This is a genomic window from Pseudonocardia tropica (assembly GCF_040105315.1).
In the GTDB taxonomy this organism is placed as follows: domain Bacteria; phylum Actinomycetota; class Actinomycetes; order Mycobacteriales; family Pseudonocardiaceae; genus Pseudonocardia; species Pseudonocardia alni.
Genome location: NZ_JBEDNP010000009.1, coordinates 1 through 114709 on the forward strand (window position 1 = coordinate 1; position 114709 = coordinate 114709).

Sequence of the window (114709 nt, forward strand, 5' to 3'; positions counted from 1 at the left end):
GTCCTGAGCCAGGATCAAACTCTCCAACAAAACCCTGACTTGCAACAAACAACTGGCCACAACACCCGACGGGATCGAATGCTGCAACCAAACAAACAATTTGGCACAAAACGCCAAACCGAATAAAATAGCTCGACACACTGTTGAGTTCTCAAAAGACACCCGCACCGCAATCACCCAGACTCTCCGAAAAGAGCGGGATCCTGAAGACGGATCGCCTTGACCCACAAAGACAACCACACCGAGAAACTCGGTGAACCACCGGGGGTCACTGTCCGCGGGGCCTGTTGACCGGGCCTCTCAAGGCCCGTTCTGTCCGGCTCACTCGCTGACAGGAAGAAAGTTACGGCATGGCGTTCGGGCACGTCAAACCGGGGTCGGAAAACCGCACTGACCTGGGCAAACCCGTCTCCGAGCCGCACAACGCCACGGTCGAGCCCGACCCTGTCGAGCGACGAACGGTCGCCCTGACGAGCTCACTCCGGATACTGGTTGACCAGCGCCGATCGCGCAAGGGGAAGCTCGCGACGGGACGCGGACCCGGCGCTCCACCCGTCGTTCGTCACGCGCCCGCCTGCCCGCCAACTGATTTCAAGATTTTTTCCGACCGTCCGTCGTGGCATCCGGCCGCGACGAGCGGTCGGCAGGCGGGAGCTCGTCCTCGCCGGGGACCGGCGGGGACGGGTGATCACGATCGTCGTCCGCGGGTGGCCGTTCGTCGTGGTGCCTCGTGGGAGCCGTCCGTCGGCACGCGAGACTCGGCGCGTGCACCCCGACGGAGACGTTCTCCCACCCGTCCTGCACCGGCTGCGTGCCGGCGCGGAGCTCACCGCGGCGGCCTGGTGCCGTACCCCGGGTGCGACGAGCAGGGTCCGGGCGACCGTCGTCGCCGGGCGGCTGGTGGTGGAGGCGGGGGACAGCGAGCCCTTGTGGATCACGGCGTCGCCCGTGGCGCTCCCGCTGCGGACGCGGTCGGTGGACCGGGTCGCCGTGCCGATGCTGCTCCCCCACCTCCGAGACATCGACGGTCTGTTCGCGGAGCTGCGGCGGGTACTCGCCCCGCACGGCCTCATCTCGGTCCTGGTGCCGGCGCCCCGGTCGTTCGGCTGGCGTGGGGGCCCGCTGCGGAAGGCGGTGCGGGATGCGTGGCGGCACCGGTCGGCCGTCGAGCATCCGGACTGGCTCGCGGCCGCCGCGGACTTCGCCGTGCTCGCCGACGACCGTCTCGACTTCACCCTCGACGGGGTCGAGCCCTCGGATGGGGCGGACGAGCTGTGCGCGGCCGGCGTCTACCCGCCCGATCTGCCGGAGCGGGCCCGGGCGGACCTCGCGGCGCACCGTTCGGCGGTCCGCACGGTGCGGCTGCGCCGGGTGGTGGCCCGGCGCTGAGGGTCAGTCCGCGGTGGCGATCTCGGCGACGGCCCCGGCGATCCGCAGGTCCTGACCCGGGCCGTCGACGTCGTCGATCTCCACGACGTCGGCGACGATCGCGGTGATGTTGTCGGGCCCGCCGCCCTCGTTGGCGAGTGCGATGAGCCGGGTGACGACCTGGTCCGGCTCGGCGTCGGAGGCCAGCTCGCGGTGCAGTGCCTCGTCGTCGAGGACCGCGGTGACACCGTCCGAGCAGAGGAGGTAGCGGTCCCCGGCGAGGACGTCGACTCGGTCGAGATCCGGGTCCGGCGCGTGGTCGGTGCTCAACGCACGCATCAGGACGGACCGGCGCGGGTGGTGCGCCGCCTCCTCGAGGGTGATCTGCCCCTGGTCGACGAGCTGCTGAACCATCGTGTGGTCGTGGGTGAGACGGCTCAGCTCGCCACCCCGCAGCAGGTAGATGCGCGAGTCGCCGATGTGGGCGAGCGCGAGCTGGTCACCGGTGAGGAGCAGCGAGACGACGGTCGTGCCCATCCCCCGCATCTCCGGCTCGTCCGCGGCGCGGCGGGCCAGCCGGTCCGTGGCGTCGTTGAGCGCCTCGGTCAGCTCGGCGGCGAGATCGACGTCGGTGAGATCCTGCGGCAGGCGGGCCTCCAGCTCGGTGAACACCGACACCGTCGTCGCACTCGCGATCTCGCCGTGGGCGTGACCGCCCATCCCGTCGGCCACGATCAGCAGTCGGCCGGTCGTCGCTCCGGAGTCCTGGTTCGACGTCCGGCGACGGCCCACATCCGACCCGAGCGCGGATCGCAGTCCCAGCACCATGGGGACAGTATGGACGTCACGGTCCGTCAGCGTCGCAGGCGAGGCCCGTTCGGCGTGTGCTTCAACCGGTCGGATGGCACTCCGCCCAGCACACGGGCCGGATCGGGTGGTTCGTGACGACGGTGCCGCGGCCGTGATCGCTTGCCCTCCTCGCTACGGTGAGAGCGCACCGGACGATGTCCGGGGCAGCCGGCCCTCGTAGCTCAGCTGGATAGAGCAAGAGCCTTCTAATCTCTAGGTCGCAGGTTCGAGTCCTGCCGGGGGCACACTTTCCGCAGTTCAGCGCATCGCCGCTCCGACCGCTTCACGATCGGCCCGACCGGTACCTCCCGTTCCCGGCCCGCCGGACCGCGTCCGTCGTCCGCGCCTCGACCGGTGGAGCCGCGCCCGACGCACGACCGTGCCCCGCCGGATCACGACGGGGCACGGTCGGCGGCGGGTACGCGGGTCAGCGCAGGCGCACGCTCGCGTCCGGTTCGACGGCGCGGAAGGTGAAGCTCTCCTCCAGGTAGAGGTGCACCTCGCGGGCGTCGTGGTCGGAGTATCCGATCGCGAGGTCCTGGCCGACGTCGAGCAGGAAGTCCCCGCCGCGCTGGCTGACGACCACGGCACCGTCGAGGCCGTGGGCGCGCAGGATCTGCCCGCCGAGGATCCGGCTCAGGTGCTCGAACAGCGGGTAGCCGCCGTGCTCGGCGGTCTCCACGATGCGGGTGTAGCCCTCGGGCGCGATCGCCATCGCGTAGGGGCCCTCGATGCCGTTGCGACGCAGCTGGTCGACCGCGCGGGCGATGGCGCCGGGGTAGGTGTCGGGATTGTCGCCCAGGGCCACGGTGTCGTAGGGCGAGACGTCCGCGATGCCCTCGAAGCCGGCCTCGGGCCAGCCGTGGAAGATCGCCCGGTTCTCGATCGCGGCGGCCGCACGGGCGGCGCGGGCGAGGTCGTCGAACTCCGGGTCCTGCGCGCCGCGCTGCAGGTCGTCGATCTCGTCGCGGGACACCGTGAACGGGACCCGGAACTCGGCGAGGGGCTGCACCCGGCGCAGGCGCGCCGTGATGCCGTCGACGGCGAGGCCGGGCGGCGGCCCGTCGAGCCGCTGCGAGCGACCGAGGTCGACCGACGACGTCCCCCAGCCCGCGGTCCCGGTCCAGTCCGCGAGGCGGCGCCCGGCCAGGAGCGGGGTCAGGCGCTCGCGCGCCTCGTCGTCGACGGCCTTCCAGGCGGTCGTGGGGATGGGTGCCTTCTCCCGCAGGAGGTGGTCGTGCACGGCCACGTCTACTTCCCCTTCAGGCTGCCGATGCCGAGCCCGTCGCGGGTCGGGTCGGACGGGTCGATCTCGGCCTGGACCTCCTCGACGTAGGCCTCGGGGTCCTTGTCGGAGTTGTCGAGGCCCGCGGTGGTGGGGTGGGCGTCGAGGAACTCGGCGAACTGCCGGCCGAGCGACTCGCGCAGGCCGGTGGTGGCGTTCAGACGGAAGTTGGCGAGGCCCTCGTTCTCCTCCTCGCCCATGTGCTCGTCGTTGGCACGGCGGGCGGCCCACACCCCCTCCCACCACGGGCCGCTGCCGACCGGGCTGCGCTCGGCCTGCGCGACGCCGTCGCGGATCTCGTTGTGGTCCCCGATGGCGTCGAGTGTCTCGTCCTCCGGGTCCTCCCCGTGCGCGAGGAGCTGCGGGTAGAAGATCTTCTCCTCGGCGAGGGCGTGCACGTCGAGACGCGCGGCGAGCGGCTCCCACAGGCGGGTGAGCTCACGGGGGTCGGAGTCGCGGGCCTGGAGCTCGTCCAGCGCGGCGAACTGTCGGCGGAACCAGGCGTGGTCGTCGAGGATCAACGTGGTGATGTCCGGCACCCGCGCAGGCTACGACGGTCCGGGGCCGCCGTCTCGCCGAAGGCCCGGCGGTCGTCGGGGGTGCCGGAGGCGGGGGCGAGGTCGGCGGTGGCCGGTGCAGCCGGGCGACGGTGGACTCCTCCGTGACTGTGCACCTGTCCGGACCGGAGCCCGACGCCGGATCGGCGTCCGGCGCGCATCCGCGTCGGACCGGGTGGCGTCGCGGGACAGCGGTGGGACGACGGGCGCCCACCGCCGTGCCGGTGCGGCCCGCGACCGGGCGAGGTGTCGAGGGCGGGCGGTGCCGGTGCGCCGACGCCGCGCGACCGCCGTCGCGCCACCGGCCGACGACGCCGTGCGGGTCGTCGCACACCCCGGCCGCGGCCGGGCGGGTCGCCGCCGGGCCTGCGACGCTCGGACCGACCCGTCCGCCGTCCGAGGGAGCCCGCAGCGCCATGGCAGTCGAGACGCCGGCCGGGGTCTCCGCGGCGGCGGCCCTGCTGGACGCGGGTACGGCGCCCGGGTCGGCGCTGCTGCTGCGCGCGCTGCTGGAGGCCGCGCGGCTGCGCTATGTCGGACGTCCGACGACGCTGCGCTCCAGCGGGTCGGAGGTGCAGCTCGTGCCGACGGCCGTCGCGTCGTCGGGGCTCGGTGCCCGGGCGCTGGCGACCGGGCGGTTCGCCACGGTCACCCTGTCCGCGCGCGACGTCGTGCGGCCCGGTCTCGCGCTGCGCGGGCTCACCGTGACCGCCGCGGACGTGCGGCTGCGTCCCGGCCTCGCGCCGGAGCTGGTCTGCGGTCCGGTGGAGATCGAGGCCGAGCTCGACCCGGACTGGGTCGCCGGGCGGCTCCGCGAGCACGTCCCGCAGGTCGAGGTGGGTGTCGACGCCGACGGCGTCGCCCGGGCCCGGCTGCGCCGCCGCCCCGGGCTCGGTGCCGCCGACCTCGCGGTGTCGGTGGACGCGCACACCCTGTCCTGGAAGGTCACCGGTCTGACCGTCGCGGGGCGGTGGGTGGGGCCACCCCGCTCGGCGGACACCCGTCGCTCGGTGCGGGCGATGGTCGACCGCAGCCCGCTGGCGGCGATCCGCTCGGGACGGGTCGGGCTGCCCGGGCTGCCCGGTGCGCTGCGCCTGCACGGGCTCGACCTCGCCCCCGGCAGGATCCTGGTGCGCGGCGGGCTCGACGGGTGGCGCCGCACCGTCCCGCTCGCGCGGATCGACGACGTGCTGCGCGGCGCGCTGTCCCTGCTGGACCTGAGCCGCTGACCCGCGACGGCCGCCCCTGCCCGCCCGGCCGCCGCTCGTGTCCGGCCGCCGCTCGTGTCCGGCCGCCGCTCGTGTCCGGCCGCCGCTCGTGTCCGGCCGTCGATCAGTACACGAGCGTCGTCGTCCGGCGGCGGGACGGTGCTGAGGTACTGATCGACGGGCAGGATGGCTCTCAGCTCCGGCGGAGCCGCCGGGTGATCGCGCCCAGGCGCGAGGCCGGGCGGCGCGGCGGGAGCAGGCCGGCGACGGCGTCGTCGAGCAGGGACCCGACGGTCTCGGCCGCGCAGGTGCGGTTGGTACCGATCCCCCCGGACGGGCCCCGCTTGATCCAGCCGACGACGTAGTGGCCGGGACGGCCCGCGACACGGCCCGCGTCGTGCGGGACGACGCCGCGGTCGTCGTCGAACGGCAGGCCGGCGACCGGGCGGCCGCGGTGCCCGACGGCGCGCACGACCAGGTCGGCCGGGATGTCGGTCCCGTCGGCGGTGTGCACCCCGCGGACCCGGACGGTGCCGTCGATCCGTTCGGGCGCCGAGTGGAACCGGAACACCACCCGCGGGCGCTCCGCGGGCACCGACCAGTCGACCTTCTCCCGGCGGGCGCCGCGCAGCAGCGCGTGCGACGGCGACGCGGCGGGACCGTCGAGGGACTCGGCGATGCGGGGGTCGTGCTCGTCGACCACGACCTCGACCGTGCTGCGGCCCAGCAGCTCGCGCAGCTCCGGCGCGGTCGCGGCGACCGCCTCCGGGCCGCGGCGGGCGAGCAGGACGACCTCGGTGATCGCACCGGTGCGCAGCGCGGCCGACGCGGCGGGGTCGATCGGGGTGCCCTCGAGGTCCGCGGCCGGCGCGGTGAGGACCCGGGCGACGTCGATCGCGACGTTGCCGGTGCCGACCACGACGACCCGCTCCACCGCGGTGTCGACGGCGTCGCGCGGCACGTCGGGGTGGCCGTTGTACCAGCCCACGACGGTGTCGGCGGCGATGCTGCCGACTCGCCCCTCCCCCTGCAGGCCCAGGTCGCGCGGCGCGGGCGCCCCGACGGCCCAGATGACGGCGTCGTGGCGCTGCGCGAGCTCGTCGGCGGTGACGTCGCGGCCGACCTCGGTGCCCAGGCGCATCCGCACCCGCGGGTGGGTGTGGAAGCGGGCGAAGGACTCCCCGATCCCCTTCGTCGACGGGTGGTCGGGCGCGACCCCGAACCGCACCAGACCGCCCGCGACGTCGAGCCGGTCGTACAGCGTGACCGTCGACGAGGTGTGCAGCAGCAGGTCCTGGGCGGCGTACATCCCGGCGGGCCCGGTCCCGACGACGGCGACGTCGAGCGGGGCCATGTCCGCGGGCAGCGACCGCGTGAACGTCAGCGGGTACCACTCGTGGAACAGCGGGGAGTCGCCCTCCAGCTTCCCGGCGACCGGCTTGCCCTCGTAGTAGTCCGCGTTGACCTCGGCGTACCCGGCGAGCGACGCGCTCAGCTTCTCCACCGGGACGATCGCGTCGACCGGGCAGGCGTCGGCACACGCCCCGCAGTCGATGCACGCCCGCGGGTCGATGTAGAGCATGTCGGTCGTGGCGAAGTCCGCCTCGTCGGGCGTCGGGTGGATGCAGTTGACCGGGCACGCCGCGACGCAGGACGCGTCGGTGCAGCAGGTCTGGGTGATCGCGAAGGGCACGGCCGGCTCCGGGTCAGATCAGGTTCGCGCGACGGTAGAAGTACAGCGCGGGCCTGGTCAGCAGGCCGCAGGATCCCAGGAACTCCATGAGCCCGGCGCAGGAGGAGCGCAGCAGCGCCTTGTGGTGCTCGTTGCCGGCCGCCTCGCGCAGGGCGCGCCGGGTGTCGAGACCGACGTTGGCGTAGACCTGCTCGTTCCACATGCTGGTGACGATGAAGTACGCGGCCATCGCGACGGCCAGCGCCTGCCACCGGCGGCGGACCGGGCCGGCGCCGCGCAGGTTCTCCTTCGTCTCCTCGCGGGCGAACTTCATGTGCCGCGACTCCTCCACCACGTGGATGTTGGAGATGGTCCGCACGAACGGGGCGACCCGCTCGTCGCGCATCCAGTCGCGCTGCATGACGTCGAGGACCTCCTCGGCGACCAGGATGGAGGCGTAGGCGGCCTCGCCCCGCCAGGTGGCCGCACAGAAGCGGCCGAGCGCGACCGTGGAGCGCTTCGGGACGTACGCGGGCGCCCCGAGCTTCGCCGAGCCGCGGGCGAACATGATCGAGTGCCGGCACTCGTCGGCGATCTCGGTCAGGGCCCACTGGAACGACGGGTCGGTCGGGTCCTTGGCGTAGAAGTCCCGCAGGACCAGCTGCTGCAGGATCATCTCGAACCAGATGCCGGTGGAGGCGACCGAGGCGGCCTCGTGGCGGGTCAGCTCCGTGCGCTTCTCCTCGGACAGCTCCGCCCAGTAGGCGGTGCCGTAGAGGCTGCTCCACTCCGGGCTCATGCCGTGGTCGTCGGTGTTCAGCGGGGTCTCCCAGTCGACCTGGGTGGCCGGGTCGAACGAGAGCTCCGCGGACGAGCGCAGCAGACGCTCGGCGGTGTCGTGACGGTCGGCGGCGTGCCGGTCCGCTGCGTGCCGGACGTCCCCGGCCTCGAGCCCGTGCTCCGGAACGGTGGCGGTCATGTCGACTCCTCGCAGACAACGACGTCAGGTGCTGTAACCGCCGGTAACGTTACCACCGGTTACACGTGACGCAAGTCCCGGGACGCGACACGACACGATCACCGGCCGACGACACCGGCGCGGGTGAGCACCGTCCACCCGGGAGGGTTATCGTTGCGATGCGCAACTACCTGGGAGGTCGCGACGTGACACCGGAACGGGACGGACCTGCGGTCGTCGGCACCGTGCGGGGGCGGTCCGGCACCCCCGTGCCGGGCGCGACCGTCACCGTCACCGACCTCGACGGGCGTCAGCACGGGCGGGCCGTCAGCGGCGGCGACGGCACCTACGCCGTGGCCCTGACCACCGGCGGGACCTACCTGGTGGTGACCCGGACCGACGGTGCCGGGCCCGACGCCGGGCTGGTCGCCGTCGTCGCCGCCCCCGCCCGGCACGACGTGACCGTCGCCGGCGGCGGCACGGTGCGGGGCACGCTGACCGACGCCGCGGGCCGCCCGGTCGGGGGCGCCGCCGTCACCCTGATCGACACCGCGGGCGAGGTCGTCGCGCACACGCCGACCGACCCGGCGGGCCGGTTCCTGGCCGAGACCCCCGGCACCGGCCCGCACACCCTCACCGCGACCGCACCCGGGCACGGGCCGCTGGCCCGCACGGTCGACGCCGACCCGGCCGGGCCGCCGGTGGAGCTGCGGTTCCCCGCCCTGGCCGGGATCGCCGGCGTCGCCCGCAGCGGCGACGGCCGCCCGGTCCCCGGTGCGCGGATCGTGATCGGCGACAGTGACGGACGCACCGTCGCCGAGACCACCACCGGCCGGGACGGCAGCTACGAGCTGCACGGGCTCCCGCCCGGACGGCACGAGCTGACGGCGAGCGGCTGGGCGCCGGTCGTCGTCGCGGTGCAGGTGGCGCGCGGCGCGACCACACCGGTCGAGGTGCGCTTCGGCGCCCCGGACCCGACCGACGACCGGATCGGCGACCCGACGAGGACGGAGCAGGGACGTGGCTGAGCTCTACGGACGGCTGAGCACCCCCGACGGCTGGCCGGTGACCGGCGCGACGGTCACCGTCATGGACGCCACCGGCGTGCAGCGGGGCCGGGCGGCCAGCCGGGCCGACGGCGGGTTCGCGGTGACGGAGCTGGCGTCGGGGCCGCACACGGTCGTCGTCGCGGCGGCGGGGTACGAGCCGTCCGCGCGGGCGGTCTCCCTCGCCGGGGACGGCACCGACCTGGGCCGCGTCGAGCTCGCCCGGGCGGGCGGCGCGGTGCTGCCCACCCCGGGCCTGTGGCGGATCGACCCGCAGCACTCCAGCATCCGGGCCACCGCGCTGCACCTGGGGATGAGCCGCATCCACGGCAGGCTGCGCCGGTTCTCCGGCGACCTGCGGGTGGCGGACCCGTTCGAGGCCAGCTCGGTGAGCGTGTCGATCGACGCGGGCTCGGTCGACTCCGACGACCCCGACCGCGACACCCACCTGCGGACCGCGGACTTCCTCGACGTCGACGGCCACCCGGCGATCGGCTACGACGGCGACGGCCTGACCCGCGTCGACGCCACCCGCTGGACGGTGCACGGGATGCTGGCGCTCAAGGGCGTCAAGGCCCCCGTCGACCTGCACATGACCTACGGCGGCACCGGCCCCGACCTGTGGGGCGGCACCCGGGCGGCGTTCACCGCCACCACCGAGATCTCCCGCGACGAGTTCGCGATCGACTGGAACCAGTCGGTGCTGGCCGGGGTGCTGGCCGTCGGCCGGACGCTGCGGATCGACCTCGACGTACAGGCCGTCCTGCAGGAGGACTGACCCACCCCCGGCGCACGGCCGCCCCGCCCGGACACGTGGTCCGGGCGGGGCGGCCGGCTCGGCCCGGGCGGCCCTGTGCACAGCAGCCCGGGCCGGGTCTCAGGTCAGGCCGTCCAGCACGCCGAACGCGGGTGCGGTCAGGTCGACCGGCTTCAGCAGGTCCTCGGGCAGCGGCGCGGCCGGGACGTCCTTCAGCAGGTACACCGCGGTGTTCCCGTCCTGCCGGTCGCCCGCGGACGGGTCCAGGTCGGCCGAGTCGGAGGGGTGGGCCTCGCCGTCGTAGTGCCAGACGGAGCCGTCGTAGTGGGCGTCGCCGTGGCCGTGCCGGCTGCCGTGGTGGTCCTCGTCGGCGTGGGCGAGCCCGCCGGCCAGGGTGGCCAGTGCCCCGGCGCCGGCGACGGCGGCCAGCGCGCGGACGGTGGTACGTGCGGTCATCGTGTGAACCTCTCTGGTGGGGGAGCGTCCGGCCGGCTCAGCAGAGCGAGTCGGCCGGCTTGGGGTTGGTCAGGCCGAAGACCGGCCGCAGCCGCAGCCCGACCCAGGTGCCGCCGAGTGCGACGACGGCCCAGATCCAGCCGTGCAGGCTGAACGAGGCGATGCCGGAGAAGTAGGCACCGATGTTGCAGCCGCCCGCGAGGCGCGCGCCGTAGCCCATGGCGATGCCGCCGAGGACCGCGCCGAGGGCGAGCTTCCACGGGATCCGCTTGTGCAGCACGAACGCACCGCCCACCGCGGAGGCCACCAGTGCGCCGATCATGATGCCGACGTCGAGGTTGGAGATGCGGTCGGCCAGCACCGGCGCGGCCAGCGACCGCGCGTTCGCCGGGACCTGCCAGTACGCCAGCCCCGCCATGTCGAAACCGACGGCCTGCAGGACCTTCGAGCCCCACAGCGCGAACGCCGAGGTCACGCCCCACGGGGCGGCGGAGACGAACAGGACCGCCGCGTTGAGCACGGCGAGCACGACCGCGCCGACCCACATCGGCCACGAGCCGCGCAGGACCCGCGCGACGCCGCGCGCCGACGGCGGGCGCTCGACCGGCGGCGGGGTACGCCGGCGGGCGACCACCCAGGTGACCGCGGTGATCGCGGCCGTCACCAGCAGGGTGACGGCGACGGCGCCGGGGTAGCCCAGCACCTGGGCCAGGTTGACGCTCGGGCCCTGCGGCACGGTCTGCGTCCAGAAGGTGTGGGTGAACACCGCGAACATCGAGCCGACGATGAACCCGAGCAGGGTCAGCACGATCGCGGACTGCCCGCTGCCGACGGCGAACAGCGTGCCCGAGGCGCACGACCCGCCGACCTGCATGCCGACGCCGAACAGGAACGCGCCGACGACGAGCCCGATACCGATCGGGTTGGTGAACCCCTTCGGCTCGCCGGCGAGGGCGAACCCGGACGAGAGGATCACCGCGAACAGCACCGACGCCGTCGCCAGCATGACCATGTGCGCGCGGATCGCGGCGCCCTGCCCGACGGCGACGAGCTGGCGCCAGCCGGAGGTGAAGCCGAACCGGGAGTGGAACAGGGTGAAGCCCAGGGCCAGGCCGAGCGCGGCGGTGCCGACCATCGTCGCCGGGGCCACCGTGCCCACCCCGACCAGGAACAGCACGGCCAGGACCAGGCCGACGGCGACGACCCGCCACTGCGGCGGGGCGGCGGCGCGGTCCTGCGGGCCGAACGCGGTGCGCCCGCTGCCGGGCAGCTCGCGCAACGCGCGGGCCAGTGATCCCGGCGACCGGCCGGGCGGGTCCTTCGTGATCGACACGGGAGCCTCCTCGTGGGTGGTGCTGGTCAGGGGGTGGGGCCGGCGGGGGCGCCGGGCCCGGGGTCGCTCAGGGCGGAGCCGATCCGGACGATCGCGCCGCCCGGGAACCAGGCGGCCTCGTTGGGGGCACCGTGGTGCCCGCCGTCGTCGTCGTCGGCGGTCATCGGCACGCTCACCGGGGCGGCACCGTACAGAGCCGGTGCCGGATCGGTGTAGGGCTCACCGGTCGTCGCGGTCCAGGCGCGCAGGCCCGACAGCGACGGGGCGGACCCCGGTGCGACGGCGGCGAGCGTCCGGACGTAGCGCTGCGGGACCTGCTCCTGCGGGCCGAAGTCCAGCGGGAGCAGGGTGCCGGGGCTCTGCCCGAGTACTCCCCCGGTCAGCAGCCACGGCGCGAGGTAGGTCCCGCCGAGCGCGGTCGGTGTGGTCTGCGCCGCCCGGGCGGTGTCCCGCACGGTGGTCGCGGCGTGCTGCCACCCGGACACGACGATCAGGGCGTCGTCCGGGCCGGGGGCCGAGCGCACCGGCAGCCCGGTCGCGGCGGCCTCGCCGCGCACGACGTCGGCAGCGGCGCGCGAACGCGGGGACACGTCCCCTGCGATCGCCAGACCCGGCGCCTGCTGCGAGGCGAGCGCGCGGACGGTGCCGCGCAGGGCGCGGGCGTCGGCCGGCTCGAGGGCCTCCGACGGGCACGGGCCGAGCCCGGGGTCGCCCCCGGCCACGATCCGCCCGACGGCGGCGGACAGGCACTCCGGTCCGTCGGCGCCGGTCGCGCCGGCGGGTGCGGCCCGGTCGGTGCCGACGTCGACCGGCACCGCGCGGGCCAGCCCCCCCGCGGTGACGGTGATCGAGGTCGTGCCCTCGGGCAGGTCGACCAGCGCCCAGCCGCCCGGGGCGCCGGAGCGGGCCGTGAACGGCACGTCCCGGTCCCCGGCGCGGACGGCGTAGCCGGCGGGGGCACCGGTCTCACCGTGTCCGGCGGGCATCGTGACGTCCGGCCCGGTCACGGTGACCCCGGCGCCGGTGAGCTGCACGAGGTTGGGGCCGGGCCGCATCGGGGCGACGGCCAGCGTGAGCGGTCCGGTACCGAGGTCGACCGCCCGCAGCAGGGCCTGGCCCGGGACGGCCGCGGGGGCCGGCGCGGGGAGGGCGGCGAGCAGCGTCGCCGCGCCGACGGCGACGACCGCGGCCAGCGCGGCGGGGGTGCGGACGCGGTCGCGCACCTCGTCGGCGCGGACCCGGTGGCCCGCGCGGCGGGTCAGCACGCTCTCGGCGAGCAGCAGGGCCGCGACCGCGGCCGGGGCCACGACCGTCACCAGCGCGGCGCGGCCGAAGCCGGTGCCGTGCACGTCGGTGAGCGAGAACGGCCCGGCGACGGCGAGGCGCACCGCGGCGAGCACGGCCCCCACCGCGCCCGCCGCGATGCCGAGCACGCGCACCCTGGCGGGCCGCGCGTCGTCGTCGGTGCGGGTGGTGCCCAGGTGCACCGCCGCACCGGCGGCCAGGGACCCGACGACGGCGTAGCCGGCGTCGAGCGCGAACCACGGCGCGCCGGGGGTGCCGGCGAGCTGGAGGACCAGCAGCGCGGTCACCGCGACCGCGGGGACCACGGCCAGGACCGGGCGCGACCCGGCCAGCAGGGCCGGCACCGCGACCGCGGCCACGAGCAGGAACAGGGTCCAGCCGGTCGGCCCGGCGCCGGACCGGGTCATTGCGGCAACCGCGGCGGAGACGGCGACGAGCGCCGCGACTCCCGCGACGACCCGCTCGGCGCGTCCGGGTGCACCGGCCAGGACACGGACCAGACCGGTTCCGGCCACCACGGCGAGCGCGGTGAGCAGGACCAGCCGCAGGGCCGTGTCCGCGAACGGCACGCCGTCCTGGGGTCCTCGGGCGAGGACCGCCGGGGCGGCCCCCGCCACTGCACGGAGCAGGGCGGGGGCGTCCCCGGCCGGGCCGGCGGGCAGGAGCCCGCCGGCCGGCACGAGCGTCACGATCGACGAGGGGGACATCATCAGTCCTTGATGTCCTCGTCGGCCGCGACGAACAGCATCGAGTGCGGCTTGGCGTTGCCGAAGTCGCCGTGCGGCCAGTGCTGACGGTTGAAGTTCAGGCACGTGTCGCCGGTGTCCTCGTCCTTGAACGTCTCGTCCAGGCTGAGCTTGCCGTCCTGGGCGATGTCCACCATGCAGACCCGGTGGTCGCCGTCGAGCCCGGTGCGGGCCACGAAGTAGTTCGCGGTCGCGAGGCGCTTGGGCTGGTCGGTGTGGCGGAAGTAGCCGTCGTCACCGCGCTCCAGGTTGTCCAGCGCGCCCCAGTGCGGGCCCGCGCCGGTCTGGTCCGGGTTGATGCCGACCGTGCTCTTGATGGTCGGGCAGTCGGCCTCGGCACCGCCGGCGGTGGTCTCCTCGATGGTGTCGATGGAGCACTCCGGGGTCCCGCCCGAGGCCAGCAGCTTCTCGATGTCGAGCGCGATGACACCGCCCGCCGTGCCCTTGTCGTCCGGGCCCAGCGTGCCGGCCTTGCGGCCGATCGTGGCGTGGTAGAGCGTCTTGTCGTCGGCGCTGGTCTGGATCCAGCCACCGTTGGCGCTCGGGCCGCCGTTCTCGCCACCGACGCCCAGCTCGGGGGCGGAGGTCCCCAGGTCGAAGACCTCCTTCCAGACCGGGTTCTCGGCGGTGATGTCCGGCGTGTAGTGGATCGCACCGCCCTGCATGGTCTGGGCGAACGCGCCCTTGTTCTCCGGCCGGTTGGTGACCGTGGTCTCCATGACGGCGCGGTTCTCGTTCCGCAACGGGTCGACCCCGTTGGAGCGCGGACCGGTCGGCAGGTACTGCACCGACTTGACCTTCGGCTTGTTCAGGTCGGAGATGTCCCAGGTCCGCACGGTGGGCCGGCGCAGGTACGGCGACGGGTTCTTCACCGGGTCGAGGATGATCGACCGCGGCTCCGCGTAGTCACTGGTGACCATGGTGTTCAGGTCCTCGCGGACCTGGATGCCGTGCGGGTTCGCGCAGGTGGGGTTGCCCAGGGCCGGCATGTTGAGGCACTGGGTCGGGTCCTCGGGCGTCTCGGTCGCGGCCGGGGCCTCGACGAGGTTCTTGCCCTCCTGGTCGAACCGGACCACCGAGCCGGGAGAGCCCGCGAAGCCGTTACCAGTGCGGACCTCGCCGTTGGTGTAGCGGCACGGACCCGGGGCGACGGGGCCGCCCATGTAGGTGCCGTAGGCGGTGCCGTCCTTCAGGACCCAGTAGGCGTCCGGCACCGAGCCGCAGAGCGTCTGCGACGGCAGCGAGATGCCCGACAGCTTGATCTCCGGCAGCGCCGCGACGTCGAAGACGTAGGTGGCCGCGGAGTACAGGCCGCCCGCGTAGATCTTGTCGCCCTTGCGCCACGAGTACTGCATGTGGTGCGGCTCGTTCTCCACGAGCGGGCCGACGGTCGCGGTGTTGACGACCTTGCCGTAGTCCGGGGTGTCCTTGGTGACGTCGACGACGGCCAGGAAGTCCGGACCCGGGGCGGCGTCGCGGACCTTGTCGACCGGGTCGAGCAGCGACCCGGGCAGGTTGCGCACGTCGGCGACCGCGGTGTCGGCGACGTTCTCGTCACCGGCCCAGACCAGCGCGTACTCCTTCTTGGGCCCGTCGGCGGACTGCTGACGGGCCTCCGGCGTGAGGTTGTTCTCGACCCAGTAGTTCTTGCCGTCGGCGCCGGTGACCTCGGACTTGACCTTGTCGATCGTTCCCTGGGCCGACGCGGGGATCGCGACGACCCCGGCGACGACGGCGGCGCTCGCGAGGGCGATGAGCCCCCGGCGCGCCCAGCGGGACTTCGGGAGCAGGCTCATTCGCCGGCCCCACCGCTGAGGAAGGTCGGGGTGATCTGCTTCGGCGCCTTCGACACGACGTCGACCAGCCCGGCGGCGGGGACGCCCGCGGGGGCGAAGTCGCGCAGCTGCTGGATCGGCTGGTCGGAGTCGAACGCCTCGTAGGACGACTCGACCGGGGGCGCGGTCGGCGCCGGGTCCGGCTGGTCGTCGTTCGGGGCGCTGAGGATCGGGCCCAGGTCGGGGACCAGGTCCGGGGTGGCCGCCTGGGCCGCGCCGGACAGGCCGATCAGGGCGGTGCCGGCGAGAGCGGCTCCGCCGGCGATCAGCCGGGCCCGGGACGCGGACCGTGCGCGGTGCTGAGGCACGACGTGTCTCCTTCTCTTGTGACGGGGAGCGGGTTGGGGTCCGATGTGGACGTCCGGCGAGCGGCGGGCCGCAGCCCCCGTCCGGCGTGGACGGCGGTGCGGGGCGCGGGCAGGCGCGGGCGTGCGTTCCGACGGGCGTCGGACTCCACCCTCCCGGGCCGCCGGAAGGGCGGGGCGGGAGGTCCGCGCGAGGCGCGGTGGTGTGTCGGGGTGTGCTGGGGCGGTCCCGTGGGTACCGCGGCTGCGGACCCCGTGACGGGGACGGCATGCGGCGGAGCGCGGGCGCGCCCCCGGAGCCGGGCGCGGTCAGGCGCCGGAACAGAGCGCGCTCGCCTGGCGGCGCAGGTCGACGTGGCGCCGAACCGCGAACCGGGAGACGAGGTGCATGGGAACCAGTAAACAGACCCGTTCGGAGTAACCCGACACCGGACAGGTCCACATCATGGGATCGGGCCCACGGGCCCCCGGGATCAGGCACGGGGAGTGACCTGAGCTACTCGACACGGACCGGGACGACCCGCCCCGGGGCACCGGAACCGGGCGAAACGAATCACCCGATCGTGTCAACAGCGTCGGGAACCGGTTCGACACAAGGCTCTGACCTGCAACGACGCGGGCCGCGGCAGTCCATACGGGAACCGGTCCGGACAACCCGGCCGCCGGCTCCGCCGGCCGACACGGCCGCGGGGCCGACGCCGGTCATCCCGGTCCGAGCATCCGTACCGCGCTTGTCCTCGAGGATCATCGGCCGGACCTCGGGCCTCGTCTCGGGGGCCTCGAGGTCCGCGGGCCACCGGTCCGGGGTGAGGACCGGATAGCCCGACCCGCACAGCACCGTGCGGCGCAGCATGCTGTTCGCGGGCCCGCACGGGCTGCGGCGGGACGTACGTCGGCGACCAGCCGGACGGGTCGATGTACACGTCGGACTCGTGGGTGGCGATCGAGATCCGCGGGCGACGGCGGTGGTGCAGCAGGTCCGAGGAGCCGGAGGTGCCGACCCCGGCGGCCCCCGGAGTCGTGGGCGCGCTCACCCCTGCCGGGCATCGGCCTGTTCGCCGGCTGTCGGTCGCTGTCGGACCGGGTCGGACGACGGCCGGTCGTCCTGGGCGGGGCGGTCGCCACCGGTGTGTGGTGCTGTCGGCGGTGACCGTGGTGCCGGCGCTGGTCCCGGTCGGGTCGGTGCTCGCGCTGCGCGAGACCTCCCGCGACGGACCGACCGGGCCGGTGGTGCCCGCCCCGCCGGCACCACCGAGCCCCCCACCCGCTGACCCCGCCCCTGTGCGGGAGCCGGCACCCCGCCACCTGCCGCGGCACCCCCCGCGCGGGTTCCGGGCGACGTCACGGGGCGCCACGGCGGTCCGGTACGCCGTCGCGGGGGTCCGGTACGCCGTCGCGGCCGCGGGGCGTCGGGACCGCGGCGCGCGGCGGGGGTCAGGCCCGGGCGTCCTGCGGGGCCGTGGTGGGTGCCGGCAGGCGGGACGCGGCCACCGCGACGACCACCGTCACCAGGGACACGCCCGCCGCGACCAGGAAGGCCGCGTGCACCCCGGCCGCGTCGACCCCGGCGCCGGCCGAGGCCAGGGTCATGACGGTGATGAACAGCGCCGTCCCCGCCGCGCCCGCGACCTGCTGCAGCGTGGTGAGGATGGCGCTGCCGTGCGAGTACAGCCCGCCGGGCAGCGAGCCGAGCGCGTCGGTCATCAGCGGCGTGAACATCAGCGCCAGCGCCGCGGACAGGCCCACGTGCAGCACCACGACCAGCCAGATCGGCGTCGCCGCGGCCAGGGTGGTGAACCCCCACATCACGACCGCGAGCAGCACCGAGCCGGGCAGCACCAGCGGACGGGCGCCGACCCGGTCGTAGGCACGGCCGACGAACGGGCCCAGCAACCCCATCACCAGCCCGCCCGGCAGCACCACCAGGCCGGCGACGAAGGCGCTGTCGCCCAGCACCTCCTGGATGTAGAGCGGCAGCAGGATGATCGCGCCGAACAGCGACATGAACCCGGTCGCGACGAGCACCAGCGACAGCGAGTACCGGCGGACCGTGAACGGGCGCAGGTCCAGCAGCGGGGCCGTGCCGGTGCCGCGCTGCAGCCGGACCTGGCGGTGCACGAACACCGCCAGCGCCACCGCCCCGAGCACCAGCGGCACCCACGGCGGCACCGCGGTGTGCGCGCCCCCGGCCGCGGACTCGCCGATCGCGGACAGCCCGTAGACGATCCCGGAGAACGCGACCGCCGAGATCAGGACCGAGGCGACGTCGAGCGGGGCCCGCGTGGTCTCCGCGGCCACCCGCAGCCGCAGCGCCCCCGCGACCAGGGCGACCAGCGCGATCGGCAGCACGATCCAGAACATCCAGCGCCAGCCCAGCGCGGAGAGGATCACCCCGGACAGCGTCGGGCCGACCGCGGGCGCCACCGCGATGACGATCGAGATCGTGCCCATCGTCTGCCCGCGGCGGCTCGCCGGGACCAGGCGCAGGATCGTCGTCATGAGCAGCGGGATCATCACCGCGGTGCCGGTGGCCTGCACGACCCGCCCGGCCAGCAGGAACCCGAACGCCGGCGCGACCGCGCACAGCAGGGTCCCGCTGCTGAACAGGCCCATCGAGGCGAGGTAGACCGACCGCGGCGGGAACCGCCCCAGCAGGTACCCGGTGATCGGGATGACCACGGCCATCGTCAGCAGGAACCCGCTGGTCAGCCACTGCGCGGTGGCCGGGGTGACCCGCAGGTCGGCGATCAGCGCGGGCAGCGCCACGCTCATGATCGTCTCGTTCAGGATCATCACGAACGCCGAGCCGACGAGCAGCGAGATGATCAGCAGGGCTCCGGCGGGCAGCCGCTCGGCGTCGCGGCCGGCGGCCGGCTCGGTGGTCACAGCGTGCTCCTCGGTACGTGACGGACGCGCCCACCCCGGGGCTCCGGCACACGGCGCGGCCGGGCGGCGGGGTGGCGGTGTGCGAGTGCACCACGGCCGGGCGGGCGGTGGCGAGCCGTTTCCGTCCGGGCGCGGAGGGGACAATGGCGCCATGTCCACCTACGACGTCGTCGTGGTCGGGGCCGGTCCCGCCGGCTGCGCCGCGGCACTCAACGTGCTGCGGCTGCGACCGTCGGCGTCGGTGCTCCTGCTCGACGCCGCGGCCTTCCCGCGCGACAAGACCTGCGGCGACGGCGTCGCGGCCGAGGTGTTCGACCTGCTCGACGAGCTGGGCGCCACCGGGGTCCGGACCCTCGGCGTCGCGGCACCGCGGCTGCGCCTGTGCACCCCCCGGGGCCGGGCCGTGCACCGCACCGCGCCCCGGCCGAACCGGGTGGTCACGCGGCTGGAGCTGGACGCGGCGCTGGTCGACGCGGCCGTCGCCGCCGGGGCGCGGCTGTACCGCCACCGGGTCCGCACCGTCGTCCCGCACGGGGACCGGGTGCTGCTCGACGACGACATCGTCGCGAGGGTCGTGATCGGCGCCGACGGGGCCCACTCGGTGGTCCGCCGCGCGCTCGGCGCACCGGGCGTGCCGCCGTCGTCGACGGCGGTGGCGATCCGCGGGTACGCCCCGGTCGCGGCCGAGCCGGGGACGCTGTCGATCGAGTACGCGGGCGGCGCCGTCCCCGCCTACGCCTGGTCGTTCCCGATCGCGGGCGGCGGCGCGAACGTCGGCTACGGCGTGTTCGACGAGCGCGGCGCCGGGAACCGGGCGTCGCTGCTGGAGCGGCTCGCCGCCCTGCTGCCCGGCCAGGAACCGGACCCGGCGACGCTGCGCGCGCACCACCTGCCGCTGTCCACCGCGCCCCGGTTCCAGCCCGACGGCCGGGTGCTGCTGGCCGGCGACGCCGCGGCGAAGGTGAACCCGCTGACCGGCGAGGGGATCTTCGACGCCGTCGCCTCCGGGATCCTCGCCGGGCGCAGCGCGCTGCGCGGCGACGACGCGGGCGCCGCCCACCGCGCCGCCATGGAGCGGACCTTCGCCCGCCACCACCGCCACGTCGGGGCGCTCGCGCGGCTGGCCGCGCGCCCCGCGTTCCTCGACGCCGCGATCGGCGCCGCCGCCCGGAACCAGCGGGTGTTCGACTGCGCGGTCGGGCTGGGGCTGGCGCGCGGCACGGTCTCCCCCGCCGCACTCGCGGTCGTCGCCGCGCACCTGCCGGGTGCCGCGCTCGGCGGCGCGGTCCGGCGCCGGGCGGCCGCCCGCTCCGGGGTGTGAGCCGGTGCCGCCGACGGGCCCCGGCCGCCGGGCTCCGGTAGACAGGACGGCATGGAACAGGTCGTGCTGCTGGACGACGACGGCAACCCGGTCGGCGTCGCGGACAAGGCCACCGTGCACGGTGCGAGCACCCCGCGGCACCTGGCGTTCTCCTGCTACGGCGTCGACGACGCCGGACGGCTGCTGGTGACCCGGCGCGCCCGCACCAAGACCGCCTTCCCGCTGGTCTGGACGAACACCTGCTGCGGGCACCCCGCCCCCGGCGAGGACATGGCCGACGCGGTGCACCGCAGGCTGGCCGACGAGCTGGGCATCCGCGCGACCGAGCTGCGGATGGTGCTGCCGGACTTCAGCTACCGCGCGTCGCAGGACGGGATCGAGGAGAACGAGCTCTGCCCGGTGTTCGTCGCCCGGATCAGCGGCGAGCCCGAGCCGCGCCCCGACGAGGTCGAGGACGTGGCCTGGTGGAGCTGGTCGCGCTTCCGCGCCGCCGCCGACGACCCGGACTCCGGGCTGTCGCCGTGGGCGCGGATGCAGGCCCCGCTGCTCGACGTGCTGGCCGACCCGCTGCTGGTCGGCGCCCGGGGCTGAGCCCGGGACTGGTGGAATGGGCGGGTGGTCCCCGACCTGTCCCCCGACCTGTCCGGCGCGCTGGGCGCCGCCCTCGACGACGCGCTCGACCGGGTCCCCGCCGCGCGGCTCGCGCCGGTGGTCGACCGGCTGATCCGCGACTACCGCAGCGGCACGGTGCCCACCGCGCCGATCCTGCGCACCGACGACGACGCGGCCGCCTACGCCGCGTACCGGATGCCCGCGACGCACGCGGCGGTCGTCGACGTGCTGGAGCGGGCCGCCGCGCGGGTGCCGGAGCCGGTGTCGCTGCTCGACCTCGGCGGCGGGACCGGTGCCGCGGTGTGGGCCGCGGCGCAGGTGTGGCCGTCGCTGGCGCGGGCCACGGTGCTGGAGGCCGCGGCGCCGGCCCGGGCGCTGGGGCGCAGGCTCGCGGGCGGGGCGCCGTCGGCGCTGCTGCGCGGGGCCCGCTGGGAGGCCGCGGTGCTCGGCACCGCCCCGGCGCTGCCGGAGGCCGACCTGCTGACCGCCTGCTACCTGCTCGGGGAGCTGCCGGTGCCGGTGCGCGACGCGGTCGTCGACGCCTCGGCCCGGGTCGCGCGGGTGGTCGTGCTCGTCGAGCCGGGGACGCCGGCCGGGCACGCGCGCATCCTCGACGCCCGTGCCCGGCTGCTCGCCGCGGGCCTGACCGTCGCCGCGCCCTGCCCGCACGACGGCGCCTGCCCGGTGACCGGCGACGACTGGTGCCACTTCGCCGTGCGCGTCGGGCGCAGCTCGCGGCACCGGGTGCTGAAGGCCGGCTCGCTGGGCCACGAGGACGAGAAGTTCTCCTACGTCGTCGCCGTGCGTGACGACGACGGCAGCGTCGGACGGGCCCCGGGCCGGGTGGTCCGGCACCCGCACACCCGCAAGGGACTGGTGACGCTGCGTGTCTGCGAGGCGGACGGGACACTGCGGGACACCCCCGTCCCGCGCAGTCGTAGGGAGCTGTTCCGGCACGCCCGTGACACCGCGTGGGGCGACGCCTGGCCACCCGTGTGAGCCCTCCGGGTTGCTCGCAAGCGGGGGAGGTGAACGTCACAGACCGGACGCGCCGGAGAACGTTGTGAATCTGTAACACCGACCGGCATCGTGGGCGACTGACCGGGCGAGACGGCCATCAGGTGGGCCGCGAGCAGCAGCATTCTCACAGATCGAGCACGACCATGAACGACTTCGTCGCCGGCGCCCCCGCCGACCGCCTGCCCACCCTCGTCCGCACCCGCACCGGATATCGCGTGTACGACCCGGCCCTGATCGCCGGCACCGACTACGTCGTCGACGACGCGGGCGACCTCGTCTACACGAAGCTCCCGGCCGGTGCGATGACCGGCACCGCCGTCGTCGCCGCCGCCGTGGTGGCGCTCACCGTGGGTGAGAACAGCTGGTCCTGGTCGGCGCTGGCGTTCCTCGTCTGTCTGCCCGTCGCGCTGGGGCTGGTGATCGGGGTGCTCTCGGTCATCCACGCGGTCACCGACCCGGTCCGGTCCTACCGCGCCCGCAGCGGGCACACCCGCTTCGCCCGCGACATCGCCGCGACCGACCCCGCCTCCTGGCAGCTGTGCGCGCGGGCCGAGCGGCTCGCGGCGACGCCGTCGTGGCAGGCGGGCCGGATCGACCCGTCCCGCTCGCTCGGCGTCCTGCTGTGGACCGCCGTCGCCGGCGGGGAGGCGTGGGCCGCCGAGGCCGTGGGCCGGCTGGCCGAGCCCGCCACGGGCCCGGACCTGACCTCGGTCTGACCCGCCGCCCCGCCCCGCGCTCTCCACGCGGCGGAGCAGCCGGACGGGGTGGGCGCGGCGGGCTCAGACGGCGTAGCGGGCCACGGGGAGGAGTGCCGCGGGGTCGCGGCGGTCGTCGCCGGAGGCGACGCAGGCCTGCAGCGAGCGGTGCAGGGCGTCCTCGTCGAGGCCGGTCCCGATCAGGACCAGCGTGGTGCGGCGGGGCTCGTCGGCGTCCCACCGGGTCCGGCGGAACCGCACGTACCGGCCGACGGTGTGCAGGTCCCAGCGTTCCCGGTCCGGGGCGGCGGCGAAGCGCACCGAGCCCTTGATCCGGTACAGCCCGGACGGCCGGGCGTCGAGGAGGTCCTGCAGGCGGGCGGCGTCGAGCGGCTCGTCGCACAGGAACGTCAGACTCTGGTAGCCGGTGTGCAGGTGGTGCTCGTGCGGCTCGTCGACGCGCTCGCCCAGCATCAGCTGGCGGCCCGGCACGATCTCGATGTCGAACAGCAGCGCCGGGTCCACCGCGCCGTCGCGGACCGGGACGATCGGGGCCCGCGGGTTCGCCTCGCGGCACAGCCGCCGGACCCGCCACAGCGGCCCCGGCCCCACCCGGTCGATCTTGTTCAGGACGACGAGGTCGGCCATCGCGACGTGCTTGTCGAGCTGGGGGTGGCGGCGCCGCGAGTCCTCGAACTCCGCGGCGTCGACGACCTCGACGAGCCCGCCGAAGCTCAGGTGCTGACCGAGCGCGTCGAGCACGAGCTGGACCAGCGTGCCGGGCTCGGCGATGCCGCTGGCCTCGATGACGACGACGTCGATCTCGTCGCGGCGGCGGGTCAGCTTCTCCAGCACCGAGGAGACCCCGCCCTCGCCGACCTCGCAGCACAGGCAGCCGTTGCCGAGCCCGACGACGTCGCCGGCCTGACCGGCCACGCGCATCGCGTCGATGCCGACCGACCCGAAGTCGTTGACGACCACCCCGATCCGCGCGTCCCCGCCCGCGGCGAGGAGGTGGTTCAGCAGCGTCGTCTTGCCGGCTCCGAGGAATCCGGCCAGCACCACGACCGGGATCTTCCGGGGCATCCCTCATGCCTACCACGTGCGTGTCGACGCACCGTGACGTGGTCGTGACCCGTCACGGACCTGTCCGTGGACCCCGATCGGACCACTACAGTGCGGCCATGCCCGACACAGCCGCCGGACGCCCGCCACGCGGAGTGATCGCCGTCGCCGGAGAAGCCCTCGTCGACATCGTCCCCGCCCCCGCGCACGGGTACTGGGAGCTCGCGCCCGGCGGCAGCCCGGCGAACGTCGCGGTCGGGCTGTCCCGGCTCGACGTGCCGGCCCGGATGCTGGCCCGGCTCGCCGACGACCTGCTCGGGCGCAAGCTGCGCGACCATCTCGCCGACAACGGCGTCGACCTGTCGCACTCGGTCGAGGCGGACGAGCCGTCGTCGCTGGCGATCGTGGAGCTGACCGCCGACGGGCAGGCGTCCTACGACTTCCGGATCGCGGGCACCGCGGACTGGCAGTGGACCGACGACGAGCTCGCCGGCGCCCTCGACGACGGCCCGGCCGGCCCGGTCGTCGCCGTCCACTCCGGATCGCTGGCGCTGACCACCGCGCCCGGTCACGAGGCGCTGCGCGAGCTGCTCGCCTCCGCTGTGGACACCGCGACGGTGAGCTACGACCCGAACTTCCGGCCGCTGCTGATGGGCACGCCGGAGGAGACCCTGTCCGGCGTGCACGAGCTGCTCGGCGTGGCCGACGTGGTGAAGGTCAGCGAGGAGGACCTGGGCTGGCTGCACCCGGGCCGCGTGCCCGGCGACGTCGTCGGCGAGTGGCTCGAGCTCGGTCCGGCGGTCGTCGTGGTCACCCTCGGGGCCGACGGGGTGCTGGCCGGGACGTCGTCGGGCCTGCACCTGGTGCTGCCCGGCCGCACCGTCGAGGTCGTGGACACCGTCGGGGCCGGGGACAGCTTCTCCGCGGCGCTGCTCGCCGGTCTGCACCGGCGCGGGCTGCTCGGCGCGACCGCCCGCGACGACCTCTACCGCATCGACCGGCCGACGCTGGAGGCCGTGCTGACCGAGGCCGTCGCGGCGTCGGCGATCACCTGCTCGCGGCACGGCGCGAACCCGCCCACCCGCGCGGAGCTCGACGCCGCGGTCTGACCGTCACCGCTGCTCGCGGGCGAGCATCGCGGTCTGCGCCTGCTGCTCGGCGGCGTCCAGCTCGCGCGGCTTCCGGTCCGGGAAGTCGCGCGGCTGCCCGGTCGCGGCCGAGCCGGGCGGCAGGCTGAGCGTGGCCGGGGTGCTCTGCGGCAGGGCCCACTGCCGGGCCCAGTCCAGGTGCATCGCGGTGGGGCCGCCTGCGTTGCCGAAGTAGTCCAGCTGCATGGTCATGTTCATCGGGCGCGGCGGGAACTGGTCGCTGTCGGTGTTGGAGTACCACTCCTTCCCGTTCACGTACGCGGTGATCTTCTCCGGGGTCCACTCCAGCGCGTAGGCCGACCACTGCGTCGAGTCGTGCTTCACCGACCCGTGGTCCTGGTCGTTGTTCTCGCCGTAGTGCAGGAAGAAACTGGTCTTCTGGCGGGAGTCGTCCATGATCTCCATCCAGTCGACCTCGCCGCCGACCGGGAAGTCCTCGGCCACCGGCCAGAGCAGCAGCAGCGCGTTCAGCCCGCCCGCGCCCTTCTCCGACTGCACGCAGGCCTCCCAGCGACCGAACTTCTGGCCGGGGTGCCAGCTGACGGCGCCGGTGTTGCCGTCGACGTCGGCGGAGATGGTCATCGCCCCGTCGGCGACGGTGACCGCCTCCGGGGTGCGGGTGCCCTTCTTGTCGTGGCCGGGCTCGGGGCCGTAGGGGTGCCAGTCCGGCGGGACCGTGGTGCCGTCGAAGTCGGACTCGCGGGCGGGGGCGCCCCAGCCGAGCTCCTGCGCCGCGGTCTCGGTGCAGTGCGACGACGCCGGGGGTGCGGCGGGGTCGGCCGGGACCGCCTTCGCCGTCCCGCCGGCCGGGTCGCCTCCCGGGGTCGCGGTGCCGTCGGCCGGATCGGTCGGGGTCCCACCGGCCGGGTCGCGTCCCGGCGTCGCGGTGCCGGCGGCCGGATCGGTCGGGTCTCCGCCGGCCGGGCCGGTCGGGGTGGTCGCGGCCGCGCCGTCGTCGTCCCGCGGGGGCGTCGGGTCGTCGGCGACGGTCCGGGTCACGGCGGCCGCCGGACCCGCGGGTGCCGCCGACGCCGTCGACGCACCGGCCGTCGTGGCCGCCGACAGCGCGAGCGTCGCGGCGAGCACCGCCACCGTCGTCCTGGTCCTGGTCCGCACCGTGGATCACTCCCGTCACTCGGTCACCTGCGGTCCCATCTCACGTGCGGTGGGTGAGGAGCACCAGTCGAACCACCCGTCCGGGGAGCGCGCGGACGGGTGGGATGCGGTCGTCCGCGGACGGACGGTGACCCTCCTGCGGGCACCGGTGACGACGGGTGACCGGCCGGTGCGCGGCGGCGGGTGTGGCACCGTGTCGAACCCCGGCGGGGGCTCCCGCACCCGCCGCGACGGGTGCGGCGACCGCACCAGGGGTGCGACGCGCCCCCGGGGCCGATGCCCCCGGGGGCGCTGCGAGGTGGGGATCCGAGGACGGACTGCGCGTCCGCCTGCCAGAGTGGCGGCGTGGCACGCCCCGACCTCGCCGTCGCGCTGGACCTCGCCCCGCACCCGGAGGGTGGCTGGTACCGGCGGACCTGGACCTCACCGGTCGTCGTCGCGACCCCGTACGGTCCGCGCCCCTCGGCGACGGCGATCCTCTACCTCCTCGACGCCCCCGGCCGCTGGCACCGCGTCCGGTCCACCGAGCTGTGGTGCCGGCACTCGGGCCCGGAGGCGGACCTGGTCCTCGGTGGTGACGGGCCGGACCCCGTCCCCGGGCCCCGGTTGCGCCTCGGGCCCGCCGCCCCGCAGCAGGAGGTCCCGGCCGGGGTGTGGCAGCGGGCGGAGCCGACGGGGCCCGGGGCGGTCCTGGTCAGCTGCGTCGTCTCCCCCGGCTTCGACGTCGCCGACTTCGAGCTGCGCTGAGCCGGGCGCCCACCGGCAGCAGGTCAGCGGCAGCAGCTCAGCGGCAGCAGCTCAGCGGCGCAGCAGGCCCGCGAGGTCGCGGGTGTTGCGGATCCGCTCGGGGCCCACCCCGCAGGCGACGGCGCGGGCGCAGCCGTGGTCGAGCCAGTCGAGCTGCCCGGGGGCGTGCGCGTCGGTGTCGATCGTGAACTCGCACCCGGCCTCGACGGCCAGGCGCAGCAGCCGCTTCGGCGGGTCGAGGCGCTCGGGCCGCGCGTTGACCTCCACGGCGACGCCGTGCTCCGCGCAGGCGGCGAAGACGGCGTCGGCGTCGAACTCGGACTCGGGGCGCTTGCGGCGGCCGGTGACCATCCGGCCGGTGCAGTGCCCGAGCACGTCGACGTGCGGGTTCGCGACGGCGGTGAGCATCCGCTCGGTCATCTCGTCGCGGGGCATCCGCAGCTTCGAGTGCACGCTGGCCACCACCACGTCGAGCGAGGCGAGCAGGTCCTCGGACTGGTCGAGGGCGCCGTCGTCGAGGATGTCCACCTCGATGCCGGTGAGCACCCGGAAGTCCGACCCGGACGCGGTGATCCGCTCGTTGAGCCGCGCGATCTGCTCGACCTGGCGGCGCAGCCGGTCCGCGGACAGCCCGTTCGCGACGGTCAGGCGCGGCGAGTGGTCGGTGACGACGAGGTAGTCGTGGCCCAGCCCGATCGCGGTCTCGGCCATCTCGGCGAGCGGGGAGCCGCCGTCGGAGGCGTCGGTGTGGCTGTGGCAGTCCCCCCGCAGGCCCTCGCGCAGCCGCAGCGCCGCCTCGGCCAGGGGCACCCCGGTGGCGTCGGCGCGGGCGACGGCGTCCTCCAGCCGTCGCAGGTAGACCGGTTCCTCCCCGGCGACGGACTCCCCCACGCAGCGCGCGGTCACCTCGCCGACGCCCGTGAGGTCGGTGAGCCCGCCCGCGGCGTGCAGCCGGGCCAGCTCCTCGGCGTCGCGGCCACGCAGCGCGGCGGCCGCGGTCCGGAACGCGCGGACCCGGTAGGTCGACTCCTGGGCGCGTTCGAGCAGGAACGCGATCCGGCGGAGGTCGGCGACGGCGTCTCTCACCCCGCGCAGGCTAGCGGCGCATCCACCGGCGGGCGCGCCGCGTCCACGCCGTCTCCCACACCGTGGGCAGCCTGCGCTCCAGGTCGAGCATCGTCGCGGTGTCCCGGCCGTGCAGCACACCGAAGGTGAACCCGTTGTTCTGCTCGGCGCCGGCGCGGGCCCCGAGGGTCCGCAGGGTCTCCCGGGACACGACCGCGTCCTGGTGCTCGCCGAGCACGTCGGAGACCTTCTTGAGCCGCTTCGCGAACGCCCGCGCGTCCTTCCCGACGCCGGGCCGAACGACCTCGGTGGCGTAGCGGAGCTGCTTGCCGGTCTTGCGGGCGTCGTGCAGCGAGTCGGGCGCGACCCGACCGGCGTCGAGGTCGGCCAGTGCGCGTTCCATCCGCCGCTCCAGCTTGCGGGCCGTGCGGCCCACCATCGCGGGGAGGACCACGGCCGCGGGCCTGCGGGCCCGGCGCGCCAGCGGCGGGTCGGCGAGCAGCCGGCGCAGCGCGCCCCGCAGCGCGGCGTAGCGCTCGCCGTCGACGACGTCGAGCACCGCCGCCCCGGTCTCGGCGCGGGTGCGGGCGAAGTGCCGGGTGACGGCGGCCTGCACCGGTCCCAGCAGCAGCTCCGGCTCCAGCGCGGTCAGCCGGGTGTTCAGGCGCTCCTCCTGCACCTCGGCGTCGCGCTCGCCGGCCAGCGCCCGGCCCAGCCAGCGCAGTTCGGCGACCACGTGCGCGGCCCGCGGGCCCTCCAGGAGCCTCGCGTAGGTGCGCAGCGCGCTGCGCATCCGGCGGGCGGCGATGCGCATCTGGTGCACCGCGTCGGGCCGGTCGGCGCGCAGGTCCTGCTCGCGCGCGGCGAGCGCGTCGACCTGGTCGCCGAGGTAGCGCAGCAGCAGCGCACCGGCGCTGCCCTTCCGCCCGGTCCGCCGCGGCGGGTCGGTGGGCGCGGCCTCGGCCAGCAGCGCGGTGAGCCGGGCGTACCCGCCGCGCGGGGCGCGGACGAGGCCGGTGGTGCGCAGGGCGTCGTCGAGCTGCTGCAGCAGGGCGGTCCCGGCCGTCCCCGGTTCGACGACGGCCTCGGTCCAGCTCTCGACGGTCGCCGACCCGCCCAGCGTCGCGACGTCGACCTGCTCGCGGGTCAGGGTGGCCAGGTCGCGCCCGGCGTCGTCGCGCAGCCTGCTGACGGTGCGGGTGACGTGCACCCGGCCCACCGGCACCAGCGGCGCGTCGCCGCGGACCCGGCGGACGAGGGCGTCGACGCCGGCGGGGACCGACCGGTCGGCGACGCCCTCGACCTCGCTGCCGGACAGCGGGACGCGCAGGTCGTCCCCGGGGCCGGCGTCGGGCAGCCGCAGCACCCACGCCGAGGCCGGCGGCACCACCGAGGCCCGGTCGGGCACCACGTGCTCGACGACGAGCTCGATGCCCGCGGCGAACAGCCGCAGGTCGGCGGTGTCGAGGCGTTCGACCTCGCGGACCTCGGCCGCCACCACCGGCACCACCTCGTGCACGCCGTCCACGCCGGACAACCGCGGCGCACCGGTGTGCGCCGGGCCCCGGAAGGTCAGGGCGAGCGCGGACGGGACCAGGGCCGGGTCGGTCGTACTCATCCCCCGGGGTTCCCCGGCACGGGGACGATCACGCGCGGCCATCCGGGCGACGCGTGGCGGTTCAGACGGCCTTGCCCGGGTTCAGGATGCCGTCCGGGTCCAGGGCCGCCTTCACCGCCCGCTGCAGGGCGAGCACCGCCGGGCCGAGCTCGCGCTCCATCCCGTCGCGCTTGAGCAGGCCGACGCCGTGCTCGCCGGTGACCGTCCCGCCCAGCTCGACGGCCGCGCCGATGATCTCGTCGAACGCGGCGCGGGTGCGGTCCCGGGCGTCCGGGTCGTCGTGCGGGGTGAGCATCAGCGGGTGCAGGTTCCCGTCGCCGGCGTGCGCGACGGTCGCGATCCGGACCCCGCGGCGACGGCCGATGTCCTCGATCCGGGCGAGCATCCGGGCCATCTGCGGCCGGGGGACGCAGACGTCCTCGGTCAGCATCCCCATCCCGAGCTGCTCCAGCGCCGGGTAGGCCATCCGGCGGGCGGCGAACAGCGCCTCGGACTCGGTCTCGTCGGTCGAGGCCATCGCCTCGGTCGCCCCGTGCGCGGTGAACGCCGCCAGGATCGCGTCGGCCTCGGCCTGCGCGGCGGGCTCGGGCAGGTCGGTCTGGGCGATCAGCAGCGCCGCGGCGCCGGTCGGCAGGCCCGCGTTGCGCCAGGCGTTCACCGCGGCCAGGCACTCCCGGTCGACCAGCTCGAACACCGCGGGCTGCAGGCCCTGCTCGGTGACGGCGGCGACCGCGGCCCCGCAGTCGGCGAGGGAGTCGAAGAACCCGACGACGGTGCGTGGCGCGGCCGGGCGGGCCGGGCGCAGCTTCACGGTGATCTCGGTGATGATCCCGAGCGTCCCCTCCGAGCCGACCATCAGCCCGGCGAGGTCGTAGCCGACGACGCCCTTCGCGGTGCGCCGCCCGACCCGCACGACCTCCCCGGTGGCGGTGACGACCTCGAGGGCGAGCACGTAGTCGCGGGTGACGCCGTACTTGACGCAGCACAGCCCGCCCGCGTTGGTCGCGACGTTGCCGCCGATCGTCGACCAGGGCGCCGACGCCGGGTCCGGCGGGTACCAGAGGCCCTGCTCCGCGCAGGCGGCCCGCAGGTCGTCGTTGACCACCCCCGGTTCGACGACGGCGAGCCGCTCCCCCGCCGAGATCTCCCGGATCGCGGTCATCCGTTCCAGGCTGACCAGGACGCAGCCGTCGACGGCGTTCGCCCCGCCGGACAGCCCGGTGCCCGCGCCCCGCGCGACGACCGGGACCCGATGGGCGGCACAGGCCCGCACGGTCGCGGCGACGTCGGCGGTGGTCCGTGCCCGCACCACGCAGAGCGGTGTGCCGTACTCGGCCCACTCGGCCTCGTCGTGGACGTAGGGGCGCACGACGTCGGGGTCGGTGAGGACCCGGTCGGGGTCGAGCGCGGCGGCCAGCTCGGCGAGCACCGCGCGCCCGGGCGCGGACGGGCCGCCGCCGTCGAGCTCGACGGGGGCGGTGGAGCCCCCGAACGGCCGTCCCCCGGGCTCGACGACGACGGGGGCGGCGGCGGTGACGCGATCCGGCATACCCGCGACGGTAGGTCGCCTGCGCCCACCCGGCCAGGTCCCGGCCCCGCCCACCCGGGCGCCGGAACCCGCCGACGGTCGCCGACATGCAGCCCAGGGGCTGCCCACCGACCGCCGGAACAGCCCTGAGCTGCATCTCGGCGACGGGGGCGGCGCCGAACGGGGTGCGGTACCCGGGGCTCAGCGGCCCAGGCGCCCCGCGAGCTCCCCGGCGAGCTCCAGCCCGGACAGCCAGGCGGTCTGCACCCGGGACCGGCCCCAGCCGTCCCCGGCCAGGGCGACGCCGTCGTCGCCGAGGTGGAAGGTCTGCTCCCGCACGTCGGCGGGGGCGGCGAAGCGCCAGCGGTGCACGTGCGTCCAGTCCGGCTCCGCGGCGATGCCCAGCAGCTCCCGGACGGCGGCGGTCATCGCGGGCACCGCACCGGCGGGGTCGGCGTCGTGGGCGCGGGCGAGGTCGCCGGTGGAGTGCGCGACGAGCACCGGGGCGTCGTCGCCGCGACGGTCGCCGTCGTCGGCCACGAGGGACAGCACGGGGTGGTCGTTGACGAACGCCGCGGGCAGCCGCGGCCAGTCCCGCGCCGCGAACCCGGCGGTCAGGGCGAGCACCGGGTTCCACTCCCGCCCGGCGACCGCGGCGCCCGCGGGGGTGTCCGGGTCGAGCAGCCGGGCGGCCTGCGGGTCGGGCATCGCCAGCACGACGGCGTCGGCGCGCTCGCCGTCGACGGTCGGGCCGTCCGGGCCGGGGCGGACCCGCTCGACCGTGCGGCCGGTGCGGACGTCGAGGTCACGGGCGGTGTCGGTGACCAGCGACCGCAGCCCGGCGGGCGCCGCGAACCGCAGCGGGCCGGGGTTGTCCGCGCCCCGGGCGGCGCCGTCGAACACCGCGAGGGTGTCGGTCCACCCGCGGACCAGGCCGTCGTCGCGCCAGCGGCGGACGCGGGCGTCGAACCGGTCGTCGGAGACGGTGAAGTAGGCGGCGCCGATGTCGGCGGGACGCCCGTCGTGGCGGTGCACCGCGAGCCGCCCCCCGGTTCCGCGGGCCCGCTCGTACACCGTCACGTCCACGCCGCGGGCGGCCAGCTCCGCGGCGCAGGTCACCCCGGCGATGCCTGCCCCGATCACGATCACACCCACGCCCGGGACCCTAGGCGGGCGTCGCCCCGGGAGCACGTTCACGGTTAGGGTGACCTAAGAACAAGGGGGATGCGATGGAACACGTGACCGACGAGGCCAGGCTCCGGGAGATCATCGGCGAGGTGCCCGAGTTCATCCGGGACAAGGCGCGCGACCGGGTCGACCCGGTGACCGCGGAGTTCCTGGCCGCGGCACCGTTCTTCCTGCTCGCGACGACCGGGCCGGACGGCGTCGACGTCTCGCCCCGGGGAGACCCGGCGGGCTGCCTGCTGGTGCTCGACGAGCACACGGTCGCCTTCGCCGACCGCAAGGGGAACCGCAGGCTCGACTCGATGCGCAACATCCTGCACGACCCCCGGGTCGGGATGATCGTCGTCGTGCCGGGGTCGAACGACACCGTGCGGATCAACGGGCGGGCCCGGATCGTGCACCGGCCGGACTTCGCCGACCGGCTCACCGTGCAGGGCTCCACACCCGAGGTGGCGATCGTCGTCGAGGTCGACGAGCTGTTCCTGCACTGCGCGAAGGCGTTCCTGCGGTCGTCGCTGTGGGACACGGCGACCTGGCCGGGGAAGGGTGCGGTGCCCAGCGCCGGGAAGCTGGTGAAGGGCCAGTACCGGGTGCCCGGCCCGGCGCGGGTGATCGACGCGGCGCTGCGCCGCGACGGGCGGGTCAACCGGTACTGAGCCGCCCGGCGCCGGTGGCCGCGTCGAGCAGGGCGGCGACGCGGTCGTGCCGGTCGAGCCACCAGGCGGCGCGGTCCGGGGCGGCGGCGACCCCGGCCCGGTGCACCGGCTCGGGCGCGACCCGCGGCACGGGCAGGAAGCCCCGCTGCGGGGCCAGCGGCTCGGCGACGACGTCGGCGGCCAGCAGCGAGACCGTCCCGAGCCCGCAGGCGTGGTGCAGCTCCGGCAGCGCCCCGGCCAGCGCGAGCCCGGCGGCGAGCCCGACGCTCGACTCCACCGCCGAGGACACGACGACCGGCAGCCCGACCTCCTCGGCGATCCGCAGGGCCCGGCGCACCCCGCCCAGCGGCGACACCTTCAGCACGACGACGTCGGCCGCCCCGGCCCGCACCACCCGCATCGGGTCCTCGGCGCGGCGGATCGACTCGTCGGCGGCGATCGGCACGTCCACCTTCCGGCGGACGGCGGCGAGGTCCTCGACCTCCCAGCAGGGCTGCTCGACGTACTCCAGTCCCCCGGCGGCCCGGTCCAGCTCGCCGATCGCGGCGACCGCCGTCCCGACGTCCCAGGCGGCGTTGGCGTCCACCCGGACCAGCCCGGCGGGGCCGAGCGCGTCGCGGACGGCGGCGACGCGCTCGACGTCCCCGGACAACGGCGCTCCGGCGTCGGCGACCTTGACCTTCGCGGTGGTGCAGCCGGAGGCGCGCACGATCCGCTGCGCGTGTTCGGGGCCGACGGCGGGCACGGTGCAGTTGACCGGGACCCGGTCGCGCACCGGCGCCGGCCAGCCCACCTCGGCCGCCTCGCGGGCCGCGGCCAGCCACGCGACGGCCTCGCGGTCGTCGTACTCGGGGAAGGGGCAGAACTCGCCCCAGCCGGCCGGGCCGGACAGCAGCAGGCCCTCGCGCACGGTGATCCCGCGGAACCGGGTGGTCATCGGCAGCGAGTAGACGTCCATTCCCGCTCACTTCCTACCGCGAGTAACTTACTGCGGGTAAAGTCTCCGACGTGACCGCGCAGACCGTACCCGGCCCCCGCCGTCGCGTGCCCAGGGCGGAGCGCGAGCGCCAGATCGTGGACGCCGCCGTCGCCGTGTTCGGCGAGCGGGGCTACGCCCAGGTCTCGATGGAGCAGGTCGCGGAGCGGGTCGGGGTCACCAAGCCGGTGCTCTACACCCACTTCGGGTCCAAGGAGGGCCTGCTGCTGGCCGCGATCGCGCGGGCCCGGTCCGAGCTGCTCGACGTCGTCGCGCAGGCGGCGGGGGCCGCGGACTCGCCGGAGACGATGCTGCGGGGCGGGACGCTGGCCTTCTTCCGCTACCTCGACCGGCGGGCGCCCGCCTGGCAGCTGTTCTGCTCCGAGGCCGGGGTCACCGACACCGCACTGGAGGAGATCCGCGCCCAGCAGACCGACTTCACCGCCGCCCTGCTCGCCGCGCAGGTCCCCGGCACCGAGCAGGCCCGGCTGACCGGCTGGGCGCAGGTGATCGTCGGGGCCTGCGAGCGGCTCGCCGTCTGGCGCGGCCAGGACGAGTCGGTCACCGCCGAGCAGGCCACCGAGTACCTGATGGACCTGGTCTGGACCGGCCTGGCGGGCCTCGGCCACCGGGCCTGAGCGCGCGTCCGGGACAATTCCCGGCCATGAGCACGACCGCACCACGCCTGCTGCAGGTGACCCGCACCGAGCGGGTCACCCCCGGCATGGTCCGGGTGACCCTGACCGGCGAGGAGCTGGCCGGGTTCCCCGGGCACGGCCCGGACCGCCGGATCAAGATGTTCTTCCCGGTCGAGGGCCAGGAGCGGCCCGCCGTGCCGCGCGCCTCGACCGGCGGACCGGTCTGGCCGGCCGGCGAGGCCCGCCCGGCGATCCGCACCTACACGGTGCGCCGCTTCGCCCCCGACGCCGGCGGCCACGGCGAGCTCGACGTCGACTTCGTCGTCCACGCCGGGCACGGCCCGGCCGCCGCCTGGGCCGTGTCGGCCGCCCCCGGGGACTGGGTCGGGGTGTCCGAGCCCGGCGGGCGCTGGGAGCCGGACCCGGCCGCCGAGCACCACCTCCTGATCGGCGACGAGTCCGCGCTGCCCGCCATCGCCACCGTCTGCGAGACCCTCGCCGCGGCCGCCCCCGGGGTGCCGGTCCGGGTCGTCGCCGAGGTCGCCGACGCCGGCGAGGAGCAGACCCTGCCCGGCGACGTCGCCGTCACCTGGGTGCACCGCGGCGACGCCCCGGCGGGTGCGCCGCTGGTCGCGGCGGTGCGGGTCGTACGGCTGCCCGACGGGCGCGGCCAGGCGTGGCTGTCCGGGGAGTCCGCCGCGGTCAAGGAGCTGCGCGCGCACCTGCTCGGCGAGCGAGGGTTCGACCGGCGCGCCGTCTACGCCACGGGGTACTGGCGCGCCCGGTGAACCGACAGCCGGCGCACAGCCGTCGCACAGGTTCGTGCGGTGTGCTCCTAGCATGACCGAGGTGATGGACCGGGACGCCGACCCGCTGCGCCGCGCCGACGGCGGCCCGATCCGGGTGCTCGTGGTGGACGACGAGTCCACGCTGTCGGACCTGCTGTCGATGGCCCTGCGCTACGAGGGCTGGGAGGTCCGCGCCGCCGGCGACGGCATGTCCGCGGTGCGCCACGCCCGCGAGTTCCGCCCGGACGCGATCGTGCTCGACGTGATGCTGCCCGACGTCGACGGGTTCGAGGTGCTGCGCCGGGTCCGCGCCGACACCCCCGAGGTGCCGGTGCTGTTCCTGACCGCGCGCGACGCCGTCGAGGACCGGGTCGCGGGCCTGACCGCGGGCGGCGACGACTACGTCACCAAGCCGTTCTCGTTGGAGGAGCTGGTCGCGCGGCTGCGGGGGCTGCTGCGCCGCGCCGGGATGGTCGCCGCCCAGCGGTCCTCCGAGCTCGTCGTCGGCGACCTGCGGCTCGACGAGGACGCCCACGAGGTCTCACGCGCCGGCGACCCGGTGGAACTGACCGCGACCGAGTTCGAGCTGCTGCGCTACCTGATGCGCAACCCGCGCCGGGTGCTGTCGAAGGCCCAGATCCTCGACCGGGTGTGGAACTACGACTTCGGCGGCCAGTCCAACGTGGTCGAGCTCTACGTGTCCTACCTGCGCAAGAAGATCGACGCCGGCCGGCCGCCGATGATCCACACGGTGCGCGGCGCGGGCTACGTGCTGCGTCCCGCGGCGGGGTGACCCGGTGGTCGTCACCCGCGTCTCCGGCCGGGTCCGCTCGCTGCGGGCCCGGCTCGTCGTCACGGTGCTGCTGCTGTTCACGGTGGCGTGCGTGGCGATCGGCGTCGCGACGACGCTCTCGCTCGACCGCTACCTGTCCTCCCGGCAGGACCACGAGCTGGCGTTCTCCCTGGAGGGCTTCGTCGCCCAGCAGACCGGGCGCGCCCCCGGACGGCTGACCCAGGACGCGGGCGACGGGACCGGCGCCCCTCCGGGGACGGCGGCCGGCGCTCCGGCCCGCCCGACGGGGTGTTCCTCGGTCCCGGCCCGGGTGCGAACGCGATCGGCGCGGTGCTCGACGACGGCCGTGTCGTCTCGGCCCGGCTCGCCCAGCGCGGCGGCACCAGCACCGCGGTGTCCGACGACGACCTCGGCGCGCTCCGGTCGGTGCCGGCCGACACCGCACCGCACGACATCGCCCTGTCCGTGGGCGACTACCGGGCGATCGGCTGGACCGAGGGGACGACGACCTACCTGATCGCGCAGCCGGACAACGCCGGCGCCACCGTGAGCAGGCTCGTCGTCACCGAGCTCGTCGTGCTGGGCGGGGCGGTGGTGCTCGCGGGCATCGCGGCTGCCGTGCTGGTGCGCCGCGAGCTGCGCCCGCTCGAACGCGTCGCCGGCGTCGCCGCGCGGGTCGGGGACCTCCCGCTGGACCGGGGCGAGGTCCACCTCGCCGCCCGCGTCCCCGACCCCGACCCCCGCACCGAGGTCGGCCAGGTCGGCACCGCGCTCAACCACATGCTCGACAACGTCGAGGGCGCGCTCGCCGCCCGCCAGGAGTCCGAGACGCGGCTGCGCCGCTTCGTCGCCGACGCGAGCCACGAACTGCGCACCCCGCTGACGGCGATCCGCGGCTACGCCGAGCTGTCGCGCCGCGAGCGCGACCCGGTCCCGGAGCGGACCACGCACGCACTGGCCCGGATCAGCTCGCAGGCCGAACGCATGTCCACCCTGGTCGAGGACCTGCTGCTGCTCGCCCGGCTCGACGCGGGCCGCCCGCTGGAGCGCACCGAGGTGGACCTCACCCGGCTGGTCCTCGACGCCGTCGGGGACGCCCACGTGGCGGGCCGCGACCACCGCTGGTTCCCGCAGCTGCCCGACGAGCCGGTCACGGTCACCGGCGACGCCCACCGGCTCTCCCAGGTGCTCACCAACCTGCTCGCGAACGCCCGCACCCACACCCCGCCCGGCACGACGGTCACCGTCTCCCTCGACCGGCCCGTCCCCGGCCGGGTCCGGCTGCGGGTCGCCGACGACGGCCCCGGCATCGCCCCGGACGTCGCGCCCCGGGTGTTCGAGCGGTTCGCCCGCGGCGCGGAGGGACGCACCCGCGCCGGGAACGACACCCCCGGTACCGGGCTGGGCCTGGCGATCGTGGCCGCGGTCGTCGCCGCCCACGACGGGACGGCCGGGGTCGACAGCGCCCCCGGCCGGACGGTGTTCACCGTCGACCTACCGGTCTGAGGACGGCTCCGCGACCCCGGGGTCGGCGGGCGGGTCGGTCGGGGCGAGGTCGGTGGACAGCCGCCGGATGAAGTCGTCCATCGCCTGCTGCATCGTCTGGCGGAAGGCGCCGAGCAGCGACCGGGTGGCGACCGGCTGCAGGGCCTCGACCGCCGTGCGCAGGTCCGCGACGCCGCTGCGGGGCAGCCCGGCCGCGACGTGCGCCGCCCAGACCTGCTCCCGGAACAGCTCGACGAAGATGTCGGCGATCTCGCGGGTGCGGGCCAGCAGCTCGTCGCCGACCTGCTGCACCGCCTCCGGGGCCAGGCCGAGGGCGACGGCGTGCGCCCCGGAGCGGACCATCGACGGGTTGAGCACGCGCAGCCGCCCCGGGCCGGTGCGCTCGATCATCCCGGAGGCGACCAGCTGCCCGACGAACTCCGGGGACGTCCGGGCGCCGGCCCACTCGGCCAGGTCCTCCTCGGCGAGCTCGACCGGCTCCTCCGGCTGCCACGGGGCGAGCATGCCGCGGTAGAGGCGCAACGCCTCCTCGGCACTGCCGGAGGGGGTCTGGTTGATCAGCACACCGATCGCGGCGAGCGAGAACCCGCGCCGCTGCAGGCCGGCGATCAGCTCCAGCCGGGCCAGGTGGAGGGGGCCGTACCAGGCGGTGCGCCCGCGCATCTCCCCCGGCTGCAGCAGCCCGCGGGACAGGTGGGCGCGCACGTTGCGGACGGTCATGCCGGCACGCGCGGCGAGCTTGTCGATCGGGAACTCGTCCCCGGCCGTCGGAGTTCCGGACATCGGGGCGGATCCTACCCGGGGTAGCCGGGCGCGCACGGCGGCGACGGGCGGCCGCGACCACCCCGTGACCCGCGGCGACGACGGTCGCGGGCGCTCACCCGACGATCAACGATGTCATCGGTTGCCCGATCCGTACCGCGACATCGATCTGACACCGACCCACACCCGGTTCCTGCTGGTCATGAGCTCAGCGTAGCGGAACGTTGACACGAGTACACGGCGGGATAGTACTGTTCGTGGGTGTCGTCGCCACCACGGTCGACGCGCCCGACTCCGGTCGCATGCCCGCGACCGGTGCACGCCGGGCCGGCCGACGGGTCCCCCTCCCTGCCGGCCGGTCCGGTCCGGTCCGTTCAGCGCGGTCCGTCGACGGTGCGACCGAGGTGCTCGCGCTGCAGCACCGCCATCCGGTACGCGTCGTGGTAGCGGCCGCTGGCGAAGTACTCCTCGCGCAGCTCGCCCTCGACGACGAAGCCGGTGCGTTCGTAGGCGCGCACGGCGCGGGCGTTGTCGACGTCGACGACGAGGTACACCTTGTGCAGGTTCAGCACGCCGAAGGCGTAGTCCAGGGCCGCGGCGGTGGCGCGGGCGGCGAGACCCCGGCCCTGGAAGGCGGGGGCGACGATGATCTGGAACTCGGCGTTGCGGTGGATGTAGTCGATCTCCACCAGCTCGACCAGGCCGGCGCGCTCGCCCGCGCAGTCGATGGTGAACCGCCGCTCGCGGTTGTCGTGCACGTGCCGGGCGAAGATCTCCTGCAGCTCGACGAGCGACTCGTAGGGCTCCTCGAACCAGTACGACATGATCCCGGAGTCGTTCGACAGCCCGTGGACGAACGGCAGGTCCTCGCGCTCGAGGGCGCGCAGCCGCATCACGGGGGTGGGCGTGCTCATGGGGCCTCCGCGGTCGACGGGCCCGGTGCCCGTCGACCCGGAAACCTACGAGGCCGGGCCGCTCAGCGCCCGGCGCGGGCCCGCTGCGGCGTGCAGGACGGACAGTCGCGCCACGGCAGGGCGCGCGTGTCGGCGGGCCGGGCCGCTCCGCAGCGGCAGACGCCGGCGAGGCCGCCGAACCCGGGCATCGACTTGGTCGGACGTCCCGCGCGGACCAGGGTGCGGCCGGAGGCGGACGTGCGTGTGGGCAGGTAGAGGCGCATCAGGATCCCCGACGGTGTGTGGTGGAGGGTTCGGCGACCTGTGGGTCACCGAGGGACACATCGTCTTCACCCCACGAAACATGACGGACATGCCCAGTGACCTCTGACACAGATCCCCGCACCGGACCCGGCGACCCGACGGGTGGCCCTGCCAGACTGCGCCGCATGGCTGGCTCCCCGCTGCTCCAGAACCTCTCCGGCACCGCCCGTACCGCCTACGAGCTGGGCAGCGGCACCGCCCGCGCCGCCGTGGCCCTGACCCGCTCGGGCGTCGTCCGCCCGCTCGGCCCGGGGAGGCTGTACGGGATGGGCCGGGCCCTGGTGCGCTACGGCAACAGCATCACCGCGGCGTTCGCCGTCGGGGCCGCCCGCCACCCGTACCGGCTCGCCGTCGTCGACGACGACGGGGTCACCACCTACGCCGAGCTGGAGGCCCGCACCGACAGCCTCGCGCTGGCGCTGCTCGACTCCGGCGCCGGGCCGGGCGCCCCGGTCGGGGTGCTGTGCCGCAACGCCCGCGCGCCGATCGAGGCGATGGTCGCGGCGGGCAAGGCCGGCGCCGACGTCGTGCTGGTCAACACCGGACTCTCGGCCGAGCAGCTGCGCGGGGTGCAGGAGCAGCAGCAGCTGCACACGATCGTCGCCGACCCGGACCTCCTCGACATCGTCCCGGCCGGGCCGCGCGTCGTGCTGACCCGCACCCCGGACGGGCCGCGCCCCGCGGGCGACCGCGCGCTCGACGACCTCGAGGCGATGGTCGAGCGCGGCGGGCCGGGCGAGCTGCCGTTCAGGCCGGAACCGTCCAAGCAGATCGTGCTGACCTCCGGCACCACCGGGACGCCGAAGGGCGCCAAGCGGCCGCACCCGTCGACCCTCGCCCCGGCGGCGTCGATCCTGTCGGCGATCCCGCTGCGCGCCGGCGAGCCGACGCACATCGCCGCGCCGCTGTTCCACACCTGGGGCAACGCCGGGCTGCTGCTCGCCGCGTTGCACGGCGCGACCGTCGTGCTGCGCCGCAGGTTCACCCCCGAGGGGTTCCTCACCGCCGTGCGCGGACGCCGGTGCACGACGGTGTTCGCGGTGCCGGTGATGCTCCAGCGGGTCCTGGAGTCCGAGGCCGAGGGCTGGGGCGACGACGAGGGCCCGCGGATCGTGGCCGTCTCCGGGTCGGCGCTGCCCGGCGGGCAGGCCAACCGGTTCATGGACCGCTTCGGCGACTGCCTCTACAACCTCTACGGCTCCACCGAGGTCTCCTGGGTCTCGATCGCCGGACCGGAGGACCTGCGCGACGCCCCCGGCACCGCGGGCCGCGCCCCGGCCGGGACCACCCTGGTCATCCTCGACGACGACGACCGGCCCGCCGCGGCAGGCGTCGACGGCCGGGTGTTCGTGGGCAACGACCTGCCGTTCGAGGGCTACACCGGTGGCGAGGACGGCCTGGAGGAGCGCGACGGGCTGCTCGGGACCGGCGACGTCGGGCACCTCGACGAGCAGGGACGGCTGTTCCTCACCGGCCGGGCCGACGACATGATCGTCTCGGGCGGGGAGAACCTGCACCCCGGCCCGGTCGAGGACCTCGTCGCGGGGATGGACGGGGTGCGCGAGGCCTGCGTGCTCGGAGTGGACGACGACGAGTACGGCCAGCGGTTCGCCGCCTGGGTGGTGCTCGAGCCGGGAGCCGACGTCACCGCGGACGCGATCCGCAGCCGGGTGAGGTCCGACCTGGAGAAGTTCGCCGCCCCGCGGGACGTGCACTTCCTGGACGAGCTGCCGCGCAACCAGACCGGGAAGGTGCTGCGCACGGAGCTCCCCGGCCGGGAGTGACCCGACCGGGCGTCCCGAGTTGAAGTCAGGGAAACCTTCCCTAAGATGGCCCGATGACGGTCACCGCGGCACGTGGCGCACTCGGAGGTCCCCCCGCCGGGGCGCCCGCCGCGGGCTGTGCCGGGCTGAGCGAGGCCGTCGGCGAGCCGATGACCGGGACCGCGCCGCACGTGCGCCGCCTCGTCGCGGTCGAGCACGTCGGGGCGTGGCCGCGGAAGGTCGCCGACCACCCGGACCCGGCGGTCACCGCGCTGTTCGACCGGCTCCGCGCCGACGACGTCATCCTGCTGCTGATCCGCCGCCCCGGCCGCGAGGGCCGCTGCGACGCCGACGGCGACCGCACCGTCTACGTCGCCGACCTCGCCCCGGGCGGCTCGCGGGTGTGGTCGCGCACCGTGCGCGGCACCGACGACCTCGCCGGCATCGACCTCGACCCGGGCGCGGGCACCCCGGTCACCGACCCGGTGATGCTGGTGTGCGCGCACGGCAGGCGGGACGTCTGCTGCGCCGTCCGCGGCCGCGCGCTCGCCGGGGAGCTGGCCGCCGAGGGCGCCGACGTCTGGGAGTGCACCCACCTCGGCGGGCACCGGTTCGCGCCGACCGCGCTGGTGCTGCCCACCGGTTACGCCTACGGCCGCCTCGACACCGGCGGCGCGCTGGCCGCGCTGAAGGCCGCGGCCGGGGGCGGCGTCGACCCGTGGAGCTGCCGCGGGCACACCGGGCTGGACCCGGTCCGCCAGCTCGCCGAGCTCGCCGTGCGCGAGCACACCGGCATCGGGGACGCCACCGCGCTGCTCGTCGACGCCGTCGACGGCCCGGGGGACGTGACCGTCCGGTCCCGTGACGGCCGCGTCTGGACGGTGCCGGTGGTCATCGACTCGTCGCTGCCGCCGCGGCCGCCGTCCTGCGGGGCGGCCCTCGAGGCGGCGACGCCGCTGGTCGCGGGCACTCCCGTCGGGCACTAGCCGAACGCGCGCTCCAGGGCGCGGGCCAGGCCGTCCTCCGCGACGGTGCCGGTCGACTCGTCGGCGTCGGCGTGCACCTGCGGCGGGGCCTGCCCCATCGCGATCCCGCGGCCCGCCCAGCGCAGCATCGCGCGGTCGTTGTCGCCGTCGCCGACGGCGAGGACCTCGGAGCGGTCGACGCCGAGCCGGGCCGCGACCCGCGCGAGCCCGGACGCCTTGGACACCCCGGCCGGCACCAGCGTCACCCACGGCAGCTCGTGGTCCAGGGTCGGCTCGGTGCCGGGAACGTGCAGCCGGGCCGCGCGGGCCGCGGTCTCGTCCGGGTCGTGCCCCGGCCAGTACATGACGAGCTTGGGCGTCGGCTCGTCGAGCAGACCGGCGTGGCCGACCTCGGTCACGGTGCCGGCGAGCACGCCGTCCGGGAACGGGGCGCTGACCCGCTGTCCGACGCCGACGTGCTCGCAGGCGAACACCGCCCCCGGGAACCGCTCGGTCATCACGTCCAGGGCCGCGGTCACGGCCTCGGGGGCGAGCCGTTCCATCGCCAGGACGCGACGGGTCGCGGTCTCCATCTCGACCGCGCCGTTCGAGGTCAGGGTGACGCCGTCGCGCAGCCCGATCGCGTCCAGCGCGCCGGCCACACCGACGACGGTCCGGCCGGTGCACAGCATCACCTCGGCCCGGGTCCCGGCGAGCGCGATCGCGTCGAGGACCGCGGGGCTCGGGGGCCTGCGCCCGTGGACGATGGTGCCGTCGATGTCGAGCGCGACGAGCCTGATCACGTCGTCGACCCTACGTCGAGCCGGAACCGTGCGACGCCGTCGCGGGTCCCGGTGGGGCGCATCCCGATCCGCTCCAGCACCCGCTCCGAGGCGGGGTTGCCGGGCTCGACACCCGCGACCAGCGGGGACGCCCCGGCCGAGCGGGCCAGCGCGAGCAGCAGGCGGGCGGCCTCGACGGCGTAGCCGCGACCGCGGCGGGAGGGCACCACGCCGTAGCCGAGCTCGACGGCGGCCGGGCCGTCGTCGGGGGCGGGGAACAGGCCCGCGCCGCCGACGACCGTGCCGCCGTCGCGTTCGACGAGCAGCCGGTGCCCGAGCTCGCCCCAGCCCGGCCCCGCCGGGTCGCGGGCGAGCAGCCGGGCGACGACCCGATCGCCGTCGGCGGGGAAGTCCGGCGCCCAGTCACCGCGCCGGGTCCCGGCGACGACGGCCGCCGCGACCTCCGGGGTCCAGCCGGGGAGCACCAGCCGGGGGCCGGTCGGGATCGGCGCCGAGGTCGGGGCGGGGATCGGCACACCCCGATCCTGCCCCGTACCCCCCTCACCCCGCACCGCGACCCGCCCGCCGCACCGCCCGACGCACCGCACCGCCCGCACCCGCTCCGCACCGTGACACCCGCGCGTTCCACACCGCCCGCCCCGCCCCGCCCCGCGTCGCGTCGCACCGCCCGCGTCGCACCGGGCGCGTCCGCCCTGCCCTGGTGTCGATCAGTGCATGAGTGCTGTCGCGGCACGGGCTCACAGCGCTCATGTACTGATCGACGGACCGGGAGCGGACCAGGGTGGGCCGGCACAGCTGGTTCACAGGTCGATCACCGGTTCCGCACAGCGCGGCGGAGCAGCGTCGCCCGGGTGACGAGCACCCTGTCCCGGCCCCGGCCCGCCCCCGCACCGTCCCCACCGCCGACGCGACGGTGGCGGCACCTGCCGCTCGCGGTGCTGCTCGCCGCGACGGCCGCGCTGTACCTGTGGGGGCTGTCGGCCTCGGGCTGGGCCAACGCGTTCTACGCGGCGGCCGCGCAGGCGGGCGGGCAGAGCTGGTCGGTGTGGTTCTTCGGCGCCTCCGACGCGGCCGGGGGCATCACCGTCGACAAGGCACCGGGGGCGCTGTGGCCGATCGGGCTGGCGGTGCGGCTGTTCGGGCTGTCGAGCTGGAGCGTGCTGGTGCCGCAGGCGCTGATGGGCGTCGGCGCGGTCGCGCTGCTGTACGCCGCGGTCCGGCGCGTCGCCGGGCCGGGGGCCGGGCTGGTGGCCGGGGCCGCGCTCGCGCTCACCCCGGTCGCGGTGCTGATGTTCCGCTTCGACAACCCGGACGCGATGCTCGTGCTCGTCCTGACCGGCGCCGCCTACGCCCTCACCCGGGCGGTCGAGCAGGGCCGCACCCGGTGGCTGGTGCTCGTCGGCCTGCTGGTCGGCTACGGCTTCCTCACCAAGATGCTGCAGGCGTTCCTGGTGCTGCCGGCGTTCACCGCCGTGTGGCTGCTCGCCGCCCCGGTCGCCTGGTGGCCGCGGATCCGGGCGCTGCTCGTCGCCGGGGTCGCGCTGCTGGTCTCGGCGGGCTGGTGGGTGCTGGTCGTGGAGCTGTGGCCGGCCGCGGACCGGCCCTGGATCGGCGGCTCCCAGGGGAACAGCGTGCTGGAGCTGGTGTTCGGCTACAACGGCGTCGGGCGGCTCACCGGCGACGAGGTCGGTTCCGTCGGCGGCGGCGCGGGGGGACGCGCCGGTGGCTGGGGCGAGACCGGGCTGCTGCGGCTGTTCGGCTCGGAGATGGGCCGGGAGGCGTCCTGGCTGCTCCCGGCGGCACTGCTGCTGCTCGCGGTGCTGCTGTGGTGGACCCGGCGGGCACCGCGCACCGACCCGCTGCGCGCGGCGACCGTGCTGTGGGGCGGCTGGCTGCTGGTCACCGGGCTGACGTTCAGCCTGATGGCCGGGATCGTGCACAGCTACTACACCGTCGCGCTGGCCCCGGCGGTCGCCGCGCTGGTCGGGATCGGCGGGGCGACGCTGTGGCGGGACCGCGCGTCCGCGGCCGCCCGCTGCCGGCTGGCCGCGGCGGTCGCGGCGACGGCGGTGTGGGCCTACGCGCTGCTGCCCGCGGCCTGGCCGGGGTGGCTGCGGCCTGCGGTGCTCGTCGTCGGGCTCGGCGCGGCGCTCGCCCTGCTCGGGGTGCACCGGATGCCGCGGGCGCTCGCCACCGGGGTGCTCACCGCGGCGCTGCTGGCCGGAGCCGGCGGGACGACGGCCTGGGCGCTGGCGACGGCGGCGACACCGCACACCGGCGCGATCCCGAGCTCCGGGCCGGAGGGCTATGCGTCCGGACCGGGCGGGGGCCGGGGTGGGCCCGGCGGGATGCGCGGGCCGTGGGCCGGCCGGGCACCCGGGACCGGCGCACCGGGCGGCACGACCGCCGCGACCGGGACGGCCACCGGCGGAACCCTCGGAGCACCGGGCGGCACGACGCAGGGCGGCGGGTGGGCCGGTGGCGGACCCACCCGGGGGCCGGGCGGTGCCGGCGGGCCGGGCGGCATCCTCAGCGCGCCCACGCCGTCGTCGCAGGTCACGGGGTTGATCTCGGAGCGGGCCGGCGGGTTCACCTGGGCCGCGGCCACGGTGGGTTCCATGCAGGCGGCGGGCTACCAGCTCGCCTCGGGGGCACCGGTGCTCGCCGTCGGCGGGTTCAACGGCACCGATCCCTACCCGACGCTCGCGCAGTTCCAGCAGATGGTGGCGCAGCACCGGATCCACTGGTTCATCGGCTCCGCGGGCAGCGGGATGATCTCCACCGCCTCCGGCGGCAGCGACGACGCGCGCCGCATCGCCGAGTGGGTCGCGGCGACGTTCCCGGCCCGCACCGTCGACGGCGTCACCCTCCACGACCTGAGCGCGTCGTGACCCGGCGGGCGGCCGACCGGCTCACAGCCGACGCACAGGTCGATCACACGGCCGCGACAGCGCGGGCCCCGATCGTCGATCCCATGACCACAGTCGTCGCCGGCCCCGCCACCGGCACCCACCCGGCCCGGCCCGGGGCGCGTCCGTCCGACCGCGGCCGGACCGTGCTCGACATCGTCGTCCCCGTCCTCGACGAGGAGCGCGACCTGGAGTCCTCGGTGCGGCGCCTGCACGCGTTCCTCGCCTCCGGGTTCCCCTACTCGTTCCGGATCACCGTCGCCGACAACGCCAGCACCGACGCCACCCCGCAGATCGCGCAGCGCCTCGCCGCCGAGATCGACGAGGTCCGCACGGTGCGCCTGGAGCAGAAGGGCCGCGGCCGCGCGCTGCGCCACGTCTGGTCCGGCTCCGACGCCGACGTGCTCGCCTACTGCGACGTCGACCTCTCCACCGACCTCGGCGCGCTGCTCCCCCTGGTCGCCCCGCTCGTGTCCGGGCACTCCGACCTCGCGATCGGGACCCGGCTGGGTCGCGGCTCGCGGGTGGTGCGCGGGCCGAAGCGGGAGTTCATCTCGCGCAGCTACAACCTGATCCTGCGCGGTGCGCTCTCGGCACGCTTCTCCGACGCCCAGTGCGGGTTCAAGGCGATCCGCTCCGACGTGGCGCGGCGGCTGCTTCCGCTGGTCGAGGACACCGGCTGGTTCTTCGACACCGAGCTGCTGGTGCTGGCCGAGCGGTCCGGGCTGCGCATCCACGAGGTGCCCGTCGACTGGGTCGACGACCCGGACTCCAGCGTGGACGTCGTGGCGACGGCCGTCGCGGACCTGAAGGGCGTGTGGCGGGTCGGCCGGGCACTGGCGACGGGTGCGCTGCCGCTGGCCGAGGTCCGCGCGCAGCTCGGGCGGGCGCCGCTGGCCCCGCCGGCGGTGCCCGGGGTGCCGCGGGCGATGCCGTTCCAGCTGGCCCGCTTCGCCGCGATCGGCGTCGCGTCGACGGTGGCGAACCTGCTGCTGTTCCTCGCGCTGCGCGGGATGCTCGGGCCGATCGCGGCGAACGTCGTCGCCCTGCTGGTCTGCGCGGTCGCCAACACCGCGCTGAACCGGCGGTTCACCTTCGGCGTCCGCGGCCGGGACCGCGCGGTCACCCACCAGTTCCAGGGGCTGATCGTGTTCGCGCTCGGCCTCGTCCTGACCACCGGCGCCCTCGCCGTGCTCGGCGCCGTCGCGCCCGGCGCGCACCTGGCCGTCGAGGCCGCGGTGATCGTCGGGGCCAACCTGGTCGCGACGGTGCTGCGCTTCGTCCTGTTCCGCTCCTGGGTGTTCCGCACCCGGTCCACCGCCGCGCCGCTCGGGAAGGCGACCGCCGCATGACCGGCACCCTCGACCGGTTCCCCACCCGGTCCGACGCGCCCCCGCCCCCGTCCGACGGTCCGCGCCGCCGGACCCGGCCCGTCTCGGTCGCCGCGCTGCTCGTCGCGACGGGCGCGCTCTACCTGTGGAACCTGGGCGCCTCGGGCTGGGCCAACTCCTTCTACGCCGCCGCGGTGCAGGCCGGGGCGAACGACGGGACGGCGTTCTTCTTCGGCTCCCTCGACCCGGCGAACGCGATCACCGTCGACAAGCCGCCCGCGTCGCTGTGGCCGATGGAGATCTCCGCACGGATCGTCGGGTTCTCGCCCTGGAGCCTGCTGGTGCCGCAGGTGCTGATGGGCGTCGCCGCGGTCGGGCTGCTGTACGCCGCGGTGCGCCGGGTGTCCGGGCACGGCGCCGGGCTGCTCGCCGGGGCACTGCTGGCGCTGACGCCCGTCGCGGCGCTGATGTTCCGCTTCGACAACCCCGACGCGATGCTGACACTGCTGCTCGTCGCGGCGGCGTACCTGCTGGTCCGGGGTCTGGAGGACGGCCGGACCCGGTGGATCGCCGCGGTCGGGCTGGTGCTCGGGTTCGCGTTCCTGACCAAGTCCCTGCAGGCGTTCCTGGTGCTGCCCGGTCTGGCCCTGGCCTGGCTGTGGGCCGCGCCCGGCCGTCCGTGGCGACGGGTGTGGCAGCTGCTCGTCGGCGGTGCCGGGATCGTGGTCGGTGCCGGCTGGTGGCTGCTCGCCGTCGCGCTGTGGCCGGTCGACGCCCGTCCGTACATCGGCGGGTCCGGGGACGACACCCCCCTCGGCCTGGCCTTCGGCTACAACGGCCTGGGCCGGATCGTCGGCGGCGAGGGCGGCCGCGGCCGTGACACCGTGCGCGACACCGCGGCCGGTGCGTTCCCGGGCGGCGCCCCCGCCGGTGGCGGCATGCCGCCGGGTGGTCCCGGTGGCGGGAGCTTCGGCGGTCGGGCCGGGTTCCTGCGGATGTTCGAGACGTCGTTCGGCACCCAGATCTCCTGGCTGCTCCCGGCCGCGCTGCTGCTGCTCGTCGCGGCGCTGGTGCTGCGCGGGCGCGCGGTGCGCACCGACGCCGTCCGCGGCTCGCTGCTCGTGTGGGGCGGCTGGACGTCGGTGACGGTGCTGGTGCTGTCGTTCATGGAGGGGATCGTCCACCCGTACTACACGGTGGCGCTGGCGCCCGGGATCGCGGCGCTGGTCGCGGTCGGCGGCCGCGAGCTGCTCGGGCACCGGGACCTCCGGTGGGTCCGCGGGGTGCTCGCCGTCGCCGTCGCCGGGACCGCGGTGTGGGCGTTCGTGCTGCTCGGCTGGTCACCGCAGTTCCTGCCCTGGCTGCGCTGGGTGGTGCTGGTGGCGGGCGTCGTGGCCGGCGCGGCCCTGCTGGTCCCCGCCCGCGGACGGCGGTGGCTCGCCGTGGCCCTCGGTGTCGCGGTCCTGAGCGGGGTCGCCGCCCCCGCGGCCTACACCGTCCAGACCGTGGCGACCTCGCACGAGGGATCCATCCCGACCGCCGGGCCGGAGATCGCCGGAGCCGACCGGAGCCCGGGCGGGTTCCGCGACGGGCTCGGCGACCGCGACCGGGGCCTCGACGGGACCGGCGCGGCGGCTCCCGGAGCACCCGGCGCGCCCGGGGACCCGACGGCGGCAGCCCCCGGGGCGTTCGGCGGCGGTCCGGGGACCGAGCGGACCGGCGCGCAGGTCGTCGCGCTGCTGCGGGACGCGGGTCCGGCCCGCTGGGCCGCGGCGACGGTCGGCTCGCAGGGCGCGGCGTCGATGATGCTCGCCGCGGGCGGGGACACCGCCGTCATGGCGATCGGCGGCTTCTCCGGCAGCGACCCCTCCCCCACCCTGGACCGGTTCCGGCAGTACGTCGCGCAGGGCGACGTCCGGTACTTCGTCGGCGGCGGCGAGCGGGGTGGCCCCGGCGGCGGTCGCGGCGGCACCGGTGCGGAGATCACCGCCTGGGTCGCGCAGCACTACACCGCGACGACCGTCGACGGGACCACGGTCTACGACCTGTCCGCGCAGGCCCGCTGACCGTCGTCGCCCGCCGAGTGGCACACCACGTACCCGGACCCGGATCCCGCACGCACGTGGTGTGCCACTCGGCGGCACCCCTCTCTCGGTCGGCACCCCTCTTTCGGCGACAGTGGGATCTCCGACGGCGTGCTCGGATGCTCCCCCGGGTGCCGTTCGGCAGAGTGGGGCCATGACCGCCACCGGCCCCCGCACCGGCGACCCCGGATCCGGGATCCCGACCGACGCGCTGCCGCTCCCGTTGCGCCCACCCGCGAACCGGGTCGACCCCCGCGCGATCTGGTGGTGGCGGCTCTCGGCGGCGCCCGTCCCGCTCGTGCTGCTCGTCGGCCAGGGCGTCGCGTGGTTCCTGCTGCCCGCGGTCCCGTGGCACGGGTTGCTGGTCGCCACCGTGGTGCTGACGGTGCTGTGGCTGCTGGTCGGGACACTCGTCGTGCCCGGTCTGCGGTACCGGCTGCACCGCTGGGAGGTGACCGAGGACGCCGTCTACACCCGGTCCGGCTGGCTGGTGCGGGAGTGGCGGATCGCGCCGATCCCACGGGTGCAGACCGTCGACACCGAGCACGGCCCGCTGCAGCAGGCGCTGCGCCTGGCGACGGTGACCGTCACGACCGCGTCGGCCCGCGGCCCGGTCCGCATCGCCGGGCTCGACGCCGACGCCGCCGCCGAGCTGGCCCGCAGGCTCACCGAGACGACCGGGCGGCACAGCGGGGACGCGACGTGACCGAGCCCGCACCCGTCGCACGCGCGGACGGCACCGGCACGACCCCCGACGAGGTCGGCTGGCGACGGCTGCCGGGCCGGATGCTGCTCGTCGGCCCGGCCACCGCGCTGCTGCGGCTGGCCCCCGCACTGGTCGTGCTGGTCCTGTTCGGCGCGGGCAGCGGCAACTCCACCCAGGTCTGGATCGCGGGGGCGGCGGTCGTCATCGCGGTCGCGGTGGGCGTCGTGCGCTGGCGCACCACCCGCTACCGGATCACCGACGAGCGCGTCGAGCTGCACAGCGGGCTGCTGAACCGGCAGCGCCGCTCGGTGCCGCGGGACCGGATCCGCACCGTCGACCTGACCGCACCGCTGCTGCACCGGCTCGTCGGGCTGTCGGTGGTGAAGGTCGGCTCCGGGCAGAGCGGGTCGGACGCGGGCCTCGACCTCGACGCCGTCACCACCGCCGAGGCCGAGCGGCTGCGCCGCGAGCTGCTCGCCCGCCCCGACCCGGCACGCGGACCGGCCGCGGCCGCCGACGGGACCGGGGCCGACCGGACCGGGGTCCACGGGAACGGTGCCGGCGAGGACGGTGCCGGCGGGGCCGGTGCCGACGGGGCCGGTGCCGACGGGGCCGGTGCCGACGGGAACGGCGCCGCCGGGGACGGGGCGTCCGTCGGCCCGGCGGATCCCGTCGACCCCGCCGGCGAGGAGCTCGACAGGATCGACTGGTCCTCGCTGCGCTACGCCCCGCTGACGGTCGGCTCGCTGGCCGCGATCGGCGCGCTGGCCGGCGCCGGCTGGAACGTGCTGAACGAGACCGGCCTCGACCCGCGCTCGCTGCCCGGCGCCGACGCCGTCGCCGGGGAGCTGTCGGCCGCACCGGTCTGGGCGACGGTGCTCGTCGCGGTCGGGCTGCTGCTGCTGGTCATGGTCGCCGGCAGCATCGTGCTGTTCGTGGAGCGCTGGTGGGACTACCGGCTCAGCCGCGAGCCCGACGGCACGCTGCGGGTGCGACGCGGCCTGCTGACCAAGCGGTCGCTGTCGGTGTCCGAGCAGCGGCTGCGCGGGGTGACGGTGTCCGAGCCGCTGCTGGTGCGCGCCCTGGGCGGCGGCGCCCAGGCCGGCGCGCTGACCGTCGGGCTCGCCGGGGAGGACACGGACTCCGGCGGCGGCGCCCTCGGCCCGCCGGTGCGCCGCGCGCACGCCCACGCCGTCGCCGCGACGGCCGCACGCGCGACCGGCCCGGTCACCGACGGCCCGCTGCGGGCGCACCCGCCGCGGGCCCGGACCCGGCGGCTGGTCCGCGCGGTCGGTCCGGCGCTGGTCCCCGCCGCGGCGCTCGGGGTGCTCGCCTGGTTCGACGCCGCGGTGTGGCCGGTGGTGGTGGGTGTCGCACTGGTGATGCTGGCCGTGCCGCTCGCGCTGGACCGCTACCGCGCCCTGGGCCACCGGCTCGACGAGCGCTACCTCGTCGCCCGGCACGGGTCGCTGCTCCGCACGACGACCGCGCTGCGCCGCGACGGCGTCATCGGCTGGCGGGTACGGCAGAGCCTGTTCCAGCGCCGCGCCGGGGTGCTGACACTGGAGGCGACCACCGCCGCGGGCGGCGGGGCGGTTCAGGTGCTGGACCTGGACCCCGCCGACGCCGTCGCGCTGATGGCCGCGGTGACCCCGGACGCGGTCGCCCCGTTCCGGGCCTGACCCGAGGGGTCAGCGACGCCGGCGGGTCCCGAACAGGCTGCGGGTGATCTCGCGGGTCACCGTGTTCGTGAGCTGACGGCCGGTCGGCGACTGCAGGAAGTCCCCGATCTTGGAGAAGAACCCGCCGCCCGGCGAGTCCTGCGGCGGGGGCGGCGGGGCCTGACCCGGCTCCGGGGCGGGGGCCGGGGGCGCGTCGACCGGCGTCGCCTCGCCGCCCGGGCCGGCCGCGATGCTCGCGGTGAGCTTCTCGTAGGCCGACTCGCGGTCCACCATCTGCCCGTACTTCGCCTGCAGCGGGGAGGCGGCGGCGTCGGCGCGGACGTCGTTGACCGGCAGGGCGGCCATCAACGAGCGCGGGGCCCGCAGCCGGGTCCACGCCACCGGCGTCGGCGCGCCGCGCTCGGACAGCACCGTGACGACGGCCTCGCCGGTGCCCAGCGAGGTGAGCGCCGACTCCAGGTCGTAGACGTCGGACTTCGGGTAGGTCCGTACGGTGCGCGACAGCGCCTTCTGGTCGTCCGGGGTGAAGGCCCGCAGCGCGTGCTGGATCCGCGCGCCCAGCTGGGACAGCACCTCGTTCGGCACGTCGGTGGGCAGCTGGGTGCAGAAGAACACGCCGACGCCCTTGGACCGGATGAGCTTGACGGTCTGCTCGATGCGGTCGAGGAACGCCTTCGAGGCGTCGGTGAACAGCAGGTGCGCCTCGTCGAAGAAGAACACCAGCTTGGGCCGGTCGAGGTCGCCCGCCTCGGGCAGCTCCTCGTACAGCTCGGCGAGCAGCCACATCAGGAACGTGGAGAACAGCACCGGGTTCGCGGCGCGTTCGGCCAGCTCCAGCAGGGTGACGACGCCCTTCCCGTCGATCTGCCGCATCAGGTCCGCGGGGTCGAACTCGGGCTCGCCGAAGAACTCCTCGCCACCCTGGGCCTCCAGGTTGACCAGCGCGCGCAGGATGACCCCGGCCGTCGCCGGGGAGACCCCGCCGATGCCCTTGAGGTCGGCCTTGCCCTGGTCGGAGGTGAGGTGCCCGATGACCGCGCGCAGGTCCTTGGTGTCGAGCAGCGGCAGCCCGCGCTGGTCGGCCCAGTGGAAGATCAGGCCGAGGGTGGACTCCTGGGTGGCGTTGAGGCCGAGCACCTTCGCCAGCAGGATCGGGCCGAACTGGGTCAGCGTGGCCCGCACCGGGACGGCGACGCCGCCGTCGCCCAGCGACAGGAACTGCACCGGGTACGCGGTCGGGACCCAGTCGTCGCCGGTGTCGGTCGCGCGGGCGGTGACCTTGTCGTTCGGCTCGCCCGCGCGGGCCATGCCGGACAGGTCCCCCTTGACGTCGGCGAGCAGGACCGGGACGCCGGCGTCGGACAGCTGCCCGGCCAGTGCCTGCAGCGTCTTGGTCTTGCCGGTGCCGGTCGCCCCGGCCACCAGGCCGTGCCGGTTCAGCGTCGCGAGCGGGATCCGTACCCGGGCCTGCGGGTCGCACGCCCCGTCGACCAGGACGGTGCCGAGCTCCAGCGCGGCCCCGTCGGTGGCGTATCCGGCGGCGATGGTGCGAGCAGGTGAGTCGTCAGCCACGGCGCGAGCCTAGGGCACTCCCCCGACGGTGACGGGCGAGGCTCGCGCCCGTTGCACCGATGTCACCTAGGCTGTGCCGATGACCGATCGGCTGGTGTGGATCGACTGCGAGATGACCGGGCTGGATCTGGGCTCCGACGCCCTGATCGAGATCGCGGCACTGGTCACCGACGGCGACCTCAACATCCTCGGCGAGGGCGTCGACGTGGTGATCGCCTGCGAGGACGCGAAGCTCGACGCGATGCCCGACGTCGTGCGCGACATGCACGCCCGGTCCGGGCTGACCGAGGAGGTCCGGCGCGCGACGGTCACGATCGAGCAGGCCGAGAAGATGGTGCTCGACTACGTCCGCACCCACGTCCCGGATGCCCGCTCCGCGCCGCTGGCCGGCAACTCGATCGCGACCGACCGCGGGTTCATCGCCCGGGACATGACCGAGCTCGACGGGTACCTGCACTACCGGATGATCGACGTCAGCTCGGTGAAGGAGCTGGCGCGGCGCTGGTTCCCACGGGTGTTCTACGCGAAGCCGGAGAAGGGCCTCGCGCACCGCGCGCTCGCCGACATCCGCGAGTCGATCCGCGAGCTGGCCTACTACCGGCAGGCGCTGTTCGTGGCCCCGCCCGGCCCGACGACCGAGCAGGCGCAGGCCGCCGCGGCCGCGGTCGCGCACGTCGCGGCGCCCCCGGAGGGCGGTACGACCCCCGCCTGACGTCCCCCGGAGCGGGCGGGCTACAGTGGTCCAGCGCTTCCGGGAGTGCCCGGGAGAACGCATGGTGGGTGTAGCTCAGTTGGTAGAGCACCTGGTTGTGGTCCAGGGGGCCGCGGGTTCAAGTCCCGTCACTCACCCGGTCGCCGCCTCGGCGATCGATCCCACCGCACGCCCGGGATCGGTCCTCCGTGCGTGGGCGAGGCACGACAAGTACACACGCGCCGTTAGCTCAATTGGCAGAGCAGCTGGCTCTTAACCAGCGGGTTCGGGGTTCAAGTCCCTGACGGCGCACGCAGGACCACAACTGAACACATGCGCCGTTAGCTCAATTGGCAGAGCAGCTGGCTCTTAACCAGCGGGTTCGGGGTTCAAGTCCCTGACGGCGCACCATCACGACGGCCGCCCTCCGACACGGAGGGCGGCCGTCGCGGCCTCGGCCCTGTTCACCATGCCGTACGTCAACGACGGACGACGATTCCCTGTGCCGTCCGTGGACTCGGCGACCTCACCACCGGTCGATGACACTGCGTGACAGCGCTCGGTGGTCGACGGCCGTGACCCTGCTCGCCCGAACAGGACCGATCGGGCCACACCCGCCACGATGTACCGCATGGGCCGACCCGACCACGCCGTCTTCCTCAAACGCTCGTTCTCGAAGATGGACCAGCTCGCGACCCCGTTCCTCACCGGGCGGCGGCTGTGCCGCCAGCTCGCCGCCGTCGTCCCGCGCGGGACGAACGGCGTCGTCGTCGAGCTCGGCGCCGGACCGGGGGTGCTCGCCGAGCCGATCCGCGAGCGGCTCGGGCCGCACGCGCGCTACCTCGCGATCGAGATCGACTCCGAGCTGGTCGCGCACCTGCGCCGGCACAAGCCGTGGCTGGAGGTCGTGCAGGGCGACGTCGCCGACCTGGACCGGATCCTCGACGATGCCGGCATCACCGAGGTCGACGCGTTCGTCTCGACCCTGCCGTGGGCGGTGTTCCCGCAGACCCTGCGCCTGCAGGTCATGGGCACGATCGCGCGCCGGCTGGTCCCGGGCGGGGTGATGAGCATGATCATCACCTGGATGGCGCTGCCGAACCGGGTGCGGGTGCTGCGTGACCTGCTCGACACCCACTTCGACGAGGTCGTCGAGACCGCGACCGAGTGGCGCAACCCGCCGCCCGCCCGCACCTTCCTGTGCCGCCGACCGCTCCCCCAGTTCAACTCTCTCGACGAGCGAGACACTCGTTCGGCAAGCTAACATGGCCGGGTGACCGCGGAACGGACGATCGTCGCGGGCGGTGGCCCCGGCGGCATGCTGCTCGCCTACCTGCTGGCCCGGGCGGGCCTGCCGGTGACACTGCTCGAACGCCACCGGACCTTCGACCGCGACTTCCGCGGCGACTCCCTGCACCCGTGGACGCTCGAACTGTTCGACCGGCTCGGGCTCGCCGGACGCCTGCTGGAGCAGCCGCACGTCCCGGCCCGGCGGTTCCGCTTCCGCACCGGCCGCGGGACGGTCACCACCACCGACTACGGCCTGCTCGACACCCCCTACGACTACGTCGCGCTCATGCCGCAGGCCCGGTTCCTCGACTTCCTCGCCGCCGAGGCGGCGACCCTGCCGACCTTCGAGCTGCGCACCGGCGCCGCGGTGAACGGCCTGCTCGGCGCGGGCACCGACGACGACCCCGTCCGCGGGGTGACCCTGCGGTCCGGGGAGCGGATCGACGCCGGGCTGGTCGTCGCCGCCGACGGCCGGTCCTCCCGCCTGCGCACCCTCGCCGGTCTGACCGCACAGTCCCAGGGCGCCACCACCGACCTGCTGTGGTTCGCGCTGCCCCGCCACGACGACGACCCGCCCGACGCCGCCGTCGACCTGTTCCTCGGCACCCGCAGCTACGTCGGCCTGCTCGGCGGCGAGGAGCGCTGGCAGGTCGGCCTGTCGCTGCCCAAGGGCGGCTACCCGGCGCTGCGCGAGGCCGGGGTGGAGCACGTGCGCCGCGAGGTCGCCGGGCTCGTGCCGTGGCTGGCCGACCGGGTCGGGCTGCTCACCGACCTGAACGACGCCACGCTGCTGTCGGTCGACATCTCCCGGGTGCCGACCTGGCACCGGCCCGGCCTGCTGCTGATCGGCGACGCCGCGCACGTCATCTCCCCGGTCGGCGGCAACGGGATCCTGATGGCCCTGCAGGACGCGCTCGCCGCGGCGAACCACCTGGTCCCCGCGCTGCGGGCGGGCACGGTCGGCACCGCGACGCTCGCCGCGGTCCAGGCCGAGCGGGAGCCCGCGATCGTGTCCGTGCAGAGCCGGCAGGTCCGCATCGAGCGGGGCGTCGCACGGGCCCGCGAGCGCGGCCGCACCATCGCCCCGCCCGCGTTCGTCCGGCTGCTGATGCGCCTGCCCGCCGTGCGGCGGCGCTCGGCCCGGGGCAACGCCTACGGTCCCGTCCCGGTGCACCCGACACCGGAGCTGGCACGGGAGCTGGGTCTGGCCCCGGTCCCCGCCTGAGCGCCCGCCGCGGCGGACGTAGCGTCGGCCGCATGAGCACGCCCGGCACCGTCCCACCCGTTCCGCCCGTCCTGGCCGCCGCCGTCCCGCTGGCCGTCGTCGAGCGGGAGGGCACCGTGGAGTCGGTGCACCTGGGCACCGTCGCGGTGCACCACGCCGACGGCACCGTGACCGGCTCCGGCGACCCGGACGTGGCGTTCCTGCCGCGCTCGGCGCTCAAGCCGGTGCAGGCGGTGGCGATGCTGCGGGCCGGGCTCGACCTCGACGGCGAGCTGCTCGCCCTCGCGTGTGCCTCGCACTCCGGCGAGCCCGGCCACGTCGAGGGCGTGCGACGCATCCTCGCCGGTGCCGGGCTCGGCGAGGCCGACCTGGACAACACCCCGGACCTCCCGCTGGGGCCGGCGGCCGCGGCGGCCGCCCGCGCGGCGGGGACGGGACCGTCGCCGGTGCTGCAGAACTGCTCGGGCAAGCACGCCGCGATGCTCGCCGCCTGTGTGGCCGCGGGGTGGCCGACGGCCGGCTACCGCGACCCCGCGCACCCGCTGCAGCGGCTGGTCCGGGAGACCGTCGCCGAGCTGACCGGGGTGCCGGTCGGCGTCACCACCGTCGACGGCTGCGGCGCGCCGCTGTTCGGCACCACACCGGCCGGGCTGGCCCGGGCCTTCGCGACGCTGGCGACGGCCGCCCCGGACACCGCCGAGGGGCGGGTCGCGGCCGCGGTCCGCGCGCACCCGTGGTGGGTCGGCGGCACGGACCGGCCGGTGACCCGGCTGGCGGGCGCGGTGCCGGGCCTGGTCGCCAAGGACGGCGCCGAGGGTGTGCTGGCGGCCGCGCTGCCCGACGGGCGGGCGTTCGCCGTCACCGTGCTGGACGGGTCGCCGCGACCGCTGCCGGTCGTCGCGCACGCCGTGCTGGAGTCCCTCGGTGCCGGGTCCGACGCGCTCGCCGCCGCGACCCGCACCGACGTGCTCGGCCACGGCACGCCCGTGGGCGCGGTCCGCGCCCTGCTCTGAGCGGCCGGTCAGCCCCCGCCGCTCGCGCGCGCACGGTCCGCCGCACGCCCGAGACGGGCGGCGACCGCGTCGAGGTGCTCCACCAGTTCGACCGGCTCGACCACCTCGAAGTCGACGCCGAAGAAGCACAGCCACACCGCCAGCGACTCCAGGGTCCAGGCACCGGCGGCGAGCTCGCAGCGGTCCCCGCCGAGGTCGGTCACGATCCCCGACGCGGGGGTGACGTGCTCGGCGATCCGCTCCGCCGGGGCGTGGAACACGATCCGCGCCCGGTGCGGGTAGGCGCCCGAGGAGATCCCGCGCTGGGCGAACGCGGCGAGTCCGCCCTCCGGTTCCGGGCGCGGGGCGACGCGCGGCCCGGCGGGCAGCTTCGGCCGCATCCGGTCCACCCGGAAGGTGCGGCGGTCGTCGCGGCCGGTGTCCCAGGCGACGAGGTACCAGCGGCGCCCGGTGTGCACGAGCCCCTCGGGCTCGGCGACCCGGCGGGTCTCGGTCCCGTCCCCCGCGACGTAGTCGAACCGCACGATCTCGTGGTCGCGGCAGGCCGCGGCCAGTGCGGACAGCACGTCCGCGTCGACGGTCGGGCCGCGCGCGGCGAGTGTGGACGTCGCGGTGCCCAGCGCGGCGACACGGCGGCGCAGCCGGTTCGGCAGGACCTGCTCCAGCTTGGCCAGGGCCCGGACCGAGGTCTCCTCGATGCCCGAGACCGACCCGCCCGCGGCGGTCCGCAGCCCGACGGCGACGGCGACGGCCTCGTCGTCGTCGAGCAGCAGGGGTGGCAGTGCGGCCCCGGCGCCGAGCCGGTAACCGCCGGTCACCCCGGGTGTGGAGTGGACCGGGTAGCCCAGGGTGCGGAGCTTGTCGACGTCGCGGCGGACGGTGCGCACGTCGACGTCGAGGCGCTCGGCGAGGGCGGGCCCCGTCCAGTCGCGCGGCACCTGCAGCAGCCCGAGCAGGCGCAGCAGCCGCGCCGATGTCCCCATCACGACGACCAGTGTGCCGCCCGTCCCGGTCGGATCCTGTCCTGGATGTCGCCGGGCGGGACCCGGCCGCCCCGGTGCACCGCCGGTGCGACGGCCCCGGCGACGTCGACGAGCCCGCGGGCCGAGCCCGCCCCGGGCCGGGGGCGCCGGGACGGGCGGTCTACGGTCGCCGCCGTGGACACGAGCGAGCGGGTCGGCCGGTACGTGCGGATGGTGGCCCTGGAGGGACAGGGGACCGAGCTGGCGGGCGCGCTGCTCCGCGTCGCCGACGACATGGCCGCCCAGCCCGGTTGCCTCGCCTACGTCGTGAACGCCACCCCCGACGAGCCCGACGTCGTCTGGGTCACCGAGATGTGGTCCGACGCCGCGTCGTCGGAGGCGGCGCTGAGCCGTGACATCGGCGAGAGCGGCCTGGGCGACGTGCTGGCGCTGCTCACCGCCCCGCCGGACTACATCGAGGTCACCCCGCTCGGCGGACCCGGCCTGGCCGGCCTGCCCGGCTGAGCGCCGAGCCGGCCGGACCCGGCTCAGTCGCGCTGCTCGGAGCGCTCCTTGCGCGCACGCAGCGACCCGGCGTGGGCGGTCATCGACGGGTCGCCCTTGGTCTTGACGAGGCTGGCGACGGTGACGACCGCAAGGATCCCCAGGATCACGACCAGGCTGACCATGGTGTCGATCTCGGGCACGGATTCCGAGACGTCGACGTGGAGCCAGTGCAGGATCAGCTTCACGCCGATGAACGCGAGGATGACCGCGAGCCCGGCCGACAGGTAGACCAGCCGGTCGAGCAGGCCCTTGACCAGGAAGAACAACGCCCGCAGGCCGAGCAGCGCGAAGGCGTTCGCGGTGAAGACGATGAACGCCTCCTGGGTCACGCCGAACACCGCGGGGATCGAGTCGAGGGCGAACAGCAGGTCGATGCCGCCGATCGAGACCAGCACGATGAACATCGGGGTCGCGACCCGGCGGCCGTCGTCCCGGGTGAACAGCTTCCCGCCGTCGTACTCCTCGGTGACCGGGAAGAGCCTGCGCGCGCCCTTCACAACCATGTTGTCCTCGATGTCGGGGTCCTCGTCCTTGTGCCGGTAGAGCTGCACGGCGGTCCACAGGAGCAGCAGACCGAAGACCAGGAACATGAACGAGAACAGGTTCAGCAGCGTCGCCCCGACGGCGATGAAGATCGCGCGCATGATCAGGGCGAGCACGATGCCGAAGGTCAGCACCTTGTGCTGGTGCTCCTCCGGCACCGCGAACGTCGTCATGATCACGACGAACACGAACAGGTTGTCGACCGACAGGCTCTTCTCGACGATGTAGCCCGTGAAGTACTCCGTGCCGAAGTTCCACCCGTGGATCGTCGCGAACACCAGGCCGAACGCGATCGCGACCAGGATGTAGAACACCGACCAGGCGGTGGCCTCCTTGAATCCCACCCGGTGCGGCCGCAGCCAGCCCAGGACGAGGTCGAACGCGAGCAGCGCGATGATCACGCCGATCGTGACGGCCCATTCGAGACCGCTGATCTCGAGCACCACCGGGGGTCCTCCTGGAGGTAGGTGCACCGACCACGGCGGTCGGTTGCGGAGCGCACCATATCGGGCAGTCAGGACACCGCGCCCGTCCTGAGGCCGGGCGCGGACCGCGATCAGCCCCTCGGACGCGCCGCGAAGACCCCCTCGGCGGGGAACGCCCCGTTCGCCAGGGCCGTCCGGACGAACGCCCCGCCGAGCTCCCCGAGCCGCGTGGCCCCGTCGGCGCCGAGGGCCGCCCACGGTGCGGCGCCGAGGCGGTGGGTGTCGTCCTCGATCCGCTTGCGCAGTGCCGTGCCCTCCTCGGTCAGGACCGGTGCGACGGCGTCGTCCCCGGCCGTGTCGACCGGGGACAGCAGGCCGCGGTCCGCGAGTCCGGCGACGGCGGCGTTCCACTCGGCGGCCGACCAGCCGCGGCTGCCGCGGGCGAAGGCCACGGTGAACCCGGTGCCCGTCGCGGTCGCGGTGACCAGCGCCTCCAGCCCGGACAGCCCGGCCTCGACCAGCAGCGCGATGTGCCCGTCGCCGCGGTGCTCGCGCAGGATCGACAGTGCGTGCCAGAGGACCAGGTGCGGCGCGGTCGGCCAGGGCACGTCGAGGTGTCCGGCGGCGAGCGGGCGCCCCTCGGGGGTGACGGCCCCGGCCGCGGTCCGGGCCAGCCCGGCGGCCTCGGCCATCTCCGGCGAGGCGACGGCGTCGTCGCCCAGGGTGCGGCGCAGCGAGGCGTCGGCGACGGCGAACCGCACGTCGAGCAGGTCCGGTGCGAATACCAGCTCCCAGGCCCGCGGGACCGACCTCGCGACCAGGCGCGGGGAGAAGTTGTAGAACGTCGCGGTGACCACCGAGGGGCCGACCGCGCCCATCGGCGCGGCCCGCGGGGCGAAGTAGCTCATCCGGCCCGGCTCCAGCCCGGCGGCGGTGTAGGCCGGTTCGCCCTCGGGGGCGAAGTAGACCTGGGAGTGCAGCGGTTCCAGCCCGCGGGCGAGGCGCCCGGCGGCGACGGCGGCGTCGTTCATGGTCGCGACGCTAGTCGGGCGGCTCAGAGGATGCCGGGCAGCGCGTGGGCGAGCACCAGCGCCCCGTTCGGGGAGAACGGGTCCCTACCCGGTAAGGCACGAGCACGGACACGGACACCACGATCGCGAACCACCCGACGGGATCCGCCGTGGTGGACCGACCGGACTGCTACCGCTTCCCCATGCAGCGCGACACGGACCACGCCACGGCCGGTGGCGGACCCGACCGGGGCCCGCGGGGTACCGCTGTTCCGCGAACTCGCTTACCGGGTAAGCGAGTTCGCGGAACAGGGTCCCCGGGTCCGTCCGACCGCGGGATACCGCCCGGGTCCGGCGCCATGCCCGCTTCCGGAACCACGCCCGGTTCCGATTCCGGTTCCGGTTCCGGTTCCGGTTCCGGTTCCGGTTCCGGTTCCGGTTCCGGTTCCGGTTCCGGGGCGGATCGTCCGGGTGCGGAGGACGAGCCGGCCCGGGCACCGGGTGGGGATGTCCGAGGAATTCGCTTACCCGGTAAGCGAATTCCGCCGGACCTCACTCCGGGGAGCCGGAACACCGACCCCGTCGGGCCGCCGGAGCCCGCCGGAGACCCCGGGAGCACCCAGGACGCCGGGGCCGCCGGGGCCGCCGGGGACGGCGGAGACGGCGGAGACGGCGGAGACGGCGGGGACGGCGGGGACGGCGGGGACGGCGGGGACGGCGGGGACGGCGGGGACGGCGGGGACGGCGGGGACGGCGGGGACGGCGGGGACGGCGGGGACGGCGGGGACGCAGACCGAGGGAACGCCGAGCGGGCCGCACGGGCGAGGCGGGCGGAGGACGACCGGCGGATCCGGGCCGAGACCGCGGACGCGCTCGGACCGCTCCTCGCCAGGGCGGAGCTGCTCGGCTTCTACCGGATCCGGTCCGTCGCCGAGCGGTGCGGGCTGACGGTGCACGAGTACACGGTGCTCGCCGAGCTGCTGCTCGGCCGACGGGCCATGACCGGCGCCGAGGTCGCGGAGACCGTCGGGCTCGCGACCGGGGGCACCACCCGCCTGCTCGCACGCCTGGAGGAGCGCGACCTGATCGAGCGCGAGCCGGATCCCGAGGACGGTCGGCGGCTGCTCGTCCTGGCGACCACGCGGGCCCACGAGATCCTCTGGGAGGACGTGACCGACACCGGCGCCCGGCGGATCGTGACCGGTGCCCCCGCGGAGTGGGTCGACTGGTTCCGGCCGGTGACGGGGCGCCTCCTGGACGTCGCCGTGCGCCGGGTCCAGGAGATGCGCGACCGCGAGCACCGGGACCGGGTCCGACGGCGTCGACGGCGGGCGGCAGAAACCTGAGGGGTGCGCGGCGCCTCCCGCCGAGGCGGGGCGGGCCTGCCGGCCGGGGTTCAGTCCGGGCGCGCCCACCCCGTGCTCCGCTGCACTGCCCGCTTCCAGTTGTCGTGCTCACGGCGGCGCAGGCCGGGGTCCATCGTCGGCTCCCAGGCGGCCGCCCGGTGCCAGTTGCGGCGCAGCACCTCCGGGTCCGGCCAGTAGCCGACGGCCAGGCCGGCCGCGTAGGCCGCGCCGAGCGACACCGCCTCCGAGCCGAGGGGGCGTTCCACCGTGAGGTCCAGGACGTCGGCCACGCACTGCATGAGCAGGTGGTTCGCGGTCATGCCGCCGTCGACCTTCAGGCGCGTGACGGGCAGGCCGGAGTCGGCGTTCATCGCGTCGAGCACCTCGCGGGTCTGCCACGCGGTCGCCTCCAGCACCGCGCGGGCGAGGTGGCCGCGGTGGATGTAGGAGGTCAGGCCGACGATCACGCCGCGGGCGTCGGGGTACCAGTGCGGGGCGTAAAGACCGGAGAAGGCGGGGACGACGTAGCAGCCGCCGTTGTCCGGGACGGTCAGTGCGAGCGTCTCGATCCGCGCGGCCGTGGAGATCATGCTCAGCGCGTCGCGGAACCACTGCACCAGCGAGCCGGTCATCGCGATGGATCCCTCGAGCGCGTAGACCGGGTGATCACCGAACAGGTAGCCGACGGTCGGGATCAGTCCGGCCTCGGAGCCGGCGATGCGGGAGCCGGTGTTCTTCAGCAGGAACGCGCCCGTGCCGTAGGTGCACTTCGCCTCGCCGGGCGCGAAGCAGGTCTGGCCCACCAGCGCCGCCTGCTGGTCGCCGAGCGCACCGGCGACCGGCACACCGTCCAGCAGACCGGAGCACCGGCCGTAGACGCGGGCGTTCGGCACGATGGTCGGCAGCATCCCCCGCGGTACCCGGAGCGCCGAGCACAGCGCATCGGACCACTCCAGTGTGCGCAGGTCCATCAGCATCGTGCGGCTGGCGTTGGTGACGTCGGTGACGTGGACGCCGCCGTCGGGGCCGCCGGTGAGGTTCCAGATCAGCCAGGACTCCATCGTCCCGAACAGGACCTCGCCGCGCTCGGCGCCGTCGCGCGCGCCCGGCACGTGGTCGAGCAGCCACTGCAGCCGCGGGCCCGCGAAGTACGTCGCCGGGCCGAGCCCGCTGACCCGGGCCCAGCGGGCGGCGTCGGCGTCGGCGTCGAGACCGGCGACGATGTCGGTGGTCCGGGTGTCCTGCCAGGTGATCGCCCGCGCGAGCGGGACCCCGGTGCGCCGGTTCCAGATGACCGTCGTCTCGCGCTGGTTGGCGATGCCGAGCGCGACGACGTTCTCCGGACCCAGCCCGGCGCGCCGCAGTGCCGCGGGCACCACCCGGGTCACCGCCCGCCAGATCTCCGACGCGTCGTGCTCGGCGCGGCCCGGGCTCGGGAAGTGCTGCCGGTGCTCGCGCTGGGCGACCGCGACCATTCGGCCCGAGCGGGTGAACAGCAGGCAGCGCGTCGACGTCGTGCCCTGGTCGATCGCGGCGACGACCCGCTCCCCCGACGGCGGGCCGCTCACGTCAGCCCCTCCAGCCCGTCGGCGATCTCGGCGGCCGCGGCGACCAGCTCGACGACGACCTCGGGGCGGGCGCGGCCGTCCGCGGCGAACAGCTCCTCGACCGGGGCGCCGATCCCCAGCGCCGCGACGGTCAGCCCGCCCCCGCTGCGCACCGGCACCGCGAGACCGCCGACGCCCGGCTCCCAGCCGCCGGCGTCGGCAGCCCAGCCGCGCCGCCGTGTCGCGGTGATCTCGCGGGTCAGGGCCGCCGGGTCGGTCACGGTCGCCCGGGTGTAGGTGTCCAGCGGCTCCACCGCCCGCACCGACGCCGGGGCGAACGCCAGCAGGCACCGCCCCCACGCCGTCGCGTGCAACGGCTGGGTGGTGTTGGTCCGCAGCCGCTGCGGTGTGTCGTCCGGCCGGAACACGTGGTGCACCAGGTCGACCCCGGCCCCGTCGGCGGACGGCACTCCCAGGTACACCGCGCAGCCGGTGCCCGCCGCCAGCGCGTCGGCCCAGTTCATCGCCCGGGCGCGCAGGTCGTGCCGGTCCCACGGGGTGCCCAGCCGCCCCAGCCCCTCGCCCAGCAGGTAGCGGCCCGACGACGACTCCTGCGCCACCAGCCCCTCCTCGCGCAGGGTGCGCAGCAGCCCGTGCGCCGTCGGGCGCGGCAGGTCCAGGGCCGCCGCCAGCTCGGCCAGCGCCAGCGGACGCCCCGCGCCGCCGAGCAGCCGCAGCAGCGCCGCCGCCCGCTCCACCGACTGGATCGCCCGTGCCACGCAGCGATCGTAGGCCGTCCGGACGCTCCGCGGACTGGATCATGGGCCGATCGACCCGCAACGTTCGGCATCGTCGAACGATCCTCGTTGCCCGGGACCGGGCGCGCTCCTAGCGTCCTGCGTCACACGGCGGGGCCGTCCGGCTCCGCGAGGGGGAACAACCAGGAGGGGGTTCGATGACGAGCTCCGAGAAGACCGGGTCCGAGCCGGCGGCACCGGCACGGTCCCGGATGCCGTCGCTGCTCGGCGAGCTCAGCGCCGAGTTCGCCGGGACGATGATCCTGATCCTGTTCGGCGTCGGCGTCGTCGCCCAGGTCGTCACCACGCCGGACGGCTCGAACGGCCAGTACGACTCGATCGCCTGGGCCTGGGGCTTCGGCGTGATGCTGGGCGTGTACGTGGCGGGCCGCATCTCCGGCGCGCACCTGAACCCGGCCGTCACGCTGGCCTTCGCCGTCTACGAGGGCTTCCCGTGGCGGAAGGTGGCGCCGTTCGTGCTGGCCCAGACCCTCGGCGCGTTCGTCGCCGCGCTGATCGTCCGGTTCGTCTACGCCGACTTCATCCGCTCGGTCGACCCGAACCTGACCGACACCCAGGGCATCTTCTCGACCTCGCCGGGCGACCCGACGACGATCACGACGGCGTTCTTCGACCAGGTCGTCGGCACCGCGATCCTGGTGTTCGTGATCTTCGCGCTGGTCCACCCGCGCAACAAGGGCCCGCTGTCCAACATGGCCCCGTTCATGATCGGCATCCTGGTCGTGGGCATCGGCATGGCCTGGGGCGCGAACGCCGGCTACGCCATCAACCCGGCCCGCGACTTCGGCCCCCGCCTGGCATCGTGGATCACCGGGTACGAGACCGCGTGGGTCACCGGTGACGGCACGCCGTACTGGTGGCTGCCGATCGTCGCGCCGCTGGTCGGCGCCCTCGTCGGCGGCGGCCTGTTCAAGCTGCTGATCGACCGCTACATCCCCGCCGAGGACGCACCGCAGGAGGTCGGGCGGGCCTGACCCGGCCGAACGCCGTCCCCACCACACCCACGCCCCGATCACCGCAAGAAGGAGAGCTCAATGGCCGAGTTCGTCGGCGCCGTCGACCAGGGCACCACCTCCAGCCGCTTCATGATCTTCGACCACAGCGGCAACGAGGTGGGTCGCCACCAGCTGGAGCACGAGCAGATCCTGCCGCAGGCCGGCTGGGTCGAGCACGACCCGATCGAGATCGTCGAGCGCACCAACACCTGCCTGCAGCAGGCGCTCACCAAGACCGGACTGTCCGCGTCGGACCTGGTCGCGCTGGGCATCACCAACCAGCGTGAGACCACCGTCGTGTGGAACCGGCGCACCGGGCGCCCGTACTACAACGCGATCGTCTGGCAGGACACCCGCACCGACCGGATCGCGACCGCGCTCGACCGCGACGGCCGCGGCGACGTCATCCGCCGCAAGGCGGGCCTCCCGCCCGCCACGTACTTCTCCGGCGGCAAGATCCAGTGGATCCTGGAGAACGTCGACGGCGTCCGCGAGGCCGCGGAGAACGGCGACGCGGTCTTCGGTAACACCGACACCTGGGTCATCTGGAACCTCACCGGCGGCACCCACGGCGGGCTGCACGTCACCGACGTGACCAACGCCAGCCGCACCATGCTGATGGACCTCGAGACCCTCGACTGGGACGACGAGCTGCTCGGCTTCTTCGGCATCCCGCGGCAGATGCTGCCGGAGATCAAGCCGTCGTCGTCGGCGACCGCGTTCGGGACTACCCTCGAAGGGGGCCCGCTCGGTGGCGAGGTCCCCATCACCGGTGACCTGGGCGACCAGCAGGCCGCGACCGTCGGCCAGGTCTGCTTCGCCCCCGGCGAGGCCAAGAACACCTACGGCACCGGCAACTTCATGCTGCTGAACACCGGCACCGAGCTGGTCCGCTCGGAGTCCGGGCTGCTCACCACGATGTGCTACCAGTTCGAGGGCGAGCGTCCGGTCTACGCGCTGGAGGGCTCCATCGCGGTCACCGGCTCGGCCGTGCAGTGGCTGCGTGACCAGCTCGGCATCATCTCCGGCGCCTCGCAGTCGGAGTCGCTGGCCCGCCAGGTCGAGGACAACGGCGGCGTGTACTTCGTCCCGGCGTTCTCCGGCCTGTTCGCGCCGTACTGGCGTTCCGACGCCCGCGGCGCGATCGTCGGCCTGTCCCGGTTCAACACCAACGCGCACCTGGCGCGGGCCACGCTGGAGGCGATCTGCTACCAGTCCCGCGACGTCAGCGACGCCATGACCAAGGACTCCGGGGTGACCCTGGAGACGCTGAAGGTCGACGGCGGCGTCACCCAGAACGAGCTGTGCATGCAGATCCAGGCCGACGTGCTGGGTGTGCCGGTCTCGCGGCCCGTCGTCGCCGAGACCACCGCGCTCGGTGCGGCCTACGCGGCCGGGCTGGCCGTCGGGTTCTGGAAGAACACCGACGAGCTGCGGGAGAACTGGAACGAGGCCCGGCGCTGGGAGCCGACCTGGTCGCAGGAGCAGCGCGACGAGGGCTACGGCCGGTGGAAGAAGGCCGTCGAGCGGACCCTGGACTGGGTCGACGTCGAGTAGGACCACCCGCCCGGTGTCGCCCTCACCACACGTGGGGGCGACACCGGGCACACCCGCGATCGGACGGGTGTTCAACGGGTAGTCCCCCGGCGGGACAGCACGAGCACGAACCACTCAGGAAGGTCTGATCATGAAATCGGTGGCGCTCTCCCCGGAGGCCCGTACCACGGCGCTGCAGGCGATGGGCGACCGCGAACTGGACGTGCTCGTCGTCGGCGGTGGCGTCGTCGGCGCCGGCGCCGCCCTCGACGCGGCCACCCGTGGTCTGTCGACCGGGCTGGTCGAGGCCCGCGACTTCGCGTCCGGCACGTCGAGCCGTTCCTCCAAGCTCATCCACGGCGGCCTGCGCTACCTGGAGATGCTCGACTTCCGCCTGGTGGCCGAGGCGCTGCAGGAGCGGGGGCTGCTGATCCAGACCCTCGCGCCGCACCTCGTCCGCCCGGTGCCGTTCGTCTACCCGCTCAAGCACCACGTGTGGGAGCGCTTCTACGCCGGCGCCGGGGTCGCGCTCTACGACTCGCTCGGGCTGCTGTCCGGCCGGGCCCGCGGCCTGCCGCACCACCGGCACCTCACCCGTCGCGGCGCCCGCAAGGTCGTGCCGTCGCTGCGCCGCGACGCCCTGGTCGGGGCCCTGGAGTACTACGACGCCCAGGTCGACGACGCCCGCCACACCATGGAGATCGCCCGTACCGCGGCCGCCTACGGCGCACACGTGGCCACCCGCGCCCGCGTCGTCGGACTGCTGAAGGACTCCGGCCGCGTGATCGGCGCGACCGTGCAGGACCTGGAGTCCGGGGAACGTTTCGACGTCCGCGCCAAGGAGGTCATCAACGCCACCGGGGTGTGGACCGACGACACCCAGGGCCTCGCCGGCGAGCGCGGCCAGTTCAAGGTGCGTGCGTCCAAGGGCATCCACCTGGTCGTCCCGCGCGACCGGATCCGCGGCGACGCCGGGCTGATCCTGCGCACCGAGAAGTCGGTGCTGTTCGTCATCCCGTGGGGCCGGCACTGGATCATCGGCACCACCGACACCGACTGGGACCTGGACAAGGCGCACCCGGCGGCGAGCGCGGCCGACATCGAGTACCTGCTCGCGCACGTCAACGAGGTGCTGGAGCAGCCGCTGTCCCACGAGGACGTCGAGGGTGTCTACGCCGGTCTGCGCCCGCTGCTGCACGGCGAGTCGGAGGCCACCTCGAAGCTGTCCCGTGAGCACGCCGTCGCGAGCCCGGTGCCCGGGTTGGTCGTCGTGGCCGGCGGCAAGTACACGACCTACCGCGTGATGGCGAAGGACGCCGTCGATGCGGCCGTGCACTCACTGGACGCGAAGGTCCCCGAGTCCTGCACCGAGAAGGTCCCGCTGCTCGGCGCCGAGGGCTTCACCGCACTGCGCAACTCGGCCCACCAGCTCGCCGCGCGCAGCGGCCTGCACCCGGCGCGGATCGAGCACCTGCTCGGCCGGTACGGCTCGCTGATCGACGAGGTCCTCGACCTCCTCGTCGCCGACCCGACCCTGGCCGAGCCGCTCACCGGGGCCGAGGACTACCTGCGGGCCGAGGTCGTCTACGGCGCCTCGCACGAGGGCGCGCGGCACCTGGAGGACATCCTGGCCCGCCGCACCCGGATCTCGATCGAGACCTTCGACCGGGGTGTGGGCGCGGCCGAGGAGACCGCGAAGCTGGTCGCCCCGGTGCTGGGCTGGAACGACGAGCAGATCGCCCGCGAGGTCGACCACTACGTCAAGCGGGTCGAGGCCGAGCGGGAGAGCCAGAAGATGCCCGACGACGCCACCGCCGACGCCGCCCGCCTCGGCGCGCCGGACGTGGTGCCGGTCAGCGGCTGAGAGAAGCTCGCGGAACGACCATCGGCACCGAGCACCGTCATCACTCCGTGAGCGGGCCCGAGCGGACCCCGGACGGCCGGTACCTCGTCGTCCGGGGTCGCCGCTGGCGGGCCACCGACCCCTCGATCCCCGACGACGTGCGGTCCGCGCTGCAGCAGCACCTCGGACAGGCACGGGCCGAGGTCGGGGCGGGGAAGCGGACCGGTGACGACGACCGCGTCGCCGCCGCCCGCACGCGGGTGTCCGCGGCCAAGCACGGCCTCGGCGAGCGCGGCACCCCCTGGTGGGACCTCGACGAGGCCGCCCGCCGGGAGCGCTGGGAGACCGCGCTGCGCGACCTCGACGACTGACTCCGGAGACGGTCCGCAATCAAGGACCGGATCCGTCCGCGATCGGTCCTATCGTCGTTCCCGTCGGACCGGGACGGCCCCGGTCCGCGGACCCCGAGAGGCGGCCCCGGAGATGAACGCCACCGACGAGAAGCAGGCCCTGACCGGCGAGCGTGCCGAGCTGGTCGCCACCCTGGAGCGGCACCGCGGTTTCCTGCTGCAGACCGCCCACGGGCTGACCGAGCAGCAGGCACGCACCCGCAGCACGGTGAGCGCGCTGACGATCGCCTCGCTGCTCAAGCACGTCGCGGACACCGAGGAGCAGTGGTTCCGGTTCGCCGTCGAGGGCGCCGCCGCGTTCGGCGACGTCGACGTCTACAACGACTCCGTCGACTGGGACGCCGTCGACGCCGAGGCCGACGCGAACGGCGGTGACTGGTCCGCCTCCGGCGAGGAGTGGGTGGACACCCGGTTCGTCCTGGCCGACCACGAGACCCTGGGGTACCTGCGGGCCCGGGTCGAGCAGGTCGCCGCGCGCACCGAGGAGGTGCTGCGGACCGCGGACCTGGACTCCGCGCACGCCCTGCCGGTCGCGCCGTGGTTCGAGCCGAACACGTCCTGGTCGGTGCGCCGGGTCGCGATCCACATGCTCGCCGAGATCAGCCAGCACGCCGGCCACGCCGACATCGTCCGCGAGGCGATCGACGGCGCACGCACGATGGGGTGAGCCCACGACCCGGACCCGCGCGACCGACGCCGATCCCGACGCCGCCGGGACCCCCGCCCCGGCGTCCGGCACGGTGTCCGACGCCGCGCCCGCCCCGTCCCGGCTGTGGTGGCAGGACGACCCGCAGCTCGCCGACCGCTTCCGGCCCCGGACCTGACCGGGCCCGCCCGCCGGGCCGGGGTTACGTTGCGGCGGTGGCGGACCAGGTGGGCATCGCAGACATCGAGACGGCGGCGGCGCGGATCGCCGGGGGCGTGGTGCGCACCCCGACCGTCCCCTCGCCCGGGCTGTCCGCGGCCCTCGGCGCGCCCGTGCTGCTCAAGCTGGAGCACCTGCAGCGGGCCGGGTCGTTCAAGCCGCGCGGGGTGCTGGCCAAGCTCGCGTCGCTGACCGACGCCGAGCGCGCCGCGGGCGTCGTCGCGGTGTCGGGCGGCAACCACGGGCTCGCCGTCGCCGAGGTCGCGGGCGCCGCGAGGGTGGACGCGGTCGTCGTCATGCCGCGCACCGCACCGGCCCGGTCGGTCGCCGCGGCCCGCGCCGCCGGTGCCGACGTGCGGCTCACCTCCGACATCGCGGCCGCGTTCGCGCAGGCCGGGGAGCTGCGGCGGGCCGGGCGGACGCTGGTGCACCCGTTCGACGACCCGGTGATCGTCGCCGCGCAGGGCACCGTGGGGCTGGAGCTCGCCCGCGACGCCGTCGCCCTCGGCGAGCCGCCGACCGACGTGCTGGTCTCCATCGGCGGCGGGGCGCTGATCTCCGGGGTCGCCACCGCGGTCCACGCGCTGCTGCCCGGCATCCGGGTGTGGGGTGTGGAGCCCGTCGGCGCCGAGGCGATGTCGGCCGCCCTGGCCGCGGGCGGCCCGACGCCCGTCGCGATCTCGTCGGCGATCACCACGCTGTCCGCGCCGTCGGCGTCGCAGCTGACCTACGACCACGTCCGCGCCCTGGTGCACGAGGTCCTCGTCGTCGACGACGCCGCGGCCTACCGCGGCACCCTCACCCTCGCCGAGCACGCCGGGATCTGGGCCGAGCCGGCCGCGGGCTGCCTGGTCCCGGCCGCCCGCCGGATCGTGGAGCGGCACCCGGACGCCCGGCTCGCCCTGGTGGTCTGCGGCGCCAACGCCGACGTCGCCGACGTGGTCCGCGCCGCCGCGCAGCCGTGATCACCGGTGCTGGGGCGCAGCGTCCGCGGGGCCGGCGTGATGCTCCACAACCGGCGACCACCGCGGGATGACCGTGTGCGGCCGGGGCGTTGGCCCGGGTGTGAAGCGGACCGGGGTCGTGGTGATCGGCGCGGGCCAGGCGGGCCTGTCGGCTGCGGCCGGGCTGCGGCGCGGCGGGCTGGAACCGGGCCCCGGGTTCGTCGTGCTCGACGGCGAGGACGGCCCCGGCGGCGCGTGGCGGCACCGCTGGCCGACGCTGCGGATGGGCACGGTGAACGGCATCCACGACGTCGCCGGGGTCCGCTCCGGCTTCGACGACCCCGGCGCCGACCCGGACCGGCCCGCGCGCGACGCCGTCCCGGCCTACTTCGGGCGCATCGAACGCGAGCTGGACCTGCGGGTCGTGCGCCCGGTGCGCGTCCGCCGGGTGTCCGACGCCGGCGGGCCGCCGACGGTCGACACCAGCGGGCCGCCGACGGTCGACACCAGCGGGCCGCTGACGGTCGACACCGACCGCGGCACCTGGGTCGCCGACCACCTCATCAACGCCACCGGCACCTGGACCCGCCCGTTCGTGCCGGCCTTCCCGGGCCTCGCGACGTTCCGCGGGACGAGCCTGCACGCCCGTGGGTACCCGGGCCCCGAGGCCATGGCAGGCCGACGGGTCGTCGTGGTCGGCGGCGGGATCACCGCGGTGCAGCTGCTGCTGGAGATCGCCCCGTACGCCGTCGCGACGACCTGGGTCACCCGCCGCGAGCCCGAGTGGCACAGCACGCCGTTCGGGCCCGAGCAGGGGCGCGCCGCCGTCGCCCGGGTCGAGGAACGGGTCCGGGCCGGGCTGCCGCCGCGCAGCGTCGTCGGCGTGACCGGGCTGGGACTGACCCCCGAGGCACGGGCCGGGATCGCGAGCGGGGTACTGGCCCGCAGGCCGATGTTCGCCCGGGTCGTCCCGGACGGGGTGGAGTGGTCCGACGGCACCCGCGAGCCCGCGGACGTGCTGCTGTGGGCGACCGGCTGGCGGCCCGCGCTCGGGCATCTGTCCCCGCTGCGGCTGCGCGGACCGGGCGGCGGGATCGTCATGGGCACACCGCTGGACACCGGCGTCGTCGCCGACCCGCGGGTGCACCTGGTCGGCTACGGCCCCTCGGCGAGCACGATCGGCGCGGACCGGGCCGGTCGCGCCGCGGCCCGCGCGGTCCTGGAGCGGCTACCGGTCGCGGCCGGCGCCTGAGCCGGCGGCCTCCCGGCCGAGCAGCCGGTACTCCCGGACCACCATCACGATGATCGCGATGTCGAGCGCGGCGAGGAACGGCAGCACGATGGAGTGCGTGTGCCAGGCGTGGACCAGCTCGTACACGACGAACACCGCCAGGATCACCACCGCGGGCGGGTAGGCGGGGCGCCAGCGGGTCAGCAGCGCCGCGACCAGGCCGAGCTTGAGCACGCCGTGCAGCCCGAGGTAGACGATGACGAAGGTGCGGTCCCCGCCGGCGAAGCGGTCGACGCCCTCGGCCAGGTGCCGGGCCAGGGTGCCGTCCGGCGGACCGACCAGGTCGCGGGCGAGGATCTGCGCGACGACCCGGTGCAGCCAGTCCCCCGACACCAGCACCAGCGCGACGGCGCCCAGCAGCTCCGCGGCCCCGTCGACGCCCTTCACCACCAGGGCGACGCGGAACAGCTGCTCGGTCCGGCGGGCCGCGGTCGTCGTCGCCGTCGGTCCGGCGGTCACCGGGTGATCCCGGTGTGGCCGAGGGAGTAGCGGCCGGGCTGCGGCCACACGCACAGCCCGTACGGGCCGTCGCCGACCGGGATCCGGCGGATCAGGTACCCGTCGTCGGTGGAGAGCACGTACACCTCCCGGTCGTAGCGCCCGGACAGCCCCAGGGTCCGGCCGTCGGCCGAGACGTTACCCATGTCGGGACTCGCCTTCCCGGGGATCCGCCGGAGCGCCGTCGTCGCCCCGGTGCGGCTCGTAGAAGGCCGGCTCCAGGCGGGCCTCCGCGGCCGAGGTCGCCGAGGCCCGTCCGGGGTGAGGTACATGTTGTACGGGTCCTCGACCGGGATGTTCCGGCCCCGTGCGCGGGTCGAACGGGGTGATGGTGTTCGTGGTGTCGTCGGTGGCGTGGAGGGTCTGCTCGTCCCACGCCGGGACGACGTGCTGCAGCTCCCCGCCGAGGCGGCGTGGTGGCCGCCGGAGCGGACGGGGTGCCGGGCACCGGGGACGGCGACGGGGACGCCGCGGGACCCGTGGAGCACCCGCCCGTCGCCGCGGGGAGGGCTGCGGCGGCCGCCGCGCGCAGCACCTCGCGCCGGATCGTCCCGGCGGTCGGCTCCGCCCCTCGCCACCTCACGCCGCGGACTGTAGACCCCGCCCGACCTGGGAATTCCTTTACCCGAGGGAGGATCGGGACGGACCGGACGAGCCGGGCGAGACCGTGGCGCGAACGCGCGCCGGAGCGCTACATTTATTAGCGATGCTCAACAGATCGGGACCGGCCGACCGGTACAAGTGGGTCGCACTGTCGAACACCACGATGGGCGTGCTGATCGTGACGATCAACATGTCGATCCTGCTGATCGCGCTGCCGGACATCTTCCGCGGCATCGGGATCGACCCGCTGGCGCCGGACGACATCGACTACCTCCTGTGGCTGATCATGGGGTACCTGGTCGTCACGGCGGTGCTGGTGGTCAGCTTCGGCCGGCTCGGCGACATGTACGGCCGCACCCGCATGTACAACCTGGGCTTCGCCGTGTTCACCGTGTTCTCGGTGCTGCTGGCCGCGACCTGGATGCAGGGCGACGCCGGTGCGGTCTGGCTGATCACGATGCGGGTGCTGCAGGGCGTCGGCGGGGCGCTGCTGCTCGCCAACTCGACGGCGATCCTCACCGACGCGTTCGGAGTCCACCAGCGCGGGCTCGCGCTCGGGATCAACTCCGTCGCGGCGATCGCCGGCTCGTTCCTCGGGCTGGTCGTCGGCGGGGTGCTCGCCCCGGTGAACTGGCACCTGGTGTTCCTGGTGTCGGTGCCGGTCGGGGTCTTCGGCACGGTCTGGGCCTACGCCCGCCTGCGCGACACCGGTGCCCGCCACGCGGCGCGGATCGACTGGTGGGGCAACCTGACGTTCGCGGTCGGGCTCGTCGCCGTCCTGATGGGCATCACCTACGGGATCCAGCCCTACGGCGACGACGTCATGGGCTGGACCAGCCCGCTCGTCGTCGGCCTGATCCTCGGCGGGATCGCGGTGCTGGCGCTGTTCACCTGGATCGAGCGCCGGGTGCCCGAACCGATGTTCCACGTGTCGCTGTTCTCGATCCGCGCGTTCACCGCGGGCAACGTCGCGAGCCTGCTGGCCGCGCTCGGCCGCGGCGGGCTGCAGTTCATCCTGATCATCTGGCTGCAGGGCATCTGGCTGCCCGAGCACGGCTTCCCGTTCGAGACGACCCCGCTGTGGGCCGGCATCTACATGGTCCCGCTGACGATCGGGTTCCTCGTCGCCGGACCGGTGTCGGGCATCCTGTCCGACCGCCACGGCGCCCGCGCCTTCGCCACCGTCGGGATGCTGGGCGCGGCCGCGACGTTCCTCGCGCTGCTGGCGCTGCCGGTGGACTTCGACTACCGGGCGTTCGCGCTGCTGCTGGCGCTCAACGGCCTGGCGATGGGCCTGTTCAGCTCCCCGAACCGGGCGGCGATCATGAACTCGCTGCCCGCGCACCAGCGGGGCGCCGGGGCCGGCATGACCTCGACGTTCCAGAACGCGGCGACGGTGCTGTCGATCGGGGTGTTCTTCTCGCTGCTCATCGCGGGCCTGTCGACGACGCTGCCCGTGTCGCTGCACGACGGGCTCACGGCCCAGGGTGTGCCGGAACTCGCGGCGGACCGGGTCGCGGCGCTGCCGCCGGTCGGGATCCTGTTCGCGGCGCTGCTGGGCTACAACCCGATCGCGACGCTGCTCGGCCCCCAGGTCCTCGGCGCGCTGGCGCCCGCACAGTCGGCGTACCTGACCGGGCGGCAGTTCTTCCCGCAGCTGATCTCCGGCCCGTTCGCCGACGGGCTGACCTTCGCACTCGGGTTCGCCGCCGCCGCCTGCCTCGTCGCCGCGGTCGCGAGCGCGCTGCGCGGCGGGAAGTACCACCACGAGGATCCGGCGCCCCCGGTCCCCGCGACCGGCACCGTCCGCACCTGACGACCCCGGGGGGCCTGCACTCATGGAGCAGAAGTCCGGTCGCACCGGACTTCTGCTCCATGAGTGCGATCGGCGGGCGGGCGGGCGGGCGGGGTCAGTCCGCGGCGACCTCGGTGCCGTCCTGGCTCCAGCGGGTGTGGAACTTGCCGTCGGCGTCGGTGCGCGCGTAGGTGTGCGCCCCGAAGTAGTCGCGCAGCCCCTGGATCAGGTTGGCCGGGCCGCGCTCGCGGCGGTAGCCGTCGTAGTAGGACAGGCTGGAGGAGAACGCGGGGATCGCCACGCCCTGCTCGGTCGCGGTCACCACGACCCGGCGCCACGCGTCCTGGGCGTTCGCGACGGCCTCGGTGAAGTACGGGACCATCAGCAGGTTGTCCAGGTCCGGGTGGGACTCGTAGGCCTCGGTGATCCGGTTGAGGAACTGGGCGCGGATGATGCAACCGCCCCGCCAGATCCGGGCCATCGCGCCGAGGTCGAGGTCCCAGTCGTTGGCCTGCGAGGCGGCACGCATCTGCGCGAAGCCCTGGGCGTAGGCGACGACCTTGGACGCGTAGAGCGCCTGGCGGATGTCCTCGACGAGCTCGTCGCGGTTCTTCCCCGAACCCGGGGTCGGCCCGCCCAGCGTCGTCGACGCGGCCGTGCGCTCGTCGCGCAGGTTCGACAGCGTCCGGGCGAACACGGCCTCGGTGATGCCGGTCAGCGGGACGCCGAGGTCGAGTGCGTCGATGGCCGTCCAGCGGCCGGTGCCCTTCTGCTCGGCCTGGTCGACGATGACGTCGACCAGCGGCCCACCGGTCTTCTCGTCGGTCTTGGCGAGCACGATGCCGGTGATCTCGATCAGGAACGACTCCAGGTCGCCGCTGTTCCACTCCTCGAAGATCTTCCCGATCTCCGGCGCGGACAGCCCGGCGACGTGCGTGAGCAGGTCGTAGGCCTCGGCGATGAGCTGGATGTCGGCGTACTCGATGCCGTTGTGCACCATCTTGACGTAGTGCCCGGCGCCGCCGGGGCCGACGTGGGTGCAGCACGGGGTGCCGTCGACGTTCGCGGCGATCGCGGTGAGGATCTCCTCGACCTCGCCGTAGGCCTCCTGCGGGCCGCCGGGCATGATGCTCGGCCCGTTGAGGGCGCCCTCCTCGCCGCCGGACACGCCGATGCCCATGAAGCGCAGGCCACGGTCGGAGCAGTACGCGGCGCGGCGGTCGGTGTCGGGGAAGTGCGAGTTGCCGGCGTCGATGATGATGTCGCCGGAGTCGAGCAGCGGGGCGAGTTCGTCGATGACGGCGTCGACCGGCTTGCCCGCCTTCACCATGACGACGATCTTGCGCGGGGTCTCCAGCGCGTCGACGAACTCATGCAGCGACCCGGTGCCGGTGAAGGCGCCCTCGTCGCCGTAGTCCTTCATGAACTCGGTCGTCTTCGAGGTGGTGCGGTTGTGCACCGCCACCGGGAAACCACGGCGGGCCATGTTGCGGGCGAGGTTCGCCCCCATCACCGCCAGCCCGGTGACCCCGATCCGGCTCTTCTCCGCCATCAGTGCTTCCTCCGTGTCGTTCGGACGCCGCTGTACCCGCCCCATCCTGGCCCGCGACCCCCGGCCGCGCAGCGAGGAGCGCCTGTCCCCTCGATCACCCCGCGAGGAAGTCGGCGAGCAGGGCGCTCGCAGCCTCCGGCGCCTCCTCCGGGATCCAGTGCCCGCAGCCCTCGACGAGCTCGAAACGGAAGTCGTCGACGTACGCCGAGGAACCCCGCATCTGCCCCTCGGTGAGCGCGAGGTCGCCGTCGCTCCACACCCCCATCGTCGGCACCGTGATCCGCGGGGGCTGCGGGATCGTGGTGGGCACGAACGTCGCCGGGTCGATGTTGGCGCGGTACCAGTTCAGCGACGCCGTCAGGGCGCCCGGCCGGGACAGGTCGGCGAGCTGGCGGTCGGCCATCGGGTGCCCTTCGGGCAGGGTCGCGTGCAGCCAGCCGCGCAGGAACCGCCAGTCGTCGGCCGGCACGACCTGCTCGGCGACGCCGGGGAACTGGAACCAGAGCATGTACCAGGACATCGCCTTCTGCCGGAACCCCGCGGTGGCGAACGCGGCCGGATGCCCGACGGAGAACGCGGCGTAGCGGGTCACCCGCGGCGAGGCGAGGGTGAGGGCCCAGCCGAGGGACGCGCCCCAGTCGTGCCCGGCGAGGGCGAACCGGTCGAGGCCGAGCGCGTCCGCGACGCCGAGGACGTCGGCGGCCAGGGCGCGCATCCGGTAGTGCTCGACCTCGGCCGGCCGGTCGGAGTCCCCGAAGCCGCGCAGGTCCGGGACGACGACGCGGTACCCGGCCCCGGCGAGCGCGGCGGCCTGGTGGGTCCACAGGGCGGCCCGGTCCGGCCAGCCGTGCAGCAGCAGGACGGGGCTGCCGTCGCCGCCGGTGTCGTGCACGGACAGGGTGATCTCGGGCAGGGTCGTGCCGGGGACGGTGATCCGCTGCGGGGCCGGGAGCGTCATGGGCGGACCGTATCCCGGTTCCCGCCCGCCGGGACGCCGCGCACGGAGGGACCGCCGGCGGGGTGACACTGGCCCGATGGTCCGCCTCTTCCCCGACACGGACCGGGACGGCCGGGCCGTGCCGGTGGGCGTGATCGGCCTGGTCGGCGGCGTCGTCGGCGGGCTGATCGGCGGCGGCAGCGGGGTGCTGTTCGTGCCCGCGCTCGACCGGTTCACCGCGATGTCGCGGGCCCGGATCCACGGCTCGTCGACGATCGCGAACATCGGGGTCTGCGTCGCCGGTGCGGCCGCCTACGCGGTCGGCGGCGGGTCGCTGGACCTGCGGACCGGCGCCGGGCTGATCGTCGGGGGGACGGTCGGCGGGTGGATCGGGCCGAAGCTGCTGGCGCGCGCGTCGGAGACGCTGCTGCGGGTGCTGCTGGTGGTGATCCTGGTGCTGACGGCGGCGAAGCTGCTCGTCGACGCGCTGGGTGTGCCGCTGCTCGGCGGCGGGCGCTGGTGCCGGCGTCGCTGGTCGCCGATCCGTGGTTCCTGTACCCGACGGCGACGGTGGTCGGCCTGGTCATCGGAGCCTGGGCGGGTGCGATGGGACTCGGCGGCGGTCTGCTCGCGGTGCCGGCGATGGTGCTGCTGTTCGGCACGGACCTGCATGTCGCGGCCGGGACCTCGCTGCTGATGTTCATCCCGAACTCGATCGTCGGGACGGTCGTGCACCTGCGTCAGGGCACCGCATCCGGGAAGTGGGGCACGGTGCTGGCGGTGACCGCCGCACCGGGCACGGTGGCGGGCGCGTTCCTCGGCCTGGCGCTCGACGCGGTCGTGCTGGGGCTGGTGTTCGGCACGTTCGCGACGGCGATGGCGGTGCGGGAGAGCGTCGGGCTGGTCCGCCGACGACGGGCATGAGTGCGCGGGAACGCCGGGTCGCGCTACCCTGTGGAGTGCGCACAGAACACGAGAACGTGGACCTGCACCTCAAGCATAACACGGATGGCAACACCCCGGCGACCACCGACTCCGCCTACGAGGCGGAGCTGACCCGCGAGACCCGACACCTCCGCGGACTGCACGCCCTGCTCGACGACGAGCTCGCCGCGGCGGGCGCGCAGGCCCGGGGCGCCGCCGCCGAGCGCGCCGGGGAGCAGCTCAGCGCCCGCTGGGAACGCGACGTGGCGGTGCAGCGCGCCTCGGAGCGGGTGCGCACCCTCACCGCGGCCCGCGCGGGACTGTGCTTCGGGCGTCTCGACCACATCGACGGGGCCGCCCCGACCCGGGTCGGCCGGATCGGGCTGACCGACCCGACCGACGGCGAGAGCGCGCTGGTCGACTGGCGGGCCCCGGCCGCGCAGCCGTTCTACTGCGCCACCCCGGTCACCCCGCTCGGGGTGACCCGGCGCCGGCACTACACCGTCGCCGGCACCGCCCCGCACGAGCGGGTCGTCGGCTTCCACGACGACCTGCTCGACGGGAGCGCAGCCGGGACCGACACGGTGTCGGCGTCGGATCCGGCGCTGCTCGCCGCGCTGACCGCGCCGCGCGGGACGCGGATGCGCGACATCGTCACGACCATCCAGTCCGAGCAGGACGAGATCATCCGGCTGCCGCTGTCGGGCACCGTGGTGATCGAGGGCGGCCCCGGGACGGGCAAGACCGCCGTCGCGCTGCACCGGATCGCCTACCTGCTCTACACCCACCGCGACCGGCTCGCCCGCAGCGGCGTGCTCGTCGTCGGGCCGAGTGCGGGGTTCGTGCACTACGTCGGCGGTGTGCTGCCCGCGCTCGGCGAGTCCGCGGTCGTGTTCACCACCCCGGGACGCCTCGCGCACGGCGTCGTCGCGGAGACGACCGACCCGCCGGAAGTAGCCCGGCTCAAGGGCGACCTGGCGATGGTCGACGTGCTGCGTCGCGCCGTCGACGACCGCCAGGAGCTGCCCGGGGCACCGGTGGCGATCGAGATGGACGACGTCACCGTCGAGATCGACACGGCGCTGGGCGCCGAGGCGCGCCGCCGGGCCCGCGCCACCGGGCAGCCGCACAACACCGCCCGCGCCACGTTCCGCGACACCCTCGGGCGGCTGCTCGTCGACCAGGGGCTGGAGCGGCTCGAGGTCGGCCTGGAGGATCCGCCGGAGCTCGCGGAGCTGCTGGCGGGGCTGGACATCCCGGAGATCGAGCCTGCCGGGGCGGCCGAGGTGTCGGCGGAGATGCGGGCCGAGCTGCGCGACGCGGTGCGCACCGACCCGCGGTTCCACGCGGCCGTCGAGCGGCTGTGGCCGGTGCTGACCCCGCAGCGGGCCCTGGCCGAGCTGTACGCCGACCCGGGGAGGCTCGCGTCGGCGGGTGCCACCGAGGCGCTGCACCGCGAGCCGGGCGCGCCGTGGACCGTGGCCGACGCGCCCCTGCTCGACGAGCTCGCCGAGCTCCTCGGTCCGGTCCCGGACGGGACACCCGCCGCGGCGCCGGAGCCGGACAGCGCCTACGCCGCCGAGGTGCTGACCGTGCTGGAGTCCGCGGACCGGTCGCTCGCCGGGGAGGACCCGGACGAGCTGCGCCCCACCGACTTCGTGACCGCGGACATGCTCGCGCAGCGGCACGTCGCCGGGGTGCCGCTGACCGTGGCCGAGCGCGCGGCCGGCGACCGGGACTGGCGCTACGGGCACCTCGTCGTCGACGAGGCGCAGGAGCTGTCGGCGATGGACTGGCACGTGCTGCTGCGGCGCTGCCCGTCGCGGTCGATCACCGCGGTCGGCGACCTCGCCCAGCGCAGCGCCCCGGCCGGTGCCCGGGCCTGGGCCGACGTGCTCGCCCCGCACCTGGCCGGACGCTGGACGCACCGCACGCTCACGGTGAACTACCGGACGCCGTCCGAGATCATGGACGCCGCCGCGCAGGTGCTGGCGACCTACGCCCCGGACCGCCGCCCGCCCGAGTCGGTCCGCAGCACCGGCGAGCCGCCGTGGACCCGCGCGGTCCCGGCCGCGGAGCTCGCGGCCGCGGTCGCCGCCGCCGTCGAGCGGTCCCGCGACGACGGTGGCACGCTCGCCGTGATCGCCCCGCCCGGCACCGACCTCGGTGCACCCGGCGTCCCGGTGCACACCCCGGTGTCGTCGAAGGGCCTGGAGTTCGACGCCGTGGTGATCGTCGATCCGGAGCGGATCCGGGCGGCCGACCCGGCGGACCTCTACGTCGCGATGACCCGCGCGACGCAGCGGCTCGGGCTGCTGGAGGTGCGCTAGAACGCCGGCCAGGGGATCGCCGGGCCGTAGCCGTCCGGGCCGGGGAAGCGCGGTTCGGCGAGCAGGTGGTCGATCCGGGAGCGCAGCGCCGCGACCTCGCGGCGGGTGACGTGCTCGCCGAGGACGTCGGCGAACTCCCCCGCCAGCCGCGCCCGCAGCTCCTTGAGGACGGCCGTGTGCTCCTCGCCGAGCTCGTCGCCGACCCAGCCCCACAGGACGGTGCGCAGCTTCGGCTCGGTGTGCAGGGTGAGGCCGTGGTCCACGCCGTACACCTCGTCGACACCGTCGCCGTGGCGTCTGACGATCACGTGCCCGCCCTTCCGGTCGGCGTTGTTGACGACGACGTCGAACAGCGCCATGTCCCGCAGCTGCGGGTGGTCGGCGTGGACCAGCACCACCGGGTCCCCCGCGCCGTCCCGGGCACGGAGCACCGGCAGCCAGCCGCCGGGGATCTCGTGCGGCTCGCACAGCTCGACCAGCGACTCGGTGGCGAGCTGGATGGTCTCCTCGGTGATGTCGCCGTCCAGCTCGTCGCCCGCGTCGTCGGCGGGCGGCTCGGACAGGGCGCTCTCGTCGCCCGAGGAGACCCAGGCCTGCACCATCCCGGTGCCGAACGGGGCCTGCTCGCGCAGCACCGTCGGCGGGACGACGTCCAGTCCCGACGTCTGGGACACCAGGAAGGCCCCGACCTCGCGCCCGGCGAGGGTGCCGTCCGGGAAGTCCCACAGCGGGCGCTCCCCGCGGACCGGCTTGTACACGCAGCGCAGCGCGACGCCGTCGAGCGAGACGGTGCCGAACAGGGTCGCGTTGGACGCGTCGACCATCCGGCCGGTGATGTCCATGCGGCCGGACCGCAGGACCTCGAACACAGCCGGGTCGCGCAGGTCGAGCGTCACTCCGTCCCGGCCACGGGGTTGCGGTCGTGGTAGCCGTTGAGGCGCACGCAGACGTGGCCCTCCGGGTCCAGCGGCTCGGCGCACAGCGGGCACGGGGCGCGGCCGGCGTCGACGACCTTCTCGGCGCGCTCGGCGAACGCCTTGGCCGCGGTCGGGGAGAGGAACACGCGCAGCGCGTCCGGGCCCTCCTCGGTGTCGTCGAGGACCACCGACTCGTCGATCTCCTCCTCGGTCACCGCGAGCAGCTCGACCACGATCGAGCTGGAGTCGGCGTCCCAGCCCAGGCCCATCGTGCCGACCCGGAACTCCTCCTCCAGCGGCACCGCGAGCGGGTCGCTGTCCGAGGAGTTCGCGGTCGTGGTGCCCTCGAGCAGGTTGTCCTCGCCGAAGCGCTTGGACACCTCGCCGAGCAGCGCCGTGATGCGTTCGGCCAGCACCGAGACCTGCTGTTTCTCCAGGAGCACGCTGATCGTGCGGCTGCTCTCGATCGCCTGCAGGTAGAAGGCGCGATCGCCGGGCTCGCCGACGGTCCCGGCCACGAAGCGGTCGGGTCGGCGGAAGACGTGGATGACGCGTGCCATGACCCTTCCCAGGGTAGGCGTATCCGGCTGCGGGGGCATCCCCGCGGTCACCTGTGGGTGCGTCCACCAGGGACGATGCGAGGTGGATCACCCCGCCTCACGCGTTCGTGGAACCCCCGACCACGGCGTCCGAGGCGTTCACCGGCGGCTCCTCGCCCTCGGCGGGCTTCGGCTTCGGGACCAGGCTCGCGACGTCGCCGGACTGCTCGTTCATCCGCGCGACGAACGGCCGCAACTCGGTGTAGGTGACGACGCTCACCGAGCAGGTGTCGACGACGATCCGCTGGAAGTTGTCGAGGTGGCAGGCCAGCGCGTCGGCGAGCACCGCCTTGATCACGTCGCCGTGGCTGCAGGCCAGGACGATGGCGTCGTCGCCGTGCTCGGCGCGCACCCGGGTCACCTGCCGCCGGACCGCCGCGACCGAGCGGGCCTGCATCCCGGCGAGGGACTCGCCGTCCGGGAAGGTCGCGGCCGACGGGTGCGCCTGGACGACCTTCCAGAGGTCCTCCTTGAGCAGGTCGGTGATCTTCCGGCCGGTCCAGGCGCCGTAGTCGACCTCGGCCAGGTCGTCCTCGACGACCGGCTCCAGCCCGCGGGCCGCCGCGAGCGGCGCGACGGTCTGGCGGCACCGCTCCAGCGGGGAGGTCACGACCGCGGCGATCGGCAGGGCCGCGAGCCGGTCGACGACGGCCGCCGCCTGCTCCCGGCCGCGGTCGTCGAGCTCCACGCCCGGGGTGCGCCCGGCCAGCACGCCCGCGGTGTTCGCGGTGGACCGGCCGTGCCGCAGCAGGATCAAGGTCGTCACGCCGACCGAGGCTACGGGAGCGACGGCGGTCAGTACGCGCTGACCGCGCCGAGCGACAGGGCGGCGAGCAGGGCGACACCCAGCGCGATCCGGTAGGCGACGAACACGTAGACGGTGTTGTTCTGCACGAACCGGAGCAGCCAGGCGATCACCGCGTAGCCGACGCCGAACGCGATCACCACCGCCACCAGCATCTGGAGCCCGGACGGGCCGTCACCGGCGAACACGTCGGGCAGGGTGAACAGGCCCGCCCCGAACACCGACGGGATCGCCAGCAGGAACGAGTACCGCGCGATCGCGGGCCGGGTCAGCCCCAGGAACAGGCCGGCGGTGATCGTGCCGCCGGACCGCGAGACGCCCGGGACCAGCGCCATGGCCTGGGCGAGACCGAGCAGGACGCCGTCCTTCCAGGTGATCTTCTCCATCGGCTTGACCTGCGTGCCGAAGCGCTCGGCCAGGCCGAGCAGGACACCGAACACGATCAGCGTGGTCGCGACCAGCCAGAGGTTCCGGGCGGCGCCCTCGATCTGGTCCTTGAACAGCACCCCGAGCACCGCGATCGGGACCGACCCGATGATGACCAGCCAGGCCAGCCGGTAGTCGTCGGTGGCGCGGACCTCGGCGTCGCGGAACCCGCGCACCCAGGTGACGAACAGGTGCCCGATGTCCCTGGCGAAGTAGACGATCACCGCGGCCTCGGTGCCGAGCTGGGTGACGGCGGTGAACGCCGCCCCCGGGTCCCCGCCGAAACCGACCGCCGAGACGATCCGCAGGTGCGCCGAGGAGGACACCGGCAGGAACTCGGTGAGCCCCTGGACGATCCCGAGGACGACGACCTCGAGCCAGCTCACGAACGGCTCCCGTCGCGGCCGCGGTCCGGGGTGCTCCGGTCCGGGGTCGTCCGGTCCTGGCGGCTCGGCTCCTGGAAGATCACGGGCCGTCACCGTACTCGCCGAGACGGGGGTCACTCTGCGCGCCCTCACCGGTCCCGCGGGCCCGCGCGCCTAGGCTCGACGACCGTGCAACGCAGACCGGTGGGCGGCAGCGGCCTCGAGGTGTCGCGGGTCGGCCTGGGCACCATGACCTGGGGCGAGGACACCAGCCCGGCCGACGCCGCGGACCAGCTGCGGGCGTTCGTCGACGTCGGCGGGACCCTCGTCGAGACCGCCGAGGACTACGGCGGCGGCGCCGCCCAGCAGGTGCTCGGCGGGCTGTTGCGGGGCACCGTGCGTCGCGACGACGTCGTCCTCGCCGGGCGCGGCTCGGCCGCCCCCGACACGGGCGAACGGGCCTCGCGGACCGCGCTGCTGCGCTCGCTGGACCGCACGCTGCGCCGGCTGGGCACCGAGCACCTGGACCTGTGGCAGTTCCCCGGCTGGGACCCCCGGGTGCCGCTGGACGAGACGCTGTCCGCGGTGCAGGTCGCCGTCTACTCCGGACGGGTGCGCTACGCCGGGCTGGTCGCCCCGGCCGGCTGGCAGCTGGCGACCGTCGCGGGCGGCGCCACCGCCGGGCCCGACCCGGCCGTCTGCCGTCCGGTGTCGGCACAGGTGGAGTACTCGCTGCTCGCCCGGCAGCCGGAGGCCGAGCTCCTGCCCGCCGCCCGGCACCACGGCCTCGGGCTGCTGGCCTGGGCTCCGCTGGGCCGGGGTGTGCTGACGGGCAAGTACACCGACGGCACCCCGGCGGACTCGCGGGGCGCGAGCGCGCTGCTGGCCCCCTATGTGGAGGCCCGTCGCACCGAGCACTCGGCGCGGATCGTGCAGTCGGTGCTCACCGCCGCCGACGGGCTCGGCACCTCGCCGCTGTCGGTGGCGCTGACCTGGGTGCGGGACCGGCCGGGGGTCGCCTCGGCCGTCGTCGGGGCACGGGACGCCGCCCAGCTGCGGGCCTCGCTGGCGGCCGAGGACCTCGTGCTCCCGGCCGAGATCCGCACCGCGCTCGACGACGTGAGCGACCCCGTCTGAGCCTCCCCGGCCGCCGGAGCGGCCTCTAGAGTGGGAATGCCCGACGCGACACCCACCGTTCACCGAGTGGGCACCGACGAGCACGGCACGACCGGGAGGCACGCATGACCGAGGCCGCTGGGAACGGATCGGAGGACTCCGCCGCCGGGAATCGGGTGGCCGGGACCCGGGACGGCGACGGCTGGACCGACGACCGGTACGAGTACCGCCCGGTGCGCATCGAGGGGGACGTCTCCCGGCTCACGGCGTCGGTGCGGCTGGCGATCCAGGCCGAGTTCGCCGGCTGGGAGCTGTCCCGGCTGCGCCTCTACCCCGGCGGCGTGCGCAAGATCGTGCTACGACGACGGCTGGGCGTCCAGCAGGGCCTGCTGCCCGAGCCCACCTTCTGACCCTCCCCGCCCGTCAGCCGCCGTAGGGCACCGTGATGAGCTCCATCCGGTGCCCGGACGGGTCCTCGAAGTAGACGCCCCGGCCGCCGTCGTGGGTGTTGATCTCGCCGGGACGGCTTCCGCCGGGGTCGGCCCAGTACCGCCGGCCGCGTGCGGTGATCCGGGCGAACGCGGCGTCGAACTCGTCGTCGGAGACGAGGAACGCGTAGTGCTGCGGGACGATCGTCGCCGGGTCGGCGTCCATGAAGTCCAGGTCGACGCCGTTCGCGACGCGCACGACCCGGAACGGCCCGAACGACGTCGGCCCGGGCAGCCCCAGGATCTCGCTCAGGAACGCCGCCCCGGCGTCCTTGTCGCGGGAGTGGACGATGGTGTGGTTCAGCTCGGCCATGCCCCCAGGATGTGACCTGCACCGCGGTTCAGGTCAAGACGGTCCGGGGCACGACAGGGGCCGTCCTCAGGCGTCCTGGCGACCGACCTCCGGCGGCGTGCCCGCCCCGAGCGGGCCGGGCACCCCCCGGAACCCGTAGGGCGCGGGCTCGCGGCCGGGCTGCACGTACCAGCACTCCCCCGGCTCGCCCCGTTCCAGGATCCGCTCGATGGCCGCGGCGACGTCGTCGGCCCCCAGCAGCGGGAAGTCGCCGAACCGGGCGCGGACGTCGCCGATCAACGGGGTGTCGGCGAACCCGGGGCACACGGCGGTGACCCGGATGCCCTCGCCCGCCAGCGCGGGACCCGCGGCCCGGACGTAGCCGACGACGGCGTGCTTGGTCGCGGTGTAGAGCGCGTCGCCGGGCAGGCCGATCAGCCCGGCCAGCGACGCGGTCGCCACCACGTCCCCGCCCCCGGCGCGGCGCAGCGCCGGGACGGCGGCGTTCAGCCCGAACACCACGTGGTCGAGGTTGACCCCGAGGATGCGCCGGTAGCCGTCGAGGTCGAGGTCCTCGACACCGGACTGGTCCGCCGTGACGCCGGCGTTGAGCAGCACGACGTCGAGCCGGCCGAAACGCTCCTCCGCCGCGGCCACCGCCGCCGGCATCGCCGCCGGGTCGGTGACGTCGGCCGGGTGGGCGAGCCCCCCGGCCTTCTCCGCGACGGCCGCGGCGCCGTCGGCGTCCCGGTCGACGACCACGACCTGCGCACCCGCCGCCACGAGCCGGTCGACCGCCGCGGCGCCGATGCCCGACGCGCCCCCGGTGACCAGGGCGACCTTCCCGGAGAGATCCATGGAGGTCACCCTGCCACCCGGCGGGCGGCGCCGTGATCCGTCACGGCGCCGGCGAGGGATCGCACCGTTCGCAGGCCCTGCCCGATGTTCCTGCTCACGCTGTTCGCAGGAAGCGGTCGAGCACCCGGGTGCCGAACCTCAGCGCGTCCACCGGCACCCGCTCGTCGATGCCGTGGAACAGCGACGCGAAGTCCAGCTCCGGGGGCAGCCGCAGCGGCGCGAAGCCGTAGCACTTCATGCCCAGCGTCGAGAACGCCTTCGCGTCGGTCCCCCCGGACAGCATGTAGGGGACGATCTCGGCGGTCGGGTCCTCGGTGCGCAGCGCGGCCTGCATCGCGTCGGTGAGCGCACCCGCGAACGGCGTCTCGACGGCGGGCAGGTCGGTGACCCACTCGCGCTCGACGTCCGGGCCGAGCAGCTCGTCGACCTCGCGCAGGAACGCCTCCTCGCGGCCCGGCAGCACCCGGCAGTCGACGACCGCCTCGGCCGTCGACGGGATGACGTTGGCCTTGTAGCCGGCGTTCAGCATCGTCGGGTTCGCGGTGTCCCGGACGGTCGCGCCGATGATCCGCGAGATCGGGCCGAGCTTGGCCAGGGCGCCCTCGAGGTCGTCCTCCGGGTACTCGACGCCGGTCAGCTCGGTCATCCGGTCCAGGAACGCCCGCACCGTGTCGGTGATCGTCAGCGGGAACGTGTGGTTCCCGAGCCGGGCGACGGCCTCGGCCAGGATGGTGACGGCGTTGTCGTCGTGCAGGAACGAGCCGTGGCCGGGCTTGCCCTTGGCCCGCAGCCGCATCCAGGCGATGCCCTTCTCCGCGGCCTCGATCAGGTACGCCCGCTGGTCCTCGCCGAGGGTCAGCGAGAAGCCGCCGACCTCGCCCACGGCCTCGGTGCACCCCGCGAAGAGATCGGGCCGGTGCTCGACCAGCCACTGCGCGCCCCACTTCCCGCCGGCCTCCTCGTCGGCGACGAAGGCCCACACGATGTCCCGCGGCGGCACGACGCCCTCACGCTTGAAGCGGCGGGCGACCGCCAGCATCATCGCGTCCATGTCCTTCATGTCGACGGCGCCGCGGCCCCAGACGTAGCCGTCCTGCACGGCCCCGGAGAACGGGTGCACCGACCACTCGCTCGCGTCCGCGGGGACGACGTCGAGGTGGCCGTGCATCAGCAGCGCACCGCGGTCGCGGTCGGCGCCCTCGAGCCGGGCGATCACGTTCATCCGCCCGGGCATGCCGGACTCGACGAGCTCGACCTCGTAGCCGACCTCGCGCAGCTTGTCCGCCACGTAGTCGGCGGCCTCGGCCTCACCGACGAGGGTCTCGGGGTCGGCGGTGTTGGTCGTGTCGATCCGGATCAGCTCCGAACACAGCTGCACGACCTCGTCCTCGGCGCTGGTCGGGTCGTCCTTCGCTGAAGCGGTCATGGGCGTCGTTCTACCACCGGCGGAGCGTGCCGACCCCGCCGCAACCCGGCCGTGGGCCTCGGCTATGCTTCCCCCCACGACGCGATCGAGAGATCGCGACGTCCGAGTGGCGGAATGGCAGACGCGCTAGCTTGAGGTGCTAGTCCCCGTATAAGGGGGTGGGGGTTCAAGTCCCCCCTCGGACACAGCCTCCCGAATGCCGGTCACGGTTCTCCGTGACCGGCATTCGCGTTCCCGGGACGGCGCCCGTCAGCGGGTCCCGTGCACCCGGGTACCCACCGCCAGCACCGCTCCCGCCGCCGCGGCCCCGGCCAGCACCGTGAACAGCTGCGGGTAGCCGCCGAGCGGCCCGGCCAGCGCCGCCCCCGCCCACGGGGAGACGGCGACCGCCACCGTCGCGGGCGCCGACAGCAGCCCGCCGAGCCGCCCGTAGAACCGCGACGGCCACCGGTCCGACACCGCTGTGGCCTGCAGCAGGGTCGTGATCCCGCGGGCCGCGCCGGTCAGCACCGCCGCGCCGACCAGCAGCCACGCCGGGCCGGGCAGCAGTCCCAGCAGCGCGGTCGACGCGGCCAGCACCGCCAGGACGAGCACCGCCCGTGCCGGTGGGGCCAGCCGTCCCACGGCGCGGGTGTAGAGGGCCCGCCCGGCGACCTGCCCGACCCCGCCGAGCCCGAGCGCCCAGGCCGCCGTCTGTACGTCGAGTCCCCGCTCGATGAGCAGCGGCACCTGGTTCACCGCGACCGCGAACCCGCAGAACGTGCCGAGGAACACCGCGGCCACGGTCAGCAGGAACGCGCGGCTGCGCGCGATCGCGCCCGGGTCGGCGTGCTCGGGAGCGGCGGGGGCCTCCGGCCACGGGCCACGCAGCCCGAGCAGGTGCGCGGGAACCGTCACGACCAGCAGGACGGCGGCGAGCGCCAGGTAGGTGCCGCGCCAGCCGAACCCGCCGAGCAGCGCCGCCGAGAGCGGCGCGAACACCGTGCTGGCCAGCCCGCCGACCAGGGTGAGCCCGGTCAGTGCGCGCACCCGGTCGCTCCCCCACCAGCGGGTCAGCGCCGCGAACGCGGGCGGGTACAGCGTCGCGGACTGCGCGAGCCCCGCGACCAGCCACGCGGCGAGGAACCACGGCCAGGACGGCGCGACGGCGATCCCGCAGACGGCGGGCACCCCCAGCAGCGACCCGGCCGTCATCACCCAGCGCGGGCCCCACCGGTCCAGGAGCCGTCCGACGACGATCCCGGCCAGCGCGGACACCCCGAGGCCCGCGGAGAACGCGCCGGTCACCGCGCTCACCGACCAGCCGGTGTCGGCGGAGACCGACGGCGCGAGCACCGGGAACGCGTAGTAGAGGACGCCCCAGCTGGTGATCTCGGTCAGGCAGAGGACGAGCAGGACCCGGCGGCGGAACCCCGCGCCGGGCACCGTCCGGACCTCGACCACCGTGCCACCTCGCAACGCCTCGTGCGGCGACCGTATCCCGAGGGTCGCTGGACCGCCCCGGGCCGCGTCGGCGACGATCGGACCCGCAGGACCGACGCAGGACGACCCGGAAGGCGGCACCCGACGGTGCGACTCGACCCCACGACGGCGGCCGGCAGCGACTCCCCCATCGGCGCGGCCCTCGCGCTGGCCGGCGAGCGGGACCCGGCGCGGAACGCGACGCACCCGTTGCTGGACCTGTCGCAGGCCGCGCCGCCGTACCCGCCGGCACCGGAGGTCGTCGAGCGGGTGGTGGAGGTCGCGCGGGACCCGGGGCTGTCCGGCTACGCGCCGGTGCCCGGCATCGCCCCGCTGCGCCGGGCGGTCGCCGACGAGCTGGCCCGCGACCACGCCGGCGGGATCTCGCCGGACGACGTCGTCGTGACGGCGGGCTGCAACCAGGCGTTCGCCGTGGTCGCCGACGCCCTCGCCGGCCCGGGCGACGAGGTGATCTCGCCGCTGCCCTACTACTTCAACCACGACATGTGGCTGCGGATGCGCGGCGTCACCCCGGTGTACCTGGAGCCCGACGCGGACCTGGTCCCCCGGGCCGCCGACGCGGCGGCGCTGATCACGGCCCGCACCCGCGCGATCGTGCTGGTCACCCCCGGCAACCCGAGCGGGGTGACGGTGCCGCCGGAGGAGATCGTCGCGTTCGCCGAGCTGGCCCGCCGCCACGACCTCGCACTGGTCCTCGACGAGACCTACCGCTCGTTCCGGCCCGACGCGCACCTGCCCGCCCACCCGCTGTTCGCCGACCCGTCGTGGCGCTCGACCGTGGTCAGCCTGCACTCCTACTCCAAGGACCTGGCCGTCCCGGCGTACCGGGTCGGGTCGGTGATCGCGGGCCCCGCGCTGCGACGCCAGGTGCTCAAGCTGCTGGACTGCGTGGCCATCTGCGCGCCGCGGACCGGGCAGGAGGCCGCGCTCGCCGGGCTCACCCGGGCCGGGTCGTGGCGGGCCGACCGGGTCGCGGAGATCGCCCGGCGCCGGGAGCGGGTCGGGGCGGCCCTCGCCGACCGGCCGGGTGGGTTCGAGATCGCCGCGCTCGGCGGGTTCTTCGCCTGGGTGCGCCACCCGTTCCCGGACCGCCCCACCCTCGACGTCGTCCGGACGCTGCTGCTCGACCACGACACCCTGACCATCCCGGGCACGGCGTTCCTGCCCGACGACCGGCAGATGCTGCGGCTGTCGGTGGGGCGGGTGGACGAGGCGGCCGCGGCGCTGCTGGCCGAGCGGCTCACCGAGGCCGGGCGGCGGGCGGGGGTGGCCACCGGCTGACCCGGGCCCGCCGACGGAAGAGACCGGGACGTCCCGGTGTTCGCCGACCATGGACACCGGACTGCGCACCGGCACCGCGGCCGGTCGCTGGGTCATCACGGCCTGCGTGCTCGGCTCGGGCATGGCGATGCTCGACAACACCGTCGTCACGATCGCCCTGCCCCGCATCGCCGAGGACCTCGGCGCCGGATTCGCCGGTCTGCAGTGGACGGTCAACGGCTACACCCTGACCCTGGCCGGGCTGATCCTGCTCGGCGGCTCGCTCGGCGACCGGTTCGGCAGGCGGCGGATCTTCGTGACCGGTGCGGTCTGGTTCGCGCTGGCCTCGCTGCTGTGCGGGCTGGCGCCGAGCGTCGAGGTGCTCGCCGCGGCCCGGGCCCTGCAGGGGGTGGGCGGGGCGCTGCTGACCCCGGGCAGCCTGGCACTGATCTCCGCGTCGTTCCACGGGGCGGACCGGGCGGCGGCGATCGGGGCCTGGTCCGGGCTCGGCGGGGTCGCGGGGGCCCTGGGCCCGTTCGTCGGCGGGACGCTCGTGGAGTGGTCGTGGCGGGCGGTGTTCCTGATCAACCTGCCGCTCGCGGCGGTCGTCGTCGCGGTGGCGGTGCGGCACGTGCCCGAGTCGCGTGACCCCGACGCCGCGCACCGGCTCGACGTCCCGGGCAGCGTGCTCGCCGTCGCCGGACTGGCGTTACTCACCTGGGCCGGGACGGCGGCCGGCGCCGGTGCGTCGCCCGGGCTGCAGGTGTGGGGCGCGGGCCTCGCCGGTGTGGCGGCACTGGTGGCGTTCGCGCTGGTCGAACGGCGCAGCCGGTCCCCGCTGGTGCCGCCGGAGCTGTTCACCGGCACCGGCGACGCCGGGGACGGGCGCCGGTTCACCGGCGCGAACGTCGTGACCGTCGCCGTCTACGCGGCGCTGGGGCTGCTGTTCGTGCTGCTGGCCGTGCAGCTGCAGATCGTGGCCGGGTTCTCCCCGTTGCTGGCGGGGACCGCGACGCTGCCGGTCACCGTGCTCATGCTGCTGCTGTCCGCCCGCGCCGGGCGGCTCGCGACGCGCACGGGACCGGCGCCGCCGGTCACCGGCGGACTGCTGCTGGCCGCGGCGGGGATGCTGCTGGCGTCGCGGATCGGGCCGGGCGCGGGCTGGCTCACCGACGTGCTCCCGGCGACGGCACTGGTCGGGCTGGGTCTGTCCGCGGCCGTCGCGCCGCTGACCACCGCGGTGCTCGACGCGGCGGCGGACCGGCACGCGGGCGTCGCGTCGGGGGTCAACAACGCGATCGCGCGGGCGGCGGGCCTGCTCGCGGTGGCGGCCGTGCCCGCCATCGCGGGGATCCGCGGGGACGCCCCGGCCGACCCGGCGTCGTTCGGGCCGGGGTTCACCGTCGCCATGACGATCGGATCGGGACTCCTCGTGACCGGTGCGGCACTCGCCGCTGCGCTACTCCGGGCACGACCTGCGACGGACACCACACGTACGCTTCAGTAGCCAACACGCGGCGTATATCTTGTGGACAAGCGTTACTGCAAGAGGGTGAGGTGTGCGTGCGCAGTCTCGGTCCGGATTCCCCGGCCGTGCTCGATGCCGCGGACCGACCTTCACGGACCGTCACCAAGCCGCTGCTCGACGCGCTCGCCCGGGCGACCGAGCAGTTCGCCCTCGCCCCGTCCCGGGACCGGCCGATGGCGGTCGTCGGGCTCTTCCAGCGGTCGGAGTACCTCGGGCCGGTGCTCGGTGCCTGGGGCCGGCTCGCCGCCGCCTGCGGGGACGGCGCCGTCGTCGCCACCGTCGGCGCGATCCCCGACGGGCTCCCCGACGGCCTCGGGCACGTCCGTCTCACCGACGGCGAGGACGCGGCCCGCGAGTGGAGCGTCACCGTCCTGACGCCGCGGTCCGGGGCGACCGTCGTCGCCCACGACCTGGAGGCCGTCGACGGGGCGGCGCGCTCACTGGAGCGGGGCAGGCTGTTCTCCGCCCGCTGGTCCTTCCGGCACGCCGACGCCCACTCCGAGCTGCTGCGGCTGCGTCACCAGCTCGGCGCGCGGCTCGGCTCGCGGCACACCGGCGGCCTCGACGAGGTGCTCTCCCGGGTCGTCCCCATCCCCGGCACGGCCACCGACCACCGTTACGACGCCGCCGCGGACACCCTCGCCCGTGAGCTGTCGCTGGAACGCCGCCGCGCCGACGCCGCGCAGACCCGGCTCGACGAGCTCGAACCCGGCGCCGAGCGCGACCCGCGCAGCGGGCTGCCGACCCGGGCGTTCCTGGACCGCTGGCTCGACGGGTCCGCGCCGGGCACCCTGCCGCTGGGCCTGGTGCTGCTGCGGGTGCAGGGGCTGGGGTCGATGACCCGGCGGCACGGGTTCCGTGCCGAGACCGCGGTGCTCCGCGGGATAGCCCGGCTGCTCACCGGGCAGGTCGGTTCCGCCGGGCGGCCGGTGCGCGTCGGGCGCGAGGAGTTCCTCCTCCTGCTGCCCGGCGCCGACGTCCGGTCCCTGGCCGCGGCCGCCCAGCGGCTCTGCGAGACCGTCGCCGGGCTGGCGGCGGTGTTCCCGTTCGTCCCGACGCCGTCGCACGCGGTGATCACCCGGACCCGGCACCGCCCACTTCCCCTCGAGGAGATGTGGGCGGCGCTCGACGACGCCGGGACCGGGGTCACGCTGCTGCGCGGCTGACCGCGCGGGCTCAGCCCCGGACGTCGGCCGCGATCAGCTCCGCGGTCCGGCAGGCCAGCGCGACCAGCGCCAGCGTCGGCCCGACCGCCCCGGCCGACGGGAACACCGCACTGGAGGCGATGTGCACGTTCGGCGTGCCGTGCACCCGGCACTCCGGGTCCACGACGCCGGTGCGCGGCGAGTCCGACATGCGCAGCAGCCCCATCTGGTGGGTGCCGTCGGTCATGTCCATGTCGTGCACGCGCTCCACGTCGGACAGGTCGACGTGGGCGAGCCCGGTCCGCTCCAGCTCCTTGCCGATCAGGGACAGCGACGTCACGATCGCCTCCCGGTCACCGGCGGAGACCCGGTAGTCGACCCGCAGCCGGTGCTGGCCCAGCGCGTCGCGCTCGCGGTCGAGCGTGACCCGGTTCGCCGGGTCGGGGGTCTGCTCGGCGTCGAACCGCAGCCGGCAGTGCGCGGAGTCCAGCGGCATGAACGACGGCACCCGCCGCTCCCCGGTGATCCGCGGACGGGCCCACCCGCGGGCGAAGCGTGCCACCCGCAGCGGGTCGGCGGCGACGTTGCGCATGTGGTGGCCGATGTCGGTGGTGTGGCTGTACTGGGCGTGCGTCCCGGCGGCCTTGAACCCGGTGCGGAGCTTGCCCAGGCCCCAGTAGGTCAGCGCGAACGTCGACAGCAGCGCGTCGCCGTGCTCGGCGTCCTTCGGGTCGGCGAACCACAGCGCCGCCTTCAGGTTGCCCAGCCGGTGGTCGGCCTGGACCTGCGGGGACAGCGAGAGCATCCGGCGGGCGTAGACGCCGTCGTCGGTGGGCAGGTAGCCCAGGCCCAGCGTGCGCCCGGCCGTGGTCAGCCGCAGCCGCCCCACCTCGCCCACCGGGTGGGTCATGTAGTGCCGCCCGACCTGGCCGTACTCGTCGCCGATCCCGGCTCCGGTCCCGGTGCCGCCGTAGCCGTCGGAGGCGAGCAGGATCCGGACCGACTCCAGGCCCCCCGCCGCGACGACGAAGTGCCGCGCCCGGATCCGGATGTCGCACCCCGGCCGCGGGACGACGACGGCCTCGGTCGCGGTGCCCGACACCGGGTCGCGCTCCAGGCGGGCGACGGTGGCGTGCAGGAACAGCCGGATCCGCCCCGCCTTCGCCATGTTCTCCACGGTCGGTGCGAACGACGTCGGCGGGCTCCAGCGCCACAGGTCGTCCCAGCGCAGGGTGTCGCTGTGGATCCCGGCTGGGGCAGCCGGGAAGCCCGACCCCGGGGCCGAGTACTCGCAGGCGCCGGCGTCGAGGTGCCGCTGGGCGGCCGGGTACCAGGCGCGCAGCTCCTCGTGCCGGATCGGCCACGCGGCACCGGGCATCCACTCGCGGTCGGAGAAGTCGACGTCGTCGAGCGGGGCGCAGCGCCCGCCCCACACCAGGGAGGTGCCGCCGAGGCGTTTCTGCCGGACGGCGTCGACCGAGTCGTGCTTGCCCCGCCCGGTGATGCCCCGGTAGGTGTCGCGGGCGGTGCGGCTCAGACCCGGGCCGCCACCCTCCAGGACGACGACGCGCAGGCCGCGGTCGGCCAGCTCGGTCGCGGCCGCGGCCCCGGCCGGACCGCTGCCGATCACGCAGACCTCGGCCTCGAAGATGGAGCCGGGGAGCGCGCGCCGGGTGTCGATGAGCATGGAGGGCGGTTCCTTCCGAACGTGGTGCGGTACTGCCACCGATGGTGCCCCGGCCCGGCTGTGAGGACGCTGTGGCTGCTCCCAGCCTCCCGTCGCCGGGGGCGTGCCGACCCGCCCGGTACCGTCGTGTCCGGTTCACACGGTTCGCATCCGGAGGAGCACGGTGTGGGACTCGCCGCCATGGCGACGACCGAACGGGGGATGGCCGCGACGGTCCGGGTCCTCGGGCGCGGGGAGCTGGGCCGCTTCACCGGCGGCGACCGCTCGGAGGTCGCACGGTTCGAGTCCGAGCTCGCCGGGTTCCTCGGGACCCCGCACGCACTGGCCGTCAACAGCGGCACCAGCGCCCTGGTCGCGGCCCTGGTCGGCGCCGGGGTCGGCCCCGGCGACGAGGTGCTCGTGCCCGCCTACACCTGGGTGTCGACGGCCGCCGCGGCACTCGCCGTCGGCGCCGTGCCGGTCCTGGTCGAGGTCGACGCCTCGCTCACGATGGACCCGGCCGACCTCAAGGACCGGATCACCCCGCGCAGCCGGGCGGTGCTGCCGGTGCACATGCTCAACCACGTCGCCGACATGGACGCGATCATGGAGGTCGCGGCCGCCCACGACCTCGTCGTGATCGAGGACGCCTGCCAGGCCGTCGGCGTCATGTACCGGGGCCGCGCGGCCGGGTCGATCGGCCACGCCGGGGTCTTCAGCTTCAACCAGCACAAGAACATCCGTTCCGGCGAGGGCGGCGCGCTGGTCACCCGGGACCCGAAGCTGTTCGAGCGGGCGTCGATGTCGGCAGCTACGAGCGCGCCGGATTCACCGGTGCCGACGCGGACCTGATCGTCGGGGTCAACCTGCGGATGCCCGAGCTCTCCGCGGCGGTGCTGCGTCCGCAGCTGGCCGGCCTGCGTGCGCAGATCGCCCGGCGCGGGCGGCACCGCGACATCATGCTGTCGGCGCTGACGGACCGGATCGGGCGCGACCTGGAGCCGGTGCCGCACCACGACCCGGCCCACGCCGCCGGGCTGGCGCTGGCCTTCGGGACCCCCGAGGCGGCGGCGGAGTTCGGTGCCCGCCGCGGCGTGCACCGGCTGATCGACACCGGCCGGCACGTCTACACGAACTGGCGCTCGCTGCAGGCCCGCAACCCGCTGCACCCCGGGTTCGACCCGTACGCCGCGAACGGCACCGAGATCGACCACGGTCCCGGTGCCTGCCCGCGCACCCTGGAGATCCTGGCCCGGACCTGCGTGGTCGACCTCGCCCCCGAGCTGCCGACGCCTGCGTTCCGGCTGCTCGCCTCCCGCACCGCGGGCTGAGCCGCCTCCCGCGCCGCCGGGCCGGACCACCGCCGGGCCGGACCAGCGCCGGGCCGAGCCACCTGCCGCACGGCGGGACCGGCCGACCGCCGGTCGGGGCCGCTGCCGCCCGGCTGCCGGGCCCAGCCGGCCGGGGCCGGCACGGCCTGCACGTGGCCGTCGCGGGCGACGGTGCCGGTGACCGCGACCGGCACCTCGCGGGCGAACCCCGGCCCGCCGGTGACGAAGGTGTGGAACTCCCCGTTCTCCCCGCACGGGTCCACCCCCGGTGGCAGCGCGGCCAGGAACCCCGCGTCGAAGGCGGCCCCGGCGAGCCGCGCGGGGACCCGGCCCGGGTCGACGGCGACGACGACCGCCCGCAGCCCGGCGTCGAGCATCCCGGCGGCCAGCGCGTCGGTCGCCGCGCCCCACAGCGGGAACACCCCGGCGACCCCGGTGCCGTCGAGGACCTCCTCACGGAACGCGCGGACGTCGCCCAGCGCCAGGTCGCCGTGCACCAGTCCCGTGACGTCGGACGCGGCGGCCGGCGCGAGCGCGGCCCGCAGCCGGGCCCGGTACTCCCCGTCCGGCCACGACGGCGGCAGCTCCACCCGGTACAGCGGCAGGCCCGGCGCGTCGGCCCGGGCGGCGACGAGCGCGGCCCCCACGCCGTGCACCGCGATCTCCGCGCCACCGGGCCCGCGGGTGACGGTGCTGAGCAGCCCCGTCACCCGGGCCCCGGCCCGTCGCGCGGCGGCCGGCGCCGGCGCCGCGTCCTTGCCCCGGACCGGCTGACCCACATGTCGGACACCCCGCGACGGTAGCGTCCGGACAGCATCGACCCGGTCACGCACCGTGTTCCCACGGAGCGGACGGTGACCGGGTCGGGGTTCTGCCCCGCACGGCCGACGGCTACCGTGACCAGCGTGCCCGAACGCCACGACGACGCCACCGTGACGGCGTGGGCGTTGGCCGCGGGTGCCGGTGACACCGTCGCGCTCGCCGAGTTCGTGCGGGCGACCCAGGTCGACGTCCACCGCTTCCTCGTCCACCTCGCCGGCCGCGACGACGCCGAGGACCTCGCGCAGGAGACGTTCCTGCGGGCCCTGCGGTCGCTGCCCTCGTTCGCGGGCCGCTCCACCGCCCGCACCTGGCTGCTGTCGGTCGCCCGCCGGGTCGCCGTCGACGCGGTGCGCACCGCGGTCCGCCGGCCGCGGGTGCGCGACCTCGGCGAGGACACCCAGGAGGTGCTCGAGCGCGCGGTGCCCCGCACCGGCGCGCAGGAGGCCGTCCTGCTGCGGACGCTGGTCGACGCGCTGCCCGACGACCGCCGCGAGGCGTTCGTCCTGACCCAGGTCCTGGACCTGGGCTACGCCGAGGCCGCGCAGGTCTGCGGCTGCCCGGTCGGCACCATCCGGTCCCGGGTCGCCCGGGCCCGCGAGGACCTGCTGCGCGCGCTCGGCGAGGACGGGACCGCCGGGGCGCCCGCCCCCGGCGTCCGGCGCGCCGCCCGCCCCTGAGCCGCGCCGCACCCGACGCGTCCCACCGGGCCGCCGCACCGACCGCCGGCCCCGACCGTCACGACGGGAGTGACCGGCGTCGCACCCACCGGAGCGGTGCCGGCGGGAACCGGACGGGCCCCGCCGGCGACCACTCCCGGCGTGCGCCCCCGCATCTCCACCGCCCCCGAGGAGTACCTGTGATCTCGTCGTTGCCGCTGGCCTGGGCCCTGACGGCGGTGTTCGCCGCCACCGCGTTCTACGCACTGACCCGCTGGGCCGCCGCGGTCTCGGAGCGCAGCTCCGCCGCGCACCGCACCGCGGAGCTCGCACACCTGCTGATGAGCGCGGCGATGGTCGTCATGATCTGGACCTGGTCCGGCAGCGCCGGGCTGTGGACCCAGATCGTCCTGTTCGGCGTACTGGGCGTGTTCTTCCTGGTCACCGCGTCGCGCGGGGTGCCCTGCGGGACGTCGGGGCGGGTCGCGGGCGCGGCGCACGCGCTGATGGCCGCGGCGATGGTCTGGATGCTCGCCGCGATGCCGCTGATCATGGCCTCGCCGGTGGAGGCCGCGGGCGGCGGCGGTGTCCACGCCCACCACGGCGGCGACACCATGGACATGTCCGGGACGGCCCACGCGGCGGGCCCGGCCGGGTGGGCGGTCGCGGTGACCGTGGCGCTGTGCGCGGTGCTGCTGGCCGCCGCCGGGTACTGGGGTGCCCGCGCGCTGAGCCACGACCGCGACGCCGGGGACCCGCTGACCCCCGACGACGCACGCGCGGCCGGTGCCGCGATCGACCCGGCCGCCTGCGACTGCGCCGACCCCGCGGCGGCCCCGCAGGCCGGTTCCGCGCAGGCCCCGCAGGCGGCACCCGCACAGACAGCGGCAACGGCCACCGCGCTCGCCGAGCGGGTCGGGACGCCCGCGCGGCCGGCGGGCCGGCTGGGCGCGCGCTCGGACGCCGCCTGCCACGCCGCGATGAGCGTCGGCATGGTCGTCATGCTCGCGGCGATGGTGGCGGGCTGGTGAGCGCCGGCCTCGACACCCGGCCCGGGACGCCCGTCCCGCCGCCGGAGCGACCCCCGCTGTTCCGGGGCCTGCAGGGCCTCGTCACCCGGATCCACTTCTACGCGGGCCTGTTCGTCGGCCCGTTCCTGCTGGTCGCGGCGCTGACGGGACTGCTCTACACGCTGTCGCCGCCGATCGAGCGCTGGATGTACGCCGACGCGCTGACCGCCCCGGTCAGCGGCCCGGAACTCCCGCTGTCCCGGCAGGTCGAGGCGGCCGTCGCGACCCAGCCGGGCCTGCCCGTCACCGAGATCCGGCCGTCGCGCGAGCCCGGCGCGACGACCCGGGTGTCGTTCGACGCCGACCTGGCCGAGAGCTACTCCCGCACGGTGTTCGTCGACCCGTACACCGCGCAGGTGCGGGCCACCCTCGACACCTACGGCGAGTGGCTCCCCGCCCGCGGGGTGATCGACAACCTGCACCGCTCACTGCTGCTGGGCGCGCCCGGCCAGGTCTACACCGAGCTCGCGGCGTCCTGGCTGGCCGTGCTCACCCTGTCCGGCCTCGTGGTGCAGGTGACCCGCCGGGTACGACGTCGCCGCGAGCGGCTGCTGCCGCGGACCGGCGGGTCGTCGCGGTCACGGCTGCGGTCCTGGCACGGCGCGGTGGGCGTCTGGGCCTCGGTCGGGTTCCTGTTCCTCGCCGCGACCGGACTGACCTGGTCGCAGTTCGCCGGGGCCAACGTGGGTGCGCTGCGCACCGCCCTGGACTGGACGACGCCGTCGGTCAGCAGCACGCTGCCCGCCCCCGGTGGCGACGCGGCCGCGCCCGTGACCGGTGCCGCGACGGCACCGGTCGCCCCGCGGGCGGTCCCCGCCGTCGCCCAGCGGGTCCTCGACGCCGCGCGCGCCGACGGCCTCGCCGGACCGGTCGAGCTCACCCCCGGCGAGGCCGGGGAGGCCTGGACGGTCCAGCAGACCGTGCGCAGCTGGCCGTCGCAGCAGGACTCCGTGGCGGTGGACCCGGCGACCGGGACGGTCACCGACCGGCTCGCCTTCGCGGACTGGCCGGTCGCGGCGAAGCTCGCCCGCTGGGGCATCGACGCGCACATGGGCCTGCTGTTCGGCACCGTCAACCTGGTCGCGCTCGCCGCGCTCGCGTCGGCCGTGGTCGTGCTGGTCGTGTGGGGCTACCGGATGTGGTGGCTGCGCAGGCCGACCCGGCCGGACGGGTCGCGTGGGCCGGCCGGGCCGCCCGGGTCCCGGGAGCGGCCCTCCCCCGCCGCGGTGGCGCTGGTCGGGCTGGCCGCGGTGGTGGCCGGGCTGGTGCTGCCGGTGCTGGGGGTCTCGCTGATCGTGTTCCTGCTCGTCGACGCCCTGGTCGCGGCCCGGCGGGACCGGCCGGCCGCCGAGGTGGCGGGCTGACCCGTCCGGGGCGCGGGCGGGTGGGACCCGGCCGGAGCGGGTAGCCCCCGGGAACTGTTCCCCGCGAAGGAGTCCTCCCGTGTTCCGGACCTCACCCGCCCCCTGGACGACGGCGGACATCCCGCCCCAGCAGGGCAGGACCGTGATCGTCACCGGCGCCACCAGCGGCCTCGGGCTGGAGACCGCCCGGGCCCTGGTGCACGCCGGTGCACGCGTCGTGCTGGCCGTGCGGAACACCACGCGCGGCGAGGAGATCGCCGCCGAGCTCGGCGGTGCGGCCTCGGTACGCCGGCTCGACCTGGCCGACCTCACCTCGGTACGCGAGTTCGCCGCCGGGTTCGAGGGCACCGCCGACGTGCTGGTCAACAACGCCGGACTGATGGCGGTGCCGTTCTCCCGCACCGCGGACGGCTTCGAGACCCAGCTCGGGGTCAACTTCCTCGGCCACTTCGCGCTGACCGGGCTGCTGGCCGACCGGATCACCGAGCGCGTCGTGACGCTGTCCAGCCTCGCCCACCGGATGGGCCGGATCGGCGTCGACGACCTGAACTTCGAGCGCCGCCGCTACGAGCGCTGGACCGCCTACGGCCAGTCGAAGCTCGCCTGCCTGATGTTCGCCTACGAGCTGGAGCACCGGTTCGTCGCCGCCGGGTCGCGGCTGCGGTCGATGGCCGCCCACCCGGGCCTGTCCTCCACCAACCTGATGGGGCGCACCGAGTCCTTCCAGGACGCGGTCATGTCGGTGTTCACCCCGCTGGTCGCCCAGCCGGCGTCGACCGGGGCGCTGCCGACGCTGTTCGCATCGACCGTGCCGGACCTGCCGGGCGGCGCCTACATCGGACCCGACGGGATCGGCGAGGCACGCGGCAACCCGCGCCCGGTGGGGTCGACAGCGGCCTCGCACGACCGCCGGATGCAGCGGGCGCTCTGGGAGCGTGCCGAGGAGCTGACCCGGGTCACGTACCCGCTGTGAGCCGACGGTGGTGGGGGGGGGCCGGGTCGCGCCGGGCCCCCGCACCACCCCGGTGTCTCAGAGCTTCGAGACGCGGGTGAAGTTCTCCGGGATGATCAGGTCGTCGCGGGAGAGCTCGTGGATCGACTTCTTGCCCAGGCCCAGCAGCGCCTCGTCGATTCCCTTGTAGAGGATCGACAGGACGTTGGTGACCCCGCGCTCGCCCTGCGCGGCCATGCCCCACAGGTACGCGCGGCCGATCAGGACCGCGCGGGCACCGAGCGCGAGCGCCTTGACGACGTCGGCGCCGCGGCGGATGCCGCCGTCCATCACGACCTCGATCTGGTCCCCGACGGCGTCGACGATCGCGGGCAGCGCCCGGATCGCGGCCGGGGTGCCGTCGAGGTTGTTGCCGCCGTGGTTGGACACCGAGACCGCGGTGGCGCCCGCGTCGACGGCACGACGCGCGTCGTCGGGGTGCATGATGCCCTTGACCATGAACGGGCCGCCCCACTTCTCGCGGAGCCAGGCGACGTCGTCCCAGGTCGGCAGCGGAGTGGTCCACCAGACGCCGTAGGCGCCGAAGAAGGTGGGGGCGTCACCGCCGCCGGGGGGCGCCATGTTCGGGGCCTTCAGGTCCGGGATCTTCCCGGACTTCGCCCAGTCGAGCAGGTAGCGCGGCTTGGTGATCATCTCGGGCGCGAACTGCAGCGCGGCCTTGACGTCGACCTTCTCCGGGATGGGCGGGCTGCCCCAGTCGCGGCGGGTGGCGAAGGTCCAGTCCAGGGTCACGATGAGACCCTTGGCGCCCGCCCGCTTCGCGCGCAGGGCGCGCTCGAGGATGTCCTCCTTCGACCCGGCCCAGTAGACCTGGAAGAAGACCTTGTCGTGGACGGCGCAGACGTCCTCGACCGAACGGGACGCGAACGACGACAGGCCCATCGCCGTCGACACGGTCTGCTCGGGGTTGAGCGGGTTCTGGATGTTGGAGCTGTGCGCCGCCCGTGCGACGGCGACCTCGCCCTCCGGGTCGACGGCCTGGACGCCGGTCGGCGAGATCAGGACCGGGAGGTCGATCTCCTGGCCCATCACGGTGGTCTTCTGGTCCCGCTGCGGCGGCAGTCCCGCGATGTGCGGGCGGAAGCCGAGCTCATCGAAGGCGGCGACGTTGTCCGCCAGCGTGATCCCCTGCTCCGCACCGGCGACCAGCGCGTAGTAGACCGACTTCGGCAGGCGCTTGCGCGCCCGTCGCTGTGCCTCCGCGACCGTCTCGAACCAGTCCTTCGTGCTCGCCATGCCTGCCCCTTCGCAGTCGGAGGTTTGCGTCCGGCCATCGTCGGTCGCGGCCGGGTCCGACACGCCGACCGGTACGAGACGGTCCCACGTGGCGGTTCTCACCGCACGGTAGCGTTTCGGCACCGAGTGCCACAATGGCACCCGCCCGCAGCCCGTCCGATCGGCGGGGGAACGACCCTCCGCCCGACCAGCCACGATGCCGTTCCCGGCCCCTTCCACGGCCGGACGACGCACCGCGTCCACGACCGGCTGCCACGACTCGTGACGCTCCGCTGTCGCACCCACTCCGACGGCCCACCCCGGATCGTGTGGGACGCGAGGCCGGACCGGCCGTCGGTGACGCTCCGCTGTCTCGATACGGTGTGCCCGCAGTCACCGGTCAGCGGGCGGTGTGCCCGCGGCAAGGAGGAGCCGTGTACAGCCACGCGCGGGGTGGGCACGCTTCGGGCGCGACGCCCGCCGGCCCGGTCGGCCACGTGCTGCAGCCCGGGTACGGCGCCGCGAGCAACCACCGGCCCATCGGGGTTCCGGGACAGCTCCGCGCCCCGGAGCCGCCGCAACCACCGCTCGCCGCCCCGGCGGGGACACGGCTCACCGTCCTCGCCGTCGACGACGAGGAGCCGGCCCTGCTGGAGCTGGCGCACCTGCTCGGCGAGGACCAGCGGGTCGCGACCGTACTGACCGCGCCGGACGCCACGGAGGCGCTGCGCATCCTGCACGGCTCGCAGGCCGACGCGAACACCCCGACCGTCGACGTCGTGTTCCTCGACATCCGGATGCCCGGCCTCGACGGCCTGGAGCTCGCCCGGGTGCTGAACGCGATGGCCGACCCGCCGCCGGTGGTGTTCGTGACCGCCCACGACGACCGCGCCGTCGACGCCTACGAGGTCGGCGCCGTCGACTACCTGCTCAAGCCGCTGCGCACCGAGCGGCTGTCCGGCTCGCTGGACCGCACCATGGCGCTGCGTGCGGCCCGCCGGGCCGAGAGCGGTCGGCCCCCGGCACCGCCGCGCCACGGCGTCGAACAGGGCGGCAGGCCCGATCCCGCGGCAGCCCGCCGGGGCGCCCCCGCCGCGACCACCGACGACGAGGTCGTGCCGGTCGAGCTGGCCGGCACCACCAAACTGGTCCCCCGCTCCTCGATCCGGTTCGTCGAGGCCCAGGGCGACTACGCCCGGTTGCACACCAACGAGGGCAGCCACCTGGTCCGGATCCCGGTCTCGGTGCTGGAGGACCGCTGGGGGGAGGCCGGGTTCGTGCGGATCCACCGCGCCTATCTGGTGTCGCTGCCACTGATCACCGAGCTGCGCATGTCCGGGTCGGGGTACGTGGTCCGCCTCGGCAACGGGCCGGGCGCGGTCGAGCTGCCCGTCAGCCGGCGGCACACCGCGGGTCTCAAGCGGATCCTGCGGGGCCGTCCGCCGCGTCCGCAGCGTGGACCCGAGGACGGCCCGGACGGACCCGTCCTCCCGCGCTGATCCGGGGCGGGTGGTCGCGCCCGCCACGCTCCGTCGCGCGCCCGACACTCCTGGTGACCGTCCGTCCTGCCGTGCGCGATCCTGTCACCTAACCTGGTGACCGGTGTCCATCTCGGGTGAGTCCTCGCAGGTCCTGTTCGTCACGAACCGTCGTCGCCCCGCGCGGCGCCCGCGTCCGCCGGCGCTGCTCGTGGCGCTGCTGACCGCCTGCGCGCTGGTCGGGGGCTGCTCCGCGAGCGCCGCCCCGGCCCCGGCCGCCCCGCCGTCCCCCGCGCGACCGGCGCCCACCTCCACCGCGCCCGCGGCGCCGGAGCTGCCCGGTGGTGGCACCGAGGTCTTCCCGGGCCGCCGGATGGCCGCGCTCTACGGCCACCCGGGCACCCCGTCGATGGGGGTGCTCGGCGAGCAGGACCTGCCGCGCTCGATCGCCCGCGCGAAGGACCTCGCCGCCGACTTCCAGCCGCTCGTACGCGAGCCCGTCGTGCCGGCGTTCGAGATCATCACGACGGTCGCCGACCGCGCCCCCGGCCCGGACGGCGACTACTCGGCGGAGATGAGCGTCGACGAGCTGCGGCCGTGGGTCGAGCAGGCAGGGAAGGCCGGGGTCTACGTGGTGCTGGACCTGCAGCCCGGGACCACCGACTTCCCGACCCAGGCGAAGCGCTACGCCGAGCTGCTCGCGCAGCCGCACGTCGGGCTCGCGCTCGACCCCGAGTGGCGGCTGAAGCCGGGCCAGCGCCACGGCGTGCAGGTCGGCTCGGTGACCGCGGCCGAGATCAACCGGACCTCGGAGTGGCTGGCCGGGCTGGTACGGGAGGAGAAGCTGCCGCAGAAGGTGTTCCTGATCCACCAGTTCCGGGTCTCGATGATCTCCGACCGGCAGACCGTGGTCACCTCCCACCGCGAGCTCGCGACCGTGCTGCACGCCGACGGCTACGGCACCCGCGAGGAGAAGACCGAGACCTGGAACGCGCTGCACGCCGCGCCCCGCCCGCCGGGTCTGTGGTGGGGCTGGAAGAACTTCATCGACGAGGACGAGCCGACCTTCACCCCGCGCGAGACCTACGCCGTCCGGCCCGAGTCACCCGTCTTCGTGTCGTACCAGTGACGGGTATGTCCACCCTGTCCGACGCCACCCACCGGGGTGGGTGGCCGCTCACCGAGATCGTGATCACGGCAAGTACCCTCACCGGGACCCGAGCGCCGTCGTCGCCGCCGGGTGCGCAGGCACGTGCCGCGGCTCCTCCGCACGGCGCGGCCACCCCGCCCGTGCCGACCAGTGAAGGGGGGTGCCCCGGGTGGACGAACGACCGCAGGAGGGCTCCCGCCCGGCCGGTCCGGACCGGCCACGACGACCCGGCCCTCCCGAGCGCGCCCGCCGCGACGACCGCCCGCACCTCCGGGACGAGGCCCGGCGCGGCACCCCGCCCCGGGACCACGGTGAGACCCCACCGCCGCACGACCGTCGCGACACCCCGCCGCCGCCCGCCCGTGGCGGTGCCGCACCCCCGTCCGGGCCCGGCGGGCCCCCGGCCCCGCAGTCCGGCAGGCCCGGTGACCGCAGACCCCCGCAGTCCGGCAGGCCTCCCCGGGAGCAGCCGTCGGGCCCCCGGCGAGGACCCGGTCCGCCCGCCCCCGGTGCGCCACGCCCGCCCGCCGGTGACCCGCGCCCCGGGACCAGTCCCGGTGGCATGCCCCCCGGCCCGCCGGACGGTGCCGGGCGTCCCGCCGAGGACGAGTCCTGGCTCCCCCGGCGCGAGCGCGAGGCCCGCGCCGCGGCCCGGCGGGCCGCCGCCTGGTCGCCCCGCTCGCCCCGGGAGGAGATCCCGGGCCGTGGTGGGCACAGCGACAGCAGGCCCACCGACATCCGCTCCCTCCGCGCGACCCGTCGTGGCATCGGTGAGACCGTGAAGGTCCCCGGCCGGCCGGACACCGCCGCGGAGCACCGGCGGCACCGCGCGTCCGAGCCCGACGCCCCGCCGGAGGAGCGCGACCGCGCGGCCCGGCTCAGCGGCGAGCTGCCGGTCGTCCCGCGCCGGCCCGGCGACCGTCCCGGTGGCTCCGTACCCGGCGGCGCCGCACCCGGTGACCGTCCCGGTCGCGCGGTGCCCGGCGGCCGTCCCGGTGGTGCCGTGTCCGGTGGCCCCGTGTCCGGTGGCCCCGTGTCCGGTGGCCCCGTGTCCGGTGGTGCCGGTGCGTCCGCGCCCGCGGGTTCGCGCCCGGACGCACCGCCGCGGCCCGGGGGCCCCTCGGTCCCCGGCGGTCCGGGACAGGCCGGCCCGGGACAGGCGGGCCCGGGGCCGGTGCCCCCGGGTGGCCCCCGGCGCCCCGGTGAGCCCCGTCCCGGTGGTCCCGACCCGCGGTCCGGCGGCCGGCCCGACACCGGCCCGCAGGCCGTACCGGGTCGTCCCGCCGTGACCGGGCGGCCCGGCGGTGCCACCGCGCCGCCCCCCGGTGCGCGGTCGTCCGGCGCCGTCCGCCCGGACGGCGCCCCCGGCAGGCCCGACACCGGCAGACCGGACGGCCCGCAGGAACGTCCCGCCGACGCGCGCCCGGCCGGTCCGGGCGGGTCCGCGCCGGAAGCCCCGCGCGACACCGCACGCCCCGCTCCTCCGCGGCCACCGCACACCGACCTCGCCGCCGGTGCCGCGGCAGGCACCGCCACGGCAGCCTCGGCCGCCTCGGGATCCGCGGCGTCCGGGAGGGACCGCTCCGCCCGGGACGGCCGCGGCGACGCGCGCGACGCGGACACCACGCTGTCCCCGCCCGCCGGCCCGTCGACCGCACCCGACCCCGCGCGGCGCACCCTCGCCGCCGCGCTCGGCCTCACCGCGGCGTCCACCGTGGTGCCCGGCAGCGGCCACCTCGCGCTGCGCCGCCGTCGTACCGGTGGGCTGATCCTCGGCACGCTGGTCGCGATCATCGTCGCGCTGGCGGCGCTGGTGCTCCTGGCCCGGCGCTCGACGCTGCTCCAGAACCTGCTGTCGACGACCACGCTGACCGTCATCGCGGGCGCGCTGGTGGTCGCCGGGATCGCCTGGATCGCCCAGGTCGCGCGGACCTACGCGCTCGCCCGGCCGCGCGGGATGCCGCTCGGCCGGAAGATCCTCGGCACCGGGACCGCGGCCCTGATGTGCCTCACCGTCGCCGTGCCGTTCGGCTTCGGCATCGAGCTGGTGAACTCCCAGCGCGGGCTGCTGAACTCGCTGTTCCAGGGCGGCGGGACGTCCGCGGCCGAGGCGCTGGGCAAGGCCCGGCTGAACGTGCTGCTGCTGGGCAGCGACGCCGGCGACGACCGGACCGGTACCCGCACCGACACCATGATGGTCGCCAGCATCGACACGCGTTCCGGCCGGACGACGCTGTTCAGCCTGCCCCGCAACATCCAGCGGGCCGAGTTCCCGCCGGGCAGCCCGGCCGCGGAGACGTTCCCGAACGGCTTCCACGACCCGTCGCAGCCGCTGTCGGGCGACTACCTGCTCAACGCCGTCTACGCCTACGCCGAGCAGCACCCGGAGGTCGCGCCGCCGGGACCGACGTCCTCGCCGGGCATCAACCTGCTCCAGTCCTCGATCGCGTACATGACCGGCCTGCCGCTGGACTACTACCTCGAGGTCAACATGGCCGGGTTCTCCTCGATGATCGACGCCGTCGGCGGGGTCACCGTGAACGTCGGGCCCGAGCCGATCCCGGTCGGTGGCGTCACCGCGTTCGGCAGGCACGTCACCCCGGACCGCTACATCAGCCCCGGGGTGCAGAACCTGGGCGGCGAGGACGCGCTGTGGTTCGCCCGCTCCCGCCGTGACGGCACCGACTACCAGCGGATGGGCCGCCAGCGCTGCCTCATCCAGGCCGTCATCTCGCAGACGACCGCGACCGAGCTGATCTCCCGGTTCCAGAGCATCGCCGCGGTGACCCGGGACAACGTCGCCACCGACATGCCGCAGCAGGTGCTGCCCGCGCTGGCAATCCTGGCCGACGAGGGTTTCCGGCTGGAGAGCGTCGCGTTCGACCCGTCGCTGCCGGACCCGAACTCCTCGACGGGCTACTTCGTCACCGCCGACCCCGACGTCTCCTACATGCGCGAGGTCGTCCGCAACGCCATCGCCGACCCGGCCCCGGAACCGGCGCCCGGGACCGCACCGGCGCTCGCCGCCCCGACGACGCAGCCGTCCCCGAGCACGGAGTCGTCGCGGTCCTCCTCGGCGAGCGCGTCGCCGACCCCCGACCCGGCCGCGGCGCTGCCGCAGTCGGTCGAGGAGTCCTGCGCGGCGACCGGCGCGGCCGACGTCCCCGCCGGGGGCGAGCCCGGCACGTCGCAGGACCCGTCCGGGACCGGCTCGATCGGGGTCTCCGGCTCCGACCAGGTCGACGGCCTCCGTCCCGACCAGAACTGAGCCCGCCGCAGCCCGGCACGCCGTACCGGGGGCGACCGGCGGCAGCTGTGGCGCAGACGGCTGCGGTCCGCTACCGGCCGGCCGTCGGCGGCGACGGCCGCGGACCGTGGGTGCGGGCCCGCTGCACCACCCCGCCGCAGATCCTCGGCTCGCTCCGAGGTCGACCTGGAGAAGCGCGTCGCCGACGCCCGGGCACGCCGACGCGGCACGCGCCGACCGGGCGGCCCGGGCCCGAGCGCCGCTCAGGCCGTCGCGAACGCCCCGAGCACGTGGTCGGGCCGGATCCCGTCGAAGCGGGACCGCCAGATCCCGTGATAGAGGACCTCCTCCTCGCTGCGCAGCGGCCAGGAGTCGGACGGGTGCTCGGGCACCCCGTCGGTCACCCCGGCCCCGGCCCCGGCCGCGGCGGCGGCCTTGCGGGCGGCCAGCTCGGCGAGCACGGTGCCGGCACCGGAGCCGTCGCCGAACTGCTCCTTGCCGCGCCACAGCAGGTCCTCGGGCAGCCAGCCCTCGAACGCCTCGCGCAGGATCGCCTTCTCGGGGCGGCCGTCGGGACACTGCTTCCACTCCGGCGGCAGCGCCAGCGCGGCCCGGACCAGGCCGGAGTCGAGGAACGGCTCGCGGGCCTCCAGCCCGAAGTACATGGTGGTGCGGTCGCAGCGCTGCAGGTTGAGGTGGTGCAGCTGCTCCAGCGAGCGGACCAGCTCCGCCTGCAGGGTGTCCGGGTCGGCGTACTCGGGACCGTGGATGTAGGAGTAGCCGGCGAACAGCTCGTCGGCGCCCTCCCCGGTGAGCACGACCTTGACCTTCTTCGCCGCCTCGCGGGCGAGGATCAGGTTGGGCACCGCGCTGCGGACCAGGGCCGGGTCGTAGTGCTCGATGACCTCGACGGCGTGGTCGAGCGCCTCGGCGATGTCCTCGGGGGTCACCAGGATCTCGTGGTGGTCCGACCCGATGTGCGCGGCGACCTTGCGGGCCGCGATCAGGTCGCCGGACTCGGCGGTCCCGACGGCGAAGGTCGGCAGCTGCTCGCCGCGGGCCCGGGCCTCCTGCGCGGCGATGGCCGCGACCAGCGCCGAGTCGAGGCCACCGGACAGGAACACACCGACCCCGACGTCGGACATCATCCGGCGACGCACCGCGGACACCACGGCCTCGCGCACCCGGGACAGGTCGGCGTCGTCCCAGCCGGGGCGGATCGCGCGGCGCGCCGGGCGGACCTCGACCGGCACGGCGTCGGCGAACCGCACCAGCCCCGACGACGGGCTCCACAGGCAGCCGGGCGGGAACGAGCGCACGTGCGGGCGGTCCTCGGGGTCGAACGCGCGGAGCTCGCTGGCGAACAGCACCGTCTCCGACGGGTCGGGCGCGGTGTAGGGGACAGCCCCGGCCGCACCGCCGTCGCCGTGACGGAGCTCTACCGGCGGCACCCAGTACAGCGGCTTCACGCCGAACGGGTCCCTGGCGACGAGCCCGGCGCCGTCGGTGCGCCCCATGGCGACGGCGAACATGCCGTTCAACGAGGCGACCGCGGCCTGGCCGTCCCACATCACCGCGTGCAGCGCGGCCTCGGTGTCGGACTTGGTGCGCACCGTGCCGTCCGGGAACGCCTTGGCGATGCGCTCGTGGTTGTAGATCTCGCCGTTGCCGACGATCCACGCGGTGCGGGCGGCATCGGACATCGGCTGGTGCCCACCGCTGACGTCCATGATCGACAGGCGCTGGTGGCCGAGCCAGGTGTGCCCGACGACCTGGACGCCGGTGTCGTCGGGCCCGCGGTGCGCCACCCGGGCGAGCATCCGCTCGTACTTCCCGGGGTCGGCGGGCTCACCGCCCGGCCACGCCGTGGGTCCACCGAACGCAGCCACGATCCCGCACATGGGCCCCATCGTCGCACGGTCGTGCGAGCCCGCACCCGGCTTCTGCTCCCCCACCGTGTGAGTTCGGACTCTGAAAGGCGTTTCCGGAGCGATCCGAATTGCCCCGGCGGCCGTGGGTTCGTACGGTCGGAGACCGGCCAGGACGGCCGCCGGCCACCGCCGACACCAGGACTCAGGGTCCGGAGGCGGGGACCGACACCGGCCGTCGAGCAGGCGCGCGGTGATGCCGCGCCAGGACCGACCGACGAGGGGCGGACTCAGGTGAGCACGGCAGAGCACGACGAGCGGCAGGGCCGGCACAAGGTCGTGATCGTCGGCGGAGGGTTCGGCGGTGTGCAGGCCGCCAAGGCGCTCAAGGGCGCCGATGTCGACGTGACGATCGTCGACCGCACGAATCACCACCTCTTCCAGCCGCTGCTCTACCAGGTGGCGACCGGCATCCTGTCCCCCGGCCTGATCGCCCCGCCCCTGCGCCGGGTGCTGAAGAAGCAGACCAACGTGCGCACCCTGCTCGCCGAGGTCGGCGACATCGACCTCGAGACCAAGGTCGTCCACGCGGCCGCGCCGGACGGGCAGCGGATCGTGCTGCCCTACGACACCCTCGTCGTCGCGGCGGGCGCCACGCACGCCTACTTCGGACACCCGGAGTGGGCCGAGCACGCGCCCGGCATGAAGTCGATCGAGGACGCCCGGCTGCTGCGCTCGCGCATCCTGGGTGCCTACGAGCTCGCCGAGGTCGCGACGACCGAGGAGGAGAAGCAGGCGTGGATGACCTTCGTGGTCGTCGGCGCAGGCCCCACCGGCGTCGAGCTCGCCGGCCAGCTCGCCGAGCTGGCCCAGTACGTGCTGCCGCGTGAGTACCGGTCGATCGACACCCGCTCCGCGAAGATCATTCTGCTCGACGCGGCGCCCGCGGTGCTCCCGCCGTTCGCGAAGAAGCTGCAGAACTACACGCGTAAGACCCTGGAGAAGAAGGGCGTCGAGGTCCGCCTGAACACCATGGCGACCGGGATGGACGCCGACTCCATCACGGTGAAGGGCCCGAACGGCGAGGAGCGCATCGCCGCCCGCACCAAGGTGTGGGCAGCGGGCGTCCAGGCGTCGCCGCTGGGTGAGCTGCTGGCCAAGGCCTCCGGCGGCGAGGCGGACCGAGCGGGCCGTCTCACCGTCGACCCGGACTGCAGCCTGCCGGACCGCCGCGACGTGTTCGCGATCGGCGACATGGTCTCCACCATCGACCGGCTGCCCGGCGTCGCACAGGTGGCGATGCAGCAGGGCACCTACGTCGGCAGGCTGATCAAGGCACGGGCGAAGGGCGACGACACCACCCCGGCCCCGTTCAAGTACTTCGACAAGGGCTCGATGGCCACCATCGGCGCCCGCGAGGCCGTCGCCGACGTCCGCGGCATCAAGGTCACCGGCTGGCTCGGGTACTTCATCTGGTGCTACGTGCACGTGGCGTTCCTGGTCGGCTGGGGCAACCGCGTCGGCACCCTCTACAACTGGCTGCGGTCGCTGCGCTACGCCCGCTTCCGCGGGCACCGGCTGATCAGCGTCACCGCCTCCTACGACAAGGCGGTCGACCCGGAGAAGCCGCTGGGCGAGGAGACCGACGACCGCGCCGAGCTGGACCCGCGGATCTCGCCCGGCGCGCCGCCCGCGCCCGAGGAACGCCCGGCCGCCACGGCCTGAGCCGGCCACGCACCACGACCGACGCCCGGGGGCACGCGCCCCCGGGCGTCGTCGCGTGCGCGGGTGGGTCACGGCGTGGCACCGTGATCGGGTGACCCCGGCGATGCAGGTCCTGATGCGCGACGTCGCACGGCTCTGGGACACCGCCGCCGACGCGCTCTACGGCGCGTGCGACCCCGGCCCGGCGACGGCCGCGCTGGCCGCCGACGTGAGCTGGACCGAGCTGCCCACCGGCGCCGGGGGCCACGGCCGGGACGCGGTCGCCGCGCACCTGGCCGCCGTCGCCGCGGCCCGGCCGTCCGGGCTGACCCGGACCCGGATGTCGCGCACCGTCGACGTCCGCCGGGTGGTCGACGAGGTCCGCGTCGGCTTCACCCACGACCGGGAGCTGCCGTGGCTGCTGCCCGGTCTCGCCCCGACCGGGCGCCCGGCGGAGGTGCTGGCGGTGCAGCTGGTGCGGGTGCGGCAGGGCCGGATCGACGAGGTCCGCACCCTCTGGGACGTCGCGGGGCTGCGCTCCGTGCTCGGGGCCTGAGCCCACCGTCACCGTTTCCGGCTCTTCATGCCGCTGACCTGCGGCAACAGTCCGGGACCGGCGCGGTGCGACGGGCGGTCGCCCGGATGCGGTGAGCAGCGTCCCCGAGGCCCCGGAACGGGGCCGACACGCCCTGTGGAGGGGGTTCCCGCAGGTCGTGAGGGTGTCTCTGCCAGTCTGTACCGCGATCGGAGATGGCAGTCCACCCCGGTGAGCGGGGTGCGTGAACCGAGAGGAGTTGTCAGCGATGGCTCTGCCCACCCTGACCCCGGAGCAGCGCGCCGAGGCGCTCAAGAAGGCGGCTGCGGCCCGTACCGCCCGCAAGGAGCTCCGCGACAAGATCGCCAGCGGCGAGGAGACCATCCCCGCTGTGCTGGGTCGCGCGAAGACCGACCAGATCGTCGGCAAGACCAAGGTCGCGGACCTGCTCAAGAGCGTCCCGGGCTGGGGCCCGGCGAAGGTCTCCAAGGTGATGGAGGAGGCCGGCATCGACGTGTCGCGCCGTGCCGCCGGCCTCGGCGACCGTCAGCGCGCCGCGCTGATCGAGAAGGTCGGCTGACCCTCCCCCAGCGCCTCGCGACGGCCCGGTACGCACCCCGTGCGGACCGGGCCGTCGCGCGTTCCGGGGTCAGGCTCCGGTGAGGCCGTGGCCCGGCGCAGGACGGGTACTCCCGGACGCCCGTGACCGGCGTTCCCCGCACACCGGGCCGATGCCCCACCCGGTCGGCGGAGGCGGGTCGTCACCGGTCTGGCAGCCTGCGCATGTGGAGATCGCCGGCACCGTACGCGAGGTCGAGACCGAGCCGGGCGTGACCCTCTGGGTGCAGGACCTGCCCGCACACCGGCCGACGCCGGCGGCGCCGGTGCTGCTGGTGAACGGGGCGGGCTCGGCCGGGTACGGCTGGCCGGACGCGCTGGTCGAGGTGCTGCGCGAGCGGCACCGGGTGGTCCGCTACGACCACCGCGACACCGGACGCTCCACCCACGCGTTCGAGGACCGGCCCTACGCGGTCGCCGACCTGGCGACCGACGCGCTCGCGGTGCTCGACGGCTGCGGGATCGACCGGGCGCACCTGGTCGGGATGTCGCTGGGCGGGACGCTGGTCCAGCTGCTCGCGCTCGACGCGCCGGACCGCATGGTCAGCGCGACGCTGCTGTGCACCGCGGCGCTCGACACCGGCGACGCCGACCTGCCCGGCCCGACCCGGGACGTGCTGCGGATGTGGCAGGAGCTGGGCGACCCGCGCGACGAGGCCGGGGAGCTGGCCTGGCGGGTCGAGTACTGGCGACGCGTCTCCGGCGGGGTGCTGCCGTTCGACACCGCGGAGTTCGCCGCGCGCGAGCGGCGGATCATGGACCACACCGGGCGGGTCGAGCCGTGCACCGCGCACGCCCAGGCCGACCTCGACGGGCTGGACCGCGGCGCCGAGCTGGGCTCGGTCACGGTGCCGACGCTCGTCGTCGAGGCGCCGAAGGACCCGGTGCACCCGCCGCCGCACGCCGACCACCTGGCGGCGCGGATCGGGGCGGCCGCGCAGCTCGTCACGGTGGACGGGATGGGGCACGCCCTGCCGGACCTGCTGTGCGAGCCGATCGCGGGGGTGCTGCTGGAGCACGCCGCCGAGGCCGAGGAGGCGGAGGCCGACCGGGCGGCACAGCGGCCGGAGGCCGACCGGGCGGCACAGCGGGCGGAGGCCGACCCGGCGGCACAGCGGGCGGAGGCCGACCCGGCGGCACAGCGGGCGGAGGCCGACCCGGCGGCACAGCGGGCGGAGGCCGACCCGGCGACACAGCGGGCGGCGGCCCACCCCGCGGCATCGCGGGCGGAGGCGCTGCGGGGGGCCGGTCAGCCGACCCAGCGGTAGCGGCGCTCCGGGCGGCCGGTGCCGCCGTAGCGCAGCCGTACGGTGACCTGCCCGGTCGACACGAAGTGCTCCAGGTAGCGGCGTGCGCTGACCCGCGACAGCCGGGTGGCCTCGGCGCACTCGGTCGCCGACAGGTCCGCCTCGGGCCCGGACCCCGAGTGCTCGCGCAGGGTGCCCGCGACGAGCTCCGCGGTCGGGGTG

Annotated in this window: 102 protein-coding genes and 5 tRNA genes (1 of these 107 cut by a window edge); 62 read left to right on the forward strand and 45 right to left on the reverse strand. The window is 75.3% G+C overall.

Annotated features, from left to right (window positions below):
* The first annotated feature begins 765 nt into the window (after positions 1-765).
* On the forward strand, positions 766-1389 hold the full coding sequence (locus WHI96_RS15895; RefSeq protein WP_345646465.1) for a methyltransferase domain-containing protein: 624 nt from the start codon (positions 766-768) through the stop codon (positions 1387-1389).
* 3 nt (positions 1390-1392) lie between these two features.
* Here the strand turns inward: WHI96_RS15895 and WHI96_RS15900 are convergent, their stop codons facing one another.
* Entirely contained in the window at positions 1393-2196 is an 804-nt protein-coding gene (locus tag WHI96_RS15900) for a Stp1/IreP family PP2C-type Ser/Thr phosphatase (RefSeq protein WP_345646462.1), read from the reverse strand.
* Positions 2197-2388: 192 nt separating this feature from the next.
* Between WHI96_RS15900 and WHI96_RS15905 the strand changes: the two genes are divergently transcribed.
* Positions 2389-2462: transfer RNA gene (locus WHI96_RS15905), tRNA-Arg, on the forward strand.
* 182 nt (positions 2463-2644) lie between these two features.
* Here WHI96_RS15905 and WHI96_RS15910 read toward each other — a convergent pair.
* The gene (locus WHI96_RS15910) at positions 2645-3466 is read right to left on the reverse strand and encodes a family 1 encapsulin nanocompartment shell protein (RefSeq protein ID WP_345646459.1); all 822 of its coding nucleotides are present in this window, start codon (positions 3464-3466) and stop codon (positions 2645-2647) included.
* A gap of 2 nt (positions 3467-3468) precedes the next feature.
* Positions 3469-4041, reverse strand: a complete 573-nt coding sequence (locus WHI96_RS15915) for a hemerythrin domain-containing protein (RefSeq protein ID WP_345646456.1) — start codon at positions 4039-4041, stop codon at positions 3469-3471.
* A gap of 434 nt (positions 4042-4475) precedes the next feature.
* Here WHI96_RS15915 and WHI96_RS15920 point away from each other — a divergent pair, with 434 nt between their 5' ends.
* Complete coding sequence (locus WHI96_RS15920) at positions 4476-5288, forward strand: hypothetical protein (protein ID WP_345646454.1); 813 nt, start codon at positions 4476-4478, stop codon at positions 5286-5288.
* Between the two features lie 172 nt (positions 5289-5460).
* On the opposite strand, the gene WHI96_RS15925 is transcribed toward WHI96_RS15920, so the two are convergent.
* Positions 5461-6960 (reverse strand): FAD-dependent oxidoreductase, encoded by a 1500-nt coding sequence (locus tag WHI96_RS15925; RefSeq protein WP_345646451.1) that lies wholly within the window; start codon positions 6958-6960, stop codon positions 5461-5463.
* A gap of 13 nt (positions 6961-6973) precedes the next feature.
* Positions 6974-7918, reverse strand: a complete 945-nt coding sequence (locus tag WHI96_RS15930) for an AurF N-oxygenase family protein (protein ID WP_345646448.1) — start codon at positions 7916-7918, stop codon at positions 6974-6976.
* Positions 7919-8076: 158 nt separating this feature from the next.
* On the opposite strand from WHI96_RS15930, the gene WHI96_RS15935 reads away from it, so the two are divergent.
* Complete coding sequence (locus WHI96_RS15935; RefSeq protein WP_345646445.1) at positions 8077-8925, forward strand: MSCRAMM family protein; 849 nt, start codon at positions 8077-8079, stop codon at positions 8923-8925.
* Positions 8918-9721, forward strand: a complete 804-nt coding sequence (locus tag WHI96_RS15940) for a YceI family protein (protein ID WP_345646442.1) — start codon at positions 8918-8920, stop codon at positions 9719-9721. Before WHI96_RS15935 ends, WHI96_RS15940 begins: the two co-directional genes overlap by 8 nt.
* A gap of 99 nt (positions 9722-9820) precedes the next feature.
* Here WHI96_RS15940 and WHI96_RS15945 read toward each other — a convergent pair whose 3' ends face one another.
* From WHI96_RS15945 to WHI96_RS15970, 6 genes are all read right to left on the reverse strand, one after another.
* Entirely contained in the window at positions 9821-10156 is a 336-nt protein-coding gene (locus tag WHI96_RS15945; RefSeq protein WP_345646440.1) for a hypothetical protein, read from the reverse strand.
* Between the two features lie 37 nt (positions 10157-10193).
* Positions 10194-11489 carry a YeeE/YedE family protein gene (locus WHI96_RS15950; RefSeq protein ID WP_345646437.1) on the reverse strand — a complete coding sequence of 432 codons (1296 nt, stop codon included), beginning with the start codon at positions 11487-11489 and terminating at the stop codon, positions 10194-10196.
* A 26-nt stretch (positions 11490-11515) separates the two neighbouring features.
* On the reverse strand, positions 11516-13504 hold the full coding sequence (locus WHI96_RS15955) for a hypothetical protein (RefSeq protein WP_345646434.1): 1989 nt from the start codon (positions 13502-13504) through the stop codon (positions 11516-11518).
* Positions 13504-15336: a hypothetical protein gene (locus tag WHI96_RS15960; protein WP_345646431.1), complete on the reverse strand. Its 1833-nt coding sequence runs from the start codon at positions 15334-15336 to the stop codon at positions 13504-13506. Before WHI96_RS15960 ends, WHI96_RS15955 begins: the two co-directional genes overlap by 1 nt.
* On the reverse strand, positions 15333-15683 hold the full coding sequence (locus WHI96_RS15965) for a hypothetical protein (RefSeq protein ID WP_062400879.1): 351 nt from the start codon (positions 15681-15683) through the stop codon (positions 15333-15335). The genes WHI96_RS15960 and WHI96_RS15965 overlap by 4 nt, the downstream gene beginning before the upstream one ends.
* 1431 nt (positions 15684-17114) lie before the next feature.
* Positions 17115-18566: a DHA2 family efflux MFS transporter permease subunit gene (locus tag WHI96_RS15970; RefSeq protein WP_345646427.1), complete on the reverse strand. Its 1452-nt coding sequence runs from the start codon at positions 18564-18566 to the stop codon at positions 17115-17117.
* A 151-nt stretch (positions 18567-18717) separates the two neighbouring features.
* Between WHI96_RS15970 and WHI96_RS15975 the strand changes: the two genes are divergently transcribed.
* The 4 genes from WHI96_RS15975 (at position 18718) to WHI96_RS15990 (ending at position 22235) form a co-directional block, all read left to right on the forward strand.
* Entirely contained in the window at positions 18718-19887 is a 1170-nt protein-coding gene (locus WHI96_RS15975; protein WP_345646424.1) for a geranylgeranyl reductase family protein, read from the forward strand.
* A 51-nt stretch (positions 19888-19938) separates the two neighbouring features.
* Positions 19939-20478 (forward strand): isopentenyl-diphosphate Delta-isomerase, encoded by a 540-nt coding sequence (idi, locus tag WHI96_RS15980; protein ID WP_345646421.1) that lies wholly within the window; start codon positions 19939-19941, stop codon positions 20476-20478.
* A 24-nt stretch (positions 20479-20502) separates the two neighbouring features.
* Positions 20503-21498, forward strand: a complete 996-nt coding sequence (locus WHI96_RS15985; RefSeq protein WP_345646418.1) for a small ribosomal subunit Rsm22 family protein — start codon at positions 20503-20505, stop codon at positions 21496-21498.
* A gap of 164 nt (positions 21499-21662) precedes the next feature.
* Positions 21663-22235 (forward strand): hypothetical protein, encoded by a 573-nt coding sequence (locus WHI96_RS15990; RefSeq protein WP_345646416.1) that lies wholly within the window; start codon positions 21663-21665, stop codon positions 22233-22235.
* Between the two features lie 63 nt (positions 22236-22298).
* Here WHI96_RS15990 and WHI96_RS15995 read toward each other — a convergent pair whose 3' ends face one another.
* A complete protein-coding gene (locus tag WHI96_RS15995) occupies positions 22299-23300 on the reverse strand; it encodes a CobW family GTP-binding protein (protein WP_345646414.1) in 1002 nt (333 codons plus the stop codon).
* 98 nt (positions 23301-23398) lie between these two features.
* Here WHI96_RS15995 and WHI96_RS16000 point away from each other — a divergent pair, with 98 nt between their 5' ends.
* The gene (locus WHI96_RS16000; RefSeq protein ID WP_345646412.1) at positions 23399-24388 is read left to right on the forward strand and encodes a carbohydrate kinase family protein; all 990 of its coding nucleotides are present in this window, start codon (positions 23399-23401) and stop codon (positions 24386-24388) included.
* A gap of 3 nt (positions 24389-24391) precedes the next feature.
* On the opposite strand, the gene WHI96_RS16005 is transcribed toward WHI96_RS16000, so the two are convergent.
* Positions 24392-25543, reverse strand: a complete 1152-nt coding sequence (locus WHI96_RS16005) for a glycoside hydrolase family 16 protein (protein WP_345646409.1) — start codon at positions 25541-25543, stop codon at positions 24392-24394.
* Positions 25544-25888: 345 nt separating this feature from the next.
* Between WHI96_RS16005 and WHI96_RS16010 the strand changes: the two genes are divergently transcribed.
* Complete coding sequence (locus WHI96_RS16010; protein WP_345646406.1) at positions 25889-26290, forward strand: cupin domain-containing protein; 402 nt, start codon at positions 25889-25891, stop codon at positions 26288-26290.
* Between the two features lie 51 nt (positions 26291-26341).
* On the opposite strand, the gene WHI96_RS16015 is transcribed toward WHI96_RS16010, so the two are convergent.
* From WHI96_RS16015 to WHI96_RS16030, 4 genes are all read right to left on the reverse strand, one after another.
* Positions 26342-27376 carry a PHP domain-containing protein gene (locus tag WHI96_RS16015; protein ID WP_345646403.1) on the reverse strand — a complete coding sequence of 345 codons (1035 nt, stop codon included), beginning with the start codon at positions 27374-27376 and terminating at the stop codon, positions 26342-26344.
* 10 nt (positions 27377-27386) lie between these two features.
* Positions 27387-28973: a CYTH and CHAD domain-containing protein gene (locus tag WHI96_RS16020; RefSeq protein ID WP_345646400.1), complete on the reverse strand. Its 1587-nt coding sequence runs from the start codon at positions 28971-28973 to the stop codon at positions 27387-27389.
* Positions 28974-29034: 61 nt separating this feature from the next.
* Positions 29035-30522 (reverse strand): FAD-binding oxidoreductase, encoded by a 1488-nt coding sequence (locus WHI96_RS16025; RefSeq protein ID WP_345646397.1) that lies wholly within the window; start codon positions 30520-30522, stop codon positions 29035-29037.
* Positions 30523-30702: 180 nt separating this feature from the next.
* A complete protein-coding gene (locus WHI96_RS16030) occupies positions 30703-31656 on the reverse strand; it encodes an NAD(P)/FAD-dependent oxidoreductase (RefSeq protein WP_345646394.1) in 954 nt (317 codons plus the stop codon).
* 74 nt (positions 31657-31730) lie between these two features.
* Between WHI96_RS16030 and WHI96_RS16035 the strand changes: the two genes are divergently transcribed.
* A complete protein-coding gene (locus WHI96_RS16035) occupies positions 31731-32342 on the forward strand; it encodes an MSMEG_1061 family FMN-dependent PPOX-type flavoprotein (protein WP_345646391.1) in 612 nt (203 codons plus the stop codon).
* Here the strand turns inward: WHI96_RS16035 and WHI96_RS16040 are convergent.
* Complete coding sequence (locus tag WHI96_RS16040) at positions 32329-33300, reverse strand: o-succinylbenzoate synthase (RefSeq protein WP_345646388.1); 972 nt, start codon at positions 33298-33300, stop codon at positions 32329-32331. The two genes, WHI96_RS16035 and WHI96_RS16040, sit on opposite strands and share 14 nt — an antisense overlap.
* 50 nt (positions 33301-33350) lie before the next feature.
* On the opposite strand from WHI96_RS16040, the gene WHI96_RS16045 reads away from it, so the two are divergent.
* The 4 genes from WHI96_RS16045 (at position 33351) to WHI96_RS16060 (ending at position 37043) form a co-directional block, all read left to right on the forward strand.
* Positions 33351-33956 (forward strand): TetR/AcrR family transcriptional regulator, encoded by a 606-nt coding sequence (locus tag WHI96_RS16045; RefSeq protein WP_345646385.1) that lies wholly within the window; start codon positions 33351-33353, stop codon positions 33954-33956.
* Positions 33957-33982: 26 nt separating this feature from the next.
* Positions 33983-34744: a siderophore-interacting protein gene (locus WHI96_RS16050; RefSeq protein WP_345646382.1), complete on the forward strand. Its 762-nt coding sequence runs from the start codon at positions 33983-33985 to the stop codon at positions 34742-34744.
* Positions 34745-34796: 52 nt separating this feature from the next.
* Entirely contained in the window at positions 34797-35537 is a 741-nt protein-coding gene (locus WHI96_RS16055) for a response regulator transcription factor (RefSeq protein ID WP_345646379.1), read from the forward strand.
* A 288-nt stretch (positions 35538-35825) separates the two neighbouring features.
* Positions 35826-37043, forward strand: coding sequence for a sensor histidine kinase (locus tag WHI96_RS16060; RefSeq protein WP_345646377.1), 1218 nt, complete (start codon positions 35826-35828; stop codon positions 37041-37043).
* Here the strand turns inward: WHI96_RS16060 and WHI96_RS16065 are convergent.
* From WHI96_RS16065 to WHI96_RS16075, 3 genes are all read right to left on the reverse strand, one after another.
* Complete coding sequence (locus WHI96_RS16065) at positions 37032-37826, reverse strand: MerR family transcriptional regulator (RefSeq protein WP_345646374.1); 795 nt, start codon at positions 37824-37826, stop codon at positions 37032-37034. The genes WHI96_RS16060 and WHI96_RS16065 overlap by 12 nt on opposite strands.
* A gap of 353 nt (positions 37827-38179) precedes the next feature.
* Positions 38180-38719 (reverse strand): spermidine N1-acetyltransferase, encoded by a 540-nt coding sequence (gene speG / locus WHI96_RS16070; protein WP_345646371.1) that lies wholly within the window; start codon positions 38717-38719, stop codon positions 38180-38182.
* Between the two features lie 62 nt (positions 38720-38781).
* The gene (locus WHI96_RS16075) at positions 38782-38982 is read right to left on the reverse strand and encodes a hypothetical protein (protein ID WP_345646368.1); all 201 of its coding nucleotides are present in this window, start codon (positions 38980-38982) and stop codon (positions 38782-38784) included.
* A gap of 165 nt (positions 38983-39147) precedes the next feature.
* Between WHI96_RS16075 and WHI96_RS16080 the strand changes: the two genes are divergently transcribed.
* Both WHI96_RS16080 and WHI96_RS16085 read left to right on the forward strand, forming a co-directional pair.
* On the forward strand, positions 39148-40806 hold the full coding sequence (locus WHI96_RS16080; protein ID WP_345646365.1) for an AMP-binding protein: 1659 nt from the start codon (positions 39148-39150) through the stop codon (positions 40804-40806).
* 53 nt (positions 40807-40859) lie between these two features.
* Complete coding sequence (locus tag WHI96_RS16085) at positions 40860-41771, forward strand: ferredoxin family protein (protein ID WP_345646362.1); 912 nt, start codon at positions 40860-40862, stop codon at positions 41769-41771.
* Here the strand turns inward: WHI96_RS16085 and WHI96_RS16090 are convergent.
* Both WHI96_RS16090 and WHI96_RS16095 read right to left on the reverse strand, forming a co-directional pair.
* Entirely contained in the window at positions 41768-42553 is a 786-nt protein-coding gene (locus WHI96_RS16090) for an HAD family hydrolase (protein WP_345646359.1), read from the reverse strand. The two genes, WHI96_RS16085 and WHI96_RS16090, sit on opposite strands and share 4 nt — an antisense overlap.
* On the reverse strand, positions 42550-43068 hold the full coding sequence (locus WHI96_RS16095) for a GNAT family N-acetyltransferase (RefSeq protein ID WP_345646356.1): 519 nt from the start codon (positions 43066-43068) through the stop codon (positions 42550-42552). The genes WHI96_RS16090 and WHI96_RS16095 overlap by 4 nt, the downstream gene beginning before the upstream one ends.
* Positions 43069-43404: 336 nt before the next feature.
* Between WHI96_RS16095 and WHI96_RS16100 the strand changes: the two genes are divergently transcribed.
* The 5 genes from WHI96_RS16100 (at position 43405) to WHI96_RS16120 (ending at position 51265) form a co-directional block, all read left to right on the forward strand.
* Entirely contained in the window at positions 43405-45444 is a 2040-nt protein-coding gene (locus tag WHI96_RS16100; RefSeq protein ID WP_425571612.1) for a glycosyltransferase family 39 protein, read from the forward strand.
* Between the two features lie 83 nt (positions 45445-45527).
* Positions 45528-46814, forward strand: coding sequence for a bifunctional glycosyltransferase family 2/GtrA family protein (locus WHI96_RS16105; RefSeq protein ID WP_345646353.1), 1287 nt, complete (start codon positions 45528-45530; stop codon positions 46812-46814).
* On the forward strand, positions 46811-48859 hold the full coding sequence (locus tag WHI96_RS16110; RefSeq protein ID WP_345646350.1) for a glycosyltransferase family 39 protein: 2049 nt from the start codon (positions 46811-46813) through the stop codon (positions 48857-48859). Before WHI96_RS16105 ends, WHI96_RS16110 begins: the two co-directional genes overlap by 4 nt.
* Positions 48860-49031: 172 nt before the next feature.
* Positions 49032-49583 (forward strand): PH domain-containing protein, encoded by a 552-nt coding sequence (locus WHI96_RS16115; RefSeq protein WP_345646347.1) that lies wholly within the window; start codon positions 49032-49034, stop codon positions 49581-49583.
* Entirely contained in the window at positions 49580-51265 is a 1686-nt protein-coding gene (locus WHI96_RS16120) for a PH domain-containing protein (protein WP_345646343.1), read from the forward strand. The genes WHI96_RS16115 and WHI96_RS16120 overlap by 4 nt, the downstream gene beginning before the upstream one ends.
* A gap of 9 nt (positions 51266-51274) precedes the next feature.
* Here WHI96_RS16120 and WHI96_RS16125 read toward each other — a convergent pair whose 3' ends face one another.
* Complete coding sequence (locus tag WHI96_RS16125) at positions 51275-52837, reverse strand: helicase HerA-like domain-containing protein (protein WP_345646340.1); 1563 nt, start codon at positions 52835-52837, stop codon at positions 51275-51277.
* Positions 52838-52916: 79 nt separating this feature from the next.
* Between WHI96_RS16125 and orn the strand changes: the two genes are divergently transcribed.
* The 7 genes from orn to WHI96_RS16160 all read left to right on the forward strand — a co-directional run bounded on the left by orn (position 52917) and on the right by WHI96_RS16160 (position 57056).
* Complete coding sequence (gene orn / locus WHI96_RS16130; RefSeq protein WP_345646337.1) at positions 52917-53549, forward strand: oligoribonuclease; 633 nt, start codon at positions 52917-52919, stop codon at positions 53547-53549.
* A 64-nt stretch (positions 53550-53613) separates the two neighbouring features.
* Positions 53614-53686: transfer RNA gene (locus WHI96_RS16135), tRNA-His, on the forward strand.
* Between the two features lie 81 nt (positions 53687-53767).
* A tRNA-Lys gene (locus WHI96_RS16140) sits at positions 53768-53840 on the forward strand.
* 23 nt (positions 53841-53863) lie between these two features.
* Positions 53864-53939: transfer RNA gene (locus WHI96_RS16145), tRNA-Lys, on the forward strand.
* Between the two features lie 220 nt (positions 53940-54159).
* A complete protein-coding gene (locus WHI96_RS16150) occupies positions 54160-54792 on the forward strand; it encodes a class I SAM-dependent methyltransferase (protein WP_345646334.1) in 633 nt (210 codons plus the stop codon).
* A gap of 9 nt (positions 54793-54801) precedes the next feature.
* On the forward strand, positions 54802-56043 hold the full coding sequence (locus tag WHI96_RS16155; RefSeq protein WP_345646331.1) for an FAD-dependent oxidoreductase: 1242 nt from the start codon (positions 54802-54804) through the stop codon (positions 56041-56043).
* Positions 56044-56075: 32 nt separating this feature from the next.
* Entirely contained in the window at positions 56076-57056 is a 981-nt protein-coding gene (locus WHI96_RS16160) for an asparaginase (RefSeq protein WP_345646328.1), read from the forward strand.
* Positions 57057-57064: 8 nt separating this feature from the next.
* Here WHI96_RS16160 and WHI96_RS16165 read toward each other — a convergent pair whose 3' ends face one another.
* Positions 57065-58042 carry a helix-turn-helix transcriptional regulator gene (locus WHI96_RS16165; RefSeq protein ID WP_345646325.1) on the reverse strand — a complete coding sequence of 326 codons (978 nt, stop codon included), beginning with the start codon at positions 58040-58042 and terminating at the stop codon, positions 57065-57067.
* A gap of 171 nt (positions 58043-58213) precedes the next feature.
* On the opposite strand from WHI96_RS16165, the gene WHI96_RS16170 reads away from it, so the two are divergent.
* Positions 58214-58543, forward strand: a complete 330-nt coding sequence (locus WHI96_RS16170; RefSeq protein WP_020623433.1) for a putative quinol monooxygenase — start codon at positions 58214-58216, stop codon at positions 58541-58543.
* Between the two features lie 23 nt (positions 58544-58566).
* Here WHI96_RS16170 and WHI96_RS16175 read toward each other — a convergent pair whose 3' ends face one another.
* A complete protein-coding gene (locus WHI96_RS16175) occupies positions 58567-59571 on the reverse strand; it encodes a TerC family protein (RefSeq protein ID WP_345646479.1) in 1005 nt (334 codons plus the stop codon).
* Positions 59572-59684: 113 nt separating this feature from the next.
* Positions 59685-60584 carry an SCO6745 family protein gene (locus WHI96_RS16180; RefSeq protein ID WP_345646321.1) on the reverse strand — a complete coding sequence of 300 codons (900 nt, stop codon included), beginning with the start codon at positions 60582-60584 and terminating at the stop codon, positions 59685-59687.
* A gap of 929 nt (positions 60585-61513) precedes the next feature.
* Between WHI96_RS16180 and WHI96_RS16185 the strand changes: the two genes are divergently transcribed.
* Positions 61514-61909, forward strand: coding sequence for a MarR family transcriptional regulator (locus WHI96_RS16185; protein WP_345646319.1), 396 nt, complete (start codon positions 61514-61516; stop codon positions 61907-61909).
* Positions 61910-61959: 50 nt separating this feature from the next.
* Here the strand turns inward: WHI96_RS16185 and glpK (WHI96_RS16190) are convergent, their stop codons facing one another.
* Positions 61960-63477: a glycerol kinase GlpK gene (gene glpK / locus WHI96_RS16190; RefSeq protein WP_345646316.1), complete on the reverse strand. Its 1518-nt coding sequence runs from the start codon at positions 63475-63477 to the stop codon at positions 61960-61962.
* Positions 63474-64235 (reverse strand): IclR family transcriptional regulator, encoded by a 762-nt coding sequence (locus WHI96_RS16195; protein WP_345646314.1) that lies wholly within the window; start codon positions 64233-64235, stop codon positions 63474-63476. Before WHI96_RS16195 ends, glpK (WHI96_RS16190) begins: the two co-directional genes overlap by 4 nt.
* A gap of 230 nt (positions 64236-64465) precedes the next feature.
* Between WHI96_RS16195 and WHI96_RS16200 the strand changes: the two genes are divergently transcribed.
* The 7 genes from WHI96_RS16200 to WHI96_RS16230 all read left to right on the forward strand — a co-directional run bounded on the left by WHI96_RS16200 (position 64466) and on the right by WHI96_RS16230 (position 72119).
* The gene (locus tag WHI96_RS16200; RefSeq protein WP_345646476.1) at positions 64466-65248 is read left to right on the forward strand and encodes an MIP/aquaporin family protein; all 783 of its coding nucleotides are present in this window, start codon (positions 64466-64468) and stop codon (positions 65246-65248) included.
* Positions 65249-65308: 60 nt separating this feature from the next.
* Positions 65309-66826: a glycerol kinase GlpK gene (gene glpK, locus WHI96_RS16205; protein WP_345646309.1), complete on the forward strand. Its 1518-nt coding sequence runs from the start codon at positions 65309-65311 to the stop codon at positions 66824-66826.
* Between the two features lie 130 nt (positions 66827-66956).
* A complete protein-coding gene (locus WHI96_RS16210; RefSeq protein WP_425571610.1) occupies positions 66957-68669 on the forward strand; it encodes a glycerol-3-phosphate dehydrogenase/oxidase in 1713 nt (570 codons plus the stop codon).
* 47 nt (positions 68670-68716) lie between these two features.
* Positions 68717-69019 carry a hypothetical protein gene (locus WHI96_RS16215; protein WP_345646306.1) on the forward strand — a complete coding sequence of 101 codons (303 nt, stop codon included), beginning with the start codon at positions 68717-68719 and terminating at the stop codon, positions 69017-69019.
* A 112-nt stretch (positions 69020-69131) separates the two neighbouring features.
* Positions 69132-69725: a DinB family protein gene (locus WHI96_RS16220; protein ID WP_345646304.1), complete on the forward strand. Its 594-nt coding sequence runs from the start codon at positions 69132-69134 to the stop codon at positions 69723-69725.
* 194 nt (positions 69726-69919) lie between these two features.
* Positions 69920-70888: a pyridoxal-phosphate dependent enzyme gene (locus tag WHI96_RS16225; protein ID WP_345646302.1), complete on the forward strand. Its 969-nt coding sequence runs from the start codon at positions 69920-69922 to the stop codon at positions 70886-70888.
* Positions 70889-70988: 100 nt separating this feature from the next.
* Positions 70989-72119, forward strand: coding sequence for a flavin-containing monooxygenase (locus tag WHI96_RS16230; protein WP_345646299.1), 1131 nt, complete (start codon positions 70989-70991; stop codon positions 72117-72119).
* Here the strand turns inward: WHI96_RS16230 and WHI96_RS16235 are convergent.
* Both WHI96_RS16235 and WHI96_RS16240 read right to left on the reverse strand, forming a co-directional pair.
* On the reverse strand, positions 72096-72617 hold the full coding sequence (locus WHI96_RS16235; RefSeq protein ID WP_345646296.1) for a DUF2127 domain-containing protein: 522 nt from the start codon (positions 72615-72617) through the stop codon (positions 72096-72098). The two genes, WHI96_RS16230 and WHI96_RS16235, sit on opposite strands and share 24 nt — an antisense overlap.
* Entirely contained in the window at positions 72614-72802 is a 189-nt protein-coding gene (locus WHI96_RS16240; RefSeq protein ID WP_345646293.1) for a hypothetical protein, read from the reverse strand. The genes WHI96_RS16235 and WHI96_RS16240 overlap by 4 nt, the downstream gene beginning before the upstream one ends.
* A gap of 560 nt (positions 72803-73362) precedes the next feature.
* Here WHI96_RS16240 and WHI96_RS16245 point away from each other — a divergent pair.
* Positions 73363-75075: an MFS transporter gene (locus tag WHI96_RS16245; protein WP_345646290.1), complete on the forward strand. Its 1713-nt coding sequence runs from the start codon at positions 73363-73365 to the stop codon at positions 75073-75075.
* A gap of 94 nt (positions 75076-75169) precedes the next feature.
* Here the strand turns inward: WHI96_RS16245 and gnd are convergent, their stop codons facing one another.
* On the reverse strand, positions 75170-76606 hold the full coding sequence (gene gnd / locus WHI96_RS16250; RefSeq protein WP_345646287.1) for an NADP-dependent phosphogluconate dehydrogenase: 1437 nt from the start codon (positions 76604-76606) through the stop codon (positions 75170-75172).
* Between the two features lie 94 nt (positions 76607-76700).
* Positions 76701-77564, reverse strand: coding sequence for an alpha/beta fold hydrolase (locus WHI96_RS16255; RefSeq protein ID WP_345646283.1), 864 nt, complete (start codon positions 77562-77564; stop codon positions 76701-76703).
* A gap of 76 nt (positions 77565-77640) precedes the next feature.
* Here WHI96_RS16255 and WHI96_RS16260 point away from each other — a divergent pair, with 76 nt between their 5' ends.
* The 3 genes from WHI96_RS16260 to WHI96_RS16270 are packed head-to-tail and all read left to right on the forward strand — an operon-like array spanning position 77641 to position 80797.
* Positions 77641-78240, forward strand: a complete 600-nt coding sequence (locus WHI96_RS16260) for a TSUP family transporter (protein ID WP_345646281.1) — start codon at positions 77641-77643, stop codon at positions 78238-78240.
* Positions 78150-78467: a TSUP family transporter gene (locus WHI96_RS16265; RefSeq protein ID WP_345646277.1), complete on the forward strand. Its 318-nt coding sequence runs from the start codon at positions 78150-78152 to the stop codon at positions 78465-78467. Before WHI96_RS16260 ends, WHI96_RS16265 begins: the two co-directional genes overlap by 91 nt.
* A 35-nt stretch (positions 78468-78502) precedes the next feature.
* A complete protein-coding gene (locus WHI96_RS16270; protein ID WP_345646274.1) occupies positions 78503-80797 on the forward strand; it encodes a UvrD-helicase domain-containing protein in 2295 nt (764 codons plus the stop codon).
* Here the strand turns inward: WHI96_RS16270 and WHI96_RS16275 are convergent.
* The 4 genes from WHI96_RS16275 to WHI96_RS16290 all read right to left on the reverse strand — a co-directional run bounded on the left by WHI96_RS16275 (position 80794) and on the right by WHI96_RS16290 (position 83930).
* The gene (locus tag WHI96_RS16275) at positions 80794-81693 is read right to left on the reverse strand and encodes an SCO1664 family protein (protein WP_345646271.1); all 900 of its coding nucleotides are present in this window, start codon (positions 81691-81693) and stop codon (positions 80794-80796) included. The genes WHI96_RS16270 and WHI96_RS16275 overlap by 4 nt on opposite strands.
* Positions 81690-82274, reverse strand: a complete 585-nt coding sequence (locus tag WHI96_RS16280; RefSeq protein ID WP_345646269.1) for a DUF3090 domain-containing protein — start codon at positions 82272-82274, stop codon at positions 81690-81692. The genes WHI96_RS16275 and WHI96_RS16280 overlap by 4 nt, the downstream gene beginning before the upstream one ends.
* Before the next feature lie 97 nt (positions 82275-82371).
* Positions 82372-83079 carry a histidine phosphatase family protein gene (locus tag WHI96_RS16285; protein ID WP_345646267.1) on the reverse strand — a complete coding sequence of 236 codons (708 nt, stop codon included), beginning with the start codon at positions 83077-83079 and terminating at the stop codon, positions 82372-82374.
* Positions 83080-83108: 29 nt separating this feature from the next.
* The gene (locus WHI96_RS16290) at positions 83109-83930 is read right to left on the reverse strand and encodes an undecaprenyl-diphosphate phosphatase (RefSeq protein ID WP_345646266.1); all 822 of its coding nucleotides are present in this window, start codon (positions 83928-83930) and stop codon (positions 83109-83111) included.
* Between the two features lie 168 nt (positions 83931-84098).
* Here WHI96_RS16290 and WHI96_RS16295 point away from each other — a divergent pair, with 168 nt between their 5' ends.
* Entirely contained in the window at positions 84099-85046 is a 948-nt protein-coding gene (locus WHI96_RS16295) for an aldo/keto reductase (protein ID WP_345646264.1), read from the forward strand.
* 104 nt (positions 85047-85150) lie between these two features.
* Positions 85151-85435: a DUF5703 family protein gene (locus tag WHI96_RS16300; RefSeq protein WP_345646261.1), complete on the forward strand. Its 285-nt coding sequence runs from the start codon at positions 85151-85153 to the stop codon at positions 85433-85435.
* A 13-nt stretch (positions 85436-85448) separates the two neighbouring features.
* Here WHI96_RS16300 and WHI96_RS16305 read toward each other — a convergent pair whose 3' ends face one another.
* The 3 genes from WHI96_RS16305 to WHI96_RS16315 all read right to left on the reverse strand — a co-directional run bounded on the left by WHI96_RS16305 (position 85449) and on the right by WHI96_RS16315 (position 88089).
* On the reverse strand, positions 85449-85826 hold the full coding sequence (locus WHI96_RS16305; protein WP_345646258.1) for a VOC family protein: 378 nt from the start codon (positions 85824-85826) through the stop codon (positions 85449-85451).
* A gap of 66 nt (positions 85827-85892) precedes the next feature.
* A complete protein-coding gene (locus WHI96_RS16310; protein WP_345646255.1) occupies positions 85893-86663 on the reverse strand; it encodes an SDR family oxidoreductase in 771 nt (256 codons plus the stop codon).
* Positions 86664-86757: 94 nt separating this feature from the next.
* Positions 86758-88089 (reverse strand): M20/M25/M40 family metallo-hydrolase, encoded by a 1332-nt coding sequence (locus tag WHI96_RS16315; protein ID WP_345646252.1) that lies wholly within the window; start codon positions 88087-88089, stop codon positions 86758-86760.
* Positions 88090-88189: 100 nt separating this feature from the next.
* Here WHI96_RS16315 and WHI96_RS16320 point away from each other — a divergent pair.
* Positions 88190-88274 (forward strand) — tRNA-Leu (locus tag WHI96_RS16320).
* Between the two features lie 64 nt (positions 88275-88338).
* On the opposite strand, the gene WHI96_RS16325 is transcribed toward WHI96_RS16320, so the two are convergent.
* Entirely contained in the window at positions 88339-89532 is a 1194-nt protein-coding gene (locus WHI96_RS16325) for an MFS transporter (RefSeq protein WP_345646249.1), read from the reverse strand.
* 126 nt (positions 89533-89658) lie between these two features.
* Between WHI96_RS16325 and WHI96_RS16330 the strand changes: the two genes are divergently transcribed.
* From WHI96_RS16330 to WHI96_RS16340, 3 genes are read left to right on the forward strand one after another with little or no spacing between them, the layout of a single operon-like run.
* Positions 89659-90852, forward strand: coding sequence for an aminotransferase (locus WHI96_RS16330; protein ID WP_345646246.1), 1194 nt, complete (start codon positions 89659-89661; stop codon positions 90850-90852).
* 49 nt (positions 90853-90901) lie between these two features.
* Entirely contained in the window at positions 90902-92338 is a 1437-nt protein-coding gene (locus tag WHI96_RS16335) for an MFS transporter (protein ID WP_345646244.1), read from the forward strand.
* Between the two features lie 56 nt (positions 92339-92394).
* Complete coding sequence (locus WHI96_RS16340) at positions 92395-93525, forward strand: GGDEF domain-containing protein (RefSeq protein ID WP_345646241.1); 1131 nt, start codon at positions 92395-92397, stop codon at positions 93523-93525.
* A 10-nt stretch (positions 93526-93535) separates the two neighbouring features.
* On the opposite strand, the gene WHI96_RS16345 is transcribed toward WHI96_RS16340, so the two are convergent.
* Positions 93536-95191 (reverse strand): FAD-dependent oxidoreductase, encoded by a 1656-nt coding sequence (locus WHI96_RS16345; RefSeq protein WP_345646239.1) that lies wholly within the window; start codon positions 95189-95191, stop codon positions 93536-93538.
* A 165-nt stretch (positions 95192-95356) separates the two neighbouring features.
* On the opposite strand from WHI96_RS16345, the gene WHI96_RS16350 reads away from it, so the two are divergent.
* The 6 genes from WHI96_RS16350 to WHI96_RS16380 all read left to right on the forward strand — a co-directional run bounded on the left by WHI96_RS16350 (position 95357) and on the right by WHI96_RS16380 (position 101386).
* Positions 95357-96022: a DegT/DnrJ/EryC1/StrS family aminotransferase gene (locus WHI96_RS16350; RefSeq protein ID WP_345646236.1), complete on the forward strand. Its 666-nt coding sequence runs from the start codon at positions 95357-95359 to the stop codon at positions 96020-96022.
* A gap of 20 nt (positions 96023-96042) precedes the next feature.
* A complete protein-coding gene (locus WHI96_RS16355; protein WP_345646233.1) occupies positions 96043-96501 on the forward strand; it encodes a PLP-dependent aminotransferase family protein in 459 nt (152 codons plus the stop codon).
* A gap of 905 nt (positions 96502-97406) precedes the next feature.
* Positions 97407-98000 carry a sigma-70 family RNA polymerase sigma factor gene (locus WHI96_RS16365; protein WP_345646231.1) on the forward strand — a complete coding sequence of 198 codons (594 nt, stop codon included), beginning with the start codon at positions 97407-97409 and terminating at the stop codon, positions 97998-98000.
* A gap of 179 nt (positions 98001-98179) precedes the next feature.
* A complete protein-coding gene (locus tag WHI96_RS16370; protein ID WP_345646228.1) occupies positions 98180-99010 on the forward strand; it encodes a DUF5134 domain-containing protein in 831 nt (276 codons plus the stop codon).
* On the forward strand, positions 99007-100413 hold the full coding sequence (locus tag WHI96_RS16375; protein WP_345646225.1) for a PepSY-associated TM helix domain-containing protein: 1407 nt from the start codon (positions 99007-99009) through the stop codon (positions 100411-100413). The genes WHI96_RS16370 and WHI96_RS16375 overlap by 4 nt, the downstream gene beginning before the upstream one ends.
* A gap of 79 nt (positions 100414-100492) precedes the next feature.
* Positions 100493-101386: an oxidoreductase gene (locus WHI96_RS16380; protein WP_345646223.1), complete on the forward strand. Its 894-nt coding sequence runs from the start codon at positions 100493-100495 to the stop codon at positions 101384-101386.
* 57 nt (positions 101387-101443) lie between these two features.
* Here the strand turns inward: WHI96_RS16380 and mftD are convergent, their stop codons facing one another.
* Entirely contained in the window at positions 101444-102661 is a 1218-nt protein-coding gene (gene mftD / locus WHI96_RS16385) for a pre-mycofactocin synthase MftD (protein ID WP_345646220.1), read from the reverse strand.
* Between the two features lie 413 nt (positions 102662-103074).
* Between mftD and WHI96_RS16390 the strand changes: the two genes are divergently transcribed.
* The 3 genes from WHI96_RS16390 to WHI96_RS16400 all read left to right on the forward strand — a co-directional run bounded on the left by WHI96_RS16390 (position 103075) and on the right by WHI96_RS16400 (position 108536).
* On the forward strand, positions 103075-104139 hold the full coding sequence (locus WHI96_RS16390; protein WP_345646217.1) for a LytR/AlgR family response regulator transcription factor: 1065 nt from the start codon (positions 103075-103077) through the stop codon (positions 104137-104139).
* A 103-nt stretch (positions 104140-104242) separates the two neighbouring features.
* On the forward strand, positions 104243-105247 hold the full coding sequence (locus tag WHI96_RS16395; protein WP_345646214.1) for a hypothetical protein: 1005 nt from the start codon (positions 104243-104245) through the stop codon (positions 105245-105247).
* A 583-nt stretch (positions 105248-105830) separates the two neighbouring features.
* The gene (locus WHI96_RS16400; protein ID WP_345646210.1) at positions 105831-108536 is read left to right on the forward strand and encodes an LCP family protein; all 2706 of its coding nucleotides are present in this window, start codon (positions 105831-105833) and stop codon (positions 108534-108536) included.
* A 242-nt stretch (positions 108537-108778) separates the two neighbouring features.
* Here the strand turns inward: WHI96_RS16400 and WHI96_RS16405 are convergent, their stop codons facing one another.
* Positions 108779-110416 (reverse strand): asparagine synthase-related protein, encoded by a 1638-nt coding sequence (locus WHI96_RS16405; RefSeq protein ID WP_345646207.1) that lies wholly within the window; start codon positions 110414-110416, stop codon positions 108779-108781.
* A 261-nt stretch (positions 110417-110677) separates the two neighbouring features.
* Between WHI96_RS16405 and WHI96_RS16410 the strand changes: the two genes are divergently transcribed.
* The 4 genes from WHI96_RS16410 to WHI96_RS16425 all read left to right on the forward strand — a co-directional run bounded on the left by WHI96_RS16410 (position 110678) and on the right by WHI96_RS16425 (position 114508).
* Positions 110678-112108 carry an NAD(P)/FAD-dependent oxidoreductase gene (locus tag WHI96_RS16410; RefSeq protein ID WP_345646204.1) on the forward strand — a complete coding sequence of 477 codons (1431 nt, stop codon included), beginning with the start codon at positions 110678-110680 and terminating at the stop codon, positions 112106-112108.
* A 91-nt stretch (positions 112109-112199) separates the two neighbouring features.
* Positions 112200-112643: a nuclear transport factor 2 family protein gene (locus WHI96_RS16415; protein WP_345646201.1), complete on the forward strand. Its 444-nt coding sequence runs from the start codon at positions 112200-112202 to the stop codon at positions 112641-112643.
* Between the two features lie 247 nt (positions 112644-112890).
* The gene (mihF, locus tag WHI96_RS16420; protein ID WP_020621796.1) at positions 112891-113202 is read left to right on the forward strand and encodes an integration host factor, actinobacterial type; all 312 of its coding nucleotides are present in this window, start codon (positions 112891-112893) and stop codon (positions 113200-113202) included.
* Between the two features lie 205 nt (positions 113203-113407).
* Positions 113408-114508 carry an alpha/beta fold hydrolase gene (locus tag WHI96_RS16425; RefSeq protein ID WP_345646197.1) on the forward strand — a complete coding sequence of 367 codons (1101 nt, stop codon included), beginning with the start codon at positions 113408-113410 and terminating at the stop codon, positions 114506-114508.
* Here WHI96_RS16425 and WHI96_RS16430 read toward each other — a convergent pair.
* Positions 114490-114709, reverse strand: the 3' portion of a protein-coding gene (locus WHI96_RS16430; protein ID WP_345646194.1) for a response regulator. Its footprint extends 479 nt past the window's final position; the window shows 220 of its 699 coding nt (coding positions 480-699); the start codon falls outside the window, past its right edge; its stop codon occupies positions 114490-114492. The two genes, WHI96_RS16425 and WHI96_RS16430, sit on opposite strands and share 19 nt — an antisense overlap.

Excerpts from the sequence above, each read along its gene's own strand:
- WHI96_RS15900 (WP_345646462.1), bottom strand. The coding sequence starts at position 2,196 with ATGGTGCTGGGACTGCGATCCGCGCTCGGGTCGGATGTGGGCCGTCGC.
- WHI96_RS15920 (WP_345646454.1), top strand. The coding sequence starts at position 4,476 with ATGGCAGTCGAGACGCCGGCCGGGGTCTCCGCGGCGGCGGCCCTGCTG.
- WHI96_RS15930 (WP_345646448.1), bottom strand. The coding sequence starts at position 7,918 with ATGACCGCCACCGTTCCGGAGCACGGGCTCGAGGCCGGGGACGTCCGG.
- WHI96_RS15935 (WP_345646445.1), top strand. The coding sequence starts at position 8,077 with ATGCGCAACTACCTGGGAGGTCGCGACGTGACACCGGAACGGGACGGA.
- WHI96_RS15945 (WP_345646440.1), bottom strand. The coding sequence starts at position 10,156 with ATGACCGCACGTACCACCGTCCGCGCGCTGGCCGCCGTCGCCGGCGCC.
- WHI96_RS15955 (WP_345646434.1), bottom strand. The coding sequence starts at position 13,504 with ATGATGTCCCCCTCGTCGATCGTGACGCTCGTGCCGGCCGGCGGGCTC.
- WHI96_RS15960 (WP_345646431.1), bottom strand. The coding sequence starts at position 15,336 with ATGAGCCTGCTCCCGAAGTCCCGCTGGGCGCGCCGGGGGCTCATCGCC.
- WHI96_RS15975 (WP_345646424.1), top strand. The coding sequence starts at position 18,718 with ATGTCCACCTACGACGTCGTCGTGGTCGGGGCCGGTCCCGCCGGCTGC.
- idi (WP_345646421.1), top strand. The coding sequence starts at position 19,939 with ATGGAACAGGTCGTGCTGCTGGACGACGACGGCAACCCGGTCGGCGTC.
- WHI96_RS15990 (WP_345646416.1), top strand. The coding sequence starts at position 21,663 with ATGAACGACTTCGTCGCCGGCGCCCCCGCCGACCGCCTGCCCACCCTC.
- WHI96_RS15995 (WP_345646414.1), bottom strand. The coding sequence starts at position 23,300 with ATGCCCCGGAAGATCCCGGTCGTGGTGCTGGCCGGATTCCTCGGAGCC.
- WHI96_RS16000 (WP_345646412.1), top strand. The coding sequence starts at position 23,399 with ATGCCCGACACAGCCGCCGGACGCCCGCCACGCGGAGTGATCGCCGTC.
- WHI96_RS16020 (WP_345646400.1), bottom strand. The coding sequence starts at position 28,973 with ATGAGTACGACCGACCCGGCCCTGGTCCCGTCCGCGCTCGCCCTGACC.
- WHI96_RS16025 (WP_345646397.1), bottom strand. The coding sequence starts at position 30,522 with ATGCCGGATCGCGTCACCGCCGCCGCCCCCGTCGTCGTCGAGCCCGGG.
- WHI96_RS16035 (WP_345646391.1), top strand. The coding sequence starts at position 31,731 with ATGGAACACGTGACCGACGAGGCCAGGCTCCGGGAGATCATCGGCGAG.
- WHI96_RS16040 (WP_345646388.1), bottom strand. The coding sequence starts at position 33,300 with ATGGACGTCTACTCGCTGCCGATGACCACCCGGTTCCGCGGGATCACC.
- WHI96_RS16050 (WP_345646382.1), top strand. The coding sequence starts at position 33,983 with ATGAGCACGACCGCACCACGCCTGCTGCAGGTGACCCGCACCGAGCGG.
- WHI96_RS16055 (WP_345646379.1), top strand. The coding sequence starts at position 34,797 with ATGACCGAGGTGATGGACCGGGACGCCGACCCGCTGCGCCGCGCCGAC.
- WHI96_RS16065 (WP_345646374.1), bottom strand. The coding sequence starts at position 37,826 with ATGTCCGGAACTCCGACGGCCGGGGACGAGTTCCCGATCGACAAGCTC.
- speG (WP_345646371.1), bottom strand. The coding sequence starts at position 38,719 with ATGAGCACGCCCACCCCCGTGATGCGGCTGCGCGCCCTCGAGCGCGAG.
- WHI96_RS16075 (WP_345646368.1), bottom strand. The coding sequence starts at position 38,982 with ATGCGCCTCTACCTGCCCACACGCACGTCCGCCTCCGGCCGCACCCTG.
- WHI96_RS16080 (WP_345646365.1), top strand. The coding sequence starts at position 39,148 with ATGGCTGGCTCCCCGCTGCTCCAGAACCTCTCCGGCACCGCCCGTACC.
- WHI96_RS16085 (WP_345646362.1), top strand. The coding sequence starts at position 40,860 with ATGACGGTCACCGCGGCACGTGGCGCACTCGGAGGTCCCCCCGCCGGG.
- WHI96_RS16105 (WP_345646353.1), top strand. The coding sequence starts at position 45,528 with ATGACCACAGTCGTCGCCGGCCCCGCCACCGGCACCCACCCGGCCCGG.
- WHI96_RS16110 (WP_345646350.1), top strand. The coding sequence starts at position 46,811 with ATGACCGGCACCCTCGACCGGTTCCCCACCCGGTCCGACGCGCCCCCG.
- WHI96_RS16115 (WP_345646347.1), top strand. The coding sequence starts at position 49,032 with ATGACCGCCACCGGCCCCCGCACCGGCGACCCCGGATCCGGGATCCCG.
- orn (WP_345646337.1), top strand. The coding sequence starts at position 52,917 with ATGACCGATCGGCTGGTGTGGATCGACTGCGAGATGACCGGGCTGGAT.
- WHI96_RS16150 (WP_345646334.1), top strand. The coding sequence starts at position 54,160 with ATGGGCCGACCCGACCACGCCGTCTTCCTCAAACGCTCGTTCTCGAAG.
- WHI96_RS16160 (WP_345646328.1), top strand. The coding sequence starts at position 56,076 with ATGAGCACGCCCGGCACCGTCCCACCCGTTCCGCCCGTCCTGGCCGCC.
- WHI96_RS16180 (WP_345646321.1), bottom strand. The coding sequence starts at position 60,584 with ATGAACGACGCCGCCGTCGCCGCCGGGCGCCTCGCCCGCGGGCTGGAA.
- WHI96_RS16200 (WP_345646476.1), top strand. The coding sequence starts at position 64,466 with ATGCCGTCGCTGCTCGGCGAGCTCAGCGCCGAGTTCGCCGGGACGATG.
- glpK (WP_345646309.1), top strand. The coding sequence starts at position 65,309 with ATGGCCGAGTTCGTCGGCGCCGTCGACCAGGGCACCACCTCCAGCCGC.
- WHI96_RS16210 (WP_425571610.1), top strand. The coding sequence starts at position 66,957 with ATGAAATCGGTGGCGCTCTCCCCGGAGGCCCGTACCACGGCGCTGCAG.
- WHI96_RS16220 (WP_345646304.1), top strand. The coding sequence starts at position 69,132 with ATGAACGCCACCGACGAGAAGCAGGCCCTGACCGGCGAGCGTGCCGAG.
- WHI96_RS16240 (WP_345646293.1), bottom strand. The coding sequence starts at position 72,802 with ATGGGTAACGTCTCGGCCGACGGCCGGACCCTGGGGCTGTCCGGGCGC.
- WHI96_RS16245 (WP_345646290.1), top strand. The coding sequence starts at position 73,363 with ATGCTCAACAGATCGGGACCGGCCGACCGGTACAAGTGGGTCGCACTG.
- gnd (WP_345646287.1), bottom strand. The coding sequence starts at position 76,606 with ATGGCGGAGAAGAGCCGGATCGGGGTCACCGGGCTGGCGGTGATGGGG.
- WHI96_RS16255 (WP_345646283.1), bottom strand. The coding sequence starts at position 77,564 with ATGACGCTCCCGGCCCCGCAGCGGATCACCGTCCCCGGCACGACCCTG.
- WHI96_RS16260 (WP_345646281.1), top strand. The coding sequence starts at position 77,641 with ATGGTCCGCCTCTTCCCCGACACGGACCGGGACGGCCGGGCCGTGCCG.
- WHI96_RS16265 (WP_345646277.1), top strand. The coding sequence starts at position 78,150 with ATGGGACTCGGCGGCGGTCTGCTCGCGGTGCCGGCGATGGTGCTGCTG.
- WHI96_RS16280 (WP_345646269.1), bottom strand. The coding sequence starts at position 82,274 with ATGGCACGCGTCATCCACGTCTTCCGCCGACCCGACCGCTTCGTGGCC.
- WHI96_RS16300 (WP_345646261.1), top strand. The coding sequence starts at position 85,151 with ATGACCGAGGCCGCTGGGAACGGATCGGAGGACTCCGCCGCCGGGAAT.
- WHI96_RS16305 (WP_345646258.1), bottom strand. The coding sequence starts at position 85,826 with ATGGCCGAGCTGAACCACACCATCGTCCACTCCCGCGACAAGGACGCC.
- WHI96_RS16310 (WP_345646255.1), bottom strand. The coding sequence starts at position 86,663 with ATGGATCTCTCCGGGAAGGTCGCCCTGGTCACCGGGGGCGCGTCGGGC.
- WHI96_RS16315 (WP_345646252.1), bottom strand. The coding sequence starts at position 88,089 with ATGACCGCTTCAGCGAAGGACGACCCGACCAGCGCCGAGGACGAGGTC.
- WHI96_RS16335 (WP_345646244.1), top strand. The coding sequence starts at position 90,902 with ATGGACACCGGACTGCGCACCGGCACCGCGGCCGGTCGCTGGGTCATC.
- WHI96_RS16345 (WP_345646239.1), bottom strand. The coding sequence starts at position 95,191 with ATGCTCATCGACACCCGGCGCGCGCTCCCCGGCTCCATCTTCGAGGCC.
- WHI96_RS16355 (WP_345646233.1), top strand. The coding sequence starts at position 96,043 with ATGCCCGAGCTCTCCGCGGCGGTGCTGCGTCCGCAGCTGGCCGGCCTG.
- mftD (WP_345646220.1), bottom strand. The coding sequence starts at position 102,661 with ATGGCGAGCACGAAGGACTGGTTCGAGACGGTCGCGGAGGCACAGCGA.
- WHI96_RS16400 (WP_345646210.1), top strand. The coding sequence starts at position 105,831 with ATGCCCCCCGGCCCGCCGGACGGTGCCGGGCGTCCCGCCGAGGACGAG.
- WHI96_RS16405 (WP_345646207.1), bottom strand. The coding sequence starts at position 110,416 with ATGTGCGGGATCGTGGCTGCGTTCGGTGGACCCACGGCGTGGCCGGGC.
- mihF (WP_020621796.1), top strand. The coding sequence starts at position 112,891 with ATGGCTCTGCCCACCCTGACCCCGGAGCAGCGCGCCGAGGCGCTCAAG.